This window comes from Pseudomonas sp. zfem004 (genome assembly GCF_032621715.1).
Classification (GTDB): Bacteria; Pseudomonadota; Gammaproteobacteria; order Pseudomonadales; family Pseudomonadaceae; genus Aquipseudomonas; species Aquipseudomonas sichuanensis.
In genome coordinates this window covers 1-111,985 of the sequence record NZ_JAVYJF010000001.1, presented here as the reverse complement: position 1 = coordinate 111,985, position 111,985 = coordinate 1, and the positions used below count along the sequence as shown (strand labels likewise).

Genomic DNA, 111,985 nt, shown 5'->3' with positions numbered 1-111,985 from the left:
GCTTTATGCCTGTGTTCCCTGTGCCGGTAACGCTTACATCTTGGCAAGGCAGATGGGCGGAGACGCGCCGGCCATGGCATCCATGATCACTTGGACCACGCTGGTTTCCACCCTGAGCATCACCTTGATCGTAGGCACGCTGACGCTTTAATTCAGTTTCGCCGGCGAGGCGTCTTTAACCTTTTACAGGAGTTGCACTCGCTCGGGCCAAACTGCCGAGCGAGTGCGCTGAGGCGCAGTCTGATGAGTGTTCCACGTGGAACGCTTCAAAGTCCCAAGGCTTTGAGACGCCGATAAAGCGTACGTTCGCTCATGCCCAGATACGCGGCTAGTTCGCTTCGAGACCCCCTGAAGGTTTCCAGCGCATGGGCCAACTGCGGCATTTCATGTTCTTTGCGACCACGCAAAGCCTTGTGATCAACCACCGGATGGATGCCCTCGGGAAGATGCTCGGGGCGGATCAGGCCGTCATCGGCAAACAGGCGAGCCCGTTCCAGAATATTTCGCAGCTCGCGAATATTACCGGGGAAGCTATGCAGGCTGAGTCGTTCGAGTGCTTCATCGGTCACCTTGGGAGACTGCTTGCCCGCCATCCTTTGCAACAGGCTTTCACAGAGCAAAGGCAAGTCTTCAGCCCGCTCACGCAAGGCCGGTAACCGTATCGGGAAACCACTGATGCGGTAGTACAGGTCTTCCCGGAATGTGCCATCAGCAGCCATTTCCTTGAGTGGCTTGTGGGTTGCCGAGACCAAACGAAAATCCGAATGAACCGTGCGCGTGCTGCCGACTGGACGGAAACTGCCGGACTCGATCAACCGCAACAGCTTCACCTGCATGGCCAGCGGCACTTCGCCTATTTCGTCAAGGAACAGGGTGCCGCCATGGGCCACCTCAGCCAGGCCGATCTTGCGCTGAGTCGCGCCTGTGAAGGCGCCCTTCTCATAGCCGAACAACTCGCTCTCGAACAAAGACTCGGTCAAACCCGTACAGTCCACCACTACCAGCGGCCCGTTGGCTCGGGGGCTTCCCAGGTGCAACGCGCGGGCGAACAGCTCCTTGCCGGTACCGGACTCACCCTGCAGCAATACCGGAATCTGCGCCGGTGCCGCCCGTTGCAGGCTGGCGACGGCCGCTTTGAACGCCGCTGCACGCCCCACCAAACCCTGCTCCTGAGGTTGCGCCGATGCCAGGGTGACGCTGGTCAGTCGCTCGACGAAGGCCACCACCCTTCCCTGCTCATCGAGGATTGGCCGCAGTTCCACATCTACATGCTCGGGGCCGCGAGGTGTGTGATGAATATGCAGCACACGCTCGGGGACTTTGCTGTCCAGCGATTTGCGCAGCGGACAGTGCTCGCCGGCCTGGTCGCAAGGCACTGCATAGTGGTGCGAGACCCGGTGGCATTTCTCGCCCACAGGCGCATGACCGTCGCTGCCGAACTGACGGCGGTAAGCAGCATTGGCGGCAAGGATGTTGTAGTCGGTGTCCAGGATGATGCTGGGGAGCACATCGTGTTCGAGGTAGGACACCAGCGCGAGAATCGCGGGATGGGAAGCGGCAAGCATGACAGCACCAGATGAAAGACCCGCCGAGCGTAGCAAGGACTGCCAATCACTGCCATTGGCTGACAGTCGACTGCCAGCAACTGTCACCTTTGGCGGTGCGGCAGCGCGCTGACCTGCAGGCTACCCTGACGCAATGCCACATTTACGGGGCGCCGCGCCCATCAGAAAGGCATGGCATGCATCTTGATAAAGCATCGTTCACTGCCTAAGCCTTCAAGGAGGCACGGTGGATAACTGGAGAGCGCAATGATCATCGGCAACAACCTTCATGTTGAAGCATTCTTCGACAAGACCACCTCGACCATCAGTTACCTGGTGATGGACGCTGAGACGCGTCAGTGCGCCTTGATCGACAGCGTGCTCGACTACGACCCCAAGTCCGGACGTACCTGCACGGCTTCTGCGGACCAACTGATTGCCCGCGTGAATGAGTTGGGCGCCAAGGTTCAGTGGATCCTGGAAACCCATGTGCATGCCGACCACCTGTCCGCAGCGGCCTACCTCAAGGAAAAACTCGGCGGCCATACCGGCATCGGCGCACTGATCACCCAGGTGCAGAAAGTGTTCGGCACCCTGTTCAACGCCGAGCCCGGGTTCGCCCGCGACGGCAGCCAGTTCGATGTACTGTTCGTCGATGAGGAAGGCTTCCGTATCGGCAACCTGCATGCCCGCGCCCTGCACACCCCCGGGCATACGCCGGCCTGCATGAGCTACATGGTCCAGGATGCCGGCGAGACCGCTGTGTTCGTTGGCGACACTCTGTTCACGCCCGACTACGGTACTGCCCGTTGCGACTTCCCCGGCGCCAGCGCGACAACCTTGTACCAGTCGATCCGTCGGCTGCTGGCCTTCCCCGACCAGACGCAGTTGTTCATGTGCCACGACTACCTGCCGGGCGGCCGTGAGCTGCGCTACGTCACCACGGTGGCCGAGCAACGTGCCGACAACATTCATATTCATGAAGGCGTCAGCCAGGACAGCTTCGTGGCGATGCGCGAAGCCCGCGACAAGACCCTCGACATGCCCGTGCTGATCCTGCCATCGGTACAGATCAACATGCGCAGCGGCCAGTATCCCGAGCCCGAGGAGAACGGCGTGAGCTACCTGAAGATCCCGCTGAACAAACTGTAAAGCGCAGCACCTACATAACGAGATTCAAAGGAACACCGCCATGCCTGCCTTGCTGTCCCCTGCCGACTCATCCCCTGCCGACCACCATAAAGTGGTGATCGTCGGTGCCGGCGCCGCCGGAATCGCCACCGCCTCGAGCTTGCTCGCCCGCGACCCGTCACTGGATATCGGCCTGATCGACCCCGCCGATGTGCACTACTACCAGCCTGGCTGGACCATGGTCGGCGCCGGTGTGTTCAAGGCCCCGAGCACCGCCCAGACCATGGCCGCCACCCTGCCCCGTGGGGTGCGCTGGATCAAGGCGCGGGTCGAAGGCTTCGACCCCCATGGGCAACTGGTCCTGCTCGAAGGTGGTCGAGCCGTCAGCTACGAACAGCTGGTGGTATGCCCGGGCCTCAAGCTCGACTGGAGCGCCATCGAAGGCTTGAGCGACACACTCGGGCGCAACGGTGTCACGTCCAACTACCGCTACGACCTGGCGCCCTACACCTGGGAACTGGTGCAGACGCTCAAGCAAGGCCGCGCCCTGTTCACCCAGCCGCCGATGCCGATCAAATGCGCGGGTGCGCCGCAGAAGGCCCTGTACCTGTCGTGCGATCACTGGTTGCGCAATGGCCAGCTCGGCAATGTCAGGGCCAGCTTCTTCAACGCCGGCGCCGTGCTGTTCGGCGTGCCGGACTACGTGCCGGCCTTGATGAGCTACATCGACAAGTACGGCGTCGACCTCAACTATCAGCATCGCCTGACGGCGGTAGATGGCCCGAACAAGCGCGCCACCTTCGTTCGCACCCTGCCCGATGGCAGCAGCGAAACCCGCGTCGAAGCCTTCGATATGCTGCACGTGGTGCCGCCGCAAGTGGCGCCGGACTTCATCCGCCAGAGCCCGCTGGCCGATGCCGCTGGCTGGGTGGATGTCGACCCGCACACCCTGCGCCACCGCCAGTTCGGCAATATCCACGCCTTGGGCGACGTGGCCAACACCACCAACGCCAAGACCGCCGCCGCCGCCCGCAAGCAGGCACCGGTGGTGGCCAACAACGTGCTGGTGGCCCTTGGGCGCCTGCCGACCCTGGCGCAATACGACGGCTATGGTTCCTGCCCGCTGACGGTGGAGCGCGGCAAGATCGTGCTTGCCGAGTTCACCTATGGCGGCAAGCTGGCGCCGAGCTTCCCGCGCTGGTTGCTCGACGGGCGCAAGCCGACCCGACTGGCCTGGCTGTTGAAAGCGCAGATCCTGCCGCCGCTGTACTGGAAGGCCATGCTCAAGGGCCGTGAATGGATGGCGCGGCCACAGCCGCTGGTGGTCGAGGCGCAGCAGTGATCGAACATCAGCTGCTGGGCGCCGGGCTCGGCGCAATCATTGGCGCGGTGCTGGCACTGACCGGCGCTGGTGGCGGCATCCTCGCGGTGCCGCTGCTGGTCTTCGGCCTGGGCCTGAGCATGGTCGAGGCGGCGCCGATCGGCCTGCTCGCCGTTGGCCTGGCGGCGGCGGTGGGCGCCCTGCTCGGCTTGCGCGAAGGCCTGGTACGTTATCGCGCCGCCCTGTTCATCGCCCTGATCGGCATCGTCGCCGCGCCCTTTGGTTTGATGCTCGCCCATCAATTGCCCAATACACCCTTGGCACTGGTGTTCGCCGGGGTGCTGGTTTACGCCTGCCTGCGCATCTGGCGCAAGGCGGCCAGGCAACTGCGCGGCGAGGCCAATGACGCCCATCGTTTCATCGAGCCCTGCGTGCTCAACCCCTTGCAGGGCCGCTTGCGCTGGACCCTGCCCTGCGCCCGGGCCCTGGCCTTTACCGGGCTGATGTCGGGGTTGCTGTCCGGCCTGCTGGGCGTGGGCGGTGGTTTTGTGATCATCCCGGCATTGAACCGCTACACCAACCTGCGCATGACCAGCATCGTCGCCACCTCGCTGGCGGTGATCGCCCTGGTGTCCACCGGTAGCGTGGTCAGCGCCAGCGTGGCCGGTGTGATGCATTGGCAGGTGGGGGTGCCCTTCGCCATCGGTGCGGTCATCGGCCTGCTGCTGGCGCGGCCGCTCGCCGCCCGCATCGCCGGCCCACGCCTGCAGCAGCTGTTCGCCGTGGCGGGCTGGGTGGCCGCGCTGCTGCTGGCCGGCAAGGCGCTACTCGGCTAGCAGCTCATCCTGCTCGGCGGCGCACAGCGCCAGCAGGTAATCCCACACCACCCGCAGGCGCACCGACTTGTGCAGTTCGCGGCGGGTGCAGATCCAGTAGCTGCGCTGGATGGTTTCGCTGGGCAGCACCCGCACCAGCTTCGGGTCGTGGCGGGCCATGTAGTTGGGCAGCACGGCAATGCCCAGCCCGGCCTGGGCGGCGTGCTGCTGGGCAATCACGCTGGTGCTGCGAAACGCCACGCTGGGTGTGCGGCAGAAGCTGTTGAGGAACAGCAGCTCCTGACTGAACAGCAGGTCGTCGACGTAACCGATCCAGCTGTGCCGGGCCAGGTCTTCGCGGTTGCGTAATGGCGGAGCGCGGTCCAGGTAGGCTTGGCTGGCGTACAGCGCCAGGCGGTAGTCGGTGAGCTTGCGGGTGATCAGCAGGTCGGCGTTGGGGCGCTCCAGGTGGATGCTGATCTCGGCCTCGCGGTTGAGGATGCTGACGAAGCGCGGCACCGCCACCAGCTCCACTTCCAGCCCTGGGTAGCGCTCGAACAACGCGTTCATCCGCGGGGTGAAGAACATGATGCCGATGCCTTCGGTGACCCCCAGGCGAATCTTGCCCAGGGGCGTGATGGCCTGGGTGATTTCTTCCTGCGCCAGCAGGGCGACGTTCTCCATGGCCTCGGCGTGCTTGAGCAGTGCCTGGCCGGAGGGGGTGAGGTCGTAGCCTTGGGCGTGCTGGACGAACAGCGCCGTGCCCAGGCTTTTCTCGATGCTCTCGATATGCCGGGCCACGGTGCTGTGGGTGGTGTTGAGGCGCTTGGCGGCGGTCAGCAGCCGGCCGCTGCGCTGCAACTCGAGGAAAAACCGCAGATCGTTCCAGTCGAACATCGAGCATCCTTGTACATGCATTCTGAGGCCTCATCGCGGGGCAAGCCCGCTCCCACGCCGATCTCACAGGGCGGGCGTGGGAGCGGGCTTGCCCCGCGATGGGCCGAAACGCTGTGCTAAAACGCACAACGGCTGCGCAAAATCTCGTGTTTCCTCGGCGAAATTAATCAATAAGATGGACCGGGACAAGAATAATAATCAGGCGCGAGGTTGCACATGCCATCAGCCGATTCTGTCTACGACTACGTGGTCGTGGGTGCCGGGCCCGCCGGTTGCCTGCTGGCCAACCGTCTGTCCGCCGATCCTGCCTGCCGCGTCCTGCTGCTGGAAGCCGGTGGCCGCGACAACTATCCCTGGATTCATATCCCTGTCGGTTACCTCTACTGCATCGGCAACCCCCGCACCGACTGGTGCTTCAAGACCGAGGCCCAACCCGGCCTGAACGGCCGCGCCCTGGGTTATCCACGGGGCAAGGTGCTCGGCGGCTGTTCCTCGATCAACGGCATGATCTACATGCGCGGCCAGGCCGCCGACTATGACCGTTGGGCCGAGCAAGGCAACGACGGCTGGGCCTGGAAGGACGTGCTGCCGCTGTTCAAGCAAAGCGAAAACCACTTCGCTGGCGCCAGCGACAGTCATGGCGGCGACGGTGAATGGCGGGTTGAGCAACAGCGCTACAGCTGGCCGATCCTCGATGCCTTCCGCGATGCCGCCGAACAGAGTGGCATCGCCAAGGTCGACGACTTCAACACCGGCGACAACGCCGGCTGTGGATACTTTCAGGTCAACCAACGCCGCGGTGTGCGCTGGAATTCGGCCAAAGCCTTCCTCAAACCCATCCTCAAACGGCCCAACCTGACCGTCCTGACCGGTGTCGAGGTCGATCAGGTGCTGCTCAACAACACCCGTGCCCGAGCGGTGAAGGCGCGTTGGCAAGGCGCGTGGCATGAGTTCGGCGCACGGCGCGAGATCATTCTTTGCGCAGGCTCCGTAGGTTCCCCCGGCATTCTGCAGCGCTCGGGCATCGGCCCGCGCAAGCTGCTCGAAGGGTTGGGCATCGGCGTGCGGCACGACATGCCCGGCGTCGGCGGCAACCTGCAGGACCACCTGCAACTGCGGCTGATCTACCAGATCGACAACACCCGTACCCTCAACCAGATGGCCAACAGCCTGTGGGGCAAGCTGGGCATGGGCCTGCGTTACGCCTATGACCGCAGCGGCCCGCTGGCCATGGCGCCGAGCCAGCTGGGGGCATTCGTGCGTTCGGGCCCGGAGCAGGCCACCGCCAACCTGCAATATCACGTGCAGCCCCTGTCGCTGGAGCGCTTCGGTGAGCCGCTGCATCGCTTCCCCGCCTTCACCGCCTCGGTGTGCAACCTGCGCCCGGTCAGCCGTGGGCGTATCGATATCCGCTCGGCGGACATGAACGCCACACCCTTGATCGACCCCAACTACCTCAGTGCGCCCGAAGACCTGCAGGTGGCGGCAGACGCCATTCGCATGACCCGGCGCATCGTCCAGGCCCCTGCCCTGGCCGCCTTTGCCCCCCGCGAATATCTGCCCGGCCCCGCCCTGCAGAGTGAAGAAGACCTGCACCAGGCCGCCGGCCAGATCGGCACCACCATCTTCCACCCGGTGGGCACCTGCCGCATGGGCAATGGCGCGCTGGACGTTGTGGATAACCAGCTGCGCGTGCACGGCATTCCCGGCCTGCGCGTGGCCGACGCTTCGATCATGCCGCAGATCGTCTCCGGCAATACCTGTTCACCTACGTTGATGATCGCCGAGAAGGCGGCGCAACTGATCCTCAAGGGGGCCCGTACCCAGACCAACCTCAGCGACTCCAGCGCGATACCGACGCCCTGACCCGGGTGTTTGCAACAGCGACGGCGCGTGGTCGGAGGCCGTCGGCAGTGGAACAACAAGAATAATCACTGTGGCCCTCGGGCCGAGGACAGCAACGATGTCGGATTACATCCAGGAACAGGGGGCGGCGGCGAGCAGCTCCAGCGGTCGTGAAGAACGCAAGATCATCTTCGCGTCATCCCTCGGGACGGTGTTCGAGTGGTATGACTTTTTTCTCTATGGCGCACTGGCCGCGGTCATCAGCAAGCAGTTCTTCGCTGGGGTCAACGACACCACCGCCTTCATCTTCGCCCTGATGGCCTTCGCCGCCGGCTTCCTGGTGCGCCCGTTCGGCGCCCTGGTGTTCGGCCGCCTCGGTGACATGATCGGGCGCAAGTACACCTTCCTGGTGACCATCGTGCTGATGGGCCTGTCGACCTTCGCGGTCGGCCTGCTGCCCACCTACGCCAGCATCGGCATTGCCGCACCGATCATCCTGGTGATACTGCGCATGCTCCAGGGCCTGGCCCTGGGCGGTGAATACGGCGGCGCCGCCACCTATGTGGCCGAGCACGCACCGCATGGCAAGCGTGGTTTCCACACCGGCTTCATCCAGTCCACCGCCACCCTCGGCCTGCTGCTGTCGCTGACCGTGGTGCTGGCAAGCCGCTACATCAGCGGCGATCAGTTCGAGACCTGGGGCTGGCGCCTGCCGTTCCTGCTGTCGATCTTCCTGCTGGCGATCTCCACCTGGATCCGCATGAGCATGCACGAGTCGCCGGCCTTCGTGAAAATGAAGGCCCAGGGCAAGGTGAGCAAGTCGCCGATCCGTGAGTCGTTCACCTCGTGGCCCAACCTCAAGGTGGTGCTGACCGCGCTGTTCAGCATCAACGCCGGTCAAGCAGTGACCTTCTATACCGCACAGTTCTACGTGCTGTTCTTCATGACCCAGATGCTCAAGATGGACCCGGCACAAGCCAACACCCTGTTGATCATCAGCGTGATCATCGGCGCGCCGTTCTTCGTGTTCTTCGGCTGGCTGTCGGACCGCGTCGGGCGCAAGCCGATCCTGATGCTCGGCCTGCTGCTGGCTACCTTGTGCTACTTCCCGATGTTCAAGGCCCTGAGCCATTACGCCAACCCGCAGATCGACGCCGCCAGCCGCCAGGCACCGATCGTGGTGAATGCCAACCCGCAGGGCTGCACCTTCCAGTTCGACCCGGTGGGCAAGGCACGTTTCGACAGCCCGTGCGACAAGGTCAAGACCTTCCTGGTCAAGCAAGGCCTGCCCTACAGCTCGGTTGACGCGACCGGTAGTGACGTGTCGGTGAGCATCGGCGACAAGACCATCAACGGCTTCGACGAAGCCGCCATGCGCAGCGCCATCGAGGCGGCCGGCTACCCGGCCAAGGCCGATCCTGCCCAGGTGAACCAGGTGATGGTGGTGGTGCTGATCGTCGCCATGATCCTGATCGCCACCATGACCTACGGGCCACTGGCGGCGGTGATGGTCGAGCTGTTCCCTACACGCATCCGCTACACCTCGATGTCCCTGCCCTACCACATCGGCAATGGCTGGTTCGGTGGTTTCCTGCCGACGGTGTCGTTCGCGTTGGTGGTGTATACCGGGGATATCTTCTACGGGCTGTGGTACCCGGTATTGATCACCGGGGTGAGCCTGGTGGTGGGGATCTTCTGCCTCAAAGAAACCAAGGATGTGGATATCGACAAGGTTTAGGAATGCCAAGAACGTAGCGTGGGAGCGGGCTTGCCCCGCGATGGCGTTATCAGGCTGATCCCCATCGCGGGGCMMSCCCSCYCCCACGACTCTGCAAACAGGCACAAAAAAACCGGCGTAAAAGCCGGTTTTTTTATAGCGCGAAAAAACTTATGCACGATTTTCGCAAAAACGTCATACAGAGAAATAAATAGCTAATTCAATGACTTAGCATCTATTTCAGACGACTCATGCAAAACTTGCTAACAAGTTATCCACAGATCGTCAGGCCGGCTGCTGCTCCGGATTTTCGGCCACCGGAGGCAGCGAACCCATGGCCCGCTGAGCCGCTTCGTTCCAGGCCTGGGCACGGTCGTTGAGCTCGGCAATGGCGCGTGGACCGGTGCCCACTGCATACATCGGCTCGCCGATCACCACCTCGATGGTGCCCGAGCGCTTGCCCCAGCCTTCACGCGGCCAGAACTTGCCGGCGTTGTGGGCAATCGGCAGCACCGGCAGGCCGGCGTTCACCGCCAGGGCGGTGCCGCCGCGGGAGAACTTGCCGATCTGGCCGTGAGGCACGCGGGTGCCTTCGGGGAAGATCAGCACCCAGGTGCCCTGCTTGAGCAGCTCGTCGCCTTGGCTGGCGACCTGGCGCAGGGCCTCTTTGGGGTTTTTGCGGTCGATGGCGATCGGCCGCAGCATGGCCATGGCCCAGCCGAAGAACGGCACGTACAGCAGCTCGCGCTTGAGCACCTGGCTCAGCGGCGAGAAATAGGCCGACAGGAAGAACGTCTCCCAGGTGCTCTGGTGGTTCGACAAGATCACGCAGGGCACCTTGGGTACGTTCTCGGCACCGGTGATCTTGTAATCGATGCCCAGGATCGTACGCACCAGGAACAGCGCGCAGCGGCACCAGTACACGTTGATGAACCGGTAGCGCTTGGCGAACGGCAAGAACGGTGCAACGAAGAAGCTCAGCGAGCACCAAAGCAGCGAACTGGTGCCCAACAGCAGGTAAAAAAGAAAGATTCTGATCGCCTGCAGGATCGACATAGTGGCATGTACCGTTGCGGGGCGGGCCCGCCTAAGTAACAACGCGCCGCCGGGGCGCGCTGTTTAAATGAGTTGTCTGGCGATGGCTGCCAGATCGTCAAAAATCAGGGTGTTCTGCGGGATGCCTTTTTCCAGCGTCCGCTCACCCTTGCCGGTTTTCACCAACACCGGTTGTGCATCGACGGCCAGCGCTGCCTCCAGGTCACCTTTGCTGTCACCGACGAACCACACGCCGGTCAGCGGCACCTGGTAGTGCTCGGCAATCGCCCGCAGCATGCCGGGTTTGGGCTTGCGGCATTCGCAGCCCTCGTCCGGCCCATGCGGGCAATGCACGATGCAGCCCACCTCGCCGCCCTGCTCGGCCACCAGTGCGCGCAGGCGCGCATGCATGGCCTCGAGGGTCGCCAGCGAGTAATAGCCGCGGGCAATGCCGGACTGGTTGGTGGCCACGGCCACCGTCCAGCCGGCCTTGCTCAACTGCGCGATGGCCTCGATCGAGCCAGGAATGGGGATCCACTCGTCCAGCGACTTGATGTAGGCGTCGGAGTCGTGATTGATCACCCCGTCACGATCGAGAATCAGCAGTTTCAAGGCTTACCCCAGCAGCGAAATGTCGGCAACGCCCAGGAACAGGCCGCGCAGGCGGCTGAGCAGGGCATAACGGTTGGCGCGCACCTTGGCGTCCTCGGCGTTGACCAGCACCGCCTCGAAGAAGGCGTCTACCGGATCGCGCAGGGCGGCCAGGCGGGCCAGCGCTTCGTTGTACTGACGCGCGGCCGCCATCGGTTGCACGGCCTGGTCGGCCTGCTGGATGGCCGAGTACAGCGAGAACTCGTTGGCGTTGTCGAAATACTTCGGCTCGACCTGGTCGGCGATGGCGCCTTCGGCCTTGCTCAGCAGGTTCGACACACGCTTGTTCGCCGCAGCCAGGGCACCGGCTTCCGGCAGCTTGCGGAACGCCTGCACGGCCTGCACGCGCTGGTCGAAGTCCAGGGCAGAGCCCGGCTTCAGGGCACGCACCGACAGGTAGGTGGCAACGTCGATGCCTTCGTCTTCATAGCGCGCGCGCAGGCGGTCGAAGATGAACTCCAGCACCTGCTCGGACAGGCCAGCGGCCTTGACCTTGGCACCGAACTGCTTGACCGCGAACTCGACCGCATTGGTCAGGTCCAGGTCCAGCTGTTTCTCGATCAGGATGCGCAGCACGCCGAGGGCGGCACGGCGCAGGGCGTACGGGTCCTTGCTGCCGGTGGGCAGCATGCCGATGCCGAAGATGCCGACCAGGGTGTCGAGCTTGTCGGCAATGGCCACGGCAGCACCGGTGAGGGTCTGCGGCAGCTCGGCGCCAGCACCGCGCGGCATGTACTGCTCGTTCAGCGCCAGGGCGACGTCTTCTGGCTCGCCATCGTTGAGGGCGTAGTAGTAGCCGGCGATGCCCTGCATCTCAGGGAACTCGCCGACCATTTCCGAGGCCAGGTCGCACTTGGACAGCAGGCCGGCGCGGCCGGCGTTGGCGGCGCTGCCGCCGAGGTACGGGGCAATGAAGGCGGCCAGCTTGGAGACGCGTTCGGCTTTTTCGAACACGGTGCCCAGTTGAGCCTGGAACACCACGTTCTTCAGGCGCTCGTTGAAGCTTTCCAGCGGCTGCTTCTTGTCCTGCTTGAAGAAGAACTCGGCGTCGGTCAGGCGCGGGCGCACGACCTTTTCGTTGCCTTGCACGATCTGCTTCGGATCGCGGCTCTCGACGTTGGCCACGGTGATGAAGCGCGGCAGCAGCTTGCCTTCGTTGTCCAGCAGGCAGAAGTACTTCTGGTTGTCCTGCATGGTAGTGATCAGGGCTTCCTGCGGGACCTCGAGGAAACGCTCCTCGAACGAGCACACCAGCGGCACCGGCCACTCGACCAGCGCGGTCACTTCGTCCAGCAGCGCCGGCGGCACGATCGCGGTGCCTTCCTGCTGCATGGCCAGTTCTGCGGTGCGCTTGCTGATCAGCTCGCGACGCTCGGCGAAGTCGGCCAGCACGTAGGCTTTGCGCAGGTCTTCGACGTAGTTGGCCGGGGTGGTCAGACCGACGTTCTCCGGGTGGTGGAAGCGGTGGCCACGGGACTCACGGCCGGCTTTTTGCGCGAGGATTGTGCAGTCGACGACCTGGTCGCCCAGCAGCATCACCAACCACTGGGTCGGGCGCACGAACTCTTCACGGCTGGCGCCCCAGCGCATGCGCTTGGGGATCGGCAGGTCGTTGAGCGAGTCTTCGATGATGGTCGGCAACAGGCTGGCGGTCGCCTTGCCCGGGATGTGCTGGGAGAAGCGCAGCTTCGGGCCGCTCTGGTCGATGTCCGACAGCTCCACACCGCACTTCTTGGCAAAGCCCAGGGCGGCCTGGGTTGGCTCGCCGTCCTTGAACGCAGCCTGCATGGGCGGGCCATCGATATTGATGCTGCGGTCCGGCTGCTGCACGTCGAGCTGGCGAATCAGCACGGCCAGGCGGCGCGGCGCGGCGTAGACCTGCTTGGCGGTGTAGTTCAGGCCGGCGGCCTGCAGGCCTTTTTCGATACCGGCGAGGAAGGCGTCACCCAGCGAGGCGAGGGCCTTGGGTGGCAGCTCTTCGGTGCCCAGTTCAACCAGGAAATCTTGAGCACTCATTGTGCAGCCTCCAGCTTAGCCAACACTTCATCACGCAGTTCAGGGGTGGCCATCGGGAAGCCCAGGCGCGCGCGGGCTTGCAGATAGCTTTGCGCCACGTCACGGGCGAGCGTGCGTACACGCAGGATGTAGCGCTGGCGCTCGGTCACCGAGATGGCGCGGCGGGCGTCCAGCAGGTTGAAGGTGTGCGAGGCCTTCAGGACCATTTCATAGGTCGGCAGCGGCAGTTCCAGCTTGATCAGGCGGTTCGCTTCGCTTTCATAGAAGTCGAACAGTTCGAACAGCTTCTCGACGTTGGCGTGCTCGAAGTTGTAGGTCGACTGCTCCACTTCGTTCTGGTGGAACACGTCGCCATAGGTGACCTTGCCGAACGGGCCGTCGGCCCACACCAGGTCGTAGACCGAGTCCACGCCCTGGATGTACATGGCCAGGCGCTCCAGGCCGTAGGTGATCTCACCGGTGACCGGGTAGCACTCGATGCCGCCGACTTGCTGGAAGTAGGTGAACTGGGTCACCTCCATGCCGTTGAGCCAGATTTCCCAGCCCAGGCCCCAGGCGCCGAGGGTTGGCGATTCCCAGTTGTCTTCGACGAAGCGAATGTCGTGAACCAGTGGGTCCAGGCCGATGGCTTTCAGCGAGCCCAGATACAGCTCCTGGAAGTTCGCCGGGTTCGGCTTGAGTACCACCTGGAACTGGTAGTAGTGCTGCAGGCGGTTGGGGTTTTCGCCATACCGTCCGTCGGCAGGGCGACGGCTAGGCTGCACGTAGGCGGCGTTCCAGGTTTCCGGGCCGACGGCGCGCAGGAACGTGGCGGTATGGAAAGTGCCGGCGCCTACTTCCATATCGTAGGGCTGAAGCACCACACAACCTTGAGCTGCCCAGTAGTTCTGCAGGGCGAGGATCAGGTCTTGGAAGGTACGCACGGCTGGCGTAGGCTGGCTCACGAAATTCACCTGTATCTGGGGATGCGGATGTAAAGAGCGGGAGTATAACCCGTTTCGCCTCGCCCTCTACTCATTGGAGCCTTATGCCACGCTGCTTTTGGTGTTCCGACGACCCGTTGTACCAGGCCTACCACGATCAGGAGTGGGGAACGCCGCAGCGTGATCCGGCGTTGCTGTTCGAGATGCTTTTGCTCGAAGGGTTCCAGGCGGGCTTGTCGTGGATCACGGTATTGAAGAAGCGCGAGCGCTATCGCGAGGTGTTGCACGGCTTCGACCCGTTGAAACTGTCGCAGCTCAGCGATGAGCGCATCGAGGAGTTGATGCTCGATGCCGGCATCATCCGCAACCGCCTCAAGCTCAAGGCCGTGCGCCGCAATGCGCTGGCCTGGCTGGCTGTGGATAACCCGGCCGAGTGGCTGTGGTCGTTCGTGGGCGGTGAGCCGAAGATCAACCATTTCACCGGCCGCAGCGACGTACCGGCGGTCACCGAGGAGGCCAAGGCCATGAGCAAAGCCCTGCAGAAAGCCGGCTTCACCTTCGTCGGCCCGACCATCTGCTACGCCTTCATGCAGGCCACCGGCATGGTCATGGATCACACCACCGACTGCGATCGCTACGCCGCGCTGGTGCGCTGACGGGGTACAATGCGCGCCTTGCTGAAATAAGGAATTCGCCTGTGGAAAAGTTCAAGGGCGCCCTGATGGTCGGGGTGCTGCGACTGTTCGCCAAGTTGCCCTGGGGCGCGGTGCAGCGCGTTGGCGCCGGTATCGGCTGGCTGATGTGGAAGATCCCCAACGGCTCGCGCAACGTGGTGCGCATCAACCTGGCCAAGTGCTTCCCGGAGATGGACCCGGCCGAGCGTGAGCAGCTGGTGGGCCGTGCGCTGAAGGATATCGGCAAGTCGTTCGTCGAAAGCGCCTGCGCCTGGATCTGGCCACCGCAACGCTCGCTGGAGCTGGTCAAGGAAGTGCACGGCCTGGAAGTGCTGGAGCAGGCCCTGGCCTCGGGCAAGGGCGTGGTCGGCATCACCAGCCACCTGGGCAACTGGGAAGTGCTCAACCACTTCTATTGCAACCAGTGCAAACCGATCATCTTCTACCGCCCGCCCAAGTTGAAAGCCGTGGATGACCTGCTGCGCGAGCAGCGCGTGCAGATGGGCAACCGCGTGGCGCCTTCGACCAAGGAAGGCATTCTCAGCGTCATCAAGGAAGTGCGCCGCGGTGGCCAGGTGGGTATTCCGGCCGACCCGGAGCCGGCCGAGTCCGCCGGGGTGTTCGTGCCGTTCCTGGGGACCCAGGCGCTGACCAGCAAGTTCGTGCCGAACATGCTCGCCGGTGGCAAGGCAGTGGGGGTGTTCCTGCATGCGCTGCGCCTGCCGGACGGTTCGGGCTTCAAGGTGTTCCTGGAAGCGGCGCCGGAGGCCATGTACAGCACCGATGTGAATGAATCGGCGGCGGCCATGAGCAAGGTGGTCGAGCGTTATGTGCGCGAGTACCCGAGCCAGTACATGTGGAGCATGAAGCGCTTCAAGAAGCGCCCGGCGGGTGAGGCGCGCTGGTATTGAGTTATCCACTGCCCCTGCATTAGCAGGGACACTGTGGGAGCGGGTTTACCCGCGAAGCAGGCGCTGCGGTGTATGGCACCGGCTTCGCCGGTGTTCGCGGGTAAACCCGCTCCCACAGAGACTGCATCAAGTCGATGTTTTGTTCAGCTTCTTGAGAAAAACAGCCATCTCCTTCTCGGCCTGCTTGTCCCCATGGGCCTGCGCCGCCTCGATCCCCTCCTCCCAAGCCTTGCGCGCCCCAGCCAGGTCACCCTGCAGCTGATACGCCTTGCCCAGCAGCTTCCATGCCGCCGAATACTTGGGGTCCTGCTGCACGCAACTGGCCAGATGCACCACCGCCTCGGCGCCATTGCCTTCATCCAGCCAGGCCTTGCCCAGGCCAAAGCGCAGCAGCGGGTTATCCACACCCTTGGCCAGCATCTTCTCTAGCGATTCGCGCATGCCCTGCTCCTTTAGAAGAAACTCAAGCCCACGTGGAACAGCTTCTCCACGTCCCGGATATGCTTTTTATCCACAACGAACAGAATCACATGGTCGCCCGACTCGATCACCGTGTCGTCATGGGCGATCAGCACTTCCTCGTCGCGGATGATCGCGCCGATGGTAGTACCCGGCGGCAGGGCGATGTCCTCGATGGCCTTGCCCACCACCTTGCTCGACTTCGCATCGCCATGGGCCACGGCCTCGATGGCCTCGGCCGCGCCACGGCGCAGCGAGTGCACGCTGACGATATCGCCGCGGCGCACGTGGGCCAGCAGCGTGCCGATGGTGGCCAGCTGCGGGCTGATGGCGATGTCGATGTCGCCGCCCTGCACCAGGTCGACATAGGCCGGGTTGTTGATGATGGTCATCACCTTGCGCGCGCCCAGGCGCTTGGCCAGCAGCGACGCCATGATGTTGGCCTCGTCGTCGTTGGTCAGGGCCAGGAAGATGTCGGCGTCGGCGATGTTCTCTTCGAGCATCAAGTCCTTGTCCGAGGCGCTGCCCTGCAGCACCACGGTGCTTTCCAGGGTGTCGGAAAGGTGCCGGCAGCGCGCCGGGTTCATCTCGATGATCTTCACCTGGTAGCGGCTTTCGATGGCCTCGGCCAGGCGCTCGCCGATCTGCCCGCCACCGGCGATCACCACGCGCTTGTTGGTTTCGTCGATGCGTCGCAGCTCGCCCATCACCGCACGGATGTCCTTCTTCGCGGCAATGAAGAACACTTCGTCGTCGGCTTCGATCACCGTGTCGCCCCGGGGCGTGATCGGCCGGTCGCGGCGGAAGATCGCCGCCACGCGGGTGTCGACGTTGGGCATGTGGGCGCGTATCTGGCGCAGTTGCTGGCCCACCAGCGGCCCGCCGTAATAGGCCCTGACCGCCACCAACTGGGCCTTGCCCTCGGCGAAGTCGATCACCTGCAGCGAACCGGGGTGTTCGATCAGGCGCTTGATGTAGTTGGTCACCACCTGCTCGGGGCTGATCAGCACGTCCACCGGGATGTGGTCGTTGTCGAACAGCTCTTCGCGGGTGAGGTAGGCCGATTCGCGCACCCGGGCGATCTTGGTCGGGGTGTGGAACAGCGAGTAGGCCACCTGGCAGGCGACCATGTTGGTCTCGTCGCTATTGGTCACCGCCACCAGCATGTCGGCGTCGTCGGCGCCGGCCTGGCGCAGCACCGTCGGCAGCGATGCGCGGCCTTGCACGGTACGGATGTCCAGGCGGTCGCCCAGATCGCGCAGGCGCTCGCTGTCGGTGTCGACCACGGTGATGTCGTTGGCTTCGCTGGCCAGGTGTTCCGCCAGCGTACCGCCTACCTGCCCCGCGCCGAGGATGATGATCTTCATCCACTACTCCCTAGTTCTTGTGCTTACCGCGAGGCGGCGATCTTGATCAGCTTGGCATAGTAGAAACCGTCGTGGCCGCCCTCCTGGGCCAGCAGCTGGCGCCCGTGGGGCTGACGCAGGCCGGCCTCGGTCGCCAGGTCCAGCTCGCGGGCACCGGGGGTGCGGGCAAGGAAGGCGTCGATCACCTCGGTGTTCTCGGTGGGCAGGCTGGAGCAGGTGGCGTACAGCAGCATGCCGCCCACTTCCAGGGTCGGCCACAGGGCATCGAGCAGCTCGCCTTGCAGCGCGGCCAGGGCCGGGATGTCGTCGGCCTGGCGGGTCAGCTTGATGTCCGGGTGGCGGCGGATCACGCCGGTGGCCGAGCAGGGGGCGTCGAGCAGGATGCGCTGGAACGGTTTGCCGTCCCACCAGCTGGCAGTGTCGCGGGCGTCGCAGGCGATCAGCTCGGCATCGAGCTTGAGGCGGTCGAGGTTCTCGCGCACGCGGGTCAGGCGCTTGGCCTCGAGGTCGATGGCGACCATGTGCGCAAGCTTCGGCTCGGCTTCGAGCAGGTGGCAGGTCTTGCCGCCCGGGGCGCAACAGGCGTCGAGCACGCGTTGGCCGGGGGCCAGTTCCAGCAGGTCGGCAGACAACTGCGCGGCCTCGTCCTGCACGCTGACCCAACCTTCGGCGAAGCCCGGCAGGCCGCGCACGTCGCAAGCTTCGGCCAGCACGATGCCGTCACGGCTGTACTGGCAGGCGCTGGCGCTGATACCGGCCTCGGCCAGCAACGCGAGGTAAGCGTCGCGGCTGTGGTGGCGGCGGTTGATGCGCAAGATCATCGGCGGGTGGGCGTTGTTGGCGGCGCAGATGGTTTCCCACTGCTCCGGCCAGAAGGCCTTGAGCGACTTCTGCAGCCAGCGCGGGTGGGCGGTGCGCACCACCGGGTCGCGCTCCATGTCGGCAAGCAGTGCCTCACCCTCGCGCTGGGCGCGGCGCAGCACGGCATTGAGCAGGGCCTTGGCCCACGGCTTCTTCAGCTTGTCGGCGCAGCCTACGGTTTCGCCGATGGCGGCGTGGGCCGGGATGCGGGTGTAGAACAGCTGGTACAGGCCGACCAGCAGCAGCGCCTGCACATCGGCGTCGGCGGCCTTGAACGGCTTCTGCAACAGTTGCGCCGCCAGCAGGTCCAGGCGCGGCTGCCAGCGGGCGGTGCCGAAGGCCAGGTCCTGGGTGAGGCCACGGTCGCGATCATCGACCTTGTCCAGTTGCGCCGGCAGCGAGCTGTTCAGCGAAGCCTTGCCGCTGAGCACGGCGGCCAAGGCACGGGCGGCAGCCAGGCGTGGATTCATTGGCCGAGCACCTTGCCGCTGGCGAATTTCTCGCGGCGGCTGTTGAACAGGTCGGCGAAGTTGAGCGCCTTGCCCCCCGGCAGTTGCAGGCGGGTCAGGCTCAGGGCCTGCTCACCGCAGGCGACCACCAGGCCGTCCTTGCTGGCCGACAGGATTTCGCCCGGGGCGCCCTGGGCTGTGGACAGGTTGGCGGCCAGGACCTTCACGCTTTCGCCGTCCAGGGTGCTGTGGCACACAGGCCAAGGGTTGAAGGCGCGGATCAGGCGCTCAAGCTCGACGGCCGGACGGCTCCAGTCGATGCGCGCTTCGTCTTTGTTCAGCTTGTGTGCGTAGGTGGCCAGGGCATCGTCCTGCACTTCACCTTGCAGGCTGCCATCGGCCAGGCCGGCGATGGCCTGGATCACCGCGGGCGGGCCCATTTCGGCGAGGCGGTCGTGCAAGGTGCCGCCGGTGTCGTCGGCGCTGATCGGCGTGACCACTTTGAGCAGCATCGGGCCGGTATCCAGGCCAGCCTCCATGCGCATCACGGTCACGCCGCTCTCGGCGTCACCCGCCTCCACGGCCCGCTGGATCGGCGCCGCACCGCGCCAGCGCGGCAGCAGCGAGGCATGGCTGTTGATGCAACCCAGGCGCGGGATATCCAGCACCGCTTGCGGCAGGATCAAGCCATAGGCGACCACCACCATCAGGTCCGGCTGCAGCGCGGCGAGCTCGGCCTGCGCATCGGCATTGCGCAGGGTCTGTGGCTGGTACACCGGGATGTCATGGGCCACGGCCAGGGCCTTGACCGCGCTCGGCATGAGCTTCTGGCCACGGCCGGCGGGGCGGTCCGGCTGGGTGTAGACGGCCACGATCTCGTACGGGCTGTCGAGCAGGGCCTTGAGGTGTTCGGCGGCAAACTCTGGGGTGCCAGCAAAGACGATGCGCATGGAGTTCTCGCTGCAAAAAAGAAAAAGGCTTGCCGGAGCAAGCCTTCTGGAAGGGAGGGATCAGGCTTGCTGGCGGTGCTGCTTTTCCAGCTTCTTCTTGATCCGGTCACGTTTGAGCTGCGACAGGTAGTCGACGAACAGCTTGCCGTTGAGGTGATCGAATTCGTGCTGCACGCACACCGCCAGCAGGCCTTCGGCCTCGAGCTCGTAGGGCTTGCCGTCGCGGTCCTGGGCCTTGACCCGTACGCGCAGCGGGCGGTCGACGTTTTCGTAGAAGCCCGGCACCGACAGGCAGCCTTCCTGGTACTGGCCCATGTCGTGGGTCAGCTCTTCGACGCTGGGGTTGATGAAGACGCGCGGTTCGCTGCGGTCTTCGCTCAGGTCCATCACCACGACTTGCTGGTGCACGTTGACCTGGGTCGCCGCCAGGCCGATGCCAGGGGCCTCGTACATGGTTTCGAACATGTCGTCGATCAGCTGGCGCAGGGCGTCGTCGAACACCGTTACCGGTTTGGCAATGGTACGCAGGCGCGGATCGGGGAATTCGAGAATGTTCAAAATGGCCATAGGGGTCAGGCAGTCACTGTGCGGTCGGTTGAAAACTGAGCACACATAATAAAGGGAAAAGGTGGCCAAGGCACCTGTGAAAGCTCGGCTAGGGTGTGAAAGGGCGGCTTATTGCCGATTTGATGGACAGCTTTTCAAAGCGTTATCAACACAGTTATCCACAGCTTGTGCCACGCCGATGGCCCCTTTTCGATCAAGGATGATCCCCTATGCCTACACCCCGTTCGTCGCCTTGCTCGCCTGCCGAACTGGAGGCGCGGCTGCGTCTGCATCGCCTCCCCGACATCGGCCTGCGCCGTTTCCATACCCTCATCGAAGCCTTTGGCAATGCCTCGTCGGCACTCAGTGCGCCGGCCAGTGCCTGGCGTGCGCTGGGGCTGCCGGCTGCCAGTATCGATGCCCGGCGCAGCCCCGAGGTGCGCGACGGTGCATTGGCTGCAATGGCCTGGATAGAGCGTCCGGGCCAGCATTTGCTGATGTGGGACGGGCCTGGCTATCCCGCGTTGCTCGGTGAAATCGACGACCCGCCGCCGCTGCTATTCGTCGCCGGCGACCCGGCGTTGCTGGAGCGCCCGCAGCTGGCGATAGTGGGCAGCAGGCGTGCTTCACCGCCGGCGCTGGATACCGCAGGTGCGTTTTCGCGTTGCCTGGCGCAAGCCGGTTTCACCATCACCAGCGGGCTGGCGCTGGGCGTTGACGGTGCCGCTCATCGGGCGGCATTGCAGGCCGGCGGGCACACCATCGGGGTGCTCGGCACGGGGTTGCAAAAACTTTATCCACAGCGCCACCGCGACCTCGCCCGAGCGATGCTCGACAGCGGTAGCGCGCTGGTTTCCGAGTACCCCCTGGATGCCGGGCCGTTGGCGGGCAACTTTCCCCGGCGCAACCGGATCATCAGCGGGCTGTCGCTGGGTGTGCTGGTGGTGGAGGCGAGCATTGCCAGTGGCTCGTTGATCACCGCCCGGCTTGCCGCCGAACAAGGGCGTGAGGTGTATGCCATCCCCGGCTCCATTCACCACCCCGGCGCCAAGGGCTGTCACCAGCTGATCCGCGACGGTGCGTTGCTGGTGGAGAGCGTGGAACAGATCCTCGACAGCCTGCGCGGCTGGCAGAACCTGCCGCCCGCGCCTGTGGACAAACCCGGCCATCCCCTGCTCGCCTTGCTGCATGCTGCACCCCACACTGCCGAGGGCCTGGCGCACAGCAGCGGCCAGCCGTTGGCCCAGGTGCTGGCCAGCCTGACCGAGCTGGAGCTCGAGGGCCGGGTGAGTAATGAAGCCGGGCGTTGGTTTGCAAGGTCCGGCTAAGTAAACTGCGCGCAAGGCTTATATGTGGAGTGACAGCAAATGGTGAGCAGTTGGCGTGTGCAACAAGCCGCGCGTGAGATCAAGGCGGGTGCGGTGATCGCCTATCCAACGGAAGCGGTCTGGGGCCTGGGCTGCGACCCGTGGAACGAAGACGCGGTGTATCGTCTGCTGGCGCTCAAGTCGCGGCCTGTGGATAAAGGCCTGATCCTGGTCGCTGACAGCATCCACCAGTTCGACTTCCTGTTCGAGGACTTCCCCCAGGACTGGATCGACCGCATGGCCGCCACCTGGCCGGGGCCGAACACCTGGTTGGTACCGCACCAGGACCTGCTGCCCGAGTGGGTGACCGGGCAGCATGACAGCGTGGCGCTGCGGGTCAGCGATCATCCACAGGTGCGTGAGCTGTGCGCGTTGGTCGGGCCGTTGATTTCCACCTCCTGCAACCCGGCCGGGCGCCCGGCGGCCAAGAGCCGGTTGCGGGTGGAGCAGTATTTCCACAAGCAGCTGGACATGGTGCTGGGTGGGGCGTTGGGAGGGCGGAAGAACCCGAGCCTGATTCGGGATCTGGCGACCGGCGAGGTTGTGCGCCCGGGCTGATACCGCTGGCGAGGGCTTTGCCCTCGTTTCGCGGCACAAGGCCACTCCTACAGGCAACCGCGACCCCCTGTGGGAGCGGCCTTGTGTCGCAAAACGGCCCCAAAAAAACGCCCGGACTCTCCTGACTTTCTCTCAAATGGTTGCCAGGACAACCAATTGGGAAACTTCCCACTGTCTCCGTCCTAAGTCACTAACTTCTCTTCAGGAACCCCTGCCTCTAGCTTGCTCTCCGTGCGTCGCAAATCGGCGGGAGCATCCGGAGCAATGCCGCTATTCGAGAATGCCGAGTACCTGATAAGGGCGAATCTGCAGCAGCTAGCGTCCAGTCATCGGGTCAGGGCGGTGGAAATAGGCAGATTTACCGCAGATCAGTTCGAGGCGATCAACAGACAGAAAGCCGGGTTGGGTTTACCCCTGCTTGAGGATCCGGGCATCGTATTTATTGGCAGTCATGCCTACAGAAGCCGGGTGATACGAGACGGATACACCATTGATGACATGGTTGTGCAAATCAGGGCAGCGCTGGCTGCGACATCGATTTTGAAGAGTGCCACGCACCTGACTGCTCTTCGCAGCACGATTGGCCGAAACGATGGCTATGGCAATGAAATCTATGATGAGGCGATTTTTGAACTGACGGCCCGCAAGCCCAAGGCGGAGCTCTATTCCATCGTGCCTAAAGGGGATAGAAACAAGCCCAAAAAATAATGGCCGCTTAAGCGGCCAAAGGGAAAGGATGCACTCGCCCGGATAACTTGAAACTCAACCGGCGCACCAGCACAACCTCAGAGAGAAAGGCTACGCCTCAGAGTCGGCACGGTCAAGCGAGGCCCGTTCTCTCGCGTGGAGCAGCGCCTCATTCAAGGTTCTGGTTGATTTCAGGATTTTTCTGATTTTGCCGAACAGGCTGTCCAGCTTGCGAATAGAGAAATATCCTACGATCCGCGTCCGCTGCCATCACCTTCTCACAGGGAACTCCTACTTCTAGGCTCCAGACCGTCGCCGAATAACTTGGCGATCGGGTGTGGTAACCCGGTAACAGGAAGGTATCAGAGTCGTCTATGGCGGCTGTGCACGGGAGGCTCTCGAGCCTGCCGGGTCTGGTACCTCCCCGGTTTACCACCCCGTGTACAGCTGCCACCCATTCGTGTGGTAACGGACGAGGTGTCAGCCCTACTCTGTTAGAGGTTGCCATGACTAAGAAGATTGTCCCCGATCCACCCCTCCCCAACACCTCCACCCATCCCTTCGGCCGCTGCGATGCAGGCCATCCGCCCCTCTTTTCCGTGAACCCTGATGTCCAAGCACACGACGCCCTGGTGCATGTAGCGCTCTACCTGCGCTGCGCCTACGACACCGGCATCAAGGCGCTCGACCACCTGCGGGACGAGGGGCGGGGGATGTTCTGGTCCAGCCTGCATTCGCTGGAAATGGCGGAGGGGTTGGTGGAGGCGATGCTTGAGGGCATCGAGTCGGCGCCAGTGGCCAAGAATTGCACCGGCTGAGCTGACGCAATCGCGGGGCAAACCCGCTCCCACAAGGGCCACGCATAACCTGTGGGAGCGGGTTCACCCGCGAACACCGGCAAAGCCGGTGCCATACACCGCAGCGCCTGCTTCGCGGGTAAACCCGCTCCCACAGGGGGCGCACTGTCAGGGAGAAAAGATTAAATGCAAGAAACTCAATATCTGTTGAGTTCACATAGCAATGCGAAGCGATTGCGCTCGTCAGTGGCACAGCTGCGTGCCGGTAAAATTCCTTCGCATGAACTGTGGATTGATGAAAGTACCTGTGGAATCCAGCATTCGCAGGGCAGGCCGCAACGGCGAATTGCCCCGCGATAGGGTCGTTAAGGAAGAAGAACAGTCGACCCGACAGTCCGCCGCGCCGACAACTCCGTCTGCGCCTTGGCCGCCTCACTCAACGGATACCGCTGCTGGATATCCACCACCAGCTTGCCGCTGGCAATCATCGCGAACAGGTCATCGGCCATGGCCTGGGTGTTCTCGGCGTTGTTGGCATAGCTCGCCAGCGTAGGCCGGGTGACATACAGCGACCCCTTCTGCGACAAGATCCCCAGGTTCACCCCGGTCACCGCGCCCGAGGCATTGCCGAAGCTCACCATCAGCCCACGCGGCTTCAGGCAATCCAGCGAAGTCAGCCAGGTATCCGCCCCCACGCCGTCATACACCACCGGGCATTTCTGACCGTCGGTCAGTTCCAGCACCCGCTGGGCCACGTCTTCACGGCTGTAGTCGATGGTCGCCCAGGCCCCGAGCGCCTTCGCCCGTTCGGCCTTCTCGGCGGAGCTGACCGTACCGATCAGCTTGGCGCCCAGTGCTTTGGCCCACTGGCAAGCCAGCGAACCCACACCACCGGCAGCAGCATGGAACAGCACGAAATCACCCGGCTGCACGGCATAGGTCTGCTTGAGCAGGTACTGCGTGGTCAGCCCCTTGAGCATCACCGCCGCCGCCTGCTCGAAGCTGATCGCCTCCGGCAGTTTGACCAGGTTGGCCTCCGGCAGCGTGTGCACCTCGCTGTAGGCCCCCAGCGGGCCGCCGGCATAGGCCACGCGGTCACCGACCTTGATCCGGCTGACGCCCTCGCCCACCGCATCGACCACACCTGCCGCTTCGGTACCCAGCCCGGAAGGCAGCGACGGCGGCGCATACAGCCCGCCACGGAAATAGGTGTCGATGAAGTTCAGGCCGATCGCATGGTTGCGCACGCGCACCTGCTGCGGGCCGGGCGGGGCCGGGTCGAACTCCACCAGCTGCAACACTTCCGGGCCGCCATGCTGGCTGAACTGGATACGCTTGGCCATCACACACTCCTGTCGTTCGGTCGCAAAGGCCTTCTATCGGACGCCTTTGCTTGATCGCCGTCAACTGCGGCGCGGGGTTTGCCGGTGGTATGCTACGCGGCGAATTTTCCCCGCTCCTTCCAGGTGACCCGATGACCAGCCGCACCGAGGCCGTGAAAGCCTACCTGCTCGACCTGCAAGACCGCATCTGCACTGCCCTCGAGAACGAAGACGGCGGCGCCCGCTTCGTCGAGGATGCCTGGGTGCGCGATGCCGGCGGCGGCGGTCGCACGCGGGTGATCGGCGACGGCAAGGTGATCGAGAAAGGCGGCGTCAACTTCTCCCACGTGTTCGGCAGCGGCCTGCCGCCGTCGGCCAGTGCCCATCGCCCGGAGCTGGCAGGCCGTGGTTTCGAGGCGCTGGGCGTGTCGCTGGTGATCCACCCGCACAACCCGCATGTGCCGACTTCCCACGCCAACGTGAGATTCTTCATCGCCGAAAAAGAAGGCGAAGAGGCCGTGTGGTGGTTCGGCGGCGGCTTCGACCTGACCCCGTACTACGGCAATGAAGAAGACTGCGTGCACTGGCACCGTGTGGCCGAGCAGGCCTGCGCGCCGTTCGGCGCCGACGTGTACCCGCGCTACAAGGCCTGGTGCGACCGCTACTTCCACCTCAAGCACCGTGGCGAGCCACGCGGCATTGGCGGGCTGTTCTTCGATGACCTGAACGAGTGGGACTTCGACACCTGCTTCGCCTTCATCCGCGCCATCGGTGACGCCTATGTCGAGGCTTACCTGCCGATCGTCCAGCGCCGCAAGGGCACGCCGTACACCCCCGCCCAGCGCGAATTCCAGGAATACCGCCGTGGCCGCTACGTCGAGTTCAACCTGGTCTACGACCGTGGCACCCTGTTCGGCCTGCAGTCCGGTGGCCGTACCGAGTCGATCCTGATGTCGCTACCGCCGCAAGTGCGCTGGGGCTACGACTGGAAAGCCGAACCGGGCAGCGAAGAAGCGCGCCTGACCGAGTACTACCTGCAAGACCGCGACTGGCTCGCCCAGTAAGCCTGTGGATAACCGAGGATCAACCATGGACCAGTACGTCGTTTTCGGTAACCCCATCGGCCACAGCAAGTCGCCGTTGATCCACCGCCTGTTCGCCGACCAGACCGGCGAGGACCTGGAGTACGCCACCCTGCTGGCGCCGCTGGACGAGTTCAGCGACTGCGCCCGTGGCTTCTTCAAGCAAGGCAGCGGTGCCAACGTCACCGTGCCGTTCAAGGAAGAAGCCTACCGCCTGTGCGACAGCCTCACCCCACGCGCCAAGCGTGCCGGCGCGGTGAACACGCTGAGCAAGCTGGCCGACGGCACCTTGCAAGGCGACAACACCGACGGCGCCGGGCTGGTGCGTGACCTCACCGTCAACGCCGGGGTCGAGCTGGCCGGCAAGCGCATCCTTATCCTTGGCGCCGGCGGTGCTGTTCGGGGTGTGCTGGAGCCGATCCTGGCGCACAAGCCGCAGTCGCTGGTGATCGCCAACCGCACGGTGGAGAAGGCCGAGCAACTGGCCCGTGAGTTCGATGAGCTGGGGCCGGTGGTGGCCAGCGGTTTTGCCTGGTTGCAGGAGCCGGTGGACGTGATCATCAACGCCACTTCGGCGAGCCTGGCTGGCGAGCTGCCGCCGATTGCCGAGAGCCTGGTCGAGGCGGGGCGTACCGTTTGCTACGACATGATGTATGGCAAGGAGCCGACGCCGTTCTGCCAGTGGGCGAGCAAGCTGGGTGCGGCGAAGGTGCTGGATGGGTTGGGGATGCTGGCGGAGCAGGCGGCCGAGGCGTTCTTTATCTGGCGTGGGGTTCGGCCTGAGACCGGGCCGGTGCTGGATGAGCTGCGCAGGCAGTTGGCTCGCGGCTGAGCCTGCTACCCAATCGCGGGGCAAGTCGCAGCGGCGAACCGCCGCTCCCACGCCATTACCGTATCCTGGCGTGGGAGCGGCGGTTCGCCGCTGCGACTTGCCCCGCGATTACTCTTCGAACCTGATCGGACAATCCTGAGCCCCTTCCAGCTTCTGTAGCTCATCAATCACCTGCGGCCTCGCCCGCTGCAACGTCAGGCTCCCGCCATTGCGCATCAACCGCCGCGCCTCGCGGTGCAACATATCCACACCCGAATAATCGATGAAGTTGACCTGCCGCGCATCGATCACCACATGCGGCCCCTGGCAGCGCTGCAGGCGCACCTGCAGGTAGTGCGCCGCGCCGAAGAAGATCGACCCGCCCACCCGCAAGATGTCCGCCTCCCCTTCCCGGCTCTGCTGCACCCGTGGCCGCGACGTGCGCTTGAGGTAGAAGAACAACGACGCCAGCACCCCGGCATAGATTGCCGTCTGCAGCTCCAGCAGCAGCGTCGCAGCCGCCGTCAGCGCCATCACCAGGAACTCCGAGCGGCTGACCCGGAACAGCGCGCGAATGCCGCGATGGTCCACCAGCCCCCAGCAGATCAGCAGGATGCTCCCCGCCATCGCCGGGATAGGCAGATGGGCGATCAGCCCGGCGCCGGTCACGGCGAACAGCGCCACCCACAACGCCGAAAACACCCCGGCCAGCGGCGAACGCGCACCTGCGTCGTAACTGAGGCCCGAGCGAGTGAAGGAACCGGCGGACAGGTAACCGGAGAAAAACGCGCCTGCGATGTTCGACAGGCCTTGTGCACGGATTTCCTGGTCTGGGTCGATCAGTTGCTCCGAACGTGCCGACAACGAGCGGGCAATCGACAGGCTGGTGACCAGCCCCAGCATGCCCACCGCCACGGCGCTGGGCAGCAGGCGCAGCATCAGTTCCACATCCAGCAGAGGCAGCGGGCTGAAGGGCGGGAGCTGCCCGGTGAACGCAGCTACCCTGGGTACGTGGGCGAAGTAGCCTGGCAGCAGCCAGGCCACCAGGCTGACCAGCAGCAGGCTTATCAACAGGCTTGGCCAGCGTGGGCGCCACAGTTTCAGGGCAATACCGATGACCAGCGTGGCCAGCCCCAGAACCAGCGATGGCACATCCACCTCGCCCATGTGCCCGGCCAGGTCCTGCACGGTCTTCAACGCAGTGGCCTGGCTTGGCAGGTCCATCCCCAGCAGGTTCGGTAACTGCCCAAGGGCGATGACGATGGCGGCGCCGAGGGTGAAGCCCAGCACCACCGAGTGGGAGACGAAATTGACCAGCGCACCGAAGCGCAGCAGCCCTAGCAGCAACTGGAAGATGCCGCCGAGGAAAGTCAGCAGCAGTACCAGGGTTACATAGTCGGCGCTGCCGGCCACGGCCAGCGGGCTGATGCTGGCATAGAGAACGATGGAAATGGCGGCGGTGGGGCCGCAGATCAGGTGCCAGGACGAGCCCCACAGGCAGGCGATCAGTACCGGGACGATGGCCGCATACAGGCCGTATTCGGCGGGCAGGCCGGCGATCAGGGCGTAGGCGATGGATTGCGGCAGGGCGAGGATGGCGCCGCTCAGGCCCACCAGCAGGTCCTGGCGCAAGCTGCGGCCCGATTGGCGGGGGAGCCAGGTGAGGAAGGGCAGCAGATGGGTCAGGCGGGGCATGGGGATAACAGATTCCTGAAGATTTCACCGACCCTGTGGGAGCGGGTTTACCCGCGATCACCGGCACAGCCGGTGCCATAGACCGCGGTGCCTGTTTCGCGGGTAAACCCGCTCCCACAGGGGCTATGTGTCGCTCAGCGGATCACAGTTTAGCTATTACGGTTTTTTGGGCATCCTCGCCCGCTTTGGTGGTCACTCCTGCGAGCCAGGCATCCAACAGCTCAGGATGCGCTTTCACCCAAGCCTTGGCCGCTTCATCAAAGCTCACCTTCTTATCCACAACCTCAGCCATGATGCTGTTCTCCATCTCCAGCGAGAACTTCAGGTTGCCCAGCAGCTTCGCCGCATTCGGGCACGCTTGTGGATACCCCTTGCGAGTCAAGGTGTAAACATCGCCCTTGCTGCCGAACCATTTCTCCCCTCCCGTGAGGTAATGCATCTTCAGCTTCACGTTCATCGGGTGCGGGGTCCAGCCCAGGAAGGTGATGAACTGCTGCTTCTTCACCGCCCGGTCGACCTGCGCCAGCATTGCCTGCTCGCTGGATTCGACCAGTTTCCACTGGCCCAGGTCGAACTCGTTCTTGTCGATGATCTCTTTCAGCGACAGGTTCGCCGGCGCGCCCGATCCGATACCGTAGAGCTTCTTGTCGAACTGCTCGGCATGCTGTTGCAGGTCGGCGAAGTCCTTCACGCCCGCGTTCCATACATAGTCAGGCACCGCCAGGGTGAACTCGGTGCCTTCCAGGTTCTTCGCCAGTTGCTGCACATCGCCATTGGCGATGAACTTGTCGTGAAAGCCCTGCTGCGCCGGCATCCAGTTGCCGAGGAAGGCATCCACCCGGCCATCCTTGAGGCCGCCGTAGATGATCGGCACGGCCAGGCTGTCGATCTTCACCTGGTAACCCAGGCTTTCCAGCAGCAGTCGGGCCAGGGCGTTGGTGCTGGCGATATCGCTCCAGCCGGGGTCGGCCAGCTTGACGGTGCTGCATTGCGCGTCGCTGTCGGCGGCGTGGGCCGTGCCCAGGCTCAGGGCCAGGGCGAGCACGGCGGTGGAGAACTTCTGCATGGCGGCCTCTCTTCTCAATCCAGGGGTGCGGGCTGTGGATAACGTGCCTTGCGCTCGAGGTCGTCGAGATCGATGTGGTTGCGCATGTACTGTTGGCTGGCGTCCACCAGCGGTTGGTGGTCCCAGCTTTTCAGCGTGCCGATGGCCAGCGCCTCGGCCACCAGACGGCGGCGGCGCTGGCTGGCCAGCACCTGCTGGCGCAGCGCGGGGACGTCCCAGCGTTGCCTGGCTTCATCGACAAATGCCTGCAGCAGCGCCTGGTGGTCCGGGCTGCCGGTGAGGTTCTCCCGCTCGTGCGGGTCGCGGCTCAGGTCGTAGAGTAGCCATGGGTCGTCTTCGCTGTACACGAACTTGTAGACGCCACGGCGGATCATCATCAGCGGGCCGACCGTGCCTTCGGCCATGTATTCGCCGATCACCTCGTCATGCCCGCCCTGCCCTTGCAGATGGCCGAGCAGCGAGCGGCCGTCCAGGTGCAACTGGTTATCCACAGCGCCGCCGGCCAGTTCCACCAGGGTTGGCAGCAGGTCGCAGGTGGATACGCTGGCGCTGACGCGGCGGGCGGCGAACTGCCTGGGGGCATGGATCAGCAGCGGCACCCGCGCCGACATCTCGAACCAGTGCATCTTGTACCAGAGCCCACGCTCGCCAAGCATGTCGCCGTGGTCGCCCGAAAACACGATCAGGGTGTCGTCGGCCAGGCCACAGTCCTCGAGGGTCTGCAGCAGCTTGCCGATGTTGTCGTCGATGTAGCTGCAGGCGCCGAAGTAGGCGCGGCGGGCGTCGCGGACCTTGTCCACGGGCAGCGGCTTGTTCCACAGGTCGTAGACCTTGAGCAGGCGTTGCGAGTGCGGGTCCTGCTCGGCCTGGGCAATTTCGTCCTGCGGCAGCGGGATATCCACATCCTTGTACAGATCCCAGTAGTGCCTGGGGATGGTGTACGGGTCGTGGGGGTGGGTCATGGAGACGGTCAGGCAGAACGGCCGGCCGTCATCCTCGCGCACATGGTCGTAGAGGTACTGGCGCGCCTTGAACACCACCTCTTCGTCGAAATCCAGCTGGTTGGTGCGCACGCAGGGCCCGGCTTGCAGCACCGAAGACATGTTGTGGTACCAGCTCGGCCGCTGGTCGGGGGCGTCCCAGTTCACCGCCCAGCCGTAGTCGGCCGGGTAGATGTCGCTGGTCAGCCGCTGTTCGTAGCCGTGCAACTGGTCCGGGCCGCAGAAGTGCATCTTGCCCGACAGCGCGGTGCGGTAGCCGAGGCGGCGCAGGTAGTGGGCGTAGGTGGGTATGTCGGCGGGGAAGTCGGCGGCGTTGTCGTAGGCGCCGATGCGGCTGGGCAACTGGCCGCTGACCAGGGTGAAGCGCGACGGCGCACACAGCGGGCTGTTGCAGTAGGCACTGTCGAACACCACGGCCTGCTCGGCGAGGCGGGCCAGGTGGGGCATCTTGATCGGCGACGGGTTGTAGATCGGCAGCAAGGGTGCGGCCATCTGATCGGCCATGATGAACAGGATGTTGGGTCGCTTCATGGGGGCCTTCCATCGTCGAGGGTTATGGGTACCACTTGCAATCCAGCATGCGGCTGTGGATAACAGGGGTAAAGCCCATGCCGGGCAATGACTGGGATTAGCCAGGCTTATGTTTGAGCACCTTGCCGACCTGCCTCTCGACACCCTGCGCGTGTTCGAGGCCGCCGCCCGCCTGCGCAGCTTCACCGCTGCCGCCGTGGAACTGGGCACTACCCAGCCGGCGGTAAGCCAGCAGATGAAGCGCCTGGAGGCGCAGCTGGGCACGCGCTTGTTCGACCGGATCTACCGGGGCATCGAGCTGACCGAGGCAGGTTTGCTGTTGTTCGAGCAGGTGCACCAGGGCTTGCAGGCGATGGACGATGGCGTTGCCCAAGCCAGCGGGCGCGGCCAGCGCGAGGTGCTGCAGGTGGCTACCGACTTCGCCTTTGCGGCGTTCTGGCTGATGCCGCGCCTGCAGCGTTTTCATGAGGCTTATCCACAGGTGGACGTGAGCCTGGTGACCGGCGAGCGCAGCCAGGGGATGCTGCGCCCTGACATCGATGTGGCGGTGCTGTTCGGCGATGGGCGCTTTCATCAGGGCGAAAGCCGCTGGCTGTTCGATGAGGAAGTCTTCCCGGTATGCAGCCCTCGGCTGATTCATGGCAAACCCTTGTCAGCCGTGGCTTTGCAACGATTGCCCCTGCTCCATTTGCGGGGTGAGCAGGCCAGTCGCTGGTTCGACTGGGCGGGGGTGTTTCGTGGGTTTGGCGTGGACAGTTCGCCACCGGCCGGGCAGTTGCGGTTCGACAATTACACCCTGTTGATTCAGGCGGCGATTGCCGGGCAAGGGGTGGCGATTGGGTGGGCGCACCTGGTTGATGGGTTGGTGGAGCAAGGGCTGTTGTGCCGGCCGTTGGAAGGGAGTTTGCGTTCGAAGCGGGGGTATTACGTGGTGCTGCCGCCGCGCAAGCGGCGTGGGGCGTTGATCGAGAGGTTTGTGGATTGGCTGGAGCAGGAGCGTGGTTAGCCTGACCTGTCGCGCAATTTGTAGGAGCGGCTTCAGCCGCGAACACCGGCGCAGCCGGTGCCATCTACCGCGTTGCCTGCTTCGCGGCTGAAGCCGCTCCCACAGGGATGGCGTAGACTTCGACGCATGCTTTCAGTGCAATCAGGAGCCATCGTGCAAAGGATCAAGGGGTATCACGCCCACGTGTACTACGACGCATCGACCATGGAGCAGGCCCGTGAGCTGTGCGAAGAGGCGACGCGGTTGTTTGGCGTGACCATGGGGCGCATGCACCAGAAGCCGGTCGGGCCGCATCCGGACTGGAGCTGCCAGCTGGCCTTTGGGCCGGAAATGGTGGGGGTGGTGCTGCCGTGGCTGGCGCTGTATCGCAAGGGGCTGGTGGTGTTCCTGCACCCGGAAACCGGGGATGAGCTGGCGGATCACCGCGATCATGCGATCTGGATGGGGGCGATCAGGCCGTTGGACCTTTCCATTTTCAACGACTGACAGTAATTGGGTGGGAGCGGGCTTGCCCCGCGATTGCGGCGGTGAGTCCACCATCGTCATCGCGGGGCAAGCCCGCTCCCACAAATGCATCTACACCGCGAATCAGGCGCGTGCCGCGCGCACCCCTTCAGCCAGCGCCGAGCACAGGCTCAGCACGTCATTCACCGCCTGGTCGGCATTCTTGGCCTGGGCGATCTTGTCGACCAGCGCCGACCCCACCACCACACCGTCGGCCAGGCGGGCGATGGCCGCTGCCTGCTCCGGCGTGCGAATGCCGAAGCCAACGCTGATCGGCAGGTCGGTATGCCGGCGCAGGCGGGCCACGGCCTCGGTCACATGCTCGGTGGTCGCCGAGCCCGCACCGGTCACACCGGCCACCGACACGTAGTAGACGAACCCGGAACTGCGCTCCAGCACGCGCGGCAGGCGCACGTCGTCGGTGGTCGGGGTAGTCAGGCGGATGAAGTCGATACCTGCGGCCTGGGCCGGGGTGGCCAGCTCGGCATCGTGCTCCGGCGGCAGGTCGACGATGATCAGGCCATCGACACCCGCCTCTTTGGCTTCGGCGACGAACTTGTCCACACCGAAGCGGTGGATCGGGTTGTAGTAACCCATCAGCACGATCGGCGTGGCCTGGTTGTCCACCCGGAATTCACGCACCATCTGCAGGGTCTTGGCCAGGGTCTGGCCGGCTTCCAGTGCGCGCAGGGTGGCCAGCTGGATGGCCACGCCGTCGGCCATCGGGTCGGTGAATGGCATGCCCAGCTCGATCACGTCGGCGCCGGCGGCCGGCAGGCCTTTGAGGATCTTCAGCGAGGCGTCGTAGCCAGGGTCGCCTGCGGTGACGAAGGTGACCAGGGCCGCGCGGCCTTCGGCCTTGAGTTCGGCGAAGCGTTGTTCGAGACGGCTCATGCCTGTTTCTCCTGGGCGGCCATGTGGTTCATCACGGTTTGCATGTCTTTGTCGCCGCGACCGGACAGGCAGATCACCATCAGGTGGTCCTTGGGCAGGGTCGGCGCGCGCTTGATCGCCTCGGCCAGGGCGTGGGAGCTTTCCAGCGCCGGGATGATGCCTTCGAGGCGGCAGGTGGTGTGGAAGGCAGCCAGGGCTTCGTCGTCGGTGATGCTGACGTATTCCACGCGCTTCACTTCGTGCAGATAGGCGTGCTCCGGGCCGATGCCGGGGTAGTCCAGGCCTGCGGAAATCGAGTGGGCGTCGGTGATCTGGCCGTCGTCGTCCTGCAGCAGGTAGGTGCGGTTGCCGTGCAGCACGCCCGGTACGCCGCCGTTGAGGCTGGCCGCGTGCTTGTCGGTGTGCACGCCGTGGCCGCCGGCTTCGACGCCGATGATCTTGACGCTTTCATCTTCGAGGAAGTCGTGGAACAGGCCCATGGCGTTGGAGCCGCCGCCGACGCAGGCGATCAGGCTGTCGGGCAGGCGCCCTTCCTTCTCGTGCAGCTGGGCGCGGGTTTCTTTGCCGATGATCGACTGGAAGTCGCGGACCATCGCCGGGTACGGGTGCGGGCCGGCCACGGTGCCGATCAGGTAGAAGGTGTCGTCGACGTTGGTGACCCAGTCGCGCAGGGCCTCGTTCATGGCGTCCTTCAGGGTGCCGGTGCCTGCGGTGACCGGGACGATCTCGGCGCCCAGCAGCTTCATGCGGAATACGTTGGCCTGCTGGCGCTCGATGTCGGTGGCGCCCATGTAGATCACGCAGGGCAGGCCGAAGCGCGCGGCGACGGTGGCGGTGGCCACGCCGTGCATGCCGGCGCCGGTCTCGGCGATCAGGCGCTTCTTGCCCATCCGCTTGGCCAGCAGCACTTGGCCGATGCAGTTGTTCACCTTGTGCGCACCGGTGTGGTTGAGCTCTTCACGCTTGAAGAAGATCTTCGCGCCGCCGCAGTGTTCGGTCAGGCGTTCGGCGAAGTACAGCGGGTTGGGGCGGCCGATGTAGTCGCGCTGGAAGTAGGCCAGGTCTTCGAGGAACTTGGGGTCGGCCTTGGCGGCTTCGTATTCGCGGGCAAGGTCGAGCACCAGCGGCATCAGGGTTTCGGCCACGTAGCGGCCGCCGAACGAGCCGAACAGGCCGTTGGCGTCGGGGCCGGGGCGGTATTGGGACTGGGACATGGGGCGCTCCATAGGCGGTGTAAGGGGTTGGTACCGTGTTGGCCTCTTCGCGGGTAAACCCGCTCCCACAGGTTCAGTGTTGCCCTCGGAATCACATCCATCCTGTGGGAGCGGGTTTACCCGCGAAGGGGCCGGCACTGGTCGATGGGCTTTACTCTACCCACGACATGCGCTGCTGAAAACCGATAAGATTGCGCAAACCCGTCAGAAAAACTCACAAGTCATATGGCCCAGGATCTTCCCCCGCTCAACGCCCTGCGCGCCTTCGAGGCCACCGCCCGGCTCAACAGTGTCAGCCAGGCCGCCGAAGCGCTGCATGTGACTCACGGCGCGGTCAGCCGGCAGATCAAGGTGCTTGAAGAGCACCTTGGGGTGGCGCTGTTCGTCAAGGACGGGCGCGGCGTCAAACTCACAGATGCCGGCGTGCGCCTGCGCGATGCCAGCTTCGAGGCGTTCGACCGTCTGCGCGGCGTGTGTGCCGAGCTTTCGCGCACGGCGGACGAAGCGCCGTTCGTGCTCGGCTGTTCCGGCAGCCTGCTGGCGCGCTGGTTCATCCCGCGTCTTGGGCGTTTGAAAGCGGACCTGCCGGAGTTGCGCCTGCACTTGTCAGCGGGCGAAGGCGACCTCGATCCGCGGCGCCCAGGGTTGGACGCGCTGCTGGTGTACGCCGAGCCGCCGTGGCCGGCGGACATGCAGGTGCATGTGCTTGCCGAGGAGCGAATCGGCCCGGTGCTGAGCCCGCACTTCGAAGGCTTCGATCGTTTGAAAGCCGCGCCAGCCGTGGCTTTGCAACGAGAAGCAGTGCTGCACACCACCTCGCGACCGCAGGCCTGGCCGACCTGGGCAGCGCAGCAGGGCCTGGCGCCTGAAGCATTGAACTACGGCCAGGCTTTCGAGCATCTGTACTACTTGCTGGAAGCGGCGGTGGCTGGGCTGGGCGTGGCCATCGCGCCGCAGCCACTGGTGGCGGATGACCTCAAAGCCGGGCGGTTGGCAGCACCTTGGGGCTTTTCACCCACCCGTGCGGCCTTGGCCCTGTGGGTGCCTCGGCGCGCCGATGATGGTCGCGCCGAGCAACTGGCGCAATGGCTGCGCCAGGAGCTGCAACGGCAGGCGGGTTAGTTGCGGCGGCACAGCAGGTAGGCGGCCAGCAGGCCAAGGGCGCCAACGGCCACACCGGCGGTGGTCCAGGGGTGCTCCTGGGCGTAGTCGCGGGTGGCGATACCGGTTTCGCGGGTGCGGGTTTTGACATCCGCATAGGCATCGCTGAGCAGGCTGCGCGAGTGCTTGAGGGCGCTTTCGGCACTACCGCGCAGCGCCTTCATGGTTTTCTGCGATTCTTCCGAGGCGTCGTGCTTGAGGTGTTCCAAGGTCTTGAGCAGGCTCTCGATCTCGGCTTCCATGCTTTCCAGCGACGCTTTGCGCAGCGAGTTGTGGGCCATGGTGACTCTCCTTCGCGGTGGATGAGGTGTACAGGGTGCGACTGCGCGGCGGGCTGAAAGTGCGATCGAACTTTCACCTGCGTCATTGGCTCGCAGGTAAACCAGGCCGGCACTGCTAGGCTGAACTGACACTTCACCCACGGAGCGCACTCATGAGCGATCATCACACTTACAAGAAGATCGAGCTGGTCGGGTCCTCGCCCACCAGCATCGAAGAGGCGATCAACAATGCCCTGGCCGAGGCCGGCAAGAGCATCAAGCACCTGGAATGGTTCGAGGTGATCGATACCCGCGGGCATATCCGCGACAACAAGGCCGCGCACTTCCAGGTGACGTTGAAGGTGGGCTTCCGCATCGCCAACAGCTGACAGGCAGCCGGGCTGGCCTCGCCCGGCTGATGCGGTAGCAGGTTTGCAGGGCGCACAGGCTGCGCCCTTTTCGACTTTGATCTGTACAAGGAACGCGATAGATGAAGAAGTTGATTGTGGCAGTAGGCCTGATGGTGCTGGCCGGCGGTGCGATGGCGGCAGGCAAGCCGTGCGAAGAGCTTAAGGCAGAGATTGCCGCCAAGCTGGATGCCAAGGGCGTGAAGGGTTATTCGCTGGAGATCGTCAACAAAGGCGACCCGGCGGGCAAGGTGGTGGGTACCTGTGAGGGTGGCGCCAAAGAGATTGTCTACCGTCGCGGCTGATGCCGTGCGTTTTTCGCGGGTAAACCCGCTCCCACAGGTATTCCACTGACTTTGGTAACAGTGGAATACCTGTGGGAGCGGGTTTACCCGCGATGAAGATCATTCGGTCTTGAGGGCCTGCGCCATCAATTCATAAGACCGGATCCGGTCTGCATGTTCATACAGGTCACTGGTAAAGATCAGCTCATCCGCCCCGGTCTGTTCCAGCAGCACCTCCACCTTGGCCCGCACCTTCTGCGGGCTGCCGATCATCGCCAGGCCCAGGAAACTGCTCACCGCGTCTCGCTCATGAGGCAGCCACAGCCCGTTCATGCTCTCGACAGGCGGGCGCTGCATCAGGCTCTGGCCGCGGATCAACGCCAGGATGCGCTGGTACACCGAGGTGGCCAGGTATTCGGCCTTCTCGTCGGTTTCGGCCACCACCATCGGTACCCCGAGCATCACGTAGGGCTTGTCCAGTGTGGTGGAAGGCTTGAAGTGGTCGCGGTAGATGCGAATTGCCTCGTGCATGTAGCGCGGCGCGAAGTGCGAGGCAAAGGCGTACGGCATGCCGCGCATGCCGGCCAGCTGGGCGCTGAACAGGCTCGAACCCAACAGCCACATTGGCACCTCGGTGTCGTGGCCGGGCACGGCGATGACCTTCTGGTCGTCGGTGCGCGGGCCGAGGTAGCGCGACAGCTCCTCGACGTCATCCGGGAAATCGTCGGCGCTGCCGGAGCGCTCACGGCGCAAGGCGCGGGCGGTCATCTGGTCGGAGCCGGGGGCGCGGCCCAGGCCCAGGTCGATGCGGCCCGGGTACAGGCTGGCGAGGGTGCCGAACTGTTCGGCGACTACCAGCGGTGCGTGGTTGGGCAGCATCACCCCGCCAGAGCCGACGCGGATGGTCGAGGTGCCACCGGCCAGGTAGCCGATCAGCACGGCGGTGGCCGAGCTGGCGATGCCATCCATGTTGTGGTGCTCGGCCACCCAGAAACGGTGATAACCAAAGCGTTCGGCGTGTTGCGCCAGGTCCAGCGAGTTGCGCAGCGCTTGCGCCGGGCCGCCGTCGGCGCGCACGGGCACCAGGTCGAGGGTGGAAAATTTCAGGTCTCGCAGGTGCGTCATCGAAAGCCTCCGCAGCAAGTGGTTGGCCAAGGGCCTTGCAGACTCTGTATGGGCAGATTCGAAGGATTCAATGCCTGCCAGTGGATTGATCTGAACTTGGCGTGGGCAGGGTCCTCAGAACCATAAGCACCCCACCCTGTGACCAGGAGGCAACATGAAGAAGACAGCATCGGCGATCTGGCAAGGCGGCCTGAAGGATGGCCACGGTTTGTTGTCCACCGAAAGCGGCGCGCTCAAGCAGAACCCCTACGGCTTCAACACCCGCTTCGAGGGCATCCCGGGGACCAACCCCGAAGAACTGATCGGCGCGGCCCATGCCGGGTGTTTCTCCATGGCCCTGTCGATGATGCTGGGCGAGGCTGGCCTGACCCCGGAGCGCATCGACACCTTTGCCGAAGTGAGCCTGGACAAGCAGGCCGACGGCTTCGCCATCACGGCGGTGCACCTGACGCTCAAGGCGAAAGTGCCGGGCGCCAGCGAGGCGCAGTTCCAGGAGATCGCCAACAAGGCCAAGGCCGGTTGCCCGGTGTCCAAGGTGCTGAATGCGACGATCAGCCTGGATGCCACCTTGCTGACCTAGGCCGGCGCAACGGCGGCGGTTTGCGGTAGTCTAAGCAGCATCGGCAGCCCGCCTGCCCTTTCAGGAGTGGTTCCATGATCCGCGTAGCAATTGCCGTGCTGGCCTCGCTGATGGCCACGGGTGCACTGGCCGCAGTCAAGCCGTGCGAGGAACTCAAGGCCGAGATCGAGGCAAAGATCCAGGCGCGCGGGGTAACCTCCTACACGCTGGAGATCGTGCCCAACAGTGAAGTCCATGATCAGAGCATGGTCGTGGGAAGTTGCGAGGGTGGCACCAAGAAGATCATCTACCAGAAGAATGATCGCTAGGGTCGGCCTCGACCTCTGTAGGAGCGGCCTTGTGACGCGATGGGGCGCGTAGCGGCCCCAGGATTTCAGCATCAAACAGAAATCGTCGGGGCCGCTGCGCGGCCCATCGCGGCACGAGGCCGCTCCTACAGATTCCTAGGGAATGCAGAACACATTGCTCGGTTCATTCACCACCACCTTGCGATTGGCGTCGTACAGCAGCACCTGCGGCTGCATCACCGGCGCCCGCGCCTCCAGGCGATAACGCTCGCCGGCCTTGAAGTCGTCGTAGCGTACGGTGAGGTAGCAGGTCCGCTCGGTCGGGTCGGTACTGAAACCGCCGGAATACACCTCGAAGTCGAAGCGCACCACCAGCTCATGCTTGCCCGGCGTCACCTGGAAGTAGCGGCCATCCTCGAGCCGCTTGCCGTCCAGGCGGTCGGCCATGAGGGTACGGCCGGGGGTGACGGTGTACATGTCGATCCAGGCCTTGCCTGGGTCGACTGGCGGCAAGGGGCTGGCGCAAGCCCCCAGTGCGCTGATGGCGAACAGCATCATGGGCTGGCGCATGGCGAAACTCCCGCTCGCGATTCACAGGCCATAAGCATAGCGCCGTTCGCGGCCTTCAGGTGCGTTGGCAGCCTGCCGGTTCGCCCTGGCCGATCAATTTCTGCTGCTGGTCATACAGCTTGATCCAGGGGCGAAAACCAATGCTGCCGGCCTGCATCTGGTAGCGCTGGCCGGCGGTGAAGCCCTTGTAGGTGAGATTCAGCTGGCAGTCGCGCCACAGCGGCTCGTCCACCGGGCCGATGTTGCTGGGTGTCACGGCGAACTGGTAGCGCACGGTCAGCTCATGATTGCCGGGCTGCACTTCGAAATAGCGGTTGTCGGCCCAGGCCCGTTCATCCACCTGCACGGCATGCAGCGAGGCGTTGTCGTGCGGGGCCAGGTCGATCCAGGCCTGGTTCGGGTCCGGGTCGGGCAAGGTGGCACAGCCGGACAGCAGCATGAGTGTGCCCACGGCAAACCGAGTACGCATGGCGAAGCTCCCCCTTGGCAAGATAGTCTTGGTCGCATTCGGCCGACGAGCGAGATAGACAGCCTCGATGTTTGGACTTTTTCTTTTCACGCGCTGCAGCCGTCGGGGTCTGGACCGCGTTTTCACCCGCTTGGTTCCCGTCGTGCTCGGCGTCCTGCTGAGCGGTTGTTCCAGCCTGGGTTACTACGGCCAGTTGGCCGAGGGGCAATGGCAGCTGTTGCGCGCGCGCCAGCCCGTGGCGCAGGTGATCGACGACCCGGCCACGCGCCCGGAGCTGCGCCAGCGCCTGCAGTTCGCCCAGCAGGCCCGGGTGTTTGCCAGTGAGCAGCTGAAACTGCCGGACAACGGCAGTTACCGGGTGTATGCCGAGCTGGGCCGGCCCTACGTGGTGTGGAATGTCTTCGCCACCCCCGAGCTGTCGCTGCAGCCGGTCACCCATTGCTTCCCAATCGCTGGCTGTGTGGCTTATCGCGGCTATTACCAGCAGGGTGCGGCCCGCGGTGCGGCGGCGTTGATGCGCGAGCAAGGGCTGGATGTCTATGTCGGGGGTGTGGAGGCGTATTCGACGCTGGGCTGGTTCGACGATCCGATCCTGTCCAGCATGGCCGCTTGGGGCGACGAGCGCCTGGCCACGGTGATCTTCCATGAGCTGGCGCACCAGCGCTTCTATGTGCAGGACGATACCGAGTTCAACGAGTCGTTCGCCTCCTTCGTCGAGCAGGAAGGCACCCGGCAATGGCGCGCGGCGCGTGGGCTGGCAGCGGTCGAGGAGCGTGGGGCCGGGCAACGCGATGCCTTTATTCGCCTGGTGTTGGCCAGCCGCGAGCGCTTGCAGGCGATCTATGCCGGGCCGCTGGATGAAGCGGGCAAGCGAGTGGCCAAGCAGGCGGAGTTCGAACGGTTGCGGCGCGAATACCGCGAGGTGCGGGATCGGGACTGGGCGGGGGATCGGCGTTTCGATGCCTGGATCTTTGCGCCGATGAACAATGCGAAGTTGTTGCCGTTTGGGCTGTATGACCAGTGGGTACCGGCGTTTTCGCAGTTGTTCAAGGAGGTTGGTGGGGATTGGCTGGTTTTCTATCAGCGCGTTGAGGCGCTGGGGCGATTGCCGATCGAGCAGCGCAAATTGGCGTTGGCAGAGCTGGCCTCATCGCGGGGCAAGCCCGCTCCCACGGACTAGATCGTGGGAGCGGCGGTGCGCCGATGCGACTTGCCCCGCGATGAGGTTTGAATCAGCGAACGAACGCCTGGTGCATCTCGGCCAGGGTCTCGAAATGGAACGCCGGCGCTTCGGCTTCCAGTTCCTCGCGGCTACCAAACCCATACCCCACCGCCACCGCCTGCAAGCCATTGCTGCGCGCGCCGATCAGGTCATGCTTGCGGTCACCGATCATCAAGGTCTGCGCCGGGTCCAGCCCTTCCTCGTCCAGCAGGTGGCGGATCAGCTCGACCTTGTTGGTCCGGGTGCCATCCAGTTCGCTGCCGTAGATCACCTTGAAGTGTTGGTCGAAGGCGAAGTGGCGGGCGATCTCGCGGGCAAACTCCCACGGCTTGGAGGTGGCGATGTACAGCGTTCGGCCTTGGCCGTTGAGCGCCTGCAGCAGCTGGGGCACGCCGTCGAACACCCGATTTTCGTACAGCCCGGTTACCTTGAAACGCTCGCGATAGAAGTTCACCGCGTCCCAGGCCTTGGCTTCGTCGAAGTGGTAGAACTGCATGAACGCCTGCAGCAGGGGTGGGCCGATGAAGTGTTCGAGGCGGGCAAGGTCCGGCTCGTCGATGCCCAGTTTGGCCAGGGCGTACTGGATCGAGCGGGTGATGCCCAGGCGCGGGTCGGTCAGGGTGCCGTCTAGGTCGAAGAGGATGTTCTGCTGGTGCATGGTTTTATGGGTGCCTGAAAAATTGTGCTCGTGGGAGCGGGCAAAAACCGAATTATTGGTCGAAGCCTTCGGCCAGGTGCTGGTCCTTGAGCTTGACGTAGTTGCCGGCGCTGTAGGCGAAGAACGCGTGTTCCTGTTCGCTCAGCAGCCGCACCTGTTTCACCGGGCTGCCCATGTACAGGTAGCCGCTGGCCAGGCGCTTGCCCGGCGGCACCAGGCTGCCGGCACCGATGATCACCTCGTCCTCGACGATGGCGCCATCCATGATGGTGCTGCCCATGCCCACCAGGATGCGGTTGCCCAGGGTACAGCCATGCAGCATGACTTTGTGACCGATGGTCACCTCGTCGCCGATGATCAACGGGAAACCATCAGGGTTGAAGGGCCCGGCGTGGGTGATGTGCAACACGCTGCCATCCTGCACGCTGGTGCGCGCGCCGATGCGGATGCGGTGCATGTCGCCGCGTACCACCGTCAGTGGCCAGATCGAGCTGTCGTCACCGATCTCGACGTCGCCGATGACCACCGCCGAACGGTCGACGAAGGCCCGTGCTCCCACTTTCGGCGTGTGTTCCTGGAAGGTCCGGAGGGCCATGATAGTGTTCCTCTGCAATGCCGATAGGCAGGCTGCCTGCTGCGGTCGGCGTCGATTGTAATTAAGATGGTCCCGTGTTTCTCCTGCCAAGGTACCCGAACCGTGAGTGCGAACAACCCGCTGCTGCAGTCCCACGATCTGCCGCCCTTCTCGGCCATCCGCGCCGAGCATGTGCTGCCGGCGATCGAGCAGATCCTTGCCGACAATCGCAAGGCCATCGCCGACATCCTCGAGACGCAGGGCAACAACCCGAGCTGGGCCGGCCTGGTGCTGGCCATGGACGAACTGAACGACCGCCTGAGCGCCGCCTGGAGCCCGGTCAGCCACCTCAACGCGGTGTGCAACAGCCAGGAACTGCGCGAGGCCTACGAGTCCTGCCTGCCGGCCCTGAGCGCCTATTCCACCGAACTGGGCCAGAACCGCGCCCTGTTCGACGCCTATCAGGCCCTGGCCAACAGCCCTGAGGCTGCGAGCTTCGATGTGGCGCAGAAGACCATCATCGAGCACGCCCTGCGCGATTTCCGCCTGTCGGGCATCGACCTGCCGGCCGACCAGCAGCAGCGCTACGCCGAAGTGCAGAGCACGCTCAGCGAGCTGGGCAGCCGCTTCTCCAACCAGCTGCTCGACGCCACCCAGGCCTGGACCAAGCACGTCACCGACGAAGCCGCGCTGGCCGGCCTGACCGACTCGGCCAAGGCGCAGATGGCTGCCGCCGCCCAGGCCAAAGGCCTCGATGGCTGGCTGATCACCCTCGAATTCCCCAGCTACTACGCGGTGATGACCTACGCCAGCGACCGCGCCCTGCGCGAAGAGCTGTACGCCGCCTACTGCACCCGCGCCTCCGACCAGGGCCCGAATGCCGGCCAGTTCGACAACGGCCCGGTGATGGCGCAGATCCTCGACCTGCGCCAGGAACTGGCCAAGCTGCTGGGCTACCCGAATTTCGCCGAGCTGAGCCTGGCCACCAAGATGGCCGAGTCCAGCGACCAGGTGCTGAGCTTCCTGCGTGACCTGGCCAAGCGTTCCAAGCCGTTCGCCGAGCAGGACCTTGCCCAGCTCAAGGCCTACGCCGCCGAGCAGGGCACCCCGGAACTGGCCAGCTGGGACGCTGGCTACTTCGGCGAGAAGCTGCGCGAGCAGCGCTACAGCGTGTCCCAGGAAGCCCTGCGCGCCTACTTCCCGATCGACAAGGTGCTGACCGGCCTTTTCGCCATCGTCCAGCGCCTGTACGGCATCGAAATCGCCGAGCTCAAGGGCTTCGACGCCTGGCACCCGGATGTGCGCCTGTTCGAGATCAAGGAAAACGGCCAGCACGTCGGCCGCTTCTTCTTCGACCTCTACGCCCGTGCCAACAAGCGCGGCGGTGCCTGGATGGACGGCGCCCGCGACCGTCGCCGTACCGCGGCCGGCAGCCTGCAGAGCCCGGTGGCCAACCTGGTGTGCAACTTCACCCCGGCCGCGCCCGGCAAGCCTGCGCTGCTGACCCACGATGAAGTCACCACGCTGTTCCACGAGTTCGGCCACGGCCTGCACCACCTGCTGACCCGCATCGAGCATGCCGGTGTGTCCGGCATCAACGGTGTGGCCTGGGACGCGGTGGAGCTGCCGAGCCAGTTCATGGAGAACTGGTGCTGGGAGCCGGAAGGTCTGGCGCTGATCTCTGGTCACTATGAGTCCGGCGAGCCACTGCCCCAGGACCTGCTGGACAAGATGCTGGCGGCGAAGAACTTCCAGTCCGGCATGATGATGGTGCGCCAGCTGGAGTTCTCGCTGTTCGACTTCGAACTGCACGCCACCCACGGTGACGGCCGCAGCGTGCTGCAGGTGCTCGAGGGCGTGCGCGACGAAGTCACGGTGATGCGCCCACCGGCGTACAACCGCTTCCCCAACGGCTTCGCGCACATCTTCGCCGGCGGTTACGCGGCGGGCTACTACAGCTACAAATGGGCCGAAGTGCTGTCGGCCGACGCCTTCTCGCGCTTTGAAGAGGAAGGCGTGCTCAATGCCGAGACCGGCCGCGCGTTCCGCGAGGCGATCCTGGCCCGGGGCGGTTCCCGCGAGCCGATGGTGCTGTTCGTCGACTTCCGTGGCCGTGAGCCTTCCATCGATGCATTGCTGCGCCACTGCGGCCTGAGCGAGGACGCAGCGGCATGAGTGAGGTAGCCGTGAGCAAGACCAAGCGACGCTTTATCGCCGGGGCCGTGTGCCCGGCGTGCAGCGAGATGGACAAGCTGATGATGTGGAGCGAAGACGATGTGCCGCACCGCGAGTGCATGGCCTGCGGGTTCACCGATACGTTGAATGAGCAAGGGCTGTCGGTGCCCAAGGAGCTCGGTACGCGGGTCAACCAGCTGGCGCCGAAGGCGGCGCCGGTGAAAGTGCAGGTGCAGACGGTGCAGTTCTTCCCCAACCCGAAGCTGAAGAAGCCGCAGGACTGAAGTCTAATCGCGGGGCAAGCCCGCTCCCACGATCTGATCCCTGGGCTGCCCCCAAAGCAGTTGGACACCAAGCCAAATCTTTGGGGTAGACCACAGCGTGGGAGCGGGCTTGCCCCGCGATGATCGGTTGTAGCTATCCTGCCGAGCTCGGATTACTGTATGCGCATACAGTAATTCGGGTTTTTCATCATGAAGCCAACCCCCCTCCGTGGCCGCGGCACCACCGCCAATCCCCACAACCGCTTCGCCCCCAACCACTCGGTGGCCGAGGACGACGGTTGGTACCAGGAAGTCCCGCTCACCCAGGGCACCGAGGTGCGGATCGAGCTGGCCAAGACCATCATTGCCCGCAACACCTCCCCCGACCTGCCCTTCGACCGCTCCATCAACCCCTACCGTGGCTGCGAGCACGGCTGCATCTACTGCTACGCCCGCCCCAGCCACGCCTACTGGGACCTCTCCCCCGGCCTGGACTTCGAAACCAAGCTGATCGCCAAGACCAACGCCGCCGAGGTGCTCGAACAGCAACTGAGCAAACCGGGCTACGTCTGCGCGCCGATCAACCTGGGCTCCAACACCGACCCCTACCAGCCCATCGAACGTGAGCAGCAACTCACCCGGCGGCTGCTGGAGGTGCTGCTGCGCTACCGCCATCCGGTGACCATCGTCACCAAGGGCTCGCTGATCCTGCGCGATCTCGACCTGATCAGCGAACTGGCCAGCCAGCGCCTGGCGCGGGTGATGATCAGCCTCACCACCCTCGACGATGAGCTCAAGCGCACGCTGGAGCCCCGTGCCGCCGCGCCGAAAGCGCGTTTGCGCGCGATTCGGGTCTTGCGCGAGGCTGGGGTGCCGGTGGGTGTGCTGTGTTCGCCGATGATCCCGATGATCAACGACAGTGAGCTGGAGCGCCTGCTGGAAGCGGCGAAGGAAGCCGGTGCCCAGAGCGCGGCGTACATGATGCTGCGCCTGCCGCTGGAGGTGGCGCCGCTGTTCGAGCAGTGGCTGCGAGATCACTACCCGCAACGCTCCGAGCATGTGCTGAGTCTGATCCGCCAGAGCCGGGGTGGCGAGCTGTACGACAGCCGGTTTGGCGCGCGGATGCGTGGTGAAGGTGTGTTCGCCGAACTGCTGGCGCAACGGTTTCGCAAGGCGGCCAGGCGTCTGGGGTTCGAGGGGCGGGAGGAGCTTGCGTTGGATTGCACGGCATTCTGCCCGCCGGGCGGGCAGATGGCGTTGTTCTGAATGCGTCTGTAGGAGCGGCTTCAGCCGCGAACACCGGCAAAGCCGGTGCCAGCCATCGCGTCGCCTGCTTCGCGGCTGAAGCCGCTCCCACAAGGTCTGCGTCATCCCCTGCAACGCTACCCCCAGCGTCGCTAATGCCAGGCATCAAAATCATTCGTGGGTATTGGCAACTGATGCTTTTTTGCTATTATCCAGATCCCGCCGAAAACCTCTGGAACGCCCGTTCTAGAGCCGCCCAAATTAAGTTTCAGTTAAGTTTTCCCCGCTAGCGTAGGAATCCAGTCCACAGCGACTGTGATCATTTGCCTGTGCGTGTCATCTAAATCCCCGCATAGCCATAATCTTTCCCCGGTAACATGGAACTTACCTTCAAACCGTCAAGAGGATGAATCATGCCCGTCAAGGACCCATCCAAGGTTGTCCCGGCCGCACCCGCTGAAAGCGCCGATGCCGCCCTGAAGCATATCGTCGACGGCTTCCTGCGGTTCCACACCGAGGTCTTCCCCGAGCAGCAAGAGCTGTTCAAGAAGCTGGCCACCGCGCAAAAGCCCCGCGCCATGTTCATCACCTGTGCCGACTCGCGCATCGTCCCCGAGCTGATCACCCAGAGCTCGCCGGGCGACCTGTTCGTCACCCGTAACGTCGGCAACGTGGTGCCGCCGTACGGCCAGATGAACGGTGGCGTTTCCAGCGCCATCGAATACGCGGTGCTGGCGCTGGGCGTGCACCACATCATCGTCTGCGGCCACTCCGACTGCGGCGCCATGCGCGCGGTGCTCAACCCGCACTCGCTGGACAAGATGCCGACGGTCGCGGCCTGGCTGCGCCACGCCGAGGTGGCGCGTACCGTGGTCGAAGACAACTGCTCCTGCGGCACCCCGCACGAAAGCATGCAACTGGTGACCAAGGAAAACGTCATCGCCCAGCTGCACCACCTGCGCACCCACCCATCGGTGGCCTCGCGCCTGGCTGCGGGCCAGCTGCACATCCATGGCTGGCTGTACGACATCGAGACCAGCCAGATCGAAGCCTACGATGCCGCCAGCGACCGTTTCCTGCCGCTGACCGCAGGCGAGCCGATTCCTTCCGCTACTCCGAGAGGCCGCTACTAAGCGACCCGACCACGCTGAACGAACCTTGATAGCCGGCTGCACCCCACGGGTGCGGCGCGGCCTTCGCCTGCCTTGAATTCCCCCGAACGTCTTGCCGGCAAACCCGCTGGCGGCCCGCGCCTGCGCGCGATTCGGGGTTCCCAGTGCTCGCGGCCAGAGGAATGGCCGTGAATCGATAAAGGAGCGTCATGGTGAACACGACACAGATCAAAGCGGCATTGCCGCGTGAGTTGCTGGCTTCGGTGGTGGTGTTCCTGGTGGCCCTGCCGCTGTGCATGGGCATTGCCATCGCCTCTGGCTTGCCGCCGTCCAAGGGCCTGATCACCGGGATCATCGGCGGCATCGTGGTTGGCTTTATCGCTGGCTCACCGCTGCAGGTCAGCGGGCCCGCCGCCGGCCTGGCGGTGCTGGTGTTCGAGCTGGTGCGCCAGCATGGCGTGGCCATGCTTGGGCCGATCCTGCTGCTGGCCGGCCTGCTGCAGCTGCTGGCCGGGCGTTTGCGCCTGGGCTGCTGGTTCCGGGTCACGGCGCCGGCGGTGGTGTACGGCATGCTCGCCGGTATCGGCGTGCTGATTGTGCTGTCCCAGGTGCATGTGATGTTCGACGCGGCGCCCCAGCCGTCGGGTGTGGATAACCTGCTGGGCTTCCCGGCCACGCTGGCTGCGGCGCTGCCACTGGAAAGCGCGGGCAATGGCTGGCAGGCCGGCGCACTGGGCCTGGGCACCATCGCCATCATGTGGGGCTGGGAACGCATGCGCCCGCAACGCCTGCGCTTCATTCCCGGCGCATTGCTCGGGGTGGCGGCGATGACCGCCATCAGCTTGTGGCTGGCGCTGCCGGTCAACCGGGTGCAGGTGCCGGCGGACTTGTCCGAAGCCATCGACTGGCTGCGCCCGGACGACCTGCTCAAGTTGGCCGACCCTACCCTGCTGGTGGCGGCCTTCGCCCTGGCCTTCATCGCAAGTGCCGAAACGCTGCTGTCGGCTGCGGCGGTGGACCGTATGCACAGTGGCCAGCGCTCGGACTTCGACCGTGAACTGTCGGCGCAAGGGGTCGGCAACATGCTCTGCGGTGTGCTCGGTGCGCTGCCGATGACCGGGGTGATCGTGCGCAGTTCGGCCAACGTGCAGGCCGGCGCGCAAACCCGCGCTTCGGCGATCCTGCATGGGCTGTGGTTGCTGGCATTCGTCGTCGCCTTGAGCAGCGTGCTGCAGCAGATCCCGGTGGCCAGCCTGGCCGGTGTGCTGGTGTACACCGGCGTGAAGCTGGTGGATTTCAAGGCGTTCCGCGGGTTGAGCCGTTATGGGCGGATGCCGATGTTCACCTATGCCGCGACGGCACTGGCGATCGTTTTCACCGACCTGCTCACTGGTGTGCTGCTGGGCTTTGCGCTCACACTGCTGAAGCTGGCGCTGAAGGCGGCGCGGTTGAAGATCAACCTGGTGGCGCTGGCCAAACCGGGGCATATGGAGCTGCGCCTGAGCGGGGCGGCGACCTTTCTCAAGGTGCCGGCGTTGACCCAGGTGCTTGATACGGTGCCGGAAGGGACCACGCTGCATGTGCCGTTGGGTAACCTGAGCTACATCGACCATTCATGCCTGGAGCTGCTGGAGGATTGGGGGCGCAGCAGTGCGGCCAAGGGCACGCGGCTGGTGCTGGAGCAGCGGCGGTTGAAGCGACGGGTCGAGGGAAGGTTGCGGACCACTGCAGGGGTTGGGGCTTAACAGCATCGCGGGGCAAGCCCGCTCCCACGCAATAGCACGTGGGAGCGGCGGTGCGCCGATGCGACTTGCCCCGCGATGGCTTCAACTCAAGCCGACTGGCCCAGCTCCACACCCAGCTGGCGCGACAGGCACGGCCAGCGCTTCCACGCCTCGCCGGTCTCAGGGCTCGACAGCTTGTCGCGATAGCGCTCCACCGATTCCACGGCAAAGCTCTCTTCGTCGAGCATTTCGTCCACCGAATGGTGCACCACCTCATCCAGCTGGTTGGCAAAGGTCTCGCCAATCAGTTGATGGGCGATCAGGTTGGCCACCGTGGTATCCACCGGGATCAGCGGCTGCTGGAAATGGCGGATATACAGGTCGTTGACCTCCTCCACCAGGCGGTGTGCCAGGTAGGCCTCGTCCAGCAGGCAGTCGAGACCGACATGCCCGGCCATCACGCTGGGTGGCTGCAGGAAGTAGGCTTCGGCGATTTTCAGCACCGGTTTGATCTGCGACTCGATGCCGGCCTCGCGGGCCACGCTGTGTGCGGCCTCGAGCAGCTCCGGCACTTCGTTGATATAGGCGCCGACGAAGCGCGCCAGGGTACCCTGGGCATCCTGCTCGGGTAGTTGGATCGAAGGATGCAAGTGCGGCAATTGCTGCTCGAGACGGGTTTTCAGCTGGCCTGTGCGGCTCTCATGTTGATGGGCATTTTCAATCTGCTCGCGTACAGCAGCGATGTTCATGACAACTCCAGGGACAAGGCGTTACAAACGGAAGACACTAAGTTAGCTCGCTTACGAGATTGGCTAAGACGCATTTGTTATATCACTGAGACACGTGTAGGAAATTGGCTATATCAATATGCCATCATTGTGCCCCGGCCCAGCATTCATGCGGCTTTCAGCGCAAACGTTTGGTTTGGTGAAAGTCATTTCATGGCGTTCATTGCGCACCATTGGTCGCTGTCTATACTCCCGATGAAACGTGATTCGTTGATGAGGCCCGACTGCCTTTAGCAGGGGGCTCGGTCGTCGAAGTCAGCAGTCTTGACCGCCGTACCCTTCTTTGTCGTAGCAGGTCGTCCACGCCTCCGGGACTACAAGAACGATAAGGGGAACCCGCAATGATGCGACATCCACATGTCTGGATGGGCCTCCTGCTGTGGTCGGTGTTTGGTCAGGCACAGGCTGCATGGACCGTGAACATGGCGCCCGGGGCGACGGAAGTCTCCCACGCCGTCTTCGACCTGCACATGACCATCTTCTGGATCTGCGTGATCATCGGCATCGTGGTGTTCGGCGCGATGTTCTGGTCGATGGTCATCCACCGCCGCTCCACCGGCCAGCAGCCTGCGCATTTCCACGAGCACACCTGGGTGGAAATCCTCTGGACGGTCGTTCCCTTCCTTATCCTGGTGGCCATGGCCATCCCGGCCACCAAGACCTTGATCGACATCTACGACGCCACCGACTCGGACATCGATATCCAGGTCACCGGCTACCAGTGGAAGTGGCACTACAAGTACCTGGGCCAGGACGTCGAGTTCTTCAGCAACCTGGCCACCCCCGCCGACCAGATCCACAACAAGGCGCCCAAGGACGAGCACTACCTGCTCGAAGTCGACCAGCCGCTGGTGCTGCCGGTAGGGGCCAAGGTGCGTTTCCTGGTGACTGCCGCCGATGTCATCCACTCCTGGTGGGTGCCGGCCTTCGCGGTCAAGCGCGACGCCATCCCCGGGTTCGTCAACGAGGCCTGGACGCGTATCGAGAAGCCCGGCATCTACCGCGGCCAGTGCACCGAACTGTGCGGCAAGGACCACGGCTTCATGCCGGTGGTGGTCGAGGTGAAATCCAAGGCCGACTACGACACCTGGCTCGCTGAGCGCAAGGCCGAGGCGGCCAAGCTCAAGGAGCTGACCAGCAAGGAATGGACCCTCGAAGAGCTGGTGGCGCGCGGCGACAAGGTCTACCACACCACCTGCGTGGCCTGTCACCAGGCCGAGGGCCAGGGCCTGCCGCCGATGTTCCCGGCGCTCAAAGGCTCGAAGATCGCCACCGGGCCCAAGGAAGGCCACCTGAGCATCGTCTTCCACGGCAAGCCCGGCACCGCCATGGCGGCGTTCGGCAAGCAACTCTCGGAAGTCGATATCGCCGCGGTGGTCACCTACGAGCGCAACGCCTGGGGCAACAACAAGGGCGACATGGTCACACCGAAGGACGTGCTGGCGCTCAAGCAGGCCGAAGCGCAATGAACCGGTGCCAGATGGCAGGAGACAGGACATGAGTGCAGTGATCGACGACCACGCCCACGGCCATGACCACGCCCACGGCCCGGCCAAGGGCCTGATGCGCTGGGTGCTGACCACCAACCACAAGGACATCGGCACGATGTACCTGTGGTTCGCCTTCACCATGTTCCTGCTCGGCGGCTCGTTCGCCATGGTGATCCGCGCCGAGCTGTTCCAGCCGGGCCTGCAGATCGTCGAGCCGGCCTTCTTCAACCAGATGACCACCATGCACGGGCTGATCATGGTGTTCGGCGCGGTGATGCCGGCCTTCGTCGGCCTGGCCAACTGGATGATCCCGCTGATGATCGGCGCGCCCGACATGGCCCTGCCGCGGATGAACAACTTCAGCTTCTGGCTGCTGCCGGCGGCCTTCCTGCTGCTGGTCTCGACCCTGTTCAGCCCCGGCGGCGGGCCGAACTTCGGCTGGACCTTCTACGCCCCGCTTTCCACCACCTACGCCCCGGCCAGCGTGACCTTCTTCATCTTCGCCATCCACTTGATGGGCATCAGCTCGATCATGGGCGCGATCAACGTGATCGCCACCATCCTCAACCTGCGTGCCCCAGGCATGACCCTGATGAAGATGCCGCTGTTCGTCTGGACCTGGCTGATCACTGCGTTCCTGCTGATCGCGGTGATGCCGGTGCTGGCCGGCGTGGTGACCATGATGCTGATGGACATCCACTTCGGCACCAGCTTCTTCAGCGCCGCCGGTGGCGGCGACCCGGTGCTGTTCCAGCACGTGTTCTGGTTCTTCGGCCACCCCGAGGTGTACATCATGATCCTGCCGGCGTTCGGCGCGGTCAGCTCGATCATCCCGGCGTTCTCGCGCAAGCCGCTGTTCGGCTACACCTCGATGGTCTACGCCACCGGGGCGATCGCCTTCCTGTCGTTCATCGTCTGGGCCCACCACATGTTCGTGGTCGGCATCCCGGTGGTGGGCGAGCTGTTCTTCATGTACGCGACCATGCTGATCGCCGTGCCCACCGGGGTAAAGGTGTTCAACTGGGTCAGCACCATGTGGGAAGGCTCGCTGACCTTCGAGACGCCGATGCTGTTCGCCATCGCCTTCGTCATCCTGTTCACCATCGGCGGGTTCTCCGGGCTGATGCTGGCCATCGCACCGGCGGACTTCCAGTACCACGACACCTACTTCGTGGTGGCGCACTTCCACTACGTGCTGGTGCCCGGGGCGATCTTCGGGATCTTTGCCTCGGCCTACTACTGGCTGCCGAAGTGGACCGGGCACATGTACGACGAGACCTTGGGCAAGCTGCACTTCTGGCTGTCGTTCATCGGCATGAACATGGCCTTCTTCCCTATGCACTTCGTCGGCCTGGCCGGCATGCCCCGGCGGATCCCCGACTACAACCTGCAGTTCGCCGACTTCAATATGGTCTCGTCGGTCGGTGCGTTCATGTTCGGCGCCACGCAGATCTTCTTCCTGTTCATCGTCATCAAGTGCATCCGTGGCGGCGCACCGGCACCGGCCAAGCCGTGGGACGGTGCCGAGGGGCTGGAGTGGTCGATACCGTCGCCGGCGCCCTACCACACCTTCCAGACCCCACCGGAAGTGAAGTAGGAGCGCGCCCATGGACGGCCTGTCGCTGCGCCGCCTGGTCACCCGCCTGGTCATGCTGACCGTGGTGATGTTCGCCTTCGGCTTTGCCCTGGTGCCGATCTACGACGTGATGTGCAAGGCGTTCGGCATCAACGGCAAGACCGGCGGGCAGTACGAGGGCAGCCAGGTCAGCGACCCGACCCGTTCGGTGCGGGTGCAGTTCATGTCGACCAACGCGGGCGACATGAGCTGGGAGTTCCACTCCAGCGCCGACCAGATCGAAGTCAATCCGGGCGCGGTGAACCAGATGATCTTCATTGCCCGCAACCCGACCAAGCACCCGATGAGCGCCCAGGCCATCCCCAGCATCACCCCGGCCGAGGCGGCGGCGTACTTCCACAAGACCGAATGCTTCTGCTTTACCCAGCAGGTGCTGCAGCCGGGTGAACGCATCGAGATGCCGGTGCGTTTCATCGTCGACCGCGACCTGCCGGATTCGGTGAAACACCTGACCCTGGCCTACACCTTGTTCGACATCACCGCTCGCCACCCCCCGGTCGCCCAAGCCGCGACCGAGGGCGCCCGTTGAGGGAAGGAGATACGTCATGGCAAGCCACGAGCATTACTACGTACCGGCGCAGAGCAAGTGGCCGATCATCGCCACGATCGGCATGTTCATCACGGTGTTCGGCCTGGGCACCTGGTTCAACGACCTGAAGGCCGGCCACCCGGAATCCCACGGGCCGCTGATCTTCTTCGTCGGTGCGTTGTTTTTGGCGTACATGCTGTTCGGCTGGTTCGGCGCGGTGGTCAAGGAGAGCCATGCCGGGTTGTACAGCGCGCAGATGGACCGCTCGTTCCGCTGGGGCATGAGCTGGTTCATCTTCTCTGAAGTGATGTTCTTCCTGGCCTTCTTCGGTGCGCTGTTCTACGTGCGCGTGCTGGCCGGGCCGTGGCTGGGGGGTGAAGGGGCCAAGGGCGTGGCGCATATGCTCTGGCCCAGTTTCGAGTTCGCCTGGCCGCTGCTGCACACGCCGGACCCGAAGCTGTTCCCGCCGCCTAAAGAAGTCATCGACCCGTGGCACCTGCCGCTGATCAACACCATCCTGCTGGTGAGCTCCAGCATCACCGTGACCATTGCCCACCATGCCCTGCGCCGCGATCACCGTGGGCCGCTGAAATTCTGGATGGCGCTGACCATTGTCCTGGGCATCAGCTTTATCACGTTGCAGGCCTACGAGTACCACGAGGCCTATACCAAGCTGGGGCTGACGCTGGGCTCGGGGATCTATGGCGCGACGTTCTTCATGCTGACCGGCTTCCACGGTGCGCACGTGACCTTGGGCACGATCATCCTGATCGTGATGTTCGTGCGCATTCTGCGCGGGCACTTCAACCCGGAGAAACACTTTGGCTTCGAGGCGGCCAGCTGGTACTGGCACTTCGTCGATGTGGTGTGGGTGGGGTTGTTCATCTTTGTGTATGTGCTTTAAGGCAAGCGACACATGACCCTGTGGGAGCGGGTTTACCCGCGAATGCGATGGTGGATTTGACACCGTATTCGCGGGTAAACCCGCTCCCACAGGGATCCAGGTGATGTCAAAACGGCGCGTGTGACACCAACTGCCCACTGATGAAACCCCAGGCCACCAGCCCGACAGTCAGGGCCGCCAGGGTGACACGCACGGTGAGGGCTTTGAGCAGCCGGGTCGACTGGTCGTCGTCCTTGACCAGGAACACCAGGCCACTGAACAGGCTGGCGACGGTGGCCAGCAGCATCAGGACTATCGCGGCCTTGAGCATGACGAGACTCCGGGGGGATGCGGTGATGAGTGCAAGTATAGCGTTCGACCTTGCGGGGCCACGGTGAGGCCGTTTCGCCCCGGCTGGATCCCGACCCTGGTGGTGCTCGCGCTGCTGCCTGGGCTTGTCGCGCTTGGCTACTGGCAACTGGGCCGGGCCGACGACAAACGCGCGCTGGTGGACAGCTACGCCGAACGCCAGGTGGAGGCACCACTGGCCGCCGCCCAGCTTGCCCAGTTGCCCGACCCTGCCTTCTTCCGTGTGCACCTTTATGGCCGTTTCGACGCCCGCCACAGCCTGCTGCTGGACAACCAGATGCGCGACGGCCAAGCCGGCGTAGAGCTGCTGCAACCCTTCCACGACCAGGCCAGCGGCCAGTGGCTGCTGGTCAATCGCGGCTGGTTGCCCTGGCCCGATCGGCGGGTGCCGGTGCAGTTCGTTACACCCGATCAACCCCTGGCGCTGGATGCCTCGGTCTATGTGGCACCCGGCAAGACCTTCCAGTTGCACCCCGACCCCGCCGGCGGCCAGTGGCCGCATTTGCTGACCGCCGTCGACCCGGCCGGGCTCTGGCAACTGCTGGGTCGCGAAGGTTTCGCCCACGAGCTACGCCTGGAGCCTGGCCCGGCCAGCTACCGGCTGGGCTGGCCGGTGGTCGCCATGGGCCCGGAGAAGCACCTGGGCTATGCCGTGCAGTGGTTTGCCCTGGCCACCACGCTGGTGCTGCTTTACCTGTATTTCGGCTGGCACAACCACAACAAGGAGAACCGCCATGGCCGCCGCCACGAGTCCACTGAACGTGCCTGAAGGACGCAAGGCCCGCGGGCGCTTGCAACTGCTGTTGATCCTGCTCGTCGTGCTGGGGCCGATGATTCTCGCCACCTGCATGTACAAGCTGCAGTTCTGGGTGCCGGAGGGGCGCAGCTTCCATGGGGTGATGATCGGCAATGGCCAGAGCCGCGCCGACATTGGCATCGATGCCCAGGACCAGCGCTGGCAGCTGTTGGTCAGCGCCCCGCAAGCCTGCGCCGAGGACTGCCGGCAGCTGGTGTACCTGGCGCGGCAGATCCAGGTGGGCCTGGGCCGCGACGCCAGCCGCGCCAGCCATGCCCTGGCCGCCGCGCAGGCGCTCGATGCGGATTACCAGGCTGTGCTCGGCCGTGAATACCCGCAGCTGCAACGCTACCCGCTGGATAGCCAGCGCTACCTGCAGCAGGTCGGCGAGCCAGGCCCGCAGCTGTGGATCGTCGACCCCCACGGCAACCTGGTGCTGCGCTACGACGCCAAGGTCAACGGCAAGAAAGTGCTGGACGACCTGCGCCACCTGCTCAAGCTGTCCAACATTGGCTAGGAGCCTGCCATGGCCAGACCTGGATTTCGCCTTGCCGTGTTCGCCACCCTGCTGGCGTTGTTGGTGGTGTTGCTCGGCGCCTACACCCGGCTGACCCACGCCGGCCTCGGTTGCCCCGACTGGCCGGGTTGTTACGGCTTCATCGGCGTGCCCAAGAGCGAGGCGCAGCTGGCCCACGCGGAACTGCACTTCCCCGAGCACCCGGTGGAAGAGGCCAAGGGCTGGGCCGAGATGACCCACCGTTATTTCGCCGGCAGCCTGGCGCTGGTGATCGCCCTGCTCGCCTTCCAGGCCGTGCGCCGGCATGCCCGGGATGGCCAGCCCTATCGCTTGCCGGTCTTGCTGCTGGGCGTCGTGCTGGCCCAGGCGGCCTTCGGCATGTGGACGGTGACACTCAAGCTGTGGCCGCAGGTGGTCACCGCGCACCTGCTCGGCGGGTTCACCACCCTGAGCCTGCTTTTCCTGCTATCCCTGCGTCTATCCCGGGCCTTTGCGCCACTTCCCAAATTGCCTTTGAGCCTGCGCCGGATAGCGGCCTTGGCCTTGCTGGTGGTGATCGGCCAGATCGCCCTGGGGGGCTGGGTGAGTGCCAACTATGCGGCGGTGGCCTGTATCGACCTGCCCACCTGCCACGGCCAGTGGTGGCCGGCGGCGGACTTCAGCAACGGCTTCCACCTTACCCAGCATGTCGGACCCAACTACCTGGGCGGGCAGCTGGACAGCGATGCGCGCACGGCGATCCATATCAGCCATCGCCTGGGCGCGTTGCTGGTCACCGCGGTACTGCTGCTGCTCAGCTGGAAGCTTCAGCGCCATGGCCTGGGCGGCCTGGCGCGCCTGGTGTTGCTGGCCCTGGGGCTGCAATTGAGCCTGGGCATCAGCAACGTGCTGCTGCACCTGCCGCTGGCCGTGGCGGTGGCGCATAACGCCGGCGGTGCCCTGCTGCTGTTGAGCATGGTGCTGGTGAACTACCGCATCCGCGTGGCCGACAAGGTGCGCGTCGGCCAAGGTTGGCGCCTGACTCCGGTCACCGGCGTGGGCCTCACCCATCACATGAGGAACGATTCGTGGCGACGCTTCTGAGCGCTGAGCGACAGCGCGCCGGTTGGCGCGACTATCTGGAGCTGACCAAGCCCAAGGTGGTGGTGCTGATGCTGATCACCTCGCTGGTGGGCATGTTCCTCGCCACCCGCGCCGGCGTGGCCTGGAGCGTGCTGCTGTTCGGCAACCTGGGCATCGCCCTGTGCGCGGGCGGCGCGGCGGTGGTCAACCATGTCGTGGACCGGCGCATCGACGCGCTGATGGCGCGGACCCACAAGCGCCCGTTGGCCCAGGGCCGGGTGGCACCGCTGCCGGCGCTGTGCTTCGCCGCGTTGCTGTCGATGTCGGGGATGGGCTTGCTGCTGGCCTTCACCAATGCACTGACCGCCTGGCTCACCCTGGCCTCGCTGCTGGGTTATGCGGTGCTCTACACCGGCTTTCTCAAGCGTGCCACGCCGCAGAACATCGTGATCGGCGGCCTGGCCGGCGCAGCCCCGCCGCTGCTGGGCTGGGTGGCGGTCAGCGGGCATGTGAGTGCCGAACCGCTGTTGCTGGTGCTGATCATCTTCGCCTGGACCCCACCGCACTTCTGGGCCCTGGCCATTCACCGCAGGAGCGAGTACGAAAAAGCGGATATTCCGATGCTGCCGGTGACCCACGGCGAGCGTTACACGGCCTTGCATATCCTGCTGTACACCTTGATTTTGCTGGCCGTGAGCCTGCTGCCCTATGCCATCCACATGAGTGGGCCGCTGTATTTGGCCTGTGCCCTGGGGCTGGGCCTGCGCTTCCTGCACTGGGCCTGGGTGTTGTACCGTGGCACCCGGCCGCACGCGGCGATCAATACGTTCAAGTACTCTATCGGCTACCTGTTCGCCCTGTTCATCGCCCTGCTCGTTGACCACTACTTGTTGCTGAACCTATGACCCGAACCCAGAAAACCGTATTCATCCTTGTTGCCCTGGTCGCGCTGATCATGGGCCTGACCGTCAACAAGGTGCTCAGTGACCGGGGTCAGTTGAACCCCACTGAACTGATCGACGCCGGCATCATCCTGCTGCCGCAGAGCCGCACCGTGCCGGATGTGTCGATGACCGACCAGAATGGCCAGCCCGTTGCGCTGGACCAGCTCAAGGGCAAGTGGTCGCTGCTGTTCTTCGGCTACACCTACTGCCCGGACATCTGCCCGACCACCCTCGCCCAATTGCGCCAGGTGAAGAGCGAGCTGCCGAAAGAGGCGGTGGACCGTCTGCAGGTGGTGCTGGTGAGCGTCGACCCGAACCGCGACACGCCGAACCAGCTCAAGCAGTACCTGGGCTATTTCGACAAGGATTTCGTCGGGGTGGTGGGGACTATCGAGGGTACCCAGAAGCTGGCCAACGGCCTGAGCATTCCGTTCATTCCGGCCGATACCAGCAAGCCGGGCTACACCGTGGATCACAGCGGCAACCTGGCGGTCGTGGGGCCGGATGGGCGTCAGCGCGGGTTCATTCGTGCGCCGTTCAACAACCAGAAGCTGGTGGCGCAGTTGCCGGGGCTGGTCAAGCGGGATTGAGTGCTGCCCCAAAAAGCTTCGCGGGTAAACCCGCTCCCACAGGTCATTCGCATAACCTGTGGGAGCGGGTTTACCCGCGAAGGGCCCAGCGCGATAGGTCGGCTTAGAACGCCGGCACCACAGCGCCTTTGTACTTCTCGGTGATGAACTGCTTCACCTCAGGCGAGTGCAGCGCCGCGGCCAGTTTCTTCATGGCGTCGGAGTCTTTGTTGTCCGGGCGGGCAACCAGGATGTTCACGTACGGCGAGTCGCTGCCTTCGATGGCCAGCGCGTCCTTTTCAGGGTTGAGCTTGGCTTCCAGCGCGTAGTTGGTGTTGATCAGCGCGGCATCGACCTGGGTCAGCACGCGCGGAATGGTGGCCGCTTCCAGCTCACGGAATTTCAGGCCCTTGTCGTTGCCGGTGATGTCTTTCACGGTCGACAGGATGTTCTTGTTGTCCTTGAGCTTGATCACGCCGGCCTTGTCCAGCAGCAGCAGGGCGCGGCCGCCGTTGGTGGCGTCGTTGGGGATGACCACGGTGGCGCCGGAGGCCAGCTCGTCGAGCTTCTTGACCTTGGCCGAGTACACGCCCAGCGGCTCGATGTGCACACCGGCGACGCTGACCAGGTCGGTCTTCTTGGCCTTGTTGAACTCATCCAGGTACGGCTGGTGCTGGAAGAAGTTGGCGTCCAGGCGCTTTTCGGCCACCTGCACGTTCGGCTGGATGTAGTCGGTGAATTCCTTGACCTTCAGCTCCACGCCCTCTTTCGCCAGTTGCGGTTTGACGAAGTTGAGGATTTCGGCGTGCGGCACCGGGGTGGCGGCGACGGTCAGGGTTTCGGCGTGGGCCGAGAAGGCCGCGACGGCGGCGACAACAGCAAGCAGCTTCTTCATTGATCACTCCTTGTGAGGGCCGCGACGGCCCCCGAACGGGTCGGCCGGGCCGACCCCATTGGGGTTACTTACGGGAAAAATGCACGACCAGTTTGTCGCCGATCATCTGCAGGACTTGAACCAGGATGACCAGCAGCACCACGGTGACGATCATCACGTCGGTCTGGAAACGCTGGTAGCCGAAGCGGATCGACAGGTCACCCAGGCCGCCGGCGCCAACCACACCGGCCATGGCGGTGTAGGACACCAGGGTGATGGCGGTGACGGTGGTGGCGGCGATGATGCCCGGCATGGCTTCAGGCAGCACTGCCTTGAAGATGATCTGGCGGGTGGTGGCGCCCATCGACTGGGTCGCTTCGATGATGCCGCGGTCCACTTCGCGCAGCGCGGTTTCCACCAGGCGTGCGAAGAATGGCGTGGTGCCAACCACCAGCGGCGGGATGGCCCCGGCGACGCCCAGCGAGGTGCCGGTGATCAGCACCGTGGCGGGGATCATCACGATCAGCAGGATGATGAACGGCAGCGAGCGCACGATGTTGACGATGGTCGCCATCACCGCATAGATCTGCTTGTGCTCGAACATCTGCCGCGGCCCGAACAGGAACAGCAGCACGCCCAGAGGCAAGCCCAGTAGCACGGTAAAGAGCAGCGAGGTGAACAGCATGATCAGGGTGTCGCCGGTGGCCAGCCAGATTTCGGCCCAGTCGACGTTGGCGAAGAAATTCAGGGCGTCCATCAACGCAGTACCTCCATATGTACGTCAGCTGCAGTGAAGCGGGCGAATGCCGCGTCCATGTCCCCGCCGATCAGGGCGAGGGTCAGCTGGCCATAGGGGATGTCCTTGATGCGGTCGATGCGCCCGGCAAGGATGCTGTAGTCGACCCCGGTTTCGCGGGCCACGGTGCCCAGCAGCGGTGCATAGGTGGCATCGCCCTGGAAGGTAAGGCGCACGATGCGCCCCGGCACATGGGCGAAGTCGTCGCGCTGGTCGTTCTCGTCGATCTGCTCGTCTTCCTGGACAAAGCGCTTGGTGGTGGCGTGCTGCGGGTGCAGGAACACCTCGGCCACCGGGCCGTGCTCGACGATCTGCCCGGCGTCCATCACCGCCACGCGGTCGCAGACCCGGCGGATCACGTCCATCTCGTGGGTGATCAGTACGATGGTCAGCTTGAGCTCGCGGTTGATCTCGGCCAGCAGTTGCAGCACCGAGGCGGTGGTTTGCGGGTCGAGGGCACTGGTGGCCTCGTCGCACAGCAGGATCTTGGGGTTGGTGGACAGGGCGCGGGCAATGCCGACGCGCTGCTTCTGCCCGCCCGACAGCTGTGCCGGGTACTTCTTCGCGTGCTCCGAAAGGCCGACGCGGGCCAGCAGCTCGCTGACGCGCTTGTCGATCGCCGCGCGGGGCAGCTCGCCCGCCAGCACCAGCGGCAGGGCGACGTTGTCGGCGACGGTCTTGGAGGCCAGCAGGTTGAAGTGCTGGAAGATCATCCCGACCTGCTGGCGGAAGCGGCGCAGCTGGTCGGCGTCGAAGGCGGTGACGTCTTCACCGTCGACGATGATCTTGCCGCCGCTGGGCGCTTCGAGGCGGTTGATCAGGCGCAGCATGGTGCTTTTACCGGCACCGGAATGGCCGATCAGGCCGAACACCTGGCCATCTTCGATGGTCAGGCTGGTCGGGTTCAGGGCCGGGATATCCCTACCGGCGACGCGGTAGGTCTTGTGGACGTTTTGAAACTCGATCACTGAGCGAACCTTGTGGGGCGCATGGAATTTGGGTCAGCGGTTGGCTGGGGTCGCGCATTTTAGCCTTTTCCCATAGGCGTTCTTAGCATTTATTTGTGAGCTGTCCAATCCGTTGGGCATAACGCGACAACCGGTAATCCTGATTGAACGCTCGCCAAGGCCTCCCAGTCACTACTTGAACAAGCCCGTACGGGCAGCCTGATGACTGATGAGGAGAGCCGAACATGGCCAGCAAGAAAGCGCCACAGCCACGGCAAAGCCAGGTGGCGGGCACCGATACCCCCGACCGGGCCAATACCAATGCCAAGTTGCAGAGCCTGGAAACGTTTCGCAGTGATGCCACAGGGCAGGCGCTGCGCACCAACCAGGGCGTCAAGGTCGCCGACAACCAGAATAGCCTCAAGGCTGGCGCGCGCGGGCCGTCGCTGCTTGAAGACTTCATCATGCGCGAGAAGATCACCCACTTCGATCATGAGCGCATCCCCGAACGAATCGTCCACGCGCGGGGCGTCGGCGCCCATGGCTACTTTCAAAGCTATGGCTGCCATGCCGAACTGACCAAGGCCGGCTTCCTGCAGGACCCGGAGAAGATCACCCCGGTGTTCGTGCGTTTTTCCACGGTGCAGGGGCCGCGCGGTTCGGGCGATACCGTGCGTGATGTGCGCGGCTTTGCGGTGAAGTTCTACACCGATGAAGGCAACTTCGACCTGGTTGGCAACAACATGCCGGTGTTCTTCATCCAGGATGCGATCAAGTTCCCCGACTTCGTGCACGCCGTGAAGCCCGAGCCGCACAACGAGATACCCACCGGCGGCTCGGCCCATGACACGTTCTGGGATTTCGTTTCGCTGGTGCCGGAGTCGGCGCACATGGTCATCTGGGCCATGTCCGACCGCGCCATCCCGCGTAGCTTGCGAATGATGGAAGGCTTTGGCGTGCACACTTTCCGCCTGGTCAATGCCGACGGCGTGGCCAGCTTCGTCAAATTCCACTGGAAGCCTCGCCAGGGCGTGCATTCGCTGCTGTGGGACGAGGCGCAGAAGCTGGCCGGCAAAGATGCCGATTACCATCGCCGCGACCTGTGGGAAGCCATCGAGACCGGTAATTGCCCCGAGTGGGAGCTGGGCGTGCAGGTCATTCCCGAGGCCGATGAACACAAGTTCGACTTCGACCTGCTCGACCCGACGAAGCTGATCCCTGAGGAGTTGGTGCCGGTGACCCCGCTGGGCAAGATGGTGCTCGATCGCAACCCGGACAACTTCTTTGCCGAGGTGGAGCAGGTTGCCTTTTGCCCTGGGCATATCGTGCCGGGCATCGATTTCAGCAACGACCCGTTGCTGCAGGGCCGGCTGTTCTCCTACACCGACACGCAGATCAGCCGCCTCGGTGGGCCGAATTTCCACGAAATTCCGATCAACCGGCCAATCGCGCCCAACCACAGCAGCCAGCGCGATGCCATGCACCGCATGACCCTCGACAAGGGCCGCGCCGCCTACGAGCCGAACAGCGTCGATGCTGGCTGGCCGAAAGAGACGCCGCCCGCTGCGCAGCAAGGTGGCTTCGAGAGCTATGAGGAGCGCATTGACGCGAACAAGATCCGCCAACGCAGCGCGTCATTCGCTGACCACTTCTCCCAGGCCCGGCTGTTCTTCCAGAGCATGAGCGCGAGCGAGCAGCAGCACATCATCAAGGCCTACAGCTTCGAGCTGGGCAAGGTGGAGCGTGAAGCGATTCGGGTGCGGGAGGTGAACGACATACTCGCCAACATCGATCTGAAGCTGGCAGCGGCGGTGGCAAGCAACCTCGGGCTGCCAGCGCCCAAGGCGGGGACGGTCAAGGTAAAAGCCAGCAAGCCCGCGCAGTCAAAGGCTTTGAGCCAGATGAACCAGCCGGGGAGCATCGGTATCAAGGGGCGCAAGGTCGCGGTGCTGGTGGCCAATGGCGTGGATGGCGCGAGCGTCGACAAGGTCGTCAAGGCCCTGGAGGCGCGGAGTGCCCGGCCCATGTTGCTGGGCCCGACTTCGGCGCCGGTAAAGACCACTGATGGCCAGCTGTTGCCGGTGGATGCTGCCATGGAGGGCATGCCGTCGGTGATGTTTGACGGGGTGTGGGTGCCGGCGGGCAAGGCTGCGCTTGAAGCGCTGCTGGGCAGCGGCGTGGCCAGGCATTTTCTGCTGGAGGCTTACAAGCACCTCAAGCCCATGGGGTTGGCCGTGGACGGCAAGCTGCTGTTGAGCACCTTGGGGTTGAAGGAGGATGCGGGGTTGTTGCTGGGGGATCAGCAGAAGGTATTCGAGCAGTTCTTCAAGGCTGTTGAAGGGCACAGGGTGTGGGGGCGGGAGGCGGCTGCCGAAGTTGTGCCGGCCTAGGAAAAACATCGCGGGGCAAGCCCGCTCCCACGCAACCTAGCGTGGGAGCGGCGGTGCGCCGATGCGACTTGCCCCGCGATTGGTTCACTGCTGATGGGGGATCAATACCACCTGCGCCGGCAGCGAACGCTGGATCTCGTGCTTCTGGTTCAGCACGAAGCCACTGTCGAGCTTGTGCACGCGCTTGTGCAGCAGCGTCTTGAGCCAGGGCGCATCCTCGGTGCGGGGCACCTGGAACACCACGTCGCAGTGGAAATTCACCACGTCGGCGGCGATGTCATCGAGCTGGCGGCGCAGGGCGCGGCTGTCGGTGGTCTTCAGGGCGACCACGGTGCTCGGGGCAGTCGGATCGAGCAGCCGGGCCTTGGGTTGTGCCGCGGCGGCCATGAGGGCAGCCTCGGCTTTTTCCAGCTCGGCCTTGCGTGCCTGGGCCATGGTGTCGCCACCGGTCACGGCTGGTGCTTGCGGCATCAGTGCACGGGCGCGAGCCAGCGCGGTGGCGGCGGCATTCACATCGCCTTTCTGCAGGACGATCTGGCTGCGGCGCAGATAGGCTTCGGCCAGCTGACGCTGGTGGGGCTCCAGGCGCGCATCGTCGGGTGCCTGGACCTGCAGGGCGGCCAGTTGATCTTCGGCGGTGGCCAGCTCATTGCTGGCAATGTTCTGCTCCAGCTGCTGCCAGGCATCCGGTTGGGCAGGCGCGGCCGGCTGCTCGGCGGGCGTGCTGGCGCAGGCCGTCAGGAACAGGGAAAACGCGGCAACAAGCAGATAACGTGAGGCGAACGGCTTCATTCCTGCGACTCTCTATTTGCGCAAAAAACGAGCAAGTCTACACCCAGGTGCGCACGCTCGAAAATAGGACTGATTGACCCTGAACCTGCGAAAAGGTTGCAGGCTGCGTTGGTTCACAGCCTGTTTTTTCAGCGCTTTGGCAACGCCAGGCTCAGCAAGAATAGCACCGCCGCGCAGACCACGATCGATGGCCCGGCGGGGGTGTCCTTGAACCAGGACATGGCCAGCCCGCCGCACACGGCAATGACCCCCAGCAGGCTGGCGCCCAGGGCCATCTGCTCCGGTGAGCGGGCGTGACGCTGTGCCGCGGCCGCCGGGATGATCAGCAACGAGGTGATCAGCAGCACGCCGACAATCTTCATCGCTACCGCGATCACCACGGCGATCAGCAGCATCAACGCCAGGCGCAGGCCCGCCACGGGCAGCCCCTCGACCATCGCCAGCTCCTCGTGCACGGTGACGGCCAGCAAGGGGCGCCAGAACATCGCCAGCAGCACCAGCACCAGCGCGCTGCCGCCGAGGATCCAGGCCAGGTCGGTGGTGCTGATCGCCAGCAGGTCACCGAACAGGTAGGCCATCAGGTCGATCCGCACGTCGTGCATGAAGCTCAGCGCCACCAGCCCCAGCGACAGGGTGCTGGGGGCGAGGATGCCGAGCAGGGTGTCGGAAGCCAGCGGCTGGCGCTGTTGCAGCGTCACCAGCAGGATCGCCAGCAACAGGCAGCCGACCGTCACCGCCAGCGCCGGGCTGACATCCAGGGCCAGGCCCAGCGCCACGCCGAGCAGCGCGGCATGGGACAGGGTGTCGCCGAAATAGGCCATGCGCCGCCACACCACGAACGAGCCGAGGGGGCCGGCCACCAGCGCCAGCGACAGGCCGGCAAGCAAGGCATACAGAAGAAAATCAGCCATGCTTGCAGTGCTCTCCGTGAACATGGGCGCCAGGGGCGATCACTGCGCCGTGCAGGTCGTGGCTGTGATCGTGATGGTGGTGGTAGACGGCCAGGCTCTTGGCGTTCTGGCCGAACAGCTCGACGAAGGCCGGGTCGCCGCTGACCTGCTCCGGGTGGCCCGAGCAGCAGACGTGGCGGTTGAGGCAGACCACCTGGTCGGTGGTGCTCATCACCAGGTGCAGATCGTGGCTGACCATCAGCACGCCGCAGCCATGGCGATCGCGCAGGCGGGTAATGAGGTTGTACAGCTCGGTCTGGCCGACCACGTCGACCCCCTGCACCGGCTCGTCCAGCACCAGCAGCTCGGGCTCGCGCAGCAGGGCGCGGGCCAGCAGCACACGCTGCATCTCGCCGCCGGAGATGGTCTGGATCGGGCTGTCGATCACCTGCTCGGCACCGACTTCCTGCAGCGCCGACAAGGCTGCCGCGCGGTCTACCCCAGGCACCAGGCGCAGGAAGCGCAGCACCGACAGGGGCAGCGTCGGGTCCACCTGGATTTTCTGCGGCATGTAGCCGATGCGCAGTTTGGGCTTGCGCCAGACCTTGCCGCGGTGCGGCTTGAGCAGCCCCAGCACGGCGCGCACCAAGGTGGTCTTGCCGGCACCGTTGGGGCCGATCAGGGTAACGATCTGCTTCGGTGCCACCGCCAGGTCGATGCTGTCGAGCACCGCCTCACCACCGAAGCTGACGCCGACCTGCTCAAGGCGGATCAGGGCGTCGCTCATGCCGCGCCCCGGCAGTTGGCGCACAGGCCGACGATTTCCACGGTCTGGGTTTCGACGCTGAAGCCCACGCCCTTGGCGCTGGCGACGATCGCGTCGCTGATGCTGTCCTGTTCCAGCTCGATGGCCACGTGGCACTCGCGGCAGATCAGGAACTGGCCCTGGTGCGCGTGCTCGGGGTGGCTGCAGCCAATGAAGGCGTTGAGCGAGGCGATGCGGTGCACCAGGCCGTTGTCGAGCAGGAAGTCGAGAGCGCGGTACACGGTCGGCGGGGCGGCACGGCGGCCATCCTGCTCGCTGAGCACGGCGAGGATGTCGTAGGCACCCAGCGGCTTGTGGCTCTGCCACACCAGCTCCAGCACGCGGCGGCGCAAGGCGGTCAGGCGCAGGCCCTGACGGGTGCACAACGTGTCGGCCTCGGCCAGTGCGCTGTGTACGCAGTGGGAGTGATCGTGGGGGCGGTGGGCCAGCGGCGTGATGGACATGGGCAGCGACGGTTCAGGATGGAGACGTTATTATGTTACCTGTTTCTGACGAGCCGAGTAGCCACCGTGTCCCGATTCCTTGCCCTGTTTGTCGCTTTCATCGCCTGTTCGGCCCAGGCCGACGTGCGCGTGCTGACCAGCATCAAGCCCCTGCAACAGATTGCCGCTGCGGTGCAGGACGGTGTCGGCAGCCCGGATGTACTGCTGCCGCCGGGTGCCTCCCCGCATCACTACGCGCTGCGCCCGTCTGACGTGCGCAAGGTTGGCGATGCCGACCTTTTGTACTGGATTGGCCCGGACATGGAGAACTTCCTGCCCCGCGTGCTGGGCAGCCGTGGCAAACCGACCGTGGCCGTGCAGTCGCTTGCTGGCATGCAACTGCGTCATTTCGGTGAGGACAGCCACTCTCACGACGAAGACGACCACGACGACGATCATGACGATCATGACCATGACCACCGCCCGGGCAGCCTCGATGCGCACCTGTGGCTGTCGTCGGTCAACGCGCGGGTGATCGCGACGAAGATGGCCGGGGACCTGGCGGCGGCTGACCCGGCCAATGCGGCCCGTTACCAGGGCAACCTGAAAGCGTTCGTCGAGCGCCTGGATGCCTTGGACCTGCGCATCAAGCAGCGCGTGGCCGGGATCGCCGGCAAGCCGTACTTCGTATTCCATGAAGCGTTCGATTACTTCGAGGCCAACTATGGCCTCAAGCACACCGGCGTGTTCAGTGTCGCTGCCGAAGTGCAGCCGGGCGCGCAGCACGTCGCCGCGATGCGCAAGCGTCTGCAGGAAGTGGGCAAGACCTGTGTATTCAGCGAGCCGCCGCTGCGCCCGCGCCTGGCCGAGACGCTGACGGCGGGGCTGCCGGTGCGGCTGGCTGAGCTGGATGCCCTGGGCGGCACCGATCCGGTGGACGCCAAGGGCTACGAGCGCTTGCTGGAGAAGCTGGGTGCAGACCTGGCGGGGTGCCTGGAGCAGCTGTGACCCTCGTGGGAGCGGGCTTGCCCCGCGATAGCGATGGTGAAGTTGCTACCGCCATCGCGGGGCAAGCCCGCTCCCACGGTTTACAGAGCGAACGGCAACTTCAAAGCCACCTGCTGACGCATCGCCAGGCGCACTTCGAACTCCCGCGGGTCATGGATGGTGACATCCATCCCGGCAAATTCCTTGGCGGCAATCAGCCGTGACAGCCAGAAGCGCACGCACGCCAGGCGCAGCATCTGCGGCCACAGTTCGGCTTCGGCCGCGGTGAATGGCCGCAGCGCCGCATAGGCGCCCAGCAGCGCCTGGGCGCGGGGCAGGTCGATGCCGCTGTGCTCGTCCAGGCACCAGTCGTTCACGGTGATGGCGATGTCATACAGCATCGGCCCGGAGCAGGCGTTGTAGAAGTCGATCACACCGGTCAGGTGAGTGCCTTCGAACATCACGTTGTCGCGGAACAGGTCGGCGTGCAGGTTGGCCTTGGGCAAGGCGAGGATCTGAGCCTTGTGCGCGGTGATTTCGTCCAGCGCCGGTTGCAGCAGTTGTGCCTGCTCGGGGTTCAATCCCGGCAGCAGCTCGGCACCGGACGCCAGCATCCAGTCCAGGCCACGGTCGGTACGGCGCTCGATGATGTGCTCGCGGGTTGCCAGGTGGATATGCGCGAGCAACTCACCGACCTGGGCGCAGTGCTGGTTGTTCGGCGCTTTCACGTGCTTGCCCGACAGCCGCGGCTGCAGCAGTGCCGGCTTGCCGCACAGCTCGCGCAGGCCATTGCCGTCACGATCACGCAGGGCATAGGGCACGGGCATGTCGGCTGTGTGCAGCACATCGAGCAGCTCGATGAAGAACGGCATGTCTTCCACCGGCCCACGCTCGACCAGTGTCAGTACGTATTCCCCTTGTTCCAGGCTGACGAAGAAATTGCTGTTCTCGGTGCCGGCGGCAATGCCCTGGAAGTCGAGCAGACGGCCCAGCTCGTAGGGCGCCAGAAAGGTTTCCAGCTCAGGCCGGGACACAGGGGTGAAGACTGACATGTTGAAAAATTGCCCATGCGGGCACTTCCGCCGGGAAGTGCCTGGTTGATAAGAACGATACGCGTTACTGGCTTACCACTCGAAGATCTTCCAGGCCGGGATCAGCATGTCCGGCTGGTCGGAACGAATGAAGTTGGCATCGGTGCCATCCGCGCGTACCAGGAAATAAGGCTTGCCGTTTTTCGGCGTGATCTTGATCGCATACAGGAAGCCGTTCTGCCGGTATTCCTGGATGGTTTTGTCGCCTTCCGTGCGAATGGTCACATCGGGATCTGCCGATGGGGCGTCGTCCGCCGCCAGGGTGACGACTGGCATGGTTGCCAACAGGCCGAGCACTAACAGGCGATTCAATGTACGCATGATAACCTAGTCCCTTTGTCGTCAATGATTCTGGCTATTCTAGCGCCGGACCCGTCGAAAAGGTTGATTCTCCTCATGAGCCAAGCGCCCCTCGTCCTGGTGGACGGTTCCTCCTACCTCTACCGTGCCTTCCACGCGCTGCCGCCGTTGACCACTTCCAAAGGCCTGCCCACCGGCGCGGTCAAGGGCGTGCTGAACATGCTCAAGAGCCTGCGCAAGCAATACCCGGACAGCCTGTTCGCGGTGGTGTTCGATGCCAAGGGCGGGACATTCCGCGACGCCATGTTCGCCGAGTACAAGGCCAACCGCCCAAGCATGCCCGACGACCTGCGGGTGCAGGTCGAGCCGCTGCACGCCAGCGTGCGAGCCCTGGGCTATCCGCTGCTGTGTGTCGAGGGTGTGGAGGCCGACGACGTGATCGGCACCCTGGCCCGCAGCAGTGCGGCCGCTGGCCGGCCGGTGATCATTTCGACCGGCGACAAGGACATGGCCCAGCTGGTGGACGGCCACGTTACGCTGGTCAACACCATGACCGGTAGCGTGCTGGACGTGGCTGGCGTGCACGAGAAGTTTGGCGTCGGTCCCGAACACATCATCGACTTCCTTGCCCTGATGGGTGACAAGGTCGACAACATCCCCGGCGTGCCAGGTGTTGGCGAAAAGACCGCTGTGGGCCTGCTGACCGGTATCGGTGGCGGGCTGAGCGATGTATACCAGAACCTGGAAAAGGTCGCGGGCCTGGCCATTCGCGGGGCCAAGACCCTGGCTGCCAAGCTTGAGGAGCATCGCGACGCGGCCTTCCTTTCCTACGAGCTGGCCACCATCAAGTGCGATGTGGAGCTGGATGTCGAGGTTGACGCCCTGGTCTGCGGCGAGCCGGACCGCGAAGCGCTGCTGGCGCTGTACACCGAGATGGAGTTCAAAAGCTGGGTCGCCGAGGTGCAGCGTGATGCTGCCCAGGCTGCTCCCAAGGGCGCCGTCACTGGCTCTGCCAGTGTTGTCGAGGCACCTGCGGCCAAGGTCGAGCCGCAGTACGAAACCATCCTTGACCAGGCGCGCTTCGATGCCTGGCTGGAGAAGCTGCGCCAGGCACCGCTGTTCGCCTTCGACACCGAAACCACGGGCCTGGATGCGCAGAAGGCGCAACTGGTCGGCCTGTCGTTCGCCATCGAGCCCAATGTGGCCGCCTACGTGCCCCTGGCCCACGACTATGAAGGCGCGCCTGCCCAGCTGGACCGCGAGGCGGTGCTGCAAAAGCTCAAGCCGCTGCTGGAAGACCCGGCCAAAGGCAAGGTCGGCCAGAACGCCAAGTACGACATCAACATCCTGGCCAACGGCAGCCCGGCCATCCAGATGCGCGGCGTGGCCTACGACACCATGCTCGAGTCCTACGTGCTCAACTCCACCGCCAGCCGTCACGACATGGATAGCCTGGCGCAGAAGTACCTGGATCACACCACCATCAGCTTCGAAGACATCGCCGGCAAGGGCGCCAAGCAGCTGACCTTCAACCAGATCCCGCTGGAGAAGGCCGGCCCTTACGCCGCCGAGGACGCCGACATTACCCTGCGCCTGCACCATGCGTTGCAGGCGCGGCTGGCCGAAACGCCGAGCGTGCTGCCGGTGCTGATGGACATCGAGATGCCGCTGGTACCGGTGCTGGCGAAGATCGAGCGCCAGGGCGCGTTGGTCGATGCCGCGCTGCTGGGGGTGCAGAGCGGTGAACTGGGGGCGAAGATGGTCGAGCTGGAGCGCGAGGCGTTCGAGCTGGCCGGCGAGGAATTCAACCTTGGCTCGCCCAAGCAACTGGGGGTGATCCTCTATGACAAGCTGGGCATGCCGGTATTGAGCAAGACCGCCAAGGGCCAGCCCTCCACCGCCGAAGCCGTACTGGACGACTTGGCCGAGCAAGGTTTCCCGCTGCCCAAGGTGCTGATGCAGTACCGCAGCCTGAGCAAACTCAAGAGCACCTACACCGACAAGCTGCCAGGGCAGATCAACCCGCGTACAGGGCGTATCCATACCTCTTACCAGCAGGCAGTCGCCGCTACCGGGCGTCTGTCGTCCAGTGACCCGAACCTGCAGAACATTCCGGTGCGCACCGCCGAAGGCCGACGCATCCGCCAGGCCTTTGTCGCAAGCCCCGGCTACAAGCTGCTGGCGGCGGACTATTCGCAGATCGAGCTGCGCATCATGGCCCACCTGGCCAAGGACGAAGGGCTGCTGCACGCGTTCCGCAATGACCTGGACGTGCACCGCGCCACCGCCGCCGAAGTTTTCGGCGTGGCCCTGGATCAAGTCACCACCGACCAGCGCCGCAGCGCCAAGGCGATCAACTTTGGGTTGATCTACGGCATGAGCGCATTCGGCCTGGCCAAGCAGATCGGTGTCGACCGCAAACAGTCCCAGGACTACATCGATCGTTACTTCGCCCGTTACCCGGGCGTGCTGGCCTACATGGAGCGCACCCGCGCCCAGGCGGCCGAGCAGGGCTTCGTCGAAACCTTGTTCGGCCGCCGCCTGTACCTGGCGGACATCAACGCCAAGAACCCGGCCCTGCGCAAAGGCGCCGAACGTACCGCGATCAACGCGCCGATGCAGGGCACGGCGGCGGACATCATCAAGCGCGCCATGGTGGCTGTGGACAACTGGCTGACCGACAGCGGGCTGGATGCGCGGGTGATCTTGCAGGTGCACGACGAACTGGTGCTGGAAGTGCGCGAGGACCTGGTGGAACAGGTCAAAGATGAAATTCGCGGCTACATGAGTGGCGCCGCCGAGCTGGACGTGCCGTTGCTGGTGGAAGTGGGCGTCGGTTCGAATTGGGACGAAGCTCACTAAACGCGGCGTGAAAGCTGTGTAGGATCTGCGGCGTGGTGTCGCGGGTCCTGGCCTTAGATCGGCTGGTTCATGAAACTATTTCAAATAGTTTTGAGGGCCTCGGAACTAATCCGGTGAACCGCCACTCAGAGTAACTGAATGGCTGGTGAAGCCTTTCGATGCTCCTATGTTGTGTTAAGTGTTGGCAGATATCTGGACCCCGCCCTAGCGGTCCGGACTTGGACCCCGAACTTCCCCCTCCCCATACGAAGTCCGGGGTTTTTTTTGCCTGCGATTCGGGGCACCGCACAGGGTGGCACGGGCTTCGCCCGTGTTCGCGGGGCAAGCCCGCTCCCACAGGGATCGCGCTAGCTTTAGCAGTTGAGCAAGACAGTTGCTCCTACAAAAGCGGGTACCGCCTCAGGCCACCGGCTTGTCTTCCAGCCCCATCCAGTCCGCCAGCACGCGATATGCCTCTTCCAGCCCCAGGCGCTTGGGCGCCGAGAACAGCTGGATGGTGGTGCTGTCGCCCCAGCCCTTGCGAATTTCCGACTGCACCTTGAGCAGGGTGTTCTTGCCGGCACCGTGGGTCAGCTTGTCGGCCTTGGTCAACAGGATGTGCATGGGCATGCCGCTGGCCTTGGCCCAGTCGAGCATCATCTTGTCGAAGTCGGTCATCGGATGGCGCACATCCATCATCAGGATCACCCCGCGCAGGCACTCGCGGCTGCCCAGGTAGGCTTCCAGGTGCTTTTGCCAGTGCTGCTTGAGCGGGATCGGCACTTTTGCATAACCGTAGCCCGGCAGGTCGACCAAACGCCGTTCATCGTCCAGACTGAAGAAATTCAAAAGCTGGGTGCGGCCTGGGGTCTTGGAAGTCCGCGCCAGGCTGGCATGGGTCAGGGTGTTGAGGGCGCTGGATTTGCCGGCGTTGGAACGGCCAGCGAAGGCCACCTCGTAACCCTGGTCTTCAGGGCATTGTTCGACCTTGGCGGCGCTGAGGGCGAAGGTGGCTTTCTGGCAGAGGCCGAGGATGGGGTTCTTGACTTGCATGGGATATCCGATGTGGGTGTTGCCCGGCACTGGAACGGTTGGCCCAGGCGCGGCAAGCGGTGTCGTTTCCGTTTGGATGACGGAAGTATATAATGCCCCAGTTTTTGTGTGCTCATTCTCCCAGCGAAGGAGAACGGGCATGGGGTGCCGAACAATAGCTCGCGCAACAGAACGCAGCGCGGCCCCCAACCCTGTCAGGTCGTTCCGCATGGCGAAATGGCTGCTTGCTGTCGGTATGTTCCTGCCGTATTTCAGCGCACAGGCTACACAGGATCCCGAGGCGTTGTACAACCGCACGTGTGCGGCCTGTCACGCCGGACAGTTGCCACAGGCCCCCAAACGGGGTGACCGGGCGGCCTGGGAGCCAAGGCTGGCGCAAGGCATGGCGCAACTGGTGGCGCATGTTACACAGGGTTTCAAGGCTATGCCGCCGCGTGGATTGTGCATGGACTGCAGTGCCGAGGACTACCGATTGGTCATCCTTTGGATGAGCGGCAGTCCCGATACATAACATTTCACCCTTAGCCGTGTTGGATTAGCTGATGAACAAACTAGTCGTGAGTCTGCTGTTGACCATGGGTGTCGCGGGTGCGGCCACTGCTGCCGAACCCATCAAAGGCGATGCTGCCGCTGGCCAGGCCAAGACGGCCGTCTGTGGCGCCTGCCACAACCCCGACGGCAACAGCCTGGCGCCGAACTTCCCGAAACTCGCCGGCCAAGGCGAACGTTATCTCGAAAAACAGCTGCACGATATCAAGGCCGGCAAGCGTACCGTGCTGGAAATGACGGGCATGCTCGCCAACTTCAGCGACCAGGACCTGGCCGATATCGCCGCGTACTTCTCCAGCCAGAAAGGCAGTGTCGGTGCCGCCGACCCTAAACTGGTGGAGCGTGGCCGCGCGTTGTTCAACGGCGGCGACCTGGAGAAAGGCATGCCCGCCTGTACCGGCTGCCACTCGCCCAACGGCGCAGGCATCGCCCTGGCCGGCTTCCCGCACCTCGGTGGCCAGCACTCGCAGTACGTGACCAAGCAGCTCACGGATTTCCGTGAAGGCAACCGCACCAACGACGGCGACGCGATGACCATGCGCACTATCGCCGGCAAGCTGAGCAACAAGGATATCGAGGCACTCTCCAGCTACATTCAGGGGCTGCACTGACCCTGTGGGAGCAACTGTCTTGTTTGCATGTCCTGGCCTCATCGCTGGCAAGCCAGCTCCCACAGCCTTAGCGCATGGCATGGGCATGTACGGTCAGGGTGGGAGCCGGCTTGCCGGCGATGAGGCCGGTAAAAGTACTCAGCCCCCAGCGTTAACAATGGGTTAATGCTGTGCGACAAAGATGAAAGGGCAGCCCGTGCTGCCCTTTTTTTCGTTCAGGGTCGTACACTACAGAACTCACGCCCTTCCCGGCCTGTCCCAGACAGGTCGCGTCGAGGCGACCAAAGACTGCTCAGGAGTAAAGCATGCGTAAACTGATTCTCAGCGCTGCGCTGGTCGCCGCCAGCGTGTTCGGTATGACCGCCGTACAGGCCGCGGAGCCTGCCACCGCCGGCAAGGAATATATCGAGCTGAGCAACCCCGTCCCCGTGTCCGTGCCGGGCAAGATCGAAGTGGTCGAGCTGTTCTGGTACGGCTGCCCGCACTGCTACCACTTTGAACCTGTGATCAACCCCTGGGCCGAGAAGCTGCCCAAGGACGTCAACTTCAAGCGCGTCCCCGCCATGTTCGGCGGCCCGTGGGATGCCCACGGCCAGATGTTCCTGACCCTCGAAGCCATGGGCGTCGAGCACAAGGTGCATGCCGCGGTCTTTGATGCCATCCAGAACCAGCGCAAGCGCCTGACCGACCCGCAAGACATGGCCGACTTCCTGGCTACCCAGGGCGTGGACAAGGACAAGTTCCTTGCCACCTTCAACTCCTTCGCCATCAAGGGCCAGGTCAACCAGGCCAAAGAACTGGCCAAGAAGTACGAAATCACCGGCGTGCCAAGCATGGTGGTCAACGGTAAGTACCGCTTCGACCTGGGCACCGCAGGTGGTCCGGAAGGCGTACTGAACGTTGCCGACCAGTTGATCGACAAGGAGCGCGCCGCTAAGTAAGCGGCGTACCCCATGGCTCGCTTGCGCCCCACCCGTGGCGTCGGCCTGCACCAGCCGCAGGTCAACGAACATCACCTGCAGGCCTCTGGCCTGCCGGAGGATGGGCGCCTGCGGCTGCTCAGTTTCAACATCCAGGTCGGCATCAGCACCGAGCGTTACCGTCATTACCTGACCCGCAGCTGGCAGCACCTGCTGCCGCATACCGGGCGAGCGGGCAACCTGCAGAAAATCGGTGACCTGCTGGGCGATTTCGACCTGGTGGCCCTGCAAGAGGCCGATGGCGGCAGCCTGCGCTCAGGCTACGTCAACCAGGTGGAGCACCTTGCCCAGCTGGGCGCCTTCCCCTACTGGTACCAGCAGCTCAACCGCAACCTCGGGCGTTTCGCCCAGCACAGCAACGGCGTACTCAGCCGCCTGAAGCCCCAGCACCTGGAAGACCACCCGCTGCCCGGCCCGGCCGGACGCGGTGCGATCCTTGTGCGCTTCGGCGAAGGTGACGACGCGCTGATCGTGGTGATGATGCACCTGGCGCTGGGTGCCAAGACCCGCGCCCGCCAACTGGCCTACATTCGTGAGCTGATCGGCGGCTACCGGCATCAGATCCTCATGGGTGACATGAACACCCACGCCACCGACCTGCTCGAACACTCGCCGTTGCGCGATCTGGGCCTGATCGCCCCCCAGGTCGAGGCCACCTTCCCGAGCTGGCGGCCACAGCGCTGCCTCGACCACATCCTGCTCAGCCCGAGCCTCACCCTGGAACGGGTCGAGGTGCTGGCACAACCGATTTCCGATCACCTGCCCGTCGCCGTCGAGATCCGATTGCCTGATGCCCTGACTGTGGATACGCTGCCGGTCCTGAGCTAGGCCTGCGTATGTGATCGGCGCGTTCAAGTGTTGGGGACTTGTGCCGAAATCCAGTCATCACAGGGCTAGATGCGATCACCCTTTGCGGATTCAGGCATGAGCGAAGAAGCCGAGCGCTGGAAAGAAAAATACCTTAAAAGCATCGAACAGCAGGAAAAGCTCGAGCGGCGTTGGGACGCTCGGCTCGACCTGTTGCGTCGTGGCCTGGTGCGCAGCACCCTGGCAGCGGAAGGTAGCGACAAGATCGTCGACCAGTGCATGAAGGAAATGCGCGAAGTCATCCGCAGCGACAACATGGACGCCGGGCTCGCCGGGTTGATCCCTCGCCTGGAAAAGGCCGTGCTCGATTCCGAGCAGCGTCGGGAAACCCGCATGAACCAGGTCAGCGACGCGCTGACGGCACTGGTCAGCCAACTGCAGGCCTTGCCGCTCCCAGGTGAAGTGTCGCGGCCCCTGAAGAAACTGGCGAAAAAGCTCGACGGCGGCGTCAGCCAGTCCCGCGAACTGCCGCCGCTGCTGGGTGAGCTCAGCGGTCTGCAAGGGCGAGCCTTGAGTGCGGTGCAAAAGCCGGACGATGAGGCCCGCCCGGGTTTGCTGCAGCGCCTGTTCGGTGGCCGCGATGAAGCGCAGGGTGAGCTGCAGCCTGCGCCACAATCTGCGCCACAACTCGCTCTGCCTGAGGAAAGTGCGAGCCTGGTTGCCGAGCCGGATACGCAACCGCAGGATGCCGACGAGCTCCATCCGCTTGCGGCCAGCGTACCCGCCCCACAGCAGGAGCCGATAATCGAGGTATCGGGCCCGGTACTGGTTGAAGCCGTCGAAGAAATTTACTCGGCACCCCGGCCGCAAGCCGAGCCTGAGCCTCAACCCGAGACGCCGGTCATCGAGCAGCAGGCGACCGAGCCTGCGCCATTATCTGACGAGCCTGCGCCATCGCCTGCCGAGGTAGTGCCCGAAGTCACCCAGCCATCACCAGTACAGACACTCGAAGAGCTGGCCGGCGAAGACGGCCCGTATGCCCTGCCCGACGCAGTCGAGCCACCCTACAGCCAGGTGGCCGCCCATATCGAGCAGACCTTGATCGGCCTGCTCGACGACCTCAGCCTGCCCGAGCGCCACAAGGCTCAGGCCCTGGAGATGCGCGAGCGTGTGGCGCGCGGCCTCAACTGGTATGAACTGATCCCGGTGCTGGATGACCTGGCGGTGCTGATGCTGGCCATTACCGACAGCGGCCAGCACGAGTTCGAAGCCTACCTGCAACAGCTCAACGAACGCCTGGAAGGCTTCCAGAGCCATTTGCACGAAGCCAGTACCGGCCATGCCGACAACAGTTCCGTTGCCCGCGAGCTGGACAGCCAGCTGCGCGAGCAGGTCGACGGCCTGCAGAGCAGCGTGCAAGGTGCCGCCGATGTCGACAGCCTCAAGCACATCCTGGAAGGCCGCCTGGAAGGGCTGCTGCTGACCATGGACGACCACCAGCACGAGCGTGACCGTCGCGAGCAGGAGCTGGCCGGGCGCCTGCATGGGTTGGCCGAGCGTGTGGCGAGCATGGAGCAGGAGGCCTTGGGTTACCGCGAGCACCTTGAAGAGCAGCGGCAGAAAGCGATGATCGACCCGCTGACCGGCCTGCCCAATCGCGCGGCCTGGTCCGAGCGGGTCGAACAGGAAGTGCTCGACTGGCATGAAAACGGCGGCCACCTGGCGATGGCCATCCTCGACCTCGATCACTTCAAGCGCATCAATGATGGCTATGGCCACCTGGCGGGCGACAAAGTGCTCAAGATCGTCGCCGACCAGCTGCGCAAACGCCTACGTGGCCGGGACTTCATCGCCCGCTTCGGCGGTGAGGAATTCGTCCTGCTGTTGCCGCAAACTTCACCACCCGCAGCAGCGCAGGTGGCAGAAGCACTGCGTGCGGCGATCGAAGCCTGCCCGTTCCACTTCAAGGGCGAGCGGGTGGTGATCACCACGTCCATCGGCCTCAGCGCCTTCCGCCCCGGCGAGCGTGGCGACCAGGTGCTCAAGCGCGCGGACGAAGCCCTGTATCGGGCCAAGGACAAAGGGCGCAATCGCGTCGAGCAGGCATAAATGTATACCGGCTCACGCCAGATCAGGAGCACGTTATACTGTAGCGCTGTTGTCGCTCATCATGACGTGCTCCCTGCAATGAAAACACTCATCACCACCCTGCTCCTGCTGGCCCTGGCCGGTTGTTCCAGCGGCCTGCGCATCGACCGCAGCCACCCCTCGGTCAACCAGGACAGCCGCATCCAGTTCGTAATCGTGCATTACACCAACGCTTCGCTGGAGCGCTCGCTGGCGTTGTTGACCCACGGCGAGGTCAGCAGCCACTACCTGATCGGCGATGGCCCGGCCACGGTTTACCAACTGGTCGACGAAAACCGTCGTGCCTGGCATGCCGGCGACAGCCAGTGGCAAGGCCGTACCTGGCTCAATTCCAGCTCCATCGGCATCGAGATCGTCAACCCGGGCTACACCGACACACCGGCTGGCCGGGTCTGGCACCCTTACAGCGAAGCCCAGGTGCAGGCGCTGATCGCCCTGCTCAAGGACATCGTCAAACGTAACAATATCGACCCACGCCATATCATCGGTCACAGCGACATCGCCCCCCTGCGCAAGCTCGACCCAGGGCCGCTGTTCCCCTGGAAGCGCCTGGCCGATGCCGGGTTGGGCATCTGGCCGGCCGCCGCTTCGGTGGCACGGCAACAGGCCTACTTCGAAGCCAACCCGCCGACCGTCGCCTGGTACCAGCAGCAACTCGCGCGTTTCGGCTATGCCATCGACCAGACCGGCGAGCTCGATGTGGCCACGCGCCACGTCATCGCGGCGTTCCAGATGCGCTTCCGCCCGCAGCGTTTCGACGGCCAGCCGGATGCGCAGACTGCCGCCATGCTCCAGGTGCTCAACCGCAAACGTTGAACCTTGTGGGGGCTGCTTGGCGGCGCCGTCTTCCGAACGGCAAAGCTGGCGACGCATTCAGTTGCTATACCTTTGGTATTCAACTGGATGCCGCGCATGCCTGCCCCTAACGCCTCAGTGCGTCAATTTTTTCACCACCCTTGGCTGCTCGCAGTGCTCGCGGCCTTGGGCAGCGCTGCGCTGCTGTTGGCCGCCAGTGTCGGTGTGACCCTGCAGCAGATGAAGGACAGTGAAAGCGCACAGATGAATGCCCGTGGCGAGCGCTTTCTCGAACGGCTGGAGCAGGTGTTCGGCCAGTTGCGCGAAGGGGTCGACCAATTGCAGTCGCAATCGCTGCGCGGCTGTGGCCCGCCCATGCAGGCCCTGCTGCAGCAGGTGGCGCTGAAGTCGCGGTTCATCTACGAGGCGGCCTATGCCGATGGCCAGTCGGCCTGCTCCAACCGCGGCGGCGAGCGGGTCATCGAGCCCTTGCGCGCGCCGGATATAGAAGGGCCGACCTACAGCTATTGGCTCAACACCACCACCGAACCCAATGAAAACCTGGCTGCCCTGATGCTTGGCCGTGGCAATTTCCTGGTGTCGACCTCGCGCGGTCATCTGAGCGATGTGGTCGACCTGCCGCCGGGCGGCAGCCTGCTGGTGGTGCTTGACCGCGGCAATCGCGCGATCCCGGTGCTCGGCCCGCCGCAGGCCTGGCCGCCCACGGCGGACTGGCCGCCGCCGTCGCACAAGTCGTTGCTGGAACTGCATGATCGGCTGGTCTATCGCATGGCCACCAAGTCGCCCGACTACCAGTTGGTGCTGATCGCCCCGCGGGCCAGCCTGCCGCTCAAACTCAACGGGCTGCTCTGGCTGCTGTTCCCGGGCAGCCTGGTGCTGGCCTGCTGCATCGGCTGGCTGGTGCTGCAACTGATCCAGCAGCGCCGCTCGATGAGCTCCGAGCTGCAGCAAGCCTTGCGCCGGGGCGAGCTGCAGGTGCTGTACCAGCCGATCATCGAACTGGACAGCCGCCGCTGCGTGGGGGCCGAGGCGCTGATCCGCTGGCGACGCCCGGACGGCAGCCTGACCAGCCCGGAGCTGTTCATCCCGCTGGCGGAAAATACCGGGCAGATCCGCCAGATCACCGATTTTGTCCTGCAGCGGGTGCTTGAACAGCTCGGCCAGCTGCTGCGCGCCAACCGCCACCTGTACATCTCGGTGAACCTGGCGGCCTGTGATGTCATGGAACCGCGCATCGGCCGGGTGGCCGCGCGGCTGCTGGCGCAGCATCGGGTGGCCGCCAACCAGATCGCCTTCGAGGTGACCGAGCGCGGGTTGATCGATGTGGTGGTAGCCCGGGACAACCTCCAGGCGTTGCGTACGGAAGGGCATCAGGTGCTGATCGATGATTTCGGTACCGGCTATTGCAGCCTGGCCTACTTGCAGACCCTGCCGGTGGACTGCCTGAAAATCGACAAGGCGTTCATCGACGCCCTTGGCCACGACGCCGCCAGCAGTGGCGTGGCCCCGCACATCATCCGCATGGCCCATGACCTGCACCTGCGGGTGATTGCCGAGGGTATCGAGTGCGAGGACCAGGCGCAGTTCCTCAGCAGCGAAGGGGTCAATTATGGCCAGGGTTGGCTGTTCGCTCACCCGCTCAATGCTCGCCAGTTCGCCGAGTTGATCACCCGCGGGCGGCGGGTGGCGGGACGGCGGATCGATGATGAGCCTTGAACGTTTTGCTGCGCTTGAGGCCCCATCGCTGGCAAGCCAGCTCCCACAGGGGCTACGGTGATCCTTGTGGGAGTCGGCTTGCCGGCGATGTGGCCGGTGAGCCAAGCTCAAGCGTTCAGGCCGGCGCTGCACTCAAACCGGCAACGCCATGTAGAACTGTGTCCCCTGCCCCGGCCGTGAGAACACTCCCATGCGCCCGCCATGCAACTGCACGATCTCCTTGCACAGCGCCAGGCCCAGGCCGGCTCCGCCTTTCTTGCGCCCGACCTGCACGAACGGCTCGAAGATCCGCCCCTGCTGGCCATAGGCGATGCCTTCGCCGTTGTCCTCGACGCTGACGATCACCCGCTCCGCGTGCCGCCGAGCATGCAGGCGGATATGCCCGCCGTTGGCGGTATGGCGGATGGCGTTGTGCAGCAGGTTATCCAGCACCCGGTCGAGCTGGGCGACATCGGCCTGGATCCGCGGCAGCGGCGGTTCCAGTTCGCGAATCAGCTCGATCTGTTTTGCCGCAGCCTGCTCGGCAAAGCGGGCCTGGGCGCGTTCGAACAAATCGTCCAGTGCGCAGGGCGCCAGCTCCAGCTTTTGCAGGCCGCTCTGGTAGCGGGAGAAGTTGAGCAGGTCGTTGATCAGTTGGGTGAGGCGCTGCATCTCCTCGCCGATGGTCTCAAGCAGGTCATGTTCACGGGCCTCGGCCGGGAAGCTGACCCGCTCGCGCAGCAGGCCGAAGGCCATGTGCATGCCGGTGACCGGGGTGCGCAGTTCGTGGGAGGCGCGCAACACGAACTCGCTGCGTACCCGCTCGAAGGCGCGCTGTTCGGTGACATCGTGCAGCACCATCACCGCGCCGAGGATCGGCCCTTGCGGGTGGCTGACCGGGGTCAGGCTGTAGGTCAGCAAACGGCTTTCTTCGTCCACCTCCAGGCTCAGGTCGTCGGGCGGGCGATCCAGGCTGCCGCCCCGCAGCACCTGGCGCAGTTGCTGCTCCAGCTCCGGGCGTTGCAGCGCTTCGGCCAGGCTCGCGCCGAGGCGGCCGTGGTCCCAGCCCAACTGGCGCTGGGCTACCGGGTTGAGGTGCTCCAGGCGGCCCTGGCGGTCGATGATCAGCAGGCCGTCGTCGATGCTGTCGAGCACCGCTTGCAGGCGCTGCTGGCCCGCGAGCAGTTCGTCGACGTTGGTCGCCTGATGCTTGCGCAGGGCATCGGCCATCAGCCCGAAGCGCCGGGTCAGCTGGTTCAGCTCGGTGGCCTGGGTGACGGGCAGGGTTACGTCGAAGTTGCCTTGCCCCAGTTGGTCGGCGGCCTTGGCCAGCGCCTCGATGGGCTGGCCGAAGCGCCGGGCGATGTTGTGCGCTGTGATGAAGCCCAGCACCAGCACGGCCAGGCCCATCAGGCCAAGCAGGCCGCTGATCAGCAGTGCGCGGTCGCGGGACGTTTCCTCACTGCGGGTGATGTGCTGCAACGCCTGCTCGTGCGAGTTGAGCAGGTCGTTGCGCAACTGGCTGAAGGCCGCCCCCAAGGGCTGCTCGGTACCCAGGCTGCGCGCGGGGGCCGGGCTTTCCCGGTAGGCCTGGAGGAAGGCCTGGTAATGGCTGGCGGCTTTGCTGAATCCGGTCCGCTCGCCGCCCTGCTCCAGCCCTTGGGTGAGCAGGGCCTGGAACTCGTTCTGCAAGCTGACCAGGCTTTGCGCGGTGGTGTCCTCGTCGAGCATCAGGGTCAGCTGCTCGCCCAGGTTCTGCCGCAACTTCAGGCCCAGCTCCAGGGTCTGGGAGGTGTCCTGCACCAGGCGCTGCTGCATGGTCGCCATCTGCAGCACGCTGACCAGCCCCAGCAGCAGCCCCAGCAGGGCCACTGTGACCAGCGCCGAAATGCTCAGGAACAGCCGCGTGCGCAGCTTCATCGGCGTTTTCACAGGTTGAACTGCTTGCGCTTGCGGTACAGCGTGGAGGCGTCGATGCCCAGGGTCTTGGCGGCCTGGTCGAGGGTGTCGCTGGACGCCAGCACTGCCGCGATATGGGCGCGCTCCAGTTCGTCCAGGCTTAGTGCGGCGCCGACCCGTGGTGCGTTGCCAGCAGGCTGCTCGCCCATGCCCAGGTGGCTGATTTCCACGCGCTCCTGCGGGCAGATGATGCTGGCGCGCTCGACCACGTTGCGCAGCTCACGGATGTTGCCTGGCCAGCGGTAATTGAGCAGCGCCGCGCGGGCTTCGTCGCTGAAGCCACGGGCCGGGCGCGAATACTCTTTGACGAAGCGGGCGAGGAAGCGCTCGGCCAGGGTCAGGATGTCCTCGCTGCGCTCACGCAGCGGTGGCAGGTGCAGGGTGATCACGTTCAGGCGATAGAGCAGGTCTTCACGGAAGCGGTTCTCGCGGACCATCTCGTCCAGGTTGAGGTTGGTCGCCGCCAGGATGCGCACATCGGCCCGGCGGGTGACCGGGTCGCCGACCCGTTCGTACTCCTTGTCCTGGATGAAGCGCAGCAGTTTTGGCTGCAATGTGAGGGGAAAATCGCCGATCTCGTCGAGGAACAAGGTACCGCCGTCAGCCTGGCTGACCCGCCCCAGGGTGCTTTCGCTGGCGCCGGTGAAGGCGCCCCGGGTGTGGCCGAACAGCTCGCTCTCCATCAGCTCGGCATTGAGCGATGGGCAGTTGATGGTCACGCAGGCCTTGCGCGCGCGCTTGCTCCAGCCATGAATGGCGCGGGCCAGCTCGCCCTTGCCGGTGCCCGACTCGCCGAGGATGAGGATGTTGGCGTCGGTGGTCGCCACCTGCCGGGCGGTTTCCAGCACGGCCATCATGGCCGGGCTGTGGGAGTCGAGGCCGTCCTTGGGCTTGCGCAGCTCGCCTTCCAGGGCTTCCAGGCGCGCCGACAGCTGGCGCACTTCCAGTTGCTTGGCGGTAGCCAGGCGCAGTTGGTCAGGGCTGCAGGGTTTGACCAGGTAGTCGGCGGCGCCGGCCTGGATCGCGTCCACGGCGGTATCGATCGCCGAATGGGCCGTGACGATCACCACGCGCATCCAGGGGGCCTGGACGCGCATCTGCGCCAGTACATCGAGGCCGTTGTCCTCGCCCAGGCGCAAGTCGAGGAAGCACAGGTCGAACACCTGGCGTTGCAGCAGGGCCTCGGCCTGGGCGGCACTGTTGGCGGTGGCCACGCTATAGCCCTCGTCCTCGAGGCAGTAGCGGAAGGTACGCAGGATGGCGGACTCATCGTCCACCAGCAGAATGCGGCCTTGGTTGTCCTGGGCTGATTCCATTTTCCTGCGCTCCTTTGGGATAGATCTCAATTAGTGTCGGAAAAATCGGGCAAGTTGCATGGTTGATTCTGATTGATCCGACGCCCTGCATGCTAGCCGGTTGCCTTCATGGTGACTAAGTGACTGATAACTTGGGAGTTGGTTGCAAGGGAATGGCCATCATGACGGTTGTGCAGAGCTTTGATGGATGCCACCCGCCCCAAAGTGTGGGCCAGGCGCGAGGGTGAATCGTGCAAATCGCCCGACGCGTTTGCAGGCCATCGTGCAGGATACGCCCCGCTCAATTTTGCAGAATTTCATAAATATCTGATTTTATTGAAGTTTATAAGCTGAAAAAGACTGGCACGCGAGCTGCAAATACCTGTTCAGGTTTCAAGAACAAGTACAGCAGGAGGAGCCGGCATGAATCACCCACCCGTCAACCGCACGCAGTACGCCGTACTGCCCCTGCGCCAGTTGCTGTTCCTCGGTGCGGCCTTGCTGATCACCCTGGCAGCCGGCCAGTTCTACTACAGCTGGCAGACCGCTCGCCTGGCCGACCAGGTCGCGGCGCAGACCCTGGTGCTGACGCAGCTCAGGGCGAGCCGAGTGAGCACGCAGGTAACGGCGCTGGAGCCGTTGCCGGTGGGTGACACCACCCCTGCACGGGTCGAGAACGTCCAGCCCGAGCAACGCTGGGTGTTCTAGACCACCAACGATTTTGCACACGAAAGGAGAAACATCATGCTGAGCTGGGCTATCACCTTCCTGATCATCGCCATTGTCGCCGCGGTCCTGGGCTTCGGTGGTATCGCTGGCGCGGCGACCGGTATCGCGAAGATCCTGTTCATCGTCTTCCTGGTGCTGTTCGTGGCTTCTTTCTTCTTTGGACGAGGCAGGGGTTGAACCATGAAGCGGATGCTTTGCCACGCCTTGGCCGGTGCCCTGCTTGCGGGCGCCGGCAGCCTGGCGCTGGCGGCCAATGACGGCCAGGTCCGGGCCAACCAGTTGTTAGGCTCGGACCCCGAATACCAGCAAACCTGGCAGCACACGATCAAGGGCGAGGAGCGTTTGCCCGAGTGGGTGATCAACCTCACCGGCAGCGCCCCGCTGCAGATGTCGGCAGTCACCGAGGACGGCGAGCAGTATCTGGTCGGCCCATTGTGCGAGGCCGACAGCACCTGCACCTACAAGCGCCTGATCGTGGCGTTCAGCTGGGACAAGGACACTGCCTACGGGATGCTCGTGGAAGTACCCGAAGGCCTGCCCTCGGACAAGTCGCCCACCCGCCATGCGGACTATCGGTGGCTGGGCAAACCTGACGACGGCATGAAAGCCTTGCTGCAGGAGCAACTCAAGCGCGACCCGAACTGGTACTGAGCCCTTCAAGGCCTGCGGGTACGTACTGTCACGAAATAGAAGCTGAACCTTTCTATCTTTCTGGCTTCTATGATGCGCCGCCCCGAGGAGGGGCAGCGCATGACCAGGGGGCCGGGCTGTTCTGATTGTTGCAGGATCGGAGTGGCCTAGGGGTACAGGGAGTACCTCCGCAATGGGCCGGGTCAGGCGAAGGTGGCATCGGAAGCTGCAGATCGGTCATGCCCTACAGGGATCAGAGACCGATCTGGCTTCCGAGGTGCCTTTTTGTAGGACTCCTTCCTTATATATGTGCGTCTTTTCACCAAAGACACATTTTGACTTGACCGTACATCGAAATTTTTTAGCCTGACTGACAGCTCAGGTTCAGTGGCATTTCAGCCATTCGGATTGTCGAACACGCCATTCAAACCCCCGTTCGCGCGCCGTCAAATCTGCCGAATTATGGCGCTTTGGTCTTGTTCGGAAATCCGAACGTTGAAAATCAAGGGCTTGGCGATGCTCGATTTCGAGTTCTAGTCTCATGCCGATTCGGCATGGGGTACTCGTTTCCGGCATTAGACTGCCCTCCTTCCCATCGCAATAGTTGCCGCCTTTTTCCCTGGCCCAAGCACTCGAAAGATGTGCTCGCGGTGTCCTTTCATGGGGCCACCGCACGCCAAGCTCGTGTTGCCATCACGCTTTAAACGGCTCTGGTACGCGGCTTAGCGGTTGGCGTCCTTGACCACTACAACAAAGGGTAATGACATGAAGAAGGCAAAACTGAGCCTCGCCTGGCAGATCGTCATCGGTCTGTTGCTGGGCGTTGCAGTCGGCGCGCTACTGAATCATTTCAGTGCAGAAAAGGCATGGTGGATCAGCAACGTCCTCCAGCCGGCCGGCGACATCTTCATTCGCCTGATCAAGATGATCGTTGTCCCGATCGTGATTTCGTCGCTGATCGTGGGTATCGCCGGAGTTGGCGACGCGAAGAAACTGGGCAGCATCGGCCTGAAGACCATCCTCTACTTCGAGGTGGTGACCACCATCGCGATCGTCGTCGGCCTGGTGCTGGCCAACGTGTTCCACCCGGGCGCCGGCATCGACATGAGCACCCTGGGCACCGTCGACATCTCCAAGTACCAGGCCACCGCGGCCGAGGTGCAGCATGAGCACGCGTTCATCGAAACCCTGCTCAACCTGATCCCGTCGAACATCTTCGCAGCGCTGATGCGTGGCGAAATGCTGCCGATCATCTTCTTCTCGGTCATGTTCGGCATGGGCTTGTCGAGCCTCAACGCCGAGCTGCGCGAGCCGCTGGTGCGCACCTTCCAGGGCGTGTCGGAGACCATGTTCAAGGTCACCCACATGATCATGAACTACGCCCCGATCGGCGTGTTCGCCCTGATCGCCGCCACCGTCGCCAACTTCGGCTTCGCCTCCCTGCTGCCGCTGGCCAAGCTGGTGCTGCTGGTGTACTTCGCCATCGCCTTCTTCGCCTTCATGGTGCTGGGCCTGGTGGCGCGCGTGTTCGGCTTCTCGATCATCAAGATCATGCGCATCATGAAAGACGAGCTGATCCTCGCCTACTCCACTTCCAGCTCCGAGACCGTGCTGCCGCGCGTGATCGAGAAGATGGAAAAGTACGGCGCGCCGAAGTCGATCTGCTCGTTCGTGGTGCCGACCGGCTACTCGTTCAACCTCGACGGCTCGACCCTGTACCAGAGCATCGCGGCGATCTTCATCGCCCAGCTGTACGGCATCGACCTGTCCTGGAGCCAGCAACTGCTGCTGGTGCTGACCCTGATGGTCACTTCCAAAGGTATCGCCGGCGTACCGGGCGTGTCCTTCGTGGTGCTGCTGGCCACCCTGGGCAGCGTCGGTATCCCGCTGGAAGGCCTGGCCTTCATCGCCGGTGTCGACCGCATCATGGACATGGCCCGTACCGCGCTGAACGTGGTGGGTAACGCCCTGGCCGCCGTGGTCATCGCCAAGTGGCAGGGTATGTACGACGCCGAAAAAGGCGCGGCGTACTACCAGTCGCTGGTGCTGGACAAGGGCAAGACCGAGGCAGTGGTGGCTGGCAAGACCGTCAACCAGTAAGCCTTTAGCGCTACATGAAAAGCCCCGACTAGTCGGGGCTTTTTACATTCCGTTGTGGAGCATCGGATCCTGTGGGAGCGGGTTTACCCGCGAACACCGGCAGAGCCGGTGCCAGTTACCGAGTTGACTGCTTCGCGGGTGAACCCGCTCCCACAGGGTTAGCGGCGATTGCGCTATCATTCGGGCATTTTTCACGGGGGATCACAGATGCTCAACGGCCTCTGGCTCGGCTTTTTCCTGGTGGCGGCCATTTCCGCCCTGGCCCAGTGGCTGGTCGGCGGCAACGCCGGCATCTTCGCCGCGATGGTCGAGAGCATCTTCGCCATGGCCAAGCTGTCGGTCGAGGTCATGGTCCTGCTGTTCGGCACCCTCACGCTGTGGCTGGGCTTTCTCAAGATCGCCGAAAAGGCCGGCATCGTCGAATGGCTGGCCAAGGTGCTCGGCCCGCTGTTCGCCCGGCTGATGCCGGAAGTGCCGCCCGGCCACCCTGCCCTGGGCCTGATCACCATGAACTTCGCCGCCAACGGCCTGGGCCTGGACAACGCCGCCACCCCCATCGGCCTCAAGGCCATGCGCGCGCTGCAGGAGCTCAACCCCAGCAGCACCACGGCGAGCAACGCGCAGATCCTGTTCCTGGTGCTCAACGCTTCGTCGCTGACCCTGCTGCCGGTGACCATCTTCATGTACCGCGCCCAGCAGGGCGCGACCGACCCGACCCTGGTATTCCTGCCGATCCTGCTGGCCACCAGTTGCTCGACCCTGGTCGGCCTGCTGTCGGTGGCGGTGATGCAGCGCCTGCGCCTGTGGGACCCGGTGGTGCTGGCCTACCTGATTCCCGGTGCGCTGCTGCTGGGCGGGTTCATGGCGTTTCTCGGCACCCTCTCGGCGGCCGCGCTGGCCAGCCTGTCGTCGATCCTCGGCAACCTGACGCTGTTCGGCGTAATCATCCTGTTCCTGGTGATCGGCGCCTTGAAGCGGGTGAAGGTGTACGAGGTGTTCGTCGAAGGCGCCAAGGAAGGTTTCGACGTGGCCAAGAGCCTGCTGCCGTACCTGGTGGCCATGCTGGTGGCGGTGGGCGTGCTGCGCGCTTCCGGCGCACTGGAGCTGGCCCTGGACGGTATCCGCCATGCGGTGGGCTGGATGGGCCTGGACAACCGTTTCGTCGAGGGTCTGCCCACCGCGCTGGTCAAGCCGTTCTCCGGCAGCGCGGCGCGGGCCATGCTGATCGAAACCATGCAGACCCATGGCGTGGACAGCTTCCCGGCCCTGGTGGCAGCGACTGTCCAGGGCAGCACCGAAACCACCTTCTACGTGCTGGCGGTGTATTTCGGCGCGGTGGGCATCCAGCGGGTGCGCCACGCCGTAGGCTGCGCCCTGCTGGCCGAGCTGGCCGGCGTGGTCGCGGCGATCTTCGTCTGCTACTGGTTCTTCGCCTGAGCCTGAGCGGCCTGACTTACGGTCCAGTCGATCACCTGGCGCGCCAGCTGGTCGCTGGCCGCGCCGAAGCCGGCGACCGCTGACGGCACCTGCGTGCCGGTGAGTGGCTGACGCACCTCGAAGCGCTTGCTGGCGAGGATGCGCTGGCTGCGCCCCTGCACCAGCCGCGCGTCGTAGCGGATCACCACCTCCACCTGGTCCTTGGCCCGGTATTCACTCTGGAACGCCTGCAGCTCGCCGCCCAGTTCGTAGTCGGCCTGCAGGTTGGCGTCGTCGGCACTCAGGCGCTGCACCCGGCCGTCGCGCTGGAAACCATCGAGCAGGCGGTTGCGCACCAGCATGGGCACCGGGTCGCTCCAGCGCGCGCCCTTGTAGCTGCTGATCACGTCACCCTGGGGGATCACCGCGATGCGCGGCCCGGCCAGGGCTTCGCTGGCCAAGGGTTTGTTCAGGCGCAGCGACCAGCTCGCCGATGTGGCGTTGCCGGCCGCCTGGTGCACGGGCAGGCGGTAGATATCCACAGGTTCGGTCTTCGGCAGGATCGAGCAGGCCGAGGCCAGGCTCAGCGTGGCGGCCAGGGCGAGCAGGCGCGGCGACGGGCTCATGGCTGGAACTCCTTGTTGTTGTCGCGACCGAGCAGATAGCCGCTGGGGTCGGCCTCCAGGCGCCGGGAGATGCCCTTGAGCGCGTTGAGGGTCTCGCGCAGCTCGCGGATGGCCGGGGCGATCTGGTTCAGGCCCTGGGCGCCGTCGTCGAGGGACTGGCGGTTGTCCTGCAGCAGGCTGTTGATGGTCGCACTGCTTTGCGCCAGCGACTGCATGGCCTGCTCGGCGCTGCCGATGGCCTGCTTGCCCTGGTTGCCGAGCAGGCCGTTGGCGTTGCGCATCAGCGCCTGGGTCTCGGCCAGGGTCGCGCTGGCCTGCTTGCCGACCTCGCCCAGTTGGGAGATGGCCGCACTGATGCCGTCTTTGTGGCTGGCGAAAGCGCCGGTCGTCTGGTCGAGGTTGGCCAGGGTGTTGCTCAGGTGCTCGATGTTGTCTTGCGAGAACATCTGGTTGGCGTTGTGCAGCAGCAAGTTGATGTTGGTCACCAGGTCGCTGCTGTCATTGAGCAGCTGCGAGATCGGCGATGGCGAGGCGACGATCACCGGCAGTTTGCCGTCCTGGCCTTTGAGCGGTGGGCTTTGCGGGGTGCCGCCGGTGAGCTGGATGAACGAGTTGCCGGTGACCCCGGCCAGGGTCAGCTTGGCCTTGGTGTCTTCCTTCACCGGCGTGTCGGCGGACAGGCGAATGCGCGCCAGTACCCGGCGCGGGTCTTTCGGGTCCAGGCGCAGGGTGCTGACGTCGCCGACCTTGATGCCGTTGTACTGCACCGGGCTGCCGCGGGACAGGCCGGAGACGGCTTCGTTGAACACCACTTCGTAATCCTTGAAGGTGTCGTCGACGCTGGACTTGGTCAGCCACAGGCCAAACAGCATGGCGCCCGTCACCACCAGCACGGTGACCAGGCCGATCAGGACATGATGCGCTCGGGTTTCCATCGTTCAGGGCTCCTGGCGGGCGCGCAGGGCGGCGTCTTCGGCCGCCCGGCCGCGCGGGCCGTGAAAGTATTCGTGAATCCAGGGGTCGTCGGTCTGTTCGACTTCACGCAGGGGGCCGGCCACCAGCACTTTCTTCTGCGACAGCACTGCCACCCGGTCGGTGATGGTGTAGAGGGTGTCCAGGTCGTGGGTGATCAGGAACACCGACAGCCCCAGGGCGTCGCGCAAGGTGAGGATCAGTTGGTCGAAGGCGGCGGCGCCGATCGGGTCGAGGCCGGCAGTGGGCTCGTCGAGGAACAGGATGTCCGGGTCCAGCGCCAGGGCCCGAGCCAGGGCCGCGCGCTTGATCATGCCGCCGGACAGCGAGGCCGGGTACTTGTCGGCAGCGCTGATCGGCAGCCCGGCCAGGGCCAGCTTGACCCCGGCCAGGTGCTCGGCGTCGGCGCGCGACAGGCCGGCGTGCTCGATCAGCGGCAGCGCGACGTTCTCGGTGACGGTCAGCGACGAGAACAGCGCGCCCTTCTGGAACAGCACGCCAAAGCGCCGCTCCACCTGCGACCGCTGGCCTTCGTCGAGGCTGGCCAGGTCCTGGCCGAACACCTTGACGATGCCTTCGTTGGGCCGGCGCAAACCGATGATGCTGCGCAACAACACCGACTTGCCGCTGCCCGAACCACCCACCACTGCGAGGATTTCGCCGCGGTACAGGTCCAGGTCGAGGTTTTCGTGCACGCTCTGGCTGCCGAAGCGGTTGCAGATGCCCCGGGCTTCGATCACCGCCTCCCGGCCGCTCACCAGCCCATCTCCATGAAGAACAGCGCGGCCACCGCATCCAGCACGATGACCACGAAGATCGACTGCACCACCGCCGAGGTGGTGTGGGCGCCCACCGATTCGGCACTGCCGCTGACCTTGAAGCCTTCCAGGCAGCCGATGGTGGCGATCAGGAAGGCGAAGAACGGCGCCTTGGCCAGGCCTACCAGGAAGTGCTGCACGCCGATGTCGCTTTGCAGCAGCGAGAGGAACATGGCCGGCGAGATGCCCAGCGACAGTGCGCAGACCACCGCGCCACCGACGATGCCGCAGATCATCGCGACGAAGGTCAGCAACGGCAACGCGATCAGCAGCGCCAGCACCCGCGGCACCACCAGCAGCTCGATGGGGTTCAGGCCCAGGGTGCGGATGGCGTCGATCTCTTCATTGGCTTTCATCGAGCCGATCTGCGCGGTGAACGCGCTGGCAGTCCGCCCGGCCATGAGGATGGCGGTCAGCAGCACGGCGAATTCGCGCAGGAAAGAGAACGCCACCAGGTCGACGGTGAAGATGGTCGCGCCGAAGTTGGCCAGCACCGTGGCGCCGAGGAAGGCCACCACGGCGCCGACCAGGAAGGTCAGCAGGGCAACGATGGGGGCGGCATCCAGGCCGGTCTGTTCGAGGTGGGCGACCACCGGGGTGACGCGCCAGCGGTGGGGCTGCAGCAGGCGGCGCAGCAGGGTTTCGAGGATCAGGCCGATAAAGCCCAGCACTTGCCTGGAGTCTTGCCACAGGGTGTCGACGGCGCAGCCGATGCGCGCCAGCAGCAGGAGCAGCACCGGGCGCTCGGGTTGTTTGACCGGGATGCAGTAGTCCTGCACCGAGCAGTAGACGTTCTTGAGCAGGGCGCGGCTGGCGTCGGGGAGTTGCTCGGTACAGTGCGCCAGGCGGTCGGAACCGAGCAGTTCGGCCAGCAGTGAGGCGCCGGCGGTGTCCAGGCGGCCCAGCTGGCTGAGGTCGACCTGGGTGTCGGCGCCGTACTGGCTGCGCAGCAGCTCGCAGTCGCGCTTGAGGCTGGCGTAGTGGGCCAGGGTCCAGTCGCCGACGATACGCAGGCGGGAGGGCTGCTGGTTGTTGTCCAGAACGGCGCTCGGGGCGGTCATAGGCTCCATGCATCTGACTGGCGGGTGGCGAGTCAGATCATAGCGCAGTGAGACGGTGTTGCGGCCTTATCGCTGGCTTGCCAGCGATAAGGCCTGATTCGATCAGCTTTTCGGTGCGTCATCCACCACTTTGAACCTGAGCACCCCAATCACCTGCCCGTCCTCGGTCAGCACCCTCACCTGCCACTTGCCCACCGGGTTGGGCGGGAAGTTCTGCTTGTGGGTCCAGGCTCGGTAGCCTTCCTTGCGCCCGCCGTGAATGTCCAGGGCGATGCGGTCCACCTCTTTGCCGTCCAGCTGCCACACGTGGTAGATGCGCTCGTTGAGGCCGCGCGGGGCATTGATTGCGGTGTAGGCGTACAGGCCGCCATTGCGGATGCGGCTGGCGGGTACTTCCTCCAGCGACGCGCCCGGCTGGCGGTTGAGCACTTCGGTGCTGATCGCCACGTCGGTCATCCACAGGGTCGCCGGCGGCACCCAGGAGCGCATCAGCCAGCCGCCGCCGCCCACGGCCAAGGTCACCAGCACCAGCCCCACGCCACGGCGCCAGTTGCGGATCGGGAAGCTGCTGGCCAGGCTTGGGAACGACAGCACCATCGCCGCGACCAGCGCCAGCTTGAAGCTCTGCGCGGTAGTCAGGTGCAGGATGATCGGCAGTGCCGTGAGCAGTGCGGCGAACAGCGTCAGGGTGTGCAGTGCCAGGAACAGCCAGCGTCTGGGGGCCAGCCACTTGTGATACAGCGGGTCGACGATGGAAATCAGCCCCGCGGCGCCGAGCAGGCCGGTGAACACCAGCTGGCCGCTGTTCCAGGTGGTGGTGATGAAGAAGAACGGCAGGACGAAGAACAGGCTTTCCTGGTGGATCATCTGCGTTGCGAAGCGCAGCAGCGGCTGTGGGATCTCACGCTTGAAGGTGCGGGCGAACAGCTCGGTGAGGGTGTTCTCCAGCATCAGCCAGACCCAGCTGATCAGCATGACGATGGCGATCCAGCTGGCCAGGCCGGCCTGGCGGTCGACCAGGATGAAACTGCCGATACCCGACAGGAAGCCGTAGAGCGCGATGATGCCGGGGTAGCGCTTGAGCAGTTCGATCACGCGCAGGACGAAGTTGGGTATTGGGGGCATGGGGTTATGACAGGTGCTCAGGATGGCTGTGCCGGCGCTGATCGCGGGGCAAGCCCGCTCCCACGAAAATCATGGCTCCGTGGGAGCGGGCTTGCCCCGCGATCAGCGCTGGTGAAAGGCCAACAGGATACCGCCGAACCCCTACTTTCGTGTAGCGCCGCTGGGGCGATTCGCCACTACGCGCCGCCAGCGGACCAGCCCGGCCGCAAGGATCAGCCCGAGCAACAGCGCCAGCAACCCATACAGCTCGTCATACCCCAACAGCGGCTTCTCGATACGCAGGTACCCCGGCTCTTTGAGCAGCTCACGCAGGGCCTCGTTGGCCTGCTTGAGGCTGACCTGGCGCAGTGCACGCACCGGGTCGCTGAAACGGCCGTTTTCGTAGGCGTTCAGCGCGCCCCAGTAATAGTCGGCCAACGCCGTGTTGCCCTGGGTGCTCCAGCTCTCGCGGGCGATCGCCGCGTCCTTGATGCGGGCGAAGGTGTCCGGGTCCAGGCCGTGCTTGCGCAGGTGCTCGAACAACTGTTCGAGTACTTTCACTGCCTCGTCGAGGTCCTGGCGCTCAAGGTCTGCATTGAGGCTCAGCAGGCCAGTGTCGCCGAAGCTTTCGCGTTGCGCCGAGGGGCCGTAGGACAGGCCGTGGCGCAAGCGCAGCTGGTCGTACAGTGCCCAGTCCAGGTAGCGCGAGAGCAGCTCGAGGGTCTGGTCGTTGTCCGCGTCCAGGGTCGGCTCGATGAACAGCCAGTGCAGTTTGACGTTGTCGCCCAGCCAGCCTCGGGTCAGGTCGCGGCGTTGCTCGGCCTGCTGGCTGATGGATTCGAGGGTGCGGCGCTCTTCGGGTTCGGACGACGGCAAGGCGCCGAAGGTGCGTTCCAGATAGGCCGGCAGCAGGCGGTCGAGGCCGCCGACGACGATCAGGGTCATGTTGTTGGCGGCGTACCAGTGCTCGCGCAGGTGCTGCACCTGCTCCAGGGTCATGTCGTCGAGGTCGGAGCGTTCCTTGCACTTGAGGCCCAGTTCGGTCGCCAGTTGGTCGCTGGCCGGATGGCCGACTTCCTGGCGGTCGAGCCAGCGTTGCAGGTGCCCGTAATGGCCGCCGTCCTCGCGTTCGATGATGCGCTTGGCGTTGGCCAGCGCCTTGGCGTCGATACGGGTGTCGCGCAGCAGCGCCAGCAGCAGGTCGAGCACCTTGCGCTGGTTGCGTGCCGGGGCCTCGATGACGAAGGTGGTGTCGGCGCTGCTGGTGAAGGCGTTCCATTCCCCGCCCAGCTCTTGCAGGCGCTCTTCCAGGCCGCCCTCGCCGGTGTCGTCGATGCCGCTGAACAGCAGGTGTTCGAGCAGGTGCGGCAGTTCGCGCTGGTTGCAGTCGAAATCGTCCAGGCCCACACCCACCACCAGGCGGATCGACACATGGTCGCGCTCGTAGCCGGACTTGAGGATCACCTGCAGGCCGTTGGGCAACAGGTAGCCCTCGACCCGCGAGCGATCGAGGGCGAAGGTCGGCAGGCTGGCGATCAGCAGGCAAATGAACATCAGACAACGCATGGGCGAGCTACGGTCTCCGGGGGCAAAGGCTCAAGGCTGGCGGGCTTCGTCCGGCACGCTGTCGAGCATCAGCCCGCCGGTGTCGGTGCCGCCCAGTACCACATAGGCACTGCTGCAGAACAAAGAGTTCAACCGCTTCATGTCGGCAATGAGCTCCAAGTGTAGCGAACTGGTTTCGATACTTTGCACCACTTTACGTTGCAGGCGGCTGACATGGGCATGCGCAAGGCGCCGTTCCTGGGCGCGGAAGCGGCGTTTTTCGCGCAGCAGCTGGTGCGCGCTTTGCGGGTCGGCGCTGAGGAACACCGACAGGCCCAGGCGCAGGTTGGCCAGCAGCTGCTCCTGCAGGCCGGTCAGCTCTTCCAGGCCGGTTTGCGAGAACTCGCGGCGCTGGGAAGTCTTCTGCTGCTGGACCTTGCGCAGCATGCGCTCGATCAGGTCGGTGGCCAGCTTGAGGTTGATCGCCAGCTCGATGATCTCGGCCCAGCGCCGGTTGTCCTGCTCACTCAGGTCTTCGCGGGGCATCTGTGCCAGGTACAGCTTGATGGCGTTGTACAGCGCCTCGGCGTCTTCGGCGAGGGTGCGCACCTGCTGCGGCATGGCGGTCTGGGTGCCGCGCAGGGCACCGAGCATGGCGTCGAGCAGGCTGTCGACCAGGTCGCCCAGGCGCAGGGTTTCGCGCACCGCGTTGGCCAGCGCCAGGCTCGGGGTAGTGAGTGCCGTGGGGTCGAGGTGGCGTGCCTGGGTATGGCCATTGCCGTTGCCCCGTTCGGGCAGCAGGAAGTCGCACAGGCGGCCCATGGGCTTGACCGTGGGCAGCATCAGCAGGCAGCGCAAGGTGTTGTAGAGCAGATGGAAGCCGATCACCAGCTCCTGCGGGCTGAAGCTCAGGCTGTCCATCCAGTCCACCAGCGGGTGCAGCACCGGGATGATCAGTACCAGGCCGAACAGCTTGTACAGCAGGCTGCCCAGAGCCACCCGGCGCCCGGCCGAGTTCTGCAGGCTGGTGGTGAGGAAGGCCAGCAGGCCGCTGCCGATGTTGGCGCCGATCACCAGGCCGATGGCCACCGGCAGGCTGATCACCTCGGCACCGGCCAGGGTGGCGGTCAGCAGCACGGCGGCGAGGCTTGAGTAGGAAATCATCGCGAACAGCGCGCCGATCAACGCGTCGAGCAGGATGTCGCCGGTCAGCGAGGCGAACAGCACCTTCACGCCCTGGGCGTGGGTGATCGGGGTGGCGGCGTGCACGATCAGTTGCAGCGCCAGGATGATCAGCCCCAGGCCGATGCCGACGCGGCCCAGTTGGCCGGCGCGGGTCTGCTTGCGCGACAGGAAGAAGATCACCCCGAGGAAGATCAGCAGCGGCGACAGCCAGGACAGGTCGAAGGTCAGCACCCGCGCCATCAGCGCGGTACCCACGTCGGCGCCGAGCATGATCGCCAGGGCCGGGGTCATGGCCATCAGGCCCTGGCCGACGAACGAGGTGACCAGCATGGCGGTGGCGTTGCTGCTTTGCACCATGGCGGTGACCAGGATGCCGGCGATGAACGCCAGCGGGCGCTTGTTCATGTTCTGGCTGAGCACCCGGCGCAGGTTCGAGCCATAGACGCGCAGGATGCCGGTACGGACGATGTGCGTGCCCCATACCAGCAGGGCCACGGCGGAGAGCAGGTTGAGCAGGGTCAGCATGGTCGGGCCCCCTTTATTCTTGTGCCCCAGTGCGGGGCCAATTGGCAATGCAGTGAGCCTGGCCCGGGGGTGGGCATCGGTTTTGTGCAGGGCTCACTCAAGCTTTAGTTGTTTTGCGCGGCTGCCGCCAGCTTGGCATGGCTGAAACATATTTGAAACATGCCACGACTCTGTGGGAGCGGGCTTGCCCCGCGATGGATATCAAAGGAGATCGCGGGGCAAGCCCGCTCCCACGCTGGAAGTCCATGAAAACTGGACGCCCATGAAAAAGGGCCCCGAAGGGCCCTTTGTGTACTGCACTCCCCGGCCTTACTGACCCGGAATGTCCTTGCGCAGTTTCACCGCGTCGGGCTCTTCACCCTTCTTGCGCGCCGCTGCGGTGCGCATGCGAATGTTGATCGCTTCCACCGCCAGCGAGAAGGCCATGGCGAAGTAGACGTAGCCTTTCGGCACATGAACGTCGAAAGATTCGGCGATCAGCACGGTACCTACGACGATCAGGAACGAAAGCGCAAGCATCTTCAGCGATGGGTGCTTGTCGATGAAGTCGCTGATGGTACCGGCGCAGAGCATCATCACCAGTACTGCGACGATGATCGCGGCGATCATCACCGGCACGTGGGAAACCATGCCCACGGCAGTGATCACCGAGTCCAGCGAGAACACGATGTCGATGATGGCGATCTGGATGATGGTGTAGAAGAACTTGCCGCCCGCGCCCTTGGGCTCGTCCGGGCTTTCGTCCTCGCCTTCCAGGCCGTGGTAGATCTCTTGCGAGCTTTTCCACAGCAGGAACAGGCCGCCGAAGAACAGGATCAGGTCGCGCCCGGAGATGCCTTGGCCGAACACATGGAACAGGTCGTCGGTCAGGCGCATGACCCAGGTGATCGACAGCAGCAGCAGGATCCGCGTGACCATGGCCAGGGCCAGGCCGAAGATCCGCGTGCGCGGCTGCATGTGCTTGGGCATGCGGCTGACCAGGATCGAGATCATGATGATGTTGTCGATCCCGAGCACGATCTCAAGGGCCGTGAGGGTGAAAAAGGCAACCCAGATTTCCGGGCTGGTCAGCCATTCCATGTGTATTCCTTCGAGCGGTAATGGCAAAGCGCCCGGAGGGCGGGCGCTTTGCGGTTGGATGAAGCGTGTGTATTACAGACTGCTGAACAGCGGGAATGTGCCCAGGGCCAGCGCGCCGAACATTATGCACAGGCATACCAGCACTGCCCACTTGAGGGTGAAGCGCTGGTGATCGCCGAACTCGATGCCGGCCAGGGCCACCAGCAGGTAGGTAGAGGGTACCAGCGGGCTGAGCAGGTGTACCGGCTGGCCGACGATCGATGCGCGGGCCATTTCCACCGGGGTGACGCCGTAGTGGCTGGCGAACTCCGACAGCACCGGCAGCACGCCGTAGTAGAAGGCGTCGTTGGACATGAAGAAGGTGAACGGCATGCTGACCAGGGCGGTGATCACTGCCATGTACGGGCCGAACGCTTCCGGGATCACCGCCAGCAGGCTCTTGGACATGGCGTCGACCATGCCGGTGCCCGACAGGATGCCGGTGAAGATGCCGGCGGCGAAGATCAACCCGCTCACGGCCAGCACGCTGGAGGCGTGGGCGCCGATGCGGTCCTTCTGCTGTTGCAGGCACGGGTAGTTGACGATCATGGCGATACTGAAGGCGATCATGAACAGCACCGGCAGCGGCAGCGCGCCTGCGATCAGCGCGACCATCAGCGCGGCGGTCAGGGCGCCGTTGAACCAGATCAGCTTGGGCCGACGCGCTTCGGGGAACTGCGACACGCTGATGTCGCTGTGGTCGATGTCGTCGGTCGGCAGGTGCAGCTCACCCAGGCGGGCACGTTCACGCAGGCCATACCAGTAGGCGATGGCGAGGATCGCCAGCACGCCGAATGCCATGGCCGGGATCATCGGCACGAAGATGTCCGAGGGATCCACATGCAGGGCGCTGGCGGCGCGGGCAGTCGGGCCGCCCCAGGGGGTCATGTTCATCACCCCGCCGGCCAGGATGATCAGGCCGGCCATGATCCGCGGGCTCATCCCCAGGCGGCTGTACAGCGGCAGCATGGCGGCGCAGCAGATCATGTAGGTGGTGGCGCCGTCACCGTCGAGGGAGACGACCAGGGCCAGCACGGCGGTGCCGACCGAGACTTTCAGCGGGTCGCCCTTGACCAGCTTGAGGATCTTGCGCACGGCCGGGTCGAACAGGCCGGAATCGATCATCAGGGCGAAGTACAGGATGGCGAACATCAACATCACGCCGGTGGGCGCGAGCTTGCTGATGCCTTGCAGCATCATCGGGCCGATGTCGCTGTAGAAGCCGCCGAACAGGGCGAACAGGATCGGTACCAGGATCAGTGCGATCAAGGCCGACAGGCGCTTGGTCATGATCAGGTACATGAAGGTGATGACCATGGCAAAGCCGAGGAAGGTCAGCATGGCGGTACTCCAGGCGTGGCGCGGCGAAAGGAAGGACGTTTCGGGCGGATCAGCGCGTCAGGCGCTGCGCGGGGAGTAGGCGAAGAGGGACTGCAAAAAGGCGGGCACAGGAAAACATCAGAATCACCATTGTTGTTGTTGATTGGGCCGGGCACGGAAGTTTCCGGGTGCCCTGGCTGACCGGTCTGCTGCCGGTGGTGGCGCTATCCTATGTGCGCAAGCTTTCAGCCAGCTTTCGGCCAGTGCAAGGCGACGGGAGGTCATGACGATGGCGCGTGTCGAGGAAGGGGGTTGCCATTGCGGCGCCCTGCGTTACCGGTTGCGGGGCGATCTGGGTGATGTGGCTCACTGTCATTGCTCGATCTGTCGGCGGGTCAGTGGCGGCACCTTGGTGACCTGGGTGACGCTGGGCAGCGAGGATTTCGAGTGGTTGGCGGGCTCGCCGCAGCGGTATGTGGCGCCGGCTGGATGCAGCCGCTATTTCTGTGGTGGTTGTGGGGCCCATGTGGCGCTGGTGACTGAGCGCAGCCCGCAGACGATCGATGTGACGGTGGCGACGCTGGATCATCCGGAGCGGGTGAAGCCCGGCCGGCATATCTGGGTGACGAGCCGATTGCCGTGGATGCCGGTGGGTGATGGGTTGCCAGAGGAGGATGAGGAAAGCCTGTGAGGTCTTGTGCTGGCTGTTCTGGCCCAATCGCGGGGCAAGCCCGCTCCCACGCTGATCGCATTCCACGTGGGAGCGGGCTTGCCCCGCGATTGGGCCCCCACCGGTTTTCGCTAGGGCAACTGCAACCCGCCAGCCGCCTTGTGCAGCGCGCGCAGGTGTTCGCCTACCTGCTTGATGTTGGCTTCCACCGCCTTGATCTCCCCGGCCCGCTCCGGCCCCAGCAGCGCCCTCACCTGCTGGTCCAGGTCGTTGCTCAGGCGCAGCAGCTGCGCCTGGCGTGCCTTGCTTTCCTGCTCAAGGTGCTGGCGCTCCTCCGGCTGCGGCAGGCCGTATCCGCCCGCCCCCAGCAGTTCCGCCGGGCGGCTGAGGTAGCCACTGTTGGCGAGAATCGCCTGCAGGGCCTGGTCGGCCTTGTCGAAGCTGCCATCCTTCATCGCCCGGCCATTGAGGTAACGCTGCTTGACCTCATCCTGGGCCAGCAGCAGCTGCCTGCGCAGGCTGGCCTGTTCGAGCAGCAGCAGCGCCGCGCTGGTGCGCAGGTCGGCGCGTTCGAACCATGGGCGGCGCTGCTCGGCATCCAGGGCCAGCCAGTCTTCCACGGCGGTCTGTTTGATCGGTAGCTGCTTCTTCAGCACGTCGAACATGGCCTGGTAACGGTCGCGGTAGGAGTCGAAGCGATAACCCAGGCGCAGCGCCTCACGTGGGTCGTCGAGCACACTGGTGTCAGCCAGGCCACGCCCTTTGAGCACCTCCAGCAGGCCGTTGGGCATGATGTTGTCGAGATCGTTCAGGCGCGGGTTGGCGGTGCCGCTGCGCAGCAGCTTCAAATTCTCGACCGCGCAGTTGTTGGACAGGAAGAAGTAGTTGCCGTCGTAGCTCCAGTGCATTTCGGCAGCCTGGCGCACCATGTTCTCGATCTCGCTGCGGCTGAGCTTGAGCGGCACCGAGGCCAGGCTGCGCAGTTCGGTCTTGGTGTATTCGTCGATCACCTGGCCCAGCGGCAGGACGAACAGCCGCGACGGATAGGCGCCGACCAGCCCGCCCCAGCTCGACAGCTGCACGTCGTTGACGAAGGCCCGGTAGGACAGCACCAGGCTCTGGTCGAGGTCCAGGCGGCAAGCCGGGCCGCGTGGGCGGCCGGGGGCGCAGATCACCAGGCGCAGCATGCTGTGGCCCCAGCGGCTGACCAGGTTCTGGTTGGCTTCGGCCAGCAGGTAATCCACTTCGTAGACCCGCTCGGGGTCGATTTCGCCCAGCGGCTGGCGGGCGAAGTCATTGCCGGCATTGAGGAACGGCAGGCCCTTGGCGCAGGTGTTGTGCGGCGGTGCCCAGCCGAAGTGCTCGCTCAGATACTGGTTGAGCGCCGGGCGACGGCAGGCGTAGCTGGGGTCGAGGAGGAAGTACTCCATGTTGACCGCGAGGTATTCCTTGGGGCTGCTCAGCTCGTAGCTGTCGGGGCTGCGCGCCACCTGGCCGTTGTGTTGTTCGCGTTCGCCGCGGCGGCCGACGTACTGCGGCCAGCCGGCCAGGTCGAGCAGGCGTGGGTCGTCGCTCAGGGTGAAGCGGCGCTCGGCCTGGCCCCTGCAGTCCTGTGGCAGGCCTACCTTGCCCAGGGCGCCTTGCTGGCGCTTGCAGCGGGTGATGAGCTGGCGCTCGGCGCTGGGCCACAGGCGGGCGCGGTCATAGATGTGGGTGAGCTCATGCAGCACCGTGGCCAGCAGCTCTTCACGGACGGTGCCGTGGGGGCGGTTGGTCTTTTCCCGGGCGGCGCTGCCATCGACCAGGCTTGGCAGCAGGCGGCGGTTGAGGTCGAGGGTGGAGACCGGCGAAGCCTGGCCGTAGGCATCCTCGGGCATGCGGTCGGTCCAGCTCACCGTTACCTGGCGGTCCAGCTGTTGCTTGAAGCGTGGCGGCAGCTTGGCCATGGCTTCATCGAGCAGCTGCTGGGTGGCCTGTTGCTGTGGCTGGTCGAGGCCGTCTGCCTGCAGCACCAGTTGCAGGTCGGCCAGGGCGGGCGTGCCGAGCAGCGTCAGGGCGCAGCCGAGCAGCCAGGCACGCGCGCGCTTCACAGGGCGAGGATAGCTTCGGCCAGCACCTGGTCGCTGGCGTCGCGGGCTTCCGGCACACGGGTGCGCAGGGTGTCGAAGGCCGCTTCGAGCTGGGCGCCACGGATGTTGCCGTTGCTGGCGACGAAGCTGGCGGCGTCGTCGTGGGCTTCGCGGATGACTTTCGAATCGCGAATCGAGGTGGTGGTGTCGGAGGTGAAATCGATCGTGCGCGCCGAGGCACGGACGATGATGTTGCTGGTGGCCACCAGCGTGTGAGCCTGGGCCATGTCGGCCAGCAGCAACATGCCGAGGGAAGCGGCGATCAGCGATTTACGCATGGAGCATCTCCGGAAGGTACAAAGGCGTAACAGGTAGTTATTGGACGAGGATGGCTTCGGCCAGTTCCAGGTCGCCGACAGAGTGACAACTGTGCACCTGGCGCAGCGAAACCAACGCCGCCTGAAGGCGCGCACCGCGAATCAAGCCATCACTGGCAACAAAGGCAGCAGCATCGTCACGGGCGGCGGCGACGACCTTGCGATCGAACGGCGCGGTGGTCACCTGGCTGGTGACATAGCCGGTGGCAACGAGGCTCTGGGTGGTGACATCCATGGCATGGGCGCTTCCCATACCGGCGAGGGCTAACAGCACTGGCGGCAGATAACGCATGGGCTCTCTAGGCGGTGGTTTCGGGTAGCGAAGGCTACCCCGGATGCACCGGGCGGGGCCAGTGAATCCGGGGGTGAAGGCTTGTGTTAGAGCGCGAGGATGGCGCGGGCCAGTTGTGCGTCGCTGGCTTGCAGCGTTGGCTGCTGCTGGCGAATGTGCACCAGGGCGCTTTCCAGTTTGGCGCCACGGATCGCGCCTTCGCTGCCAACGAAGCTGGCGGCGTCGTCACGGGCTGCCTGCACGATCTTGTCATCGCGGAAGGACGAGGTGACGTCGGAGGTGGCATCGGTGGTTGCGGCAACGGCACCGACTACCGCGTCGGTGGTCACCACGAAGCTGGTGGCATTGGCCGCACCGGCAAGGGACAGCAGCGCGGCGGCGGCGAACAGATGATAACGGGACATGATGGGTGGACTCCTGCGCAGGGTCTGGATGGTTCTGGTTATCGGACGCTCGCTTGGCTCGTCACGGTACGGTGTTGCCAGGCGTGTAGGACAAGCGTAACACGCCTCGGTTCAAGCGCCTGCGGCGGCAAAGAACCACATTTGGTAACTGTACCTATCAATAACTGGTTTCTTGAAACTGTACCTGTTGTGCTGCGATGGCTCTATCTCGCGGCGGACAAACAAAAAACCCGTCGCAGTTTCCGGCGACGGGTTCTTGTGTATTCGCGGTGCCGGCGTTGGCCGGCTGCCGAGGCTTAGCGCCAGAACGGCTTGCTCAGCTCTTCGTAGCGCTGCGACTCGCTGATACCGGCGTCGGCCAGCAGGCGGGAGTCGAGGCGAGCCAGCTGACGGCGGCTGGCCATGCGGCGTTGCCACAGCAGCAGGGTCGACAGGGCGCGCAGAGGCAGGGCAGCGTGGGAAGCTTGGGCGTTGCTTTCGAAAACCAGACCGGAACTGAGGGTGCGTTCCATGATGTTTCATCCTTCCGCTTGTGGCGGCATTAGGGAGTGATTTAACTGGTGCCCATCTTCCTCCTCTGCTGTCCATAACAGTAGATACAGTTCTGTAGTAAAGCGATGGCTCAGTTAACTGTGTAATCCTACTGTTGCACCCGAAATTGGCGTAACTGTACTGGTCTGCACTGATTTGGTGCGAATTTTGGATTTTGTAGGAAATGGTGCGGGGCGGAAGCAGATAATTACCAGTACAGTAGTACAGTTTTATTTATCTGGTTACCGGTTGGCTGTGGGAGCGGGTTTACCCGCGAAAGCGTCTGTATGGCCACTGCAGCATTCGCGGGTAAACCCGCTCCCACAGATGGCTCATTTAAGCAAAACGATCGCGGGGCAAGCCCGCTCCCACGGTGGGAGCGGGCTTGCCCCGCGATGGGTACAGCGCTGGTGAATCAACCAGCCAGCATGCGCCCGCTTTCTTCCAGGTTCTCGTGCCAGCTCAGGGCTTCGCGCAGGATGTGCGGGGTGTGGCCGCCGCGCTGGCAGGCGCGTTCGAAGTAGTCGTTCAACGCAGCGCGATAGTCCGGGTGCACACAGTTGTCGATGATCGCGCGGGCACGCTCGCGTGGCGCCAGGCCGCGCAGGTCGGCCAGGCCCTGTTCGGTGACCAGGATGTCGACATCGTGTTCGGTGTGGTCGACGTGGCTGACCATGGGCACGACGCTGGAAATTGCGCCGCCCTTGGCGATCGACTTGGTGACGAAGATCGCCAGGTGGGCATTGCGGGCGAAGTCGCCGGAACCACCAATTCCGTTCATCATCCGGGTGCCGCAGACGTGGGTGGAGTTGACGTTGCCGTAGATGTCGAACTCCAGCGCCGTGTTGATGCCGATGATCCCTAAGCGACGCACCACTTCAGGGTGGTTGGAGATCTCCTGCGGGCGCAGCACCAGTTTGTCCTTGTAGCGCTCGAGGTTGCCGAACACGTCGGCATTGCGGCGGCTCGACAGGGTGATCGAGCTGCCCGAGGCGAAACTCAGCTTACCGGCGTCGATCAGGTCGAAGGTCGAGTCCTGCAGCACTTCGGAGTACATGGTCAGGTCTTCGAACGGAGATTCGATCAGGCCGCACATCACGGCGTTGGCGATGCTGCCGATGCCGGCTTGCAGCGGGCCGAGCTTGTTGGTCATGCGGCCGGCGTCCACTTCGCCCTTGAGGAAGGCGATCAGGTGGTCGGCGATGCCCTGGGTCTCGTGGTCTGGCGGCAGCACGGTGGACGGTGAGTCCGGCTGGTCGCTGATGACGATGCCGACGATCTTGGCCGGGTCGATCGGGATTGCGGTGCTGCCGATGCGGTCATCGACTTTCACCAGCGGGATCGGCGTGCGGGTCGGGCGGTAGGTCGGGATATAGATGTCGTGCAGGCCTTCGAGGTTGGCGTTGTGCGACAGGTTGATCTCGACGATGACCTGCTTGGCGAAGATCGCGAAGCTGGCCGAGTTGCCGACGGAGGTGGTCGGCACGATATGGCCTTCTTCGGTGATCGCCACTGCTTCGATGACCGCGATGTCCGGCAGGGTCAGCTGCTTGTTGCGCAACTGCTCGACGGTTTCCGACAGGTGCTGGTCGATGAACATCACTTGGCCGTCGTTGATGGCCTTGCGCAGGGTGCTGTCGACCTGGAACGGCATGCGTCGGGCGAGTACGCCGGCTTCGGTCAGTTGCTTGTCGAGGTCGTTGCCCAGGCTGGCGCCGGTCATCAGGCTGATTTTCAGCGGCGACAGCTTGGCGCGCTCGGCCAGTGCGTGGGGCACGGCCTTGGCTTCGCCGGCGCGGGTGAAGCCGCTCATGCCGACGGTCATGCCGTCCTCGATCAGGCCAGCGGCGTCAGCCGCACTCATTACCTTGCTGTGCAGGGAGGACAAGCGGATGCGATCACGGTACATGGATTGTTATCTCAGGCTACTGAAGCTACTGGAAGCGCAGTCTAGAGATTTAGCCCGGTGCCGTCCCGCGACCATGGTCGTAGGCGAAGCCTTGGAATAGAGCCGTTGATCTGGATCATGCAAATGAAAAAGCCCCCGGGCATAACACCCGGGGGCTTTAGACGCTTCTATATATAGAGGCGGGTATCAGTCCACGGCCTTGACCATGTCCTCGATGACTTTCTTGGCGTCACCGAACACCATCATGGTCTTGTCCAGGTAGAACAGTTCGTTGTCCAGGCCGGCATAGCCGCTGGCCATGGAGCGCTTGTTGACGATGATGGTCTTGGCCTTGAACGCTTCGAGGATCGGCATGCCGGCGATCGGCGACTTGGGATCGTTCTTCGCCGCCGGGTTGACCACGTCGTTGGCGCCCAGCACCAGTACCACGTCGGCCTGACCGAACTCGGCGTTGATGTCTTCCATCTCGAACACCTGGTCGTACGGCACCTCCGCTTCGGCCAGCAGTACGTTCATGTGGCCTGGCATACGGCCGGCAACCGGGTGGATCGCGTACTTCACGGTCACGCCGTTGTGCACCAGCTTCTCGGTCAGCTCTTTGAGCGCGTGCTGGGCGCGGGCCACCGCCAGGCCGTAGCCGGGAACGATGATCACGCTGTCGGCGTTGCTCAGCAGGAAGGTAGCGTCGTCGGCCGAACCGGACTTCACCGGGCGCTGCTCTTTGGAGCCTTGCGCCGCACCTGCGTCGGTATCGCCGCCGAAGCCGCCGAGGATGACGTTGAAGAACGAACGGTTCATCGCCTTGCACATGATGTACGAGAGGATCGCACCGCTGGAACCCACCAGGGAGCCGGCGATGATCAGCATCGAGTTGTTCAGCGAGAAGCCGATACCTGCGGCCGCCCAGCCCGAGTAGCTGTTGAGCATCGACACCACCACCGGCATGTCGGCGCCGCCGATCGGGATGATGATCAGCACGCCCATGATGAAGGCCAGGGCCAGCATCAGGGTGAAGGCGCTGTAGTGGCCGGTGAAGGTGAACAGCAGGCCCAGGGCAATGGTGGCAAGGCCGAGGATCAGGTTCAGCTTGTGCTGGCCGGCGAACTGTACCGGTGCGCCCTGGAACAGGCGGAACTTGTACTTGCCCGATAGCTTGCCGAACGCGATGACCGAGCCGGAGAAGGTGATGGCACCAATGGCCGCGCCGAGGAACAGCTCCAGGCGGTTACCGGTGGGGATCGGGTCGCTGATGCTGGCGACGATGCCCAGCGATTGCGGCTCGAGTACCGCGGCAATGGCGATGAACACCGCGGCCAGGCCGATCATGCTGTGCATGAAGGCGACCAGCTCGGGCATCTTGGTCATCTCGACGCGCTTGGCCATGATCGAACCGGCGCTGCCGCCGACCAGCAGGCCGACGATGACATAACCGATGCCGGCAGTGGCAAGTTCGGCGCCGAGCTTGTAGATCAGCCCGACCGTGGTGAGGATGGCGATACCCATGCCGATCATGCCGAACAGGTTGCCCCGGCGTGAGGTGGTGGGGTGCGAGAGGCCCTTGAGCGCCTGGATGAAGCAGATCGAGGCGACCAGGTACAGAAGCGTTACCAGATTCATGCTCATGCTTACTTCTGCGCCTCGTTCTTGGTTTTCTTCTTGAACATTTCCAGCATGCGGCGGGTGACCAGGAAGCCACCGAACACATTGACCGCGGCCAGCGCCACGGCGAGGGTGCCCATCACTTTGCCGGCCGGGGTGACGGTCAGCGCGGCCGCGAGCATGGCGCCGACGATGACGATCGCCGAAATGGCGTTGGTGACGGCCATCAGTGGGGTGTGCAGTGCCGGGGTGACGTTCCAGACCACGTGGTAGCCCACGTAGATGGCCAGCACGAAGATGATCAGGTTGTAGATGCCGTGGGAAATCAGCAGGTCTTCCATTGTCGAGCTCCTCAGCCGTTCTTGCGTACGACCTGGCCGTCGCGGCACATCAGGCACGCGGCGACGATGTCGTCTTCGAGGTTGATCACCAGCGCGCCGTCCTTGTCGAACAGCAGCTTCATGAAGTCCAGCAGGTTGCGGGCGTACAGCGCGGAGGCGTCTGCGCCGACCTGGGCCGGCAGGTTGGTCGGGCCGACGATGGTCACGCCGTTTGCCTGTACCACCTGGTCAGCGACGGTCAGCGGGCAGTTGCCGCCCTGGGCCGCCGCGAGGTCGATCACCACCGAGCCGGGTTTCATCTGCGCGACGGTCTCGGCGCTGAGCAGCGTCGGCGCCTTGCGCCCGGGGATCAGCGCAGTGGTGATGACGATATCGGCCTGTTTGGCGCGCTCGTGGACGGCCTGGGCCTGGCGTTGCATCCAGCTGGCCGGCATGGGGCGGGCGTAACCGCCGACGCCTTCGGCGCACTCGCGCTCTTCATCGGTCTCGTACGGCACGTCGAGGAACTTGGCGCCCAGCGACTCGATCTGCTCTTTCACGGCGGGGCGCACGTCGGAGGCTTCGATCACCGCACCCAGGCGTTTGGCCGTGGCGATGGCCTGCAGGCCGGCGACGCCAGCGCCGAGGATCAGCACACGGGCGGCCTTTACGGTGCCAGCGGCGGTCATCAGCATGGGCATGAAGCGTGGGTAGTGATGCGCGGCCAGCAGCACGGCCTTGTAGCCGGCAATGTTGGCTTGCGACGACAGCACGTCGAGGCTCTGGGCCCGCGAGGTGCGCGGCGCGGCTTCCAGGGCGAAGGCGGTGATGCCACGCTCGGCCATCTTGCCGATCAGCTCGCTGTTGAACGGGTTGAGCATGCCGGCCAGCACGCTGCCGCTGTTGATCAGCGCCAGTTCCTGGTCGTTGGGTGCAACCACCTTGAGCACCAGCTGCGCGCCGAAGGCATCGGTCGCTTCACCCAGCGCGGCGCCAACGGCCTCATAGGCACTGTCCGGAATGCTGGCCTTGAGCCCTGCGCCCCGTTGTACGGTGACCTGATGGCCCTGGCCAACCAGTTTCTTGATGGTTTCCGGGGTCGCGGCGACCCTTGTCTCACCCGTCTGCGTCTCGAGAGGAACACCAATGTGCACGACTTTGTCTCCTGCGGTGACCTTTTGTGTTTGTTTGAACCAGCTCACTTCGGGTGGCGCGCTGGGTGGTCGTAGAGCACGACTCCGCCTGAATCCGGGGCGGGAAGGCATTTTGCAGATGAACCATTGGGGCCACAACCGGTTCTGAAGCGAAACGAACTCAAAACTACAAGTCACCCTGTGACCGTATGTCGCAATGATTCGAAACAAACCCGTCAAGCACGCGCTATTCGGAGCTTAGGGGAAAATTTGAAAAAATTTCGGCTGTTTTCGGCCTTGCTGCCATGAATGTCGAAAAATAACCGTCAAACCCGCATGGTAACTAGGGTTGATAGGGTTTTTCAGGTCAGCCGGAACAGATTACGTATTTGCGACAAATACATATATCTGTAGGTGTTTAAAATAATTGACTACGGGGTCAGCTTATCGGCTTTTGCAGTGTACTGCTTTGCCTGTGCTATCAGCCAGTCACGGAAAGCCCGTAGTGACGCAGACTCCACCTTGCGCTCTGGAATCATCAGATAGTAGGCCTTGTCGCTGGACAGGGCATGCCTGTTAGCGACCACCAACCTGCCCTCCTCCAGCTCGCGCTGGATCAGGAACGGTGGGATCAACGCAATGCCCATTTCGTGCATGGCCGCCTGGGCGAGCATCGAGAACAGTTCATAGCGCGGACCTGTCATGTCGCGTTCAACGCTCATGCCCAGCCCATCGAACCATTGCCGCCAGGCATACGGGCGGGTGGTCTGCTGCAGCAGGGGCAGCTCGGCGATGCGCTGGGCGTCGAGATCGCCCTGCCCGCCCAGCAGCTTCGGGCTGCACACCGGTACCGGGTTTTCTCCCATCAGGCGATGAGCCTGGGTGCCGGACCAGTCGGCGTCGCCGAAGTAGATCGCCGCATCGAAGGGCGTGTCGGCGAACAGGAACGGCCGGGTGCGGTTGGTCAGGTTGACCGTGACTTCCGGGTGGCGTTGCTGGAAGTCCTTCAGGCGTGGCAGCAACCACTGGGTGCCGAAGGTCGGCACCACAGCCAGCTCGATCACGTTGGCACCCTGCTGGCGCATGACTGACAAGGTGTCGCGCTCTACGGCGTCCAGTTGGCTGGCCACCTGGCGGCTATAGGACAGGCCTGCCTCGGTGAGCTTCACGCCCCGGCGCGAACGGCGGAACAGTTCGACGTTGAGGAACGCCTCCAGCCCACCGATCTGCCGACAGACGGCGCCCTGGGTCAGGGCCAGTTCGTGGGCGGCCTTGGTAAAGCTCTCGTGACGCGCGGCCGCCTCGAAGCAGACCAGGGCGGTGGTGCTGGGGATCTTGCGGCGCATGTACGTCAACCTCACTTGTATGCTCGTCAGTACGGCGTTTCGCCGATCACGGAGTGAGAAAATATCACTAAAGCGTGCGCAATCCTCGTTTGTCCCGATAGCCGATCAAGCCTAGGATCAATGCAACGCAAGAATCCGCTCCCATCTTTGTTTCGAGGAACACGCACATGGCCGGTAAAGCAAGCTTCAACTGGATCGACCCGCTGCTGCTGGATCAGCAGCTCACTGAAGAAGAGCGCATGGTGCGTGACAGCGCCTTCCAGTTCGCCCAGGACAAGTTGGCGCCGCGTGTGCTGGAAGCCTTCCGTCACGAACAAACCGACCCGGCGATCTTCCGCGAGATGGGTGAAGTCGGCCTGCTGGGCGCGACCATCCCTGAACAGTACGGTGGCAGCGGCCTCAACTACGTGTGCTACGGTCTGATTGCGCGTGAGGTGGAGCGCATCGACTCGGGATACCGCTCGATGATGAGCGTGCAGTCGTCGCTGGTCATGGTGCCGATCAACGAGTTCGGTACCGAAGCACAGAAGCAGAAATACCTGCCCAAGCTGGCCAGCGGTGAGTGGATTGGCTGCTTCGGCCTGACCGAACCCAACCATGGTTCCGACCCGGGCTCGATGATCACTCGGGCGCGCAAGGTCGACGGCGGCTATCGCCTGACGGGCAGCAAGATGTGGATTACCAACAGCCCGATCGCCGATGTGTTCGTGGTCTGGGCCAAGGATGATGCCGGCGACATTCGCGGCTTTGTCCTGGAGAAAGGCTGGCAAGGCCTCAGCGCCCCGGCCATTCACGGCAAGGTTGGCCTGCGCGCCTCGATCACCGGTGAGATCGTCATGGACAACGTGTTCGTCCCGGAAGAGAACATCTTCCCGGATGTGCGCGGTCTTAAAGGCCCGTTCACCTGCCTGAACTCGGCTCGCTACGGCATCTCGTGGGGTGCACTGGGCGCTGCCGAAGCTTGCTGGCACACCGCGCGCCAGTACACCCTGGACCGCCAGCAGTTCGGCCGCCCGCTCGCCGCCAACCAGCTGATCCAGAAAAAACTGGCCGACATGCAGACCGAAATCACCCTGGCCCTGCAAGGTTGCCTGCGTCTGGGGCAGATGAAGGACCAAGGCACCGCTGCGGTGGAAATCACTTCGATCATGAAGCGCAACTCCTGCGGCAAGGCGCTGGATATCGCCCGCATGGCGCGTGACATGCTGGGCGGCAACGGTATCTCCGACGAGTTCGGCGTGGCCCGCCACTTGGTCAACCTTGAGGTGGTCAACACCTATGAAGGTACCCACGACGTGCATGCGCTGATCCTCGGGCGTGCGCAAACCGGTATCCAGGCGTTCTATTAATAGAGGAGCCAGGCCATGGGTGCGCTTTCACATCTGCGGGTGCTGGACCTTTCTCGGGTGCTCGCCGGCCCATGGTCCGGCCAGATCCTCGCCGACCTTGGTGCCGATGTGATCAAGGTCGAGCGCCCGGGCTCGGGTGACGATACCCGTGCCTGGGGCCCGCCCTTCCTCAAGGACTCGCGTGGCGAGAACACCAGTGAGGCGGCCTACTATCTGTCGGCCAACCGCAACAAACGCTCGGTGACCATCGACTTTACTCAGCCTGAAGGCCAGCGCCTGGTGCGCGAGCTGGCGGCCAAGTCGGACATCGTCATCGAGAACTTCAAGGTCGGCGGGCTGGCGGCCTATGGTCTGGATTACCAGAGCCTGAAGGCGATCAACCCGAAGCTTATCTATTGCTCGATCACAGGCTTCGGCCAGACCGGGCCGTATGCCAAGCGTGCCGGCTACGACTTCATGATCCAGGGGTTGGGCGGGCTGATGAGCCTGACCGGGCGGCCGGAAGGTGAGGAAGGTGCCGGGCCGATGAAGGTTGGTGTGGCCTTGACCGACATCCTGACTGGCCTGTATTCGACGGTGGCGATCCTGGCTGCCCTCGCCCACCGGGACCAGGCCGGGGTTGGCCAGCATATCGATATGGCCTTGCTGGATGTTCAGGTGGCTTGCCTGGCCAACCAGGCGATGAACTACCTCACCACAGGAATCTCGCCGCGGCGGCTGGGTAATGCGCATCCCAATATCGTGCCCTACCAGGATTTCCCGACGGCAGATGGCAATTTCATTCTTACCGTGGGTAATGATGGGCAGTTCCGCAAATTTGCCGAAGTGGCCGGGCAGCCGCAGTGGGCGGATGATCCGAGGTTCGCTACCAATAAGCAGCGTGTGGCCAATCGGGCCGAGTTGATTCCGCTGATTCGCCAGGCCACGGTGTTCAAGACTACGGCTCAATGGGTGAGTGAGCTGGAGAAGGCTGGTGTGCCTTGTGGCCCCATCAACGACCTGGCGCAGATGTTCCAGGATCCGCAGGTGTTGGCTCGAGGGCTGGCCGTGAACATCCCGCACCCGTTGGCGGGGAATGTGCCGCAGGTGGCCAGCCCCATCCGGTTGTCGGAGACACCGGTGGAGTACCGGCAGGCACCTCCGCTGCTGGGGGAGCATACCGAGGCAGTGTTGAGTGATGTGCTGGGGCTGGATGCGATGGCGGTGCACGAGCTGCGCACTGCTGGCGTGCTCTGACGCTCCAGCTATATAGAGAGAGCGGGGAGGCCGACAGGCCTCCCCGCTTTGTTTTCAGGCTGATGACACTTTCTTGAAATTAAAGGTTGACGGGGTTTCAGATCCCCTTATAATGCGCCCCACTTCCAGCGACAGCGGAACGCAAAACTCCTTGAAATTCAATGAGTTAAGCGATTCGAAAGCTC

Annotated in this window: 110 protein-coding genes (1 of these 110 cut by a window edge); 54 read left to right on the top strand and 56 right to left on the bottom strand. The window is 64.2% G+C overall.

Annotated elements, in window-relative coordinates; translation table 11 throughout:
- Positions 1–151, top strand: partial view of an AEC family transporter gene (locus RTH46_RS00550; RefSeq protein WP_153786812.1) — the 3' portion only. 767 nt of this gene lie to the left of the window's left edge; 151 of the gene's 918 nt are visible here — the last part of the coding sequence; the start codon falls outside the window, past its left edge; the stop codon is at positions 149–151.
- 115 nt (positions 152–266) lie between these two features.
- On the opposite strand, the gene RTH46_RS00545 is transcribed toward RTH46_RS00550, so the two are convergent.
- On the bottom strand, positions 267–1,565 hold the full coding sequence (locus tag RTH46_RS00545) for a sigma-54-dependent Fis family transcriptional regulator (RefSeq protein WP_316904832.1): 1,299 nt from the start codon (positions 1,563–1,565) through the stop codon (positions 267–269).
- Positions 1,566–1,811: 246 nt separating this feature from the next.
- On the opposite strand from RTH46_RS00545, the gene RTH46_RS00540 reads away from it, so the two are divergent.
- Genes RTH46_RS00540 through RTH46_RS00530 form a run of 3 tightly spaced genes read left to right on the top strand, consistent with a single transcriptional unit; the run spans position 1,812 to position 4,832 of the window.
- On the top strand, positions 1,812–2,696 hold the full coding sequence (locus RTH46_RS00540) for an MBL fold metallo-hydrolase (RefSeq protein ID WP_153786814.1): 885 nt from the start codon (positions 1,812–1,814) through the stop codon (positions 2,694–2,696).
- A 40-nt stretch (positions 2,697–2,736) separates the two neighbouring features.
- On the top strand, positions 2,737–4,017 hold the full coding sequence (locus tag RTH46_RS00535) for an FAD/NAD(P)-binding oxidoreductase (protein ID WP_316904831.1): 1,281 nt from the start codon (positions 2,737–2,739) through the stop codon (positions 4,015–4,017).
- Positions 4,014–4,832, top strand: coding sequence for a sulfite exporter TauE/SafE family protein (locus tag RTH46_RS00530; RefSeq protein WP_153786816.1), 819 nt, complete (start codon positions 4,014–4,016; stop codon positions 4,830–4,832). Before RTH46_RS00535 ends, RTH46_RS00530 begins: the two co-directional genes overlap by 4 nt.
- Here RTH46_RS00530 and RTH46_RS00525 read toward each other — a convergent pair.
- A complete protein-coding gene (locus tag RTH46_RS00525; RefSeq protein WP_153786817.1) occupies positions 4,821–5,708 on the bottom strand; it encodes a LysR family transcriptional regulator in 888 nt (295 codons plus the stop codon). The genes RTH46_RS00530 and RTH46_RS00525 overlap by 12 nt on opposite strands.
- Before the next feature lie 216 nt (positions 5,709–5,924).
- On the opposite strand from RTH46_RS00525, the gene RTH46_RS00520 reads away from it, so the two are divergent.
- Positions 5,925–7,574: a GMC family oxidoreductase gene (locus tag RTH46_RS00520; RefSeq protein ID WP_316904830.1), complete on the top strand. Its 1,650-nt coding sequence runs from the start codon at positions 5,925–5,927 to the stop codon at positions 7,572–7,574.
- 97 nt (positions 7,575–7,671) lie between these two features.
- Positions 7,672–9,291 (top strand): MFS transporter, encoded by a 1,620-nt coding sequence (locus tag RTH46_RS00515; RefSeq protein WP_110994070.1) that lies wholly within the window; start codon positions 7,672–7,674, stop codon positions 9,289–9,291.
- Positions 9,292–9,555: 264 nt separating this feature from the next.
- Here RTH46_RS00515 and RTH46_RS00510 read toward each other — a convergent pair whose 3' ends face one another.
- From RTH46_RS00510 to glyQ, 4 genes are all read right to left on the bottom strand, one after another.
- Complete coding sequence (locus RTH46_RS00510; protein ID WP_110994071.1) at positions 9,556–10,326, bottom strand: lysophospholipid acyltransferase family protein; 771 nt, start codon at positions 10,324–10,326, stop codon at positions 9,556–9,558.
- Positions 10,327–10,389: 63 nt separating this feature from the next.
- Positions 10,390–10,917 carry a D-glycero-beta-D-manno-heptose 1,7-bisphosphate 7-phosphatase gene (gene gmhB, locus RTH46_RS00505; RefSeq protein WP_153786819.1) on the bottom strand — a complete coding sequence of 176 codons (528 nt, stop codon included), beginning with the start codon at positions 10,915–10,917 and terminating at the stop codon, positions 10,390–10,392.
- A gap of 3 nt (positions 10,918–10,920) precedes the next feature.
- Positions 10,921–12,972 (bottom strand): glycine--tRNA ligase subunit beta, encoded by a 2,052-nt coding sequence (gene glyS, locus RTH46_RS00500; RefSeq protein WP_153786820.1) that lies wholly within the window; start codon positions 12,970–12,972, stop codon positions 10,921–10,923.
- Entirely contained in the window at positions 12,969–13,916 is a 948-nt protein-coding gene (gene glyQ / locus RTH46_RS00495; RefSeq protein ID WP_027592054.1) for a glycine--tRNA ligase subunit alpha, read from the bottom strand. The genes glyS and glyQ overlap by 4 nt, the downstream gene beginning before the upstream one ends.
- Positions 13,917–13,999: 83 nt before the next feature.
- Between glyQ and RTH46_RS00490 the strand changes: the two genes are divergently transcribed.
- Positions 14,000–14,551: a DNA-3-methyladenine glycosylase I gene (locus tag RTH46_RS00490; RefSeq protein WP_153786821.1), complete on the top strand. Its 552-nt coding sequence runs from the start codon at positions 14,000–14,002 to the stop codon at positions 14,549–14,551.
- Between the two features lie 41 nt (positions 14,552–14,592).
- The gene (locus tag RTH46_RS00485) at positions 14,593–15,480 is read left to right on the top strand and encodes a lysophospholipid acyltransferase (RefSeq protein ID WP_153786822.1); all 888 of its coding nucleotides are present in this window, start codon (positions 14,593–14,595) and stop codon (positions 15,478–15,480) included.
- A 126-nt stretch (positions 15,481–15,606) separates the two neighbouring features.
- Here the strand turns inward: RTH46_RS00485 and RTH46_RS00480 are convergent, their stop codons facing one another.
- Genes RTH46_RS00480 through def form a run of 5 tightly spaced genes read right to left on the bottom strand, consistent with a single transcriptional unit; the run spans position 15,607 to position 20,133 of the window.
- The gene (locus tag RTH46_RS00480; protein WP_279846629.1) at positions 15,607–15,921 is read right to left on the bottom strand and encodes a tetratricopeptide repeat protein; all 315 of its coding nucleotides are present in this window, start codon (positions 15,919–15,921) and stop codon (positions 15,607–15,609) included.
- Positions 15,922–15,932: 11 nt separating this feature from the next.
- A complete protein-coding gene (trkA, locus tag RTH46_RS00475; protein ID WP_110994077.1) occupies positions 15,933–17,306 on the bottom strand; it encodes a Trk system potassium transporter TrkA in 1,374 nt (457 codons plus the stop codon).
- 23 nt (positions 17,307–17,329) lie between these two features.
- Complete coding sequence (rsmB, locus tag RTH46_RS00470; protein WP_153786824.1) at positions 17,330–18,637, bottom strand: 16S rRNA (cytosine(967)-C(5))-methyltransferase RsmB; 1,308 nt, start codon at positions 18,635–18,637, stop codon at positions 17,330–17,332.
- Positions 18,634–19,566, bottom strand: a complete 933-nt coding sequence (fmt, locus tag RTH46_RS00465; protein WP_153786825.1) for a methionyl-tRNA formyltransferase — start codon at positions 19,564–19,566, stop codon at positions 18,634–18,636. The genes rsmB and fmt overlap by 4 nt, the downstream gene beginning before the upstream one ends.
- 60 nt (positions 19,567–19,626) lie before the next feature.
- A complete protein-coding gene (gene def, locus RTH46_RS00460) occupies positions 19,627–20,133 on the bottom strand; it encodes a peptide deformylase (protein ID WP_110994080.1) in 507 nt (168 codons plus the stop codon).
- Positions 20,134–20,342: 209 nt separating this feature from the next.
- Here def and dprA point away from each other — a divergent pair, with 209 nt between their 5' ends.
- The 4 genes from dprA to RTH46_RS00440 all read left to right on the top strand — a co-directional run bounded on the left by dprA (position 20,343) and on the right by RTH46_RS00440 (position 23,542).
- Positions 20,343–21,440, top strand: a complete 1,098-nt coding sequence (gene dprA / locus RTH46_RS00455) for a DNA-processing protein DprA (RefSeq protein ID WP_316904829.1) — start codon at positions 20,343–20,345, stop codon at positions 21,438–21,440.
- 39 nt (positions 21,441–21,479) lie between these two features.
- Complete coding sequence (locus RTH46_RS00450; RefSeq protein ID WP_153786827.1) at positions 21,480–22,037, top strand: L-threonylcarbamoyladenylate synthase; 558 nt, start codon at positions 21,480–21,482, stop codon at positions 22,035–22,037.
- 264 nt (positions 22,038–22,301) lie between these two features.
- On the top strand, positions 22,302–22,745 hold the full coding sequence (locus RTH46_RS00445) for a hypothetical protein (protein ID WP_153786828.1): 444 nt from the start codon (positions 22,302–22,304) through the stop codon (positions 22,743–22,745).
- Between the two features lie 485 nt (positions 22,746–23,230).
- Entirely contained in the window at positions 23,231–23,542 is a 312-nt protein-coding gene (locus tag RTH46_RS00440; RefSeq protein ID WP_316904828.1) for a hypothetical protein, read from the top strand.
- 344 nt (positions 23,543–23,886) lie between these two features.
- Here the strand turns inward: RTH46_RS00440 and RTH46_RS00435 are convergent, their stop codons facing one another.
- Positions 23,887–24,864: an NADPH:quinone reductase gene (locus RTH46_RS00435; RefSeq protein ID WP_316904827.1), complete on the bottom strand. Its 978-nt coding sequence runs from the start codon at positions 24,862–24,864 to the stop codon at positions 23,887–23,889.
- A 131-nt stretch (positions 24,865–24,995) separates the two neighbouring features.
- On the opposite strand from RTH46_RS00435, the gene hemF reads away from it, so the two are divergent.
- Both hemF and aroE read left to right on the top strand, forming a co-directional pair.
- Positions 24,996–25,907 (top strand): oxygen-dependent coproporphyrinogen oxidase, encoded by a 912-nt coding sequence (gene hemF / locus RTH46_RS00430; RefSeq protein ID WP_316904826.1) that lies wholly within the window; start codon positions 24,996–24,998, stop codon positions 25,905–25,907.
- Positions 25,908–25,932: 25 nt separating this feature from the next.
- Positions 25,933–26,757 carry a shikimate dehydrogenase gene (gene aroE / locus RTH46_RS00425; RefSeq protein WP_153786832.1) on the top strand — a complete coding sequence of 275 codons (825 nt, stop codon included), beginning with the start codon at positions 25,933–25,935 and terminating at the stop codon, positions 26,755–26,757.
- Between the two features lie 108 nt (positions 26,758–26,865).
- Here the strand turns inward: aroE and RTH46_RS00420 are convergent, their stop codons facing one another.
- From RTH46_RS00420 to betC, 3 genes are all read right to left on the bottom strand, one after another.
- The gene (locus RTH46_RS00420) at positions 26,866–28,431 is read right to left on the bottom strand and encodes a SulP family inorganic anion transporter (RefSeq protein WP_316904825.1); all 1,566 of its coding nucleotides are present in this window, start codon (positions 28,429–28,431) and stop codon (positions 26,866–26,868) included.
- A gap of 142 nt (positions 28,432–28,573) precedes the next feature.
- Positions 28,574–29,497, bottom strand: a complete 924-nt coding sequence (gene choX / locus RTH46_RS00415) for a choline ABC transporter substrate-binding protein (protein WP_316904824.1) — start codon at positions 29,495–29,497, stop codon at positions 28,574–28,576.
- 14 nt (positions 29,498–29,511) lie between these two features.
- On the bottom strand, positions 29,512–31,029 hold the full coding sequence (gene betC, locus RTH46_RS00410; RefSeq protein ID WP_316904823.1) for a choline-sulfatase: 1,518 nt from the start codon (positions 31,027–31,029) through the stop codon (positions 29,512–29,514).
- A gap of 109 nt (positions 31,030–31,138) precedes the next feature.
- Between betC and RTH46_RS00405 the strand changes: the two genes are divergently transcribed.
- A complete protein-coding gene (locus RTH46_RS00405; protein ID WP_316904822.1) occupies positions 31,139–32,035 on the top strand; it encodes a choline sulfate utilization transcriptional regulator in 897 nt (298 codons plus the stop codon).
- 153 nt (positions 32,036–32,188) lie between these two features.
- On the top strand, positions 32,189–32,521 hold the full coding sequence (locus tag RTH46_RS00400) for a DOPA 4,5-dioxygenase family protein (protein ID WP_153786837.1): 333 nt from the start codon (positions 32,189–32,191) through the stop codon (positions 32,519–32,521).
- Between the two features lie 102 nt (positions 32,522–32,623).
- On the opposite strand, the gene trpA is transcribed toward RTH46_RS00400, so the two are convergent.
- Together trpA and trpB are read right to left on the bottom strand one after the other, a co-directional pair.
- Entirely contained in the window at positions 32,624–33,433 is an 810-nt protein-coding gene (trpA, locus tag RTH46_RS00395; protein ID WP_316904821.1) for a tryptophan synthase subunit alpha, read from the bottom strand.
- Positions 33,430–34,647: a tryptophan synthase subunit beta gene (gene trpB, locus RTH46_RS00390; RefSeq protein ID WP_153789035.1), complete on the bottom strand. Its 1,218-nt coding sequence runs from the start codon at positions 34,645–34,647 to the stop codon at positions 33,430–33,432. The genes trpA and trpB overlap by 4 nt, the downstream gene beginning before the upstream one ends.
- Before the next feature lie 225 nt (positions 34,648–34,872).
- Here trpB and RTH46_RS00385 point away from each other — a divergent pair, with 225 nt between their 5' ends.
- On the top strand, positions 34,873–35,769 hold the full coding sequence (locus RTH46_RS00385; RefSeq protein ID WP_316904820.1) for a LysR family transcriptional regulator: 897 nt from the start codon (positions 34,873–34,875) through the stop codon (positions 35,767–35,769).
- Here the strand turns inward: RTH46_RS00385 and RTH46_RS00380 are convergent.
- Positions 35,766–36,089: a YqjD family protein gene (locus RTH46_RS00380; protein WP_110994096.1), complete on the bottom strand. Its 324-nt coding sequence runs from the start codon at positions 36,087–36,089 to the stop codon at positions 35,766–35,768. The genes RTH46_RS00385 and RTH46_RS00380 overlap by 4 nt on opposite strands.
- A gap of 152 nt (positions 36,090–36,241) precedes the next feature.
- On the opposite strand from RTH46_RS00380, the gene RTH46_RS00375 reads away from it, so the two are divergent.
- Complete coding sequence (locus RTH46_RS00375) at positions 36,242–36,457, top strand: dodecin (protein ID WP_023632599.1); 216 nt, start codon at positions 36,242–36,244, stop codon at positions 36,455–36,457.
- Positions 36,458–36,558: 101 nt separating this feature from the next.
- Positions 36,559–36,780: a DUF1161 domain-containing protein gene (locus tag RTH46_RS00370; RefSeq protein WP_153789033.1), complete on the top strand. Its 222-nt coding sequence runs from the start codon at positions 36,559–36,561 to the stop codon at positions 36,778–36,780.
- 99 nt (positions 36,781–36,879) lie between these two features.
- Here RTH46_RS00370 and RTH46_RS00365 read toward each other — a convergent pair whose 3' ends face one another.
- A complete protein-coding gene (locus tag RTH46_RS00365; protein ID WP_153789032.1) occupies positions 36,880–37,884 on the bottom strand; it encodes an LLM class flavin-dependent oxidoreductase in 1,005 nt (334 codons plus the stop codon).
- Between the two features lie 154 nt (positions 37,885–38,038).
- Between RTH46_RS00365 and RTH46_RS00360 the strand changes: the two genes are divergently transcribed.
- Positions 38,039–38,464 (top strand): OsmC family protein, encoded by a 426-nt coding sequence (locus RTH46_RS00360; protein WP_125462052.1) that lies wholly within the window; start codon positions 38,039–38,041, stop codon positions 38,462–38,464.
- Positions 38,465–38,538: 74 nt separating this feature from the next.
- Positions 38,539–38,772, top strand: coding sequence for a DUF1161 domain-containing protein (locus RTH46_RS00355; RefSeq protein ID WP_153789030.1), 234 nt, complete (start codon positions 38,539–38,541; stop codon positions 38,770–38,772).
- 135 nt (positions 38,773–38,907) lie between these two features.
- Here RTH46_RS00355 and RTH46_RS00350 read toward each other — a convergent pair whose 3' ends face one another.
- Positions 38,908–39,321 carry a hypothetical protein gene (locus RTH46_RS00350; RefSeq protein WP_125462054.1) on the bottom strand — a complete coding sequence of 138 codons (414 nt, stop codon included), beginning with the start codon at positions 39,319–39,321 and terminating at the stop codon, positions 38,908–38,910.
- A 55-nt stretch (positions 39,322–39,376) separates the two neighbouring features.
- Entirely contained in the window at positions 39,377–39,790 is a 414-nt protein-coding gene (locus RTH46_RS00345) for a hypothetical protein (protein ID WP_110994102.1), read from the bottom strand.
- Positions 39,791–39,857: 67 nt separating this feature from the next.
- Between RTH46_RS00345 and RTH46_RS00340 the strand changes: the two genes are divergently transcribed.
- Positions 39,858–40,970 carry an aminopeptidase gene (locus RTH46_RS00340; protein WP_316904819.1) on the top strand — a complete coding sequence of 371 codons (1,113 nt, stop codon included), beginning with the start codon at positions 39,858–39,860 and terminating at the stop codon, positions 40,968–40,970.
- Between the two features lie 52 nt (positions 40,971–41,022).
- On the opposite strand, the gene RTH46_RS00335 is transcribed toward RTH46_RS00340, so the two are convergent.
- Together RTH46_RS00335 and RTH46_RS00330 are read right to left on the bottom strand one after the other, a co-directional pair.
- On the bottom strand, positions 41,023–41,670 hold the full coding sequence (locus RTH46_RS00335) for an HAD family hydrolase (RefSeq protein ID WP_316904818.1): 648 nt from the start codon (positions 41,668–41,670) through the stop codon (positions 41,023–41,025).
- A gap of 52 nt (positions 41,671–41,722) precedes the next feature.
- Positions 41,723–42,265 carry a gamma carbonic anhydrase family protein gene (locus tag RTH46_RS00330; protein ID WP_153789027.1) on the bottom strand — a complete coding sequence of 181 codons (543 nt, stop codon included), beginning with the start codon at positions 42,263–42,265 and terminating at the stop codon, positions 41,723–41,725.
- Between the two features lie 102 nt (positions 42,266–42,367).
- On the opposite strand from RTH46_RS00330, the gene prlC reads away from it, so the two are divergent.
- The 5 genes from prlC (at position 42,368) to RTH46_RS00305 (ending at position 48,784) form a co-directional block, all read left to right on the top strand.
- A complete protein-coding gene (gene prlC, locus RTH46_RS00325) occupies positions 42,368–44,419 on the top strand; it encodes an oligopeptidase A (protein WP_316904817.1) in 2,052 nt (683 codons plus the stop codon).
- Positions 44,416–44,703: a YheV family putative zinc ribbon protein gene (locus tag RTH46_RS00320; RefSeq protein ID WP_153789025.1), complete on the top strand. Its 288-nt coding sequence runs from the start codon at positions 44,416–44,418 to the stop codon at positions 44,701–44,703. The genes prlC and RTH46_RS00320 overlap by 4 nt, the downstream gene beginning before the upstream one ends.
- A 189-nt stretch (positions 44,704–44,892) precedes the next feature.
- Positions 44,893–45,948, top strand: coding sequence for a PA0069 family radical SAM protein (locus RTH46_RS00315; RefSeq protein WP_371923759.1), 1,056 nt, complete (start codon positions 44,893–44,895; stop codon positions 45,946–45,948).
- A 392-nt stretch (positions 45,949–46,340) separates the two neighbouring features.
- The gene (locus RTH46_RS00310; RefSeq protein WP_153789023.1) at positions 46,341–47,060 is read left to right on the top strand and encodes a carbonic anhydrase; all 720 of its coding nucleotides are present in this window, start codon (positions 46,341–46,343) and stop codon (positions 47,058–47,060) included.
- 188 nt (positions 47,061–47,248) lie between these two features.
- Complete coding sequence (locus tag RTH46_RS00305; RefSeq protein ID WP_316904816.1) at positions 47,249–48,784, top strand: SulP family inorganic anion transporter; 1,536 nt, start codon at positions 47,249–47,251, stop codon at positions 48,782–48,784.
- 86 nt (positions 48,785–48,870) lie between these two features.
- Here the strand turns inward: RTH46_RS00305 and RTH46_RS00300 are convergent, their stop codons facing one another.
- Positions 48,871–49,512, bottom strand: a complete 642-nt coding sequence (locus RTH46_RS00300) for a hypothetical protein (RefSeq protein ID WP_316904815.1) — start codon at positions 49,510–49,512, stop codon at positions 48,871–48,873.
- Between the two features lie 380 nt (positions 49,513–49,892).
- Here RTH46_RS00300 and coxB point away from each other — a divergent pair, with 380 nt between their 5' ends.
- From coxB to RTH46_RS00280, 4 genes are read left to right on the top strand one after another with little or no spacing between them, the layout of a single operon-like run.
- The gene (coxB, locus tag RTH46_RS00295; protein ID WP_153789021.1) at positions 49,893–51,020 is read left to right on the top strand and encodes a cytochrome c oxidase subunit II; all 1,128 of its coding nucleotides are present in this window, start codon (positions 49,893–49,895) and stop codon (positions 51,018–51,020) included.
- 28 nt (positions 51,021–51,048) lie between these two features.
- Complete coding sequence (gene ctaD / locus RTH46_RS00290) at positions 51,049–52,638, top strand: cytochrome c oxidase subunit I (RefSeq protein WP_153789020.1); 1,590 nt, start codon at positions 51,049–51,051, stop codon at positions 52,636–52,638.
- A gap of 10 nt (positions 52,639–52,648) precedes the next feature.
- Positions 52,649–53,206 (top strand): cytochrome c oxidase assembly protein, encoded by a 558-nt coding sequence (locus RTH46_RS00285; protein ID WP_110995002.1) that lies wholly within the window; start codon positions 52,649–52,651, stop codon positions 53,204–53,206.
- Positions 53,207–53,222: 16 nt separating this feature from the next.
- Positions 53,223–54,110, top strand: coding sequence for a cytochrome c oxidase subunit 3 (locus tag RTH46_RS00280; protein WP_279848924.1), 888 nt, complete (start codon positions 53,223–53,225; stop codon positions 54,108–54,110).
- A 106-nt stretch (positions 54,111–54,216) separates the two neighbouring features.
- On the opposite strand, the gene RTH46_RS00275 is transcribed toward RTH46_RS00280, so the two are convergent.
- Positions 54,217–54,420, bottom strand: a complete 204-nt coding sequence (locus RTH46_RS00275) for a twin transmembrane helix small protein (protein WP_153789017.1) — start codon at positions 54,418–54,420, stop codon at positions 54,217–54,219.
- A 63-nt stretch (positions 54,421–54,483) separates the two neighbouring features.
- On the opposite strand from RTH46_RS00275, the gene RTH46_RS00270 reads away from it, so the two are divergent.
- The 5 genes from RTH46_RS00270 to RTH46_RS00250 are packed head-to-tail and all read left to right on the top strand — an operon-like array spanning position 54,484 to position 58,367.
- Positions 54,484–55,227: an SURF1 family protein gene (locus RTH46_RS00270; RefSeq protein WP_316904814.1), complete on the top strand. Its 744-nt coding sequence runs from the start codon at positions 54,484–54,486 to the stop codon at positions 55,225–55,227.
- Entirely contained in the window at positions 55,193–55,771 is a 579-nt protein-coding gene (locus RTH46_RS00265) for a hypothetical protein (RefSeq protein WP_279848930.1), read from the top strand. The genes RTH46_RS00270 and RTH46_RS00265 overlap by 35 nt, the downstream gene beginning before the upstream one ends.
- A gap of 9 nt (positions 55,772–55,780) precedes the next feature.
- The gene (locus RTH46_RS00260) at positions 55,781–56,854 is read left to right on the top strand and encodes a COX15/CtaA family protein (RefSeq protein ID WP_316904813.1); all 1,074 of its coding nucleotides are present in this window, start codon (positions 55,781–55,783) and stop codon (positions 56,852–56,854) included.
- A complete protein-coding gene (gene cyoE, locus RTH46_RS00255) occupies positions 56,839–57,738 on the top strand; it encodes a heme o synthase (RefSeq protein ID WP_316904812.1) in 900 nt (299 codons plus the stop codon). Before RTH46_RS00260 ends, cyoE begins: the two co-directional genes overlap by 16 nt.
- Entirely contained in the window at positions 57,735–58,367 is a 633-nt protein-coding gene (locus RTH46_RS00250; protein WP_153789012.1) for an SCO family protein, read from the top strand. The genes cyoE and RTH46_RS00250 overlap by 4 nt, the downstream gene beginning before the upstream one ends.
- Positions 58,368–58,470: 103 nt before the next feature.
- On the opposite strand, the gene RTH46_RS00245 is transcribed toward RTH46_RS00250, so the two are convergent.
- The 3 genes from RTH46_RS00245 to RTH46_RS00235 form a co-directional block, all read right to left on the bottom strand.
- The gene (locus RTH46_RS00245; protein ID WP_153789011.1) at positions 58,471–59,241 is read right to left on the bottom strand and encodes a MetQ/NlpA family ABC transporter substrate-binding protein; all 771 of its coding nucleotides are present in this window, start codon (positions 59,239–59,241) and stop codon (positions 58,471–58,473) included.
- A 64-nt stretch (positions 59,242–59,305) separates the two neighbouring features.
- Positions 59,306–59,977: a methionine ABC transporter permease gene (locus RTH46_RS00240; RefSeq protein WP_153789010.1), complete on the bottom strand. Its 672-nt coding sequence runs from the start codon at positions 59,975–59,977 to the stop codon at positions 59,306–59,308.
- A complete protein-coding gene (locus RTH46_RS00235) occupies positions 59,977–60,984 on the bottom strand; it encodes a methionine ABC transporter ATP-binding protein (protein ID WP_153789009.1) in 1,008 nt (335 codons plus the stop codon). The genes RTH46_RS00240 and RTH46_RS00235 overlap by 1 nt, the downstream gene beginning before the upstream one ends.
- Positions 60,985–61,208: 224 nt before the next feature.
- Between RTH46_RS00235 and katE the strand changes: the two genes are divergently transcribed.
- Entirely contained in the window at positions 61,209–63,353 is a 2,145-nt protein-coding gene (katE, locus tag RTH46_RS00230; protein ID WP_316904811.1) for a catalase HPII, read from the top strand.
- Positions 63,354–63,437: 84 nt separating this feature from the next.
- Here the strand turns inward: katE and RTH46_RS00225 are convergent, their stop codons facing one another.
- From RTH46_RS00225 to zur, 4 genes are all read right to left on the bottom strand, one after another.
- On the bottom strand, positions 63,438–64,145 hold the full coding sequence (locus tag RTH46_RS00225; protein ID WP_316904810.1) for a PA5502 family lipoprotein: 708 nt from the start codon (positions 64,143–64,145) through the stop codon (positions 63,438–63,440).
- Between the two features lie 128 nt (positions 64,146–64,273).
- Entirely contained in the window at positions 64,274–65,056 is a 783-nt protein-coding gene (gene znuB / locus RTH46_RS00220; protein ID WP_153789290.1) for a zinc ABC transporter permease subunit ZnuB, read from the bottom strand.
- A complete protein-coding gene (gene znuC / locus RTH46_RS00215) occupies positions 65,049–65,822 on the bottom strand; it encodes a zinc ABC transporter ATP-binding protein ZnuC (RefSeq protein WP_110995056.1) in 774 nt (257 codons plus the stop codon). Before znuC ends, znuB begins: the two co-directional genes overlap by 8 nt.
- The gene (zur, locus tag RTH46_RS00210; protein ID WP_153789289.1) at positions 65,819–66,304 is read right to left on the bottom strand and encodes a zinc uptake transcriptional repressor Zur; all 486 of its coding nucleotides are present in this window, start codon (positions 66,302–66,304) and stop codon (positions 65,819–65,821) included. The genes znuC and zur overlap by 4 nt, the downstream gene beginning before the upstream one ends.
- A gap of 18 nt (positions 66,305–66,322) precedes the next feature.
- Here zur and RTH46_RS00205 point away from each other — a divergent pair, with 18 nt between their 5' ends.
- Positions 66,323–67,291 carry a zinc ABC transporter substrate-binding protein gene (locus tag RTH46_RS00205; protein WP_279848584.1) on the top strand — a complete coding sequence of 323 codons (969 nt, stop codon included), beginning with the start codon at positions 66,323–66,325 and terminating at the stop codon, positions 67,289–67,291.
- 80 nt (positions 67,292–67,371) lie between these two features.
- Here RTH46_RS00205 and RTH46_RS00200 read toward each other — a convergent pair whose 3' ends face one another.
- Both RTH46_RS00200 and RTH46_RS00195 read right to left on the bottom strand, forming a co-directional pair.
- The gene (locus RTH46_RS00200) at positions 67,372–68,322 is read right to left on the bottom strand and encodes a homoserine kinase (RefSeq protein ID WP_153789287.1); all 951 of its coding nucleotides are present in this window, start codon (positions 68,320–68,322) and stop codon (positions 67,372–67,374) included.
- Positions 68,323–68,394: 72 nt separating this feature from the next.
- Positions 68,395–68,682 carry a DUF2782 domain-containing protein gene (locus RTH46_RS00195; protein ID WP_110995018.1) on the bottom strand — a complete coding sequence of 96 codons (288 nt, stop codon included), beginning with the start codon at positions 68,680–68,682 and terminating at the stop codon, positions 68,395–68,397.
- A 75-nt stretch (positions 68,683–68,757) separates the two neighbouring features.
- Between RTH46_RS00195 and polA the strand changes: the two genes are divergently transcribed.
- The gene (polA, locus tag RTH46_RS00190) at positions 68,758–71,523 is read left to right on the top strand and encodes a DNA polymerase I (protein WP_316904809.1); all 2,766 of its coding nucleotides are present in this window, start codon (positions 68,758–68,760) and stop codon (positions 71,521–71,523) included.
- 399 nt (positions 71,524–71,922) lie between these two features.
- Here the strand turns inward: polA and yihA are convergent, their stop codons facing one another.
- On the bottom strand, positions 71,923–72,555 hold the full coding sequence (yihA, locus tag RTH46_RS00185) for a ribosome biogenesis GTP-binding protein YihA/YsxC (protein ID WP_316904808.1): 633 nt from the start codon (positions 72,553–72,555) through the stop codon (positions 71,923–71,925).
- Between the two features lie 208 nt (positions 72,556–72,763).
- On the opposite strand from yihA, the gene RTH46_RS00180 reads away from it, so the two are divergent.
- The 7 genes from RTH46_RS00180 (at position 72,764) to RTH46_RS00150 (ending at position 80,182) form a co-directional block, all read left to right on the top strand.
- Positions 72,764–73,066 (top strand): c-type cytochrome, encoded by a 303-nt coding sequence (locus RTH46_RS00180; protein WP_110995057.1) that lies wholly within the window; start codon positions 72,764–72,766, stop codon positions 73,064–73,066.
- A 31-nt stretch (positions 73,067–73,097) separates the two neighbouring features.
- On the top strand, positions 73,098–73,715 hold the full coding sequence (locus RTH46_RS00175; protein WP_110995021.1) for a c-type cytochrome: 618 nt from the start codon (positions 73,098–73,100) through the stop codon (positions 73,713–73,715).
- 305 nt (positions 73,716–74,020) lie between these two features.
- A complete protein-coding gene (gene dsbA, locus RTH46_RS00170; RefSeq protein WP_110995022.1) occupies positions 74,021–74,656 on the top strand; it encodes a thiol:disulfide interchange protein DsbA in 636 nt (211 codons plus the stop codon).
- Between the two features lie 12 nt (positions 74,657–74,668).
- On the top strand, positions 74,669–75,523 hold the full coding sequence (locus tag RTH46_RS00165; RefSeq protein ID WP_110995023.1) for an endonuclease/exonuclease/phosphatase family protein: 855 nt from the start codon (positions 74,669–74,671) through the stop codon (positions 75,521–75,523).
- Positions 75,524–75,619: 96 nt separating this feature from the next.
- Positions 75,620–77,611 (top strand): diguanylate cyclase, encoded by a 1,992-nt coding sequence (locus tag RTH46_RS00160; RefSeq protein ID WP_316904807.1) that lies wholly within the window; start codon positions 75,620–75,622, stop codon positions 77,609–77,611.
- A 78-nt stretch (positions 77,612–77,689) separates the two neighbouring features.
- Complete coding sequence (locus RTH46_RS00155; RefSeq protein ID WP_410478543.1) at positions 77,690–78,466, top strand: N-acetylmuramoyl-L-alanine amidase; 777 nt, start codon at positions 77,690–77,692, stop codon at positions 78,464–78,466.
- 87 nt (positions 78,467–78,553) lie between these two features.
- On the top strand, positions 78,554–80,182 hold the full coding sequence (locus RTH46_RS00150) for an EAL domain-containing protein (RefSeq protein ID WP_371923739.1): 1,629 nt from the start codon (positions 78,554–78,556) through the stop codon (positions 80,180–80,182).
- Positions 80,183–80,314: 132 nt separating this feature from the next.
- On the opposite strand, the gene RTH46_RS00145 is transcribed toward RTH46_RS00150, so the two are convergent.
- Both RTH46_RS00145 and algB read right to left on the bottom strand, forming a co-directional pair.
- Positions 80,315–82,081 carry a KinB sensor domain-containing domain gene (locus RTH46_RS00145; RefSeq protein ID WP_410478542.1) on the bottom strand — a complete coding sequence of 589 codons (1,767 nt, stop codon included), beginning with the start codon at positions 82,079–82,081 and terminating at the stop codon, positions 80,315–80,317.
- Positions 82,082–82,089: 8 nt separating this feature from the next.
- A complete protein-coding gene (gene algB / locus RTH46_RS00140) occupies positions 82,090–83,436 on the bottom strand; it encodes a sigma-54-dependent response regulator transcription factor AlgB (RefSeq protein WP_316904804.1) in 1,347 nt (448 codons plus the stop codon).
- 402 nt (positions 83,437–83,838) lie between these two features.
- Here algB and RTH46_RS00135 point away from each other — a divergent pair, with 402 nt between their 5' ends.
- The 5 genes from RTH46_RS00135 to RTH46_RS00115 all read left to right on the top strand — a co-directional run bounded on the left by RTH46_RS00135 (position 83,839) and on the right by RTH46_RS00115 (position 88,311).
- A complete protein-coding gene (locus RTH46_RS00135; RefSeq protein ID WP_316904803.1) occupies positions 83,839–84,123 on the top strand; it encodes a hypothetical protein in 285 nt (94 codons plus the stop codon).
- 36 nt (positions 84,124–84,159) lie between these two features.
- Positions 84,160–84,321: a DUF1328 domain-containing protein gene (locus tag RTH46_RS00130; protein WP_003252966.1), complete on the top strand. Its 162-nt coding sequence runs from the start codon at positions 84,160–84,162 to the stop codon at positions 84,319–84,321.
- 3 nt (positions 84,322–84,324) lie between these two features.
- The gene (locus RTH46_RS00125) at positions 84,325–84,795 is read left to right on the top strand and encodes an inhibitor of vertebrate lysozyme family protein (RefSeq protein ID WP_316904802.1); all 471 of its coding nucleotides are present in this window, start codon (positions 84,325–84,327) and stop codon (positions 84,793–84,795) included.
- A gap of 744 nt (positions 84,796–85,539) precedes the next feature.
- The gene (gene gltP, locus RTH46_RS00120; RefSeq protein ID WP_153788283.1) at positions 85,540–86,874 is read left to right on the top strand and encodes a glutamate/aspartate:proton symporter GltP; all 1,335 of its coding nucleotides are present in this window, start codon (positions 85,540–85,542) and stop codon (positions 86,872–86,874) included.
- A 207-nt stretch (positions 86,875–87,081) separates the two neighbouring features.
- The gene (locus RTH46_RS00115; RefSeq protein WP_153788285.1) at positions 87,082–88,311 is read left to right on the top strand and encodes a nucleoside recognition domain-containing protein; all 1,230 of its coding nucleotides are present in this window, start codon (positions 87,082–87,084) and stop codon (positions 88,309–88,311) included.
- Here the strand turns inward: RTH46_RS00115 and RTH46_RS00110 are convergent.
- The 9 genes from RTH46_RS00110 to RTH46_RS00070 all read right to left on the bottom strand — a co-directional run bounded on the left by RTH46_RS00110 (position 88,293) and on the right by RTH46_RS00070 (position 98,586).
- Positions 88,293–88,916 carry an ABC-type transport auxiliary lipoprotein family protein gene (locus tag RTH46_RS00110; protein WP_153788287.1) on the bottom strand — a complete coding sequence of 208 codons (624 nt, stop codon included), beginning with the start codon at positions 88,914–88,916 and terminating at the stop codon, positions 88,293–88,295. The two genes, RTH46_RS00115 and RTH46_RS00110, sit on opposite strands and share 19 nt — an antisense overlap.
- Complete coding sequence (locus tag RTH46_RS00105; protein ID WP_153788289.1) at positions 88,913–89,851, bottom strand: MlaD family protein; 939 nt, start codon at positions 89,849–89,851, stop codon at positions 88,913–88,915. The genes RTH46_RS00110 and RTH46_RS00105 overlap by 4 nt, the downstream gene beginning before the upstream one ends.
- 3 nt (positions 89,852–89,854) lie before the next feature.
- Positions 89,855–90,646, bottom strand: a complete 792-nt coding sequence (locus tag RTH46_RS00100) for an ABC transporter ATP-binding protein (protein ID WP_316904801.1) — start codon at positions 90,644–90,646, stop codon at positions 89,855–89,857.
- Positions 90,643–91,776, bottom strand: a complete 1,134-nt coding sequence (locus tag RTH46_RS00095) for an MlaE family lipid ABC transporter permease subunit (RefSeq protein WP_316904800.1) — start codon at positions 91,774–91,776, stop codon at positions 90,643–90,645. The genes RTH46_RS00100 and RTH46_RS00095 overlap by 4 nt, the downstream gene beginning before the upstream one ends.
- A 93-nt stretch (positions 91,777–91,869) precedes the next feature.
- A complete protein-coding gene (locus tag RTH46_RS00090) occupies positions 91,870–92,892 on the bottom strand; it encodes a DUF5924 family protein (RefSeq protein ID WP_153788295.1) in 1,023 nt (340 codons plus the stop codon).
- A gap of 141 nt (positions 92,893–93,033) precedes the next feature.
- Complete coding sequence (locus RTH46_RS00085; protein WP_316904799.1) at positions 93,034–94,437, bottom strand: M16 family metallopeptidase; 1,404 nt, start codon at positions 94,435–94,437, stop codon at positions 93,034–93,036.
- Positions 94,438–94,467: 30 nt separating this feature from the next.
- Positions 94,468–96,126 (bottom strand): Na/Pi cotransporter family protein, encoded by a 1,659-nt coding sequence (locus RTH46_RS00080; protein ID WP_153788299.1) that lies wholly within the window; start codon positions 96,124–96,126, stop codon positions 94,468–94,470.
- Between the two features lie 309 nt (positions 96,127–96,435).
- Positions 96,436–97,206: a TerC family protein gene (locus RTH46_RS00075; protein WP_153788301.1), complete on the bottom strand. Its 771-nt coding sequence runs from the start codon at positions 97,204–97,206 to the stop codon at positions 96,436–96,438.
- Between the two features lie 72 nt (positions 97,207–97,278).
- On the bottom strand, positions 97,279–98,586 hold the full coding sequence (locus tag RTH46_RS00070; protein WP_153788303.1) for a CitMHS family transporter: 1,308 nt from the start codon (positions 98,584–98,586) through the stop codon (positions 97,279–97,281).
- A gap of 268 nt (positions 98,587–98,854) precedes the next feature.
- On the opposite strand from RTH46_RS00070, the gene RTH46_RS00065 reads away from it, so the two are divergent.
- On the top strand, positions 98,855–99,256 hold the full coding sequence (locus RTH46_RS00065) for a GFA family protein (protein ID WP_153788320.1): 402 nt from the start codon (positions 98,855–98,857) through the stop codon (positions 99,254–99,256).
- Between the two features lie 110 nt (positions 99,257–99,366).
- Here the strand turns inward: RTH46_RS00065 and RTH46_RS00060 are convergent, their stop codons facing one another.
- The 10 genes from RTH46_RS00060 to RTH46_RS00015 form a co-directional block, all read right to left on the bottom strand.
- Complete coding sequence (locus RTH46_RS00060) at positions 99,367–101,325, bottom strand: DUF4105 domain-containing protein (protein ID WP_316904798.1); 1,959 nt, start codon at positions 101,323–101,325, stop codon at positions 99,367–99,369.
- Positions 101,322–101,642, bottom strand: coding sequence for a DUF2388 domain-containing protein (locus tag RTH46_RS00055; protein WP_125462101.1), 321 nt, complete (start codon positions 101,640–101,642; stop codon positions 101,322–101,324). Before RTH46_RS00055 ends, RTH46_RS00060 begins: the two co-directional genes overlap by 4 nt.
- A gap of 37 nt (positions 101,643–101,679) precedes the next feature.
- Entirely contained in the window at positions 101,680–101,973 is a 294-nt protein-coding gene (locus tag RTH46_RS00050; protein WP_153788309.1) for a DUF2388 domain-containing protein, read from the bottom strand.
- Between the two features lie 86 nt (positions 101,974–102,059).
- Positions 102,060–102,377, bottom strand: coding sequence for a DUF2388 domain-containing protein (locus tag RTH46_RS00045; RefSeq protein ID WP_153788311.1), 318 nt, complete (start codon positions 102,375–102,377; stop codon positions 102,060–102,062).
- A gap of 296 nt (positions 102,378–102,673) precedes the next feature.
- Positions 102,674–102,889: a DUF1127 domain-containing protein gene (locus RTH46_RS00040; RefSeq protein WP_110995046.1), complete on the bottom strand. Its 216-nt coding sequence runs from the start codon at positions 102,887–102,889 to the stop codon at positions 102,674–102,676.
- A gap of 434 nt (positions 102,890–103,323) precedes the next feature.
- Positions 103,324–104,817: an acetyl-CoA hydrolase/transferase family protein gene (locus RTH46_RS00035; RefSeq protein ID WP_110995047.1), complete on the bottom strand. Its 1,494-nt coding sequence runs from the start codon at positions 104,815–104,817 to the stop codon at positions 103,324–103,326.
- Positions 104,818–105,003: 186 nt separating this feature from the next.
- The gene (locus RTH46_RS00030; RefSeq protein WP_153788313.1) at positions 105,004–106,440 is read right to left on the bottom strand and encodes an NAD(P)(+) transhydrogenase (Re/Si-specific) subunit beta; all 1,437 of its coding nucleotides are present in this window, start codon (positions 106,438–106,440) and stop codon (positions 105,004–105,006) included.
- A 2-nt stretch (positions 106,441–106,442) separates the two neighbouring features.
- Positions 106,443–106,757 carry an NAD(P) transhydrogenase subunit alpha gene (locus RTH46_RS00025; RefSeq protein ID WP_110995049.1) on the bottom strand — a complete coding sequence of 105 codons (315 nt, stop codon included), beginning with the start codon at positions 106,755–106,757 and terminating at the stop codon, positions 106,443–106,445.
- Between the two features lie 11 nt (positions 106,758–106,768).
- Entirely contained in the window at positions 106,769–107,890 is a 1,122-nt protein-coding gene (locus RTH46_RS00020; protein WP_153788315.1) for a Re/Si-specific NAD(P)(+) transhydrogenase subunit alpha, read from the bottom strand.
- A gap of 410 nt (positions 107,891–108,300) precedes the next feature.
- Positions 108,301–109,215, bottom strand: a complete 915-nt coding sequence (locus RTH46_RS00015) for a LysR family transcriptional regulator (protein WP_153788317.1) — start codon at positions 109,213–109,215, stop codon at positions 108,301–108,303.
- A gap of 167 nt (positions 109,216–109,382) precedes the next feature.
- On the opposite strand from RTH46_RS00015, the gene RTH46_RS00010 reads away from it, so the two are divergent.
- Together RTH46_RS00010 and RTH46_RS00005 are read left to right on the top strand one after the other, a co-directional pair.
- Complete coding sequence (locus RTH46_RS00010; protein ID WP_110995052.1) at positions 109,383–110,564, top strand: acyl-CoA dehydrogenase; 1,182 nt, start codon at positions 109,383–109,385, stop codon at positions 110,562–110,564.
- 15 nt (positions 110,565–110,579) lie between these two features.
- Positions 110,580–111,800 (top strand): CaiB/BaiF CoA-transferase family protein, encoded by a 1,221-nt coding sequence (locus RTH46_RS00005; protein ID WP_316904797.1) that lies wholly within the window; start codon positions 110,580–110,582, stop codon positions 111,798–111,800.
- Positions 111,801–111,985 lie beyond the last annotated feature (185 nt).

Coding starts and splice junctions, on each gene's coding strand:
- RTH46_RS00075 (WP_153788301.1), bottom strand. CDS start 97,206: ATGGAATGGCTGACCAGCCCGGAAATCTGGGTTGCCTTTTTCACCCTC.
- yihA (WP_316904808.1), bottom strand. CDS start 72,555: ATGCAAGTCAAGAACCCCATCCTCGGCCTCTGCCAGAAAGCCACCTTC.
- RTH46_RS00385 (WP_316904820.1), top strand. CDS start 34,873: ATGGCCCAGGATCTTCCCCCGCTCAACGCCCTGCGCGCCTTCGAGGCC.
- RTH46_RS00300 (WP_316904815.1), bottom strand. CDS start 49,512: ATGAACATCGCTGCTGTACGCGAGCAGATTGAAAATGCCCATCAACAT.
- polA (WP_316904809.1), top strand. CDS start 68,758: ATGAGCCAAGCGCCCCTCGTCCTGGTGGACGGTTCCTCCTACCTCTAC.
- RTH46_RS00115 (WP_153788285.1), top strand. CDS start 87,082: ATGCTCAACGGCCTCTGGCTCGGCTTTTTCCTGGTGGCGGCCATTTCC.
- RTH46_RS00350 (WP_125462054.1), bottom strand. CDS start 39,321: ATGCGCCAGCCCATGATGCTGTTCGCCATCAGCGCACTGGGGGCTTGC.
- RTH46_RS00345 (WP_110994102.1), bottom strand. CDS start 39,790: ATGCGTACTCGGTTTGCCGTGGGCACACTCATGCTGCTGTCCGGCTGT.
- RTH46_RS00490 (WP_153786821.1), top strand. CDS start 14,000: ATGCCACGCTGCTTTTGGTGTTCCGACGACCCGTTGTACCAGGCCTAC.
- ctaD (WP_153789020.1), top strand. CDS start 51,049: ATGAGTGCAGTGATCGACGACCACGCCCACGGCCATGACCACGCCCAC.
- RTH46_RS00065 (WP_153788320.1), top strand. CDS start 98,855: ATGGCGCGTGTCGAGGAAGGGGGTTGCCATTGCGGCGCCCTGCGTTAC.
- RTH46_RS00285 (WP_110995002.1), top strand. CDS start 52,649: ATGGACGGCCTGTCGCTGCGCCGCCTGGTCACCCGCCTGGTCATGCTG.
- RTH46_RS00245 (WP_153789011.1), bottom strand. CDS start 59,241: ATGAAGAAGCTGCTTGCTGTTGTCGCCGCCGTCGCGGCCTTCTCGGCC.
- RTH46_RS00195 (WP_110995018.1), bottom strand. CDS start 68,682: ATGCGTACATTGAATCGCCTGTTAGTGCTCGGCCTGTTGGCAACCATG.
- RTH46_RS00160 (WP_316904807.1), top strand. CDS start 75,620: ATGAGCGAAGAAGCCGAGCGCTGGAAAGAAAAATACCTTAAAAGCATC.
- RTH46_RS00250 (WP_153789012.1), top strand. CDS start 57,735: ATGACCCGAACCCAGAAAACCGTATTCATCCTTGTTGCCCTGGTCGCG.
- RTH46_RS00305 (WP_316904816.1), top strand. CDS start 47,249: ATGGTGAACACGACACAGATCAAAGCGGCATTGCCGCGTGAGTTGCTG.
- RTH46_RS00080 (WP_153788299.1), bottom strand. CDS start 96,126: ATGCTGACCCTGCTCAACCTGCTCTCCGCCGTGGCCCTGCTGGTATGG.
- RTH46_RS00515 (WP_110994070.1), top strand. CDS start 7,672: ATGTCGGATTACATCCAGGAACAGGGGGCGGCGGCGAGCAGCTCCAGC.
- gltP (WP_153788283.1), top strand. CDS start 85,540: ATGAAGAAGGCAAAACTGAGCCTCGCCTGGCAGATCGTCATCGGTCTG.
- RTH46_RS00175 (WP_110995021.1), top strand. CDS start 73,098: ATGAACAAACTAGTCGTGAGTCTGCTGTTGACCATGGGTGTCGCGGGT.
- RTH46_RS00010 (WP_110995052.1), top strand. CDS start 109,383: ATGGCCGGTAAAGCAAGCTTCAACTGGATCGACCCGCTGCTGCTGGAT.
- RTH46_RS00200 (WP_153789287.1), bottom strand. CDS start 68,322: ATGTCAGTCTTCACCCCTGTGTCCCGGCCTGAGCTGGAAACCTTTCTG.
- zur (WP_153789289.1), bottom strand. CDS start 66,304: ATGTCCATCACGCCGCTGGCCCACCGCCCCCACGATCACTCCCACTGC.
- RTH46_RS00095 (WP_316904800.1), bottom strand. CDS start 91,776: ATGGAGCCTATGACCGCCCCGAGCGCCGTTCTGGACAACAACCAGCAG.
- RTH46_RS00260 (WP_316904813.1), top strand. CDS start 55,781: ATGGCCAGACCTGGATTTCGCCTTGCCGTGTTCGCCACCCTGCTGGCG.
- RTH46_RS00240 (WP_153789010.1), bottom strand. CDS start 59,977: ATGGACGCCCTGAATTTCTTCGCCAACGTCGACTGGGCCGAAATCTGG.
- RTH46_RS00525 (WP_153786817.1), bottom strand. CDS start 5,708: ATGTTCGACTGGAACGATCTGCGGTTTTTCCTCGAGTTGCAGCGCAGC.
- RTH46_RS00105 (WP_153788289.1), bottom strand. CDS start 89,851: ATGGAAACCCGAGCGCATCATGTCCTGATCGGCCTGGTCACCGTGCTG.
- znuC (WP_110995056.1), bottom strand. CDS start 65,822: ATGAGCGACGCCCTGATCCGCCTTGAGCAGGTCGGCGTCAGCTTCGGT.
- RTH46_RS00130 (WP_003252966.1), top strand. CDS start 84,160: ATGCTGAGCTGGGCTATCACCTTCCTGATCATCGCCATTGTCGCCGCG.
- RTH46_RS00150 (WP_371923739.1), top strand. CDS start 78,554: ATGCCGCGCATGCCTGCCCCTAACGCCTCAGTGCGTCAATTTTTTCAC.
- RTH46_RS00450 (WP_153786827.1), top strand. CDS start 21,480: ATGGTGAGCAGTTGGCGTGTGCAACAAGCCGCGCGTGAGATCAAGGCG.
- RTH46_RS00055 (WP_125462101.1), bottom strand. CDS start 101,642: ATGCGTAAATCGCTGATCGCCGCTTCCCTCGGCATGTTGCTGCTGGCC.
- RTH46_RS00165 (WP_110995023.1), top strand. CDS start 74,669: ATGGCTCGCTTGCGCCCCACCCGTGGCGTCGGCCTGCACCAGCCGCAG.
- RTH46_RS00420 (WP_316904825.1), bottom strand. CDS start 28,431: ATGCCCCGCCTGACCCATCTGCTGCCCTTCCTCACCTGGCTCCCCCGC.
- RTH46_RS00040 (WP_110995046.1), bottom strand. CDS start 102,889: ATGGAACGCACCCTCAGTTCCGGTCTGGTTTTCGAAAGCAACGCCCAA.
- trpA (WP_316904821.1), bottom strand. CDS start 33,433: ATGAGCCGTCTCGAACAACGCTTCGCCGAACTCAAGGCCGAAGGCCGC.
- aroE (WP_153786832.1), top strand. CDS start 25,933: ATGGACCAGTACGTCGTTTTCGGTAACCCCATCGGCCACAGCAAGTCG.
- coxB (WP_153789021.1), top strand. CDS start 49,893: ATGATGCGACATCCACATGTCTGGATGGGCCTCCTGCTGTGGTCGGTG.
- RTH46_RS00085 (WP_316904799.1), bottom strand. CDS start 94,437: ATGCGTTGTCTGATGTTCATTTGCCTGCTGATCGCCAGCCTGCCGACC.
- RTH46_RS00005 (WP_316904797.1), top strand. CDS start 110,580: ATGGGTGCGCTTTCACATCTGCGGGTGCTGGACCTTTCTCGGGTGCTC.
- RTH46_RS00045 (WP_153788311.1), bottom strand. CDS start 102,377: ATGTCCCGTTATCATCTGTTCGCCGCCGCCGCGCTGCTGTCCCTTGCC.
- RTH46_RS00015 (WP_153788317.1), bottom strand. CDS start 109,215: ATGCGCCGCAAGATCCCCAGCACCACCGCCCTGGTCTGCTTCGAGGCG.
- RTH46_RS00440 (WP_316904828.1), top strand. CDS start 23,231: ATGACTAAGAAGATTGTCCCCGATCCACCCCTCCCCAACACCTCCACC.
- RTH46_RS00435 (WP_316904827.1), bottom strand. CDS start 24,864: ATGGCCAAGCGTATCCAGTTCAGCCAGCATGGCGGCCCGGAAGTGTTG.
- RTH46_RS00535 (WP_316904831.1), top strand. CDS start 2,737: ATGCCTGCCTTGCTGTCCCCTGCCGACTCATCCCCTGCCGACCACCAT.
- RTH46_RS00510 (WP_110994071.1), bottom strand. CDS start 10,326: ATGTCGATCCTGCAGGCGATCAGAATCTTTCTTTTTTACCTGCTGTTG.
- katE (WP_316904811.1), top strand. CDS start 61,209: ATGGCCAGCAAGAAAGCGCCACAGCCACGGCAAAGCCAGGTGGCGGGC.
- RTH46_RS00275 (WP_153789017.1), bottom strand. CDS start 54,420: ATGCTCAAGGCCGCGATAGTCCTGATGCTGCTGGCCACCGTCGCCAGC.
- RTH46_RS00380 (WP_110994096.1), bottom strand. CDS start 36,089: ATGGCCCACAACTCGCTGCGCAAAGCGTCGCTGGAAAGCATGGAAGCC.
- RTH46_RS00370 (WP_153789033.1), top strand. CDS start 36,559: ATGAAGAAGTTGATTGTGGCAGTAGGCCTGATGGTGCTGGCCGGCGGT.
- RTH46_RS00365 (WP_153789032.1), bottom strand. CDS start 37,884: ATGACGCACCTGCGAGACCTGAAATTTTCCACCCTCGACCTGGTGCCC.
- RTH46_RS00320 (WP_153789025.1), top strand. CDS start 44,416: ATGAGTGAGGTAGCCGTGAGCAAGACCAAGCGACGCTTTATCGCCGGG.
- RTH46_RS00050 (WP_153788309.1), bottom strand. CDS start 101,973: ATGCGTTATCTGCCGCCAGTGCTGTTAGCCCTCGCCGGTATGGGAAGC.
- fmt (WP_153786825.1), bottom strand. CDS start 19,566: ATGCGCATCGTCTTTGCTGGCACCCCAGAGTTTGCCGCCGAACACCTC.
- trpB (WP_153789035.1), bottom strand. CDS start 34,647: ATGTCCCAGTCCCAATACCGCCCCGGCCCCGACGCCAACGGCCTGTTC.
- RTH46_RS00030 (WP_153788313.1), bottom strand. CDS start 106,440: ATGAGCATGAATCTGGTAACGCTTCTGTACCTGGTCGCCTCGATCTGC.
- znuB (WP_153789290.1), bottom strand. CDS start 65,056: ATGGCTGATTTTCTTCTGTATGCCTTGCTTGCCGGCCTGTCGCTGGCG.
- RTH46_RS00445 (WP_153786828.1), top strand. CDS start 22,302: ATGCCGCTATTCGAGAATGCCGAGTACCTGATAAGGGCGAATCTGCAG.
- RTH46_RS00265 (WP_279848930.1), top strand. CDS start 55,193: ATGGCCGCCGCCACGAGTCCACTGAACGTGCCTGAAGGACGCAAGGCC.
- RTH46_RS00360 (WP_125462052.1), top strand. CDS start 38,039: ATGAAGAAGACAGCATCGGCGATCTGGCAAGGCGGCCTGAAGGATGGC.
- RTH46_RS00035 (WP_110995047.1), bottom strand. CDS start 104,817: ATGTACCGTGATCGCATCCGCTTGTCCTCCCTGCACAGCAAGGTAATG.
- RTH46_RS00375 (WP_023632599.1), top strand. CDS start 36,242: ATGAGCGATCATCACACTTACAAGAAGATCGAGCTGGTCGGGTCCTCG.
- RTH46_RS00315 (WP_371923759.1), top strand. CDS start 44,893: ATGAAGCCAACCCCCCTCCGTGGCCGCGGCACCACCGCCAATCCCCAC.
- RTH46_RS00180 (WP_110995057.1), top strand. CDS start 72,764: ATGGCGAAATGGCTGCTTGCTGTCGGTATGTTCCTGCCGTATTTCAGC.
- RTH46_RS00480 (WP_279846629.1), bottom strand. CDS start 15,921: ATGCGCGAATCGCTAGAGAAGATGCTGGCCAAGGGTGTGGATAACCCG.
- dprA (WP_316904829.1), top strand. CDS start 20,343: ATGCCTACACCCCGTTCGTCGCCTTGCTCGCCTGCCGAACTGGAGGCG.
- RTH46_RS00205 (WP_279848584.1), top strand. CDS start 66,323: ATGGAGACGTTATTATGTTACCTGTTTCTGACGAGCCGAGTAGCCACC.
- def (WP_110994080.1), bottom strand. CDS start 20,133: ATGGCCATTTTGAACATTCTCGAATTCCCCGATCCGCGCCTGCGTACC.
- RTH46_RS00225 (WP_316904810.1), bottom strand. CDS start 64,145: ATGAAGCCGTTCGCCTCACGTTATCTGCTTGTTGCCGCGTTTTCCCTG.
- RTH46_RS00125 (WP_316904802.1), top strand. CDS start 84,325: ATGAAGCGGATGCTTTGCCACGCCTTGGCCGGTGCCCTGCTTGCGGGC.
- RTH46_RS00145 (WP_410478542.1), bottom strand. CDS start 82,081: ATGAAGCTGCGCACGCGGCTGTTCCTGAGCATTTCGGCGCTGGTCACA.
- RTH46_RS00405 (WP_316904822.1), top strand. CDS start 31,139: ATGTTTGAGCACCTTGCCGACCTGCCTCTCGACACCCTGCGCGTGTTC.
- RTH46_RS00310 (WP_153789023.1), top strand. CDS start 46,341: ATGCCCGTCAAGGACCCATCCAAGGTTGTCCCGGCCGCACCCGCTGAA.
- trkA (WP_110994077.1), bottom strand. CDS start 17,306: ATGAAGATCATCATCCTCGGCGCGGGGCAGGTAGGCGGTACGCTGGCG.
- glyS (WP_153786820.1), bottom strand. CDS start 12,972: ATGAGTGCTCAAGATTTCCTGGTTGAACTGGGCACCGAAGAGCTGCCA.
- RTH46_RS00090 (WP_153788295.1), bottom strand. CDS start 92,892: ATGCCCCCAATACCCAACTTCGTCCTGCGCGTGATCGAACTGCTCAAG.
- hemF (WP_316904826.1), top strand. CDS start 24,996: ATGACCAGCCGCACCGAGGCCGTGAAAGCCTACCTGCTCGACCTGCAA.
- RTH46_RS00025 (WP_110995049.1), bottom strand. CDS start 106,757: ATGGAAGACCTGCTGATTTCCCACGGCATCTACAACCTGATCATCTTC.
- betC (WP_316904823.1), bottom strand. CDS start 31,029: ATGAAGCGACCCAACATCCTGTTCATCATGGCCGATCAGATGGCCGCA.
- RTH46_RS00520 (WP_316904830.1), top strand. CDS start 5,925: ATGCCATCAGCCGATTCTGTCTACGACTACGTGGTCGTGGGTGCCGGG.
- rsmB (WP_153786824.1), bottom strand. CDS start 18,637: ATGAATCCACGCCTGGCTGCCGCCCGTGCCTTGGCCGCCGTGCTCAGC.
- RTH46_RS00070 (WP_153788303.1), bottom strand. CDS start 98,586: ATGCTGACCTTCCTCGGCTTTGCCATGGTCATCACCTTCATGTACCTG.
- dsbA (WP_110995022.1), top strand. CDS start 74,021: ATGCGTAAACTGATTCTCAGCGCTGCGCTGGTCGCCGCCAGCGTGTTC.
- RTH46_RS00335 (WP_316904818.1), bottom strand. CDS start 41,670: ATGCACCAGCAGAACATCCTCTTCGACCTAGACGGCACCCTGACCGAC.
- choX (WP_316904824.1), bottom strand. CDS start 29,497: ATGCAGAAGTTCTCCACCGCCGTGCTCGCCCTGGCCCTGAGCCTGGGC.
- RTH46_RS00135 (WP_316904803.1), top strand. CDS start 83,839: ATGAATCACCCACCCGTCAACCGCACGCAGTACGCCGTACTGCCCCTG.
- RTH46_RS00340 (WP_316904819.1), top strand. CDS start 39,858: ATGTTTGGACTTTTTCTTTTCACGCGCTGCAGCCGTCGGGGTCTGGAC.
- RTH46_RS00110 (WP_153788287.1), bottom strand. CDS start 88,916: ATGAGCCCGTCGCCGCGCCTGCTCGCCCTGGCCGCCACGCTGAGCCTG.
- algB (WP_316904804.1), bottom strand. CDS start 83,436: ATGGAATCAGCCCAGGACAACCAAGGCCGCATTCTGCTGGTGGACGAT.
- RTH46_RS00280 (WP_279848924.1), top strand. CDS start 53,223: ATGGCAAGCCACGAGCATTACTACGTACCGGCGCAGAGCAAGTGGCCG.
- RTH46_RS00330 (WP_153789027.1), bottom strand. CDS start 42,265: ATGGCCCTCCGGACCTTCCAGGAACACACGCCGAAAGTGGGAGCACGG.
- RTH46_RS00355 (WP_153789030.1), top strand. CDS start 38,539: ATGATCCGCGTAGCAATTGCCGTGCTGGCCTCGCTGATGGCCACGGGT.
- RTH46_RS00545 (WP_316904832.1), bottom strand. CDS start 1,565: ATGCTTGCCGCTTCCCATCCCGCGATTCTCGCGCTGGTGTCCTACCTC.
- RTH46_RS00540 (WP_153786814.1), top strand. CDS start 1,812: ATGATCATCGGCAACAACCTTCATGTTGAAGCATTCTTCGACAAGACC.
- RTH46_RS00155 (WP_410478543.1), top strand. CDS start 77,690: ATGAAAACACTCATCACCACCCTGCTCCTGCTGGCCCTGGCCGGTTGT.